The organism is Alkalibacterium pelagium (genome assembly GCF_900109325.1).
Lineage (GTDB): Bacteria > Bacillota > Bacilli > Lactobacillales > Carnobacteriaceae_A > Alkalibacterium > Alkalibacterium pelagium.
On sequence record NZ_FNZU01000005.1, the window covers coordinates 57,672 to 173,014 of the forward strand.

A 115,343-nucleotide genomic window follows, 5' to 3' on the forward strand; every position below is an offset into this window, starting at 1 on the left:
GGTCTCCATGGTAAATGATCTGTCCAGACAACTGGCTCAGCGTGCACTGGCTCCAGACAAAGTTAAACTTAAATTGACCAATATAAAAAATACGCCACGAAATTTTTCAACCTGGCAGCGCAACCTGGCTATTGCATTTGCCTGTGGCAGCTTTCCACTTCTGTTCGGCGGAACCTATGACGATATGCTTCCCGCCTTTATCGCAGGCGGACTGGGGCATATCCTGTTCGAAGTGGTCAACGACTGGACGAATGTCAGTTTCTTTGCTGAAATGGTGGCATCATTTTTCATTGGGCTGCTGGCTCTGCTCTTTACGACCTCAGGTTTTGGAGATGATGTCAATATCATTATCATCGGCAGTGTCATGTCTCTTGTTCCAGGTATGGCTATCACAAACAGCTTCAGAGATCTGATGGCCGGTCATCTCCTCGCTGGAGTGGCTGTACTTGCCAAAGCCTTTTTGACCGCCGGAGCTATAGGCATAGGGATCGCAATGGTCTTGACATTTTTATAACAGATAAGGAGTTTTCAGATGAATTTGAATCATTTAGCCTACTTTATAGCTGCACTTGTCGCCACATTTGGTTTTGGTGTGCTCTACAATGTTCCAACACGAACCTTATTTGCTTCCAGTTTTGCAGGAGCGGTCGGCTGGATCGTCTATTATATCCTGTCTTTCCAGCTAGAACTCGACTTATTTGTAGGTGTCGGCGTAGCAGCTTTTTTAGTGGCCTATTTCAGCCAATGGTATGCTAGACATTTTAAAATGCCAGTAATCGTCTTTGCTATCCCCGGAATTATCCCTCTTGTTCCAGGAGGTTCTGCCTACAATATGATGCGAGCATTTATCGAGGGCAGCTCAGAAATGGCGCTCATGTACGCCACAGAAACCTTTCTGATTTCAGGTGCGATTGCTTTAGGCCTTTCAGTGAACAGTGGTTTGTTTCAGGTCTTTTCTAATCGGGCATTTGAAAAACGCGACAAACGGTACCTCCCTTAACACCCACTTTTACTCAAGTCAGCATATATCATTTTCATAAATACAACTAAAAACCGGGAGCATCTCACTTGTTACTTGAGAGGCTCCCGGTTTTTTAGTTTAATGTCTTTTTTTTATTCGTCTAATGTCAGTGATTAATACCCACTGACGTAGTTCAGTGGATTGACAGGTTCGCCATTTTTATGAATTTCAAAGTGAAGGTGGACACCTGTTGAATCTCCAGTCGTCCCCATCGTACCGATTCTCTGTCCTTGAGACACTGACTGACCTCTTGATACCAGCAAGTTCGGCTGCATGTGAGCGTATCGACTTGCGTATCCGCCACCGTGGTCGATGTCGATATAGTAGCCTAATGATCTGTTGTATCCCGCTGTTCTGACTGTTCCAGAACGTGTCGCAGTGATTGCTCCACTACCGGCAATGTCGATTCCGCTGTGTAATCTGCGTGTTTTGAAAATCGGGTGGATTCTGTAACCAAATGGTGAAGTCAGACGTCCGCTTGCCGGTCTGCTCCAGCTTACGCTTGATGGCGTACTGCTTGAGCTTGAACTTGGACTAGAACTCGATCCACCACTTTGAGATGAAGAGGCTGCAGCTGCAGCAGCTGCTGCTTCCTGTTCTCTTCTTTGAGCGGCAGCTCTTGCTTCCGCTTCAGCCTGACGACGCGCTTCTTCTTCACGCTGTTGAGCCGCTGCACGCTGTCGCGCTTCTTCTTCACGTTGCTGAGCCACTGCACGCTGTCGCGCTTCTTCTTCACGCTGCTGAGCCGCTGCTTGTTGACGGGCTTCTTCTTCACGCTGTTGAGCCGCTGCTTGTTGACCGGCTTCTTCTTCACGCTGTTGAGCCGCTGCCTGCTCGCGAGACTCTGCTTCACGGCGTTCTGCCGCTGCCTGCTGACGCGCTTCTTCTTCGGCACGTGCTTGTTCTTCACGCTCTGCTTCCAGTCTTGCCGCTTCAGCGATTGCCTGACGTTCAGCTTCTTCTTCTGCTCTGCGACGCTCTTCTTCTTCACGTCTGCGCTGCTCTTCAAGACGACGTTCTTCTTCAATTCGTTCTTCTTCAGACTGAATTTTAGAGGATAACGTCATTGCCTGCTGTGCCAGAACATACTGTTCACTGATAAATGATTCTTTCTCTTTTTCATTCATTTCATACAATTCAGCGACGTGCATGATTTCATCATCTAGTGCCACTTGCTGTGAACTCAACTGTTCACGAGTCGCTTCCATTTCGTTAAGCGTATTCTGTACTTCTACTCGCTCAGCTTGTACCTGCTCTTCAGATTCTTTTACCAGCTGCTGGTCACGAATCTGGTCTTCAATAATAGAACGGTTAGCAGATACTAGCTGACTGACAATACCCATACGACTGATCAGATCTGACAAATCTTCTGCTGACAGAATGATATGTATGATTCTCGTCGGGTTCCACTGGGTTTGTGTGGAACGAGCTTGCTGCATTAATTTCTCGTTACGCTGTTCAATCAGCACATTCAAGTGATCGATCTGTTCATTTAAACGGTCGATTTCCTTATTTGTAGCATCCAGACGATCATTCTGGTCGATCAGATCTTCAGTCAGTTCCGAAATACTGATTTGTAGGGCCTGAATACTCGCTTCAAGTTCTTCTCTTTCTCGAGCCAGCTCTTCCATTTCCTGTTCAGTGTTTTCAATGACACCGTCTAATTCACCTGAACGATTTTCAACTTCTTCTTTTTCCTGTTTTAATTCATCAAGCAGGTTTTCAGCCTGGACCGGAGAGCCGGCAATAGGGAATGAACCAGCGAGCATGACAGAGGCTAATAAGCCAAGTGTAAATTTCTTCTTCAAAATAATTCCTCCAAAATTCAGAATAGTCTCGTTTAATATGCTAAAATTATCATAATCAATAAGTTCATGTTTAATCGCTTTTATTTTTTAAGCTAAACTTATAATAGCATCAAACTGAATTTTGTTAAGCTTTATGTTGATTACAGTTATATTACACTTGTGTTTGGTCAAAATTCTGACAAATTATACAGACTTAAAAATCTCAGGAAATCGCATATCATTTGACATCTTACTTGAGTAGAAAAAAATTGTTCTATAATTTCACATACACTTATAGGCTGAGAACACATTAAAATAACAGTTCTCAGCCTATAAGTATTTCTTTCTACCTATTTTGTAAAGTATTCGAACAATTTTCTATGACTACATTTATCTTTTAGTTAAAATATTCATTCTATTCTCGAAAAAGTCAATCGCATAATTTCTTTGCAGAATATCATGATGCTTTTGATTATAGTAATTACAAAGACAGCTATAACAAGCCGCTTCACCATTTGAATCTTCTCCACAATTACACTGTTTAACTACTTGGTATGAGCGATAAAGTAGATCATGAAATTCATCAACATCAGCTTCCCCTAAACGTCTCACATGACCTGCTCCACCTGGAACCACATCAAATAAAATAAAATTAGTAACCCAGTCCCCTTCACCCAATTTATTATAATGAACGGTTCCTGAGATATCATTACGCTCAATTCCTAGTTGCTTACTTACACCTTCAAGTAAAGCATATAAGATTGATAAAGCTTCTTTATAATCGATATATATTTCAAAGGAGATATTAGCTACGTCTGTTTTAAACGTATGACCCAAAGTTCTTCTATATAATCTTTCGTTTGAACATTCTCTTCCATATGGTGTATGGTGCATCTTATTATCAAATAAATCATAGAGCAACTGATCATTTTTTTCTGCGTATCCGCAAGTTTCACACACAAAGAAGTTTGACTTATTTATAACCACCAGTTCATCATTAGATGTTGACTTAACCTTAACGATTCTTTGATTATATTCTATCTCATTGACTTTATTGTTCGTGATTTCTTCTTTATCTCCTACATAGAAAATTTCACTTTTGTACGTTTTTTCAGGTTTACTTATGGTCGATTTTTTTATTTGAGGGCTTATTATAAATCCATATTCAGGAATCACAAAGGTGTTTTCTTTATTTACTTCTTCCCCACACACATCACAATCACCAAGCTTATGACTATACGATTCTTTAAAATGTCGTTTGATATTAACATGTCCACATCTAGTATTTTGACAAATGCCAAAATCGTATAAATCCCAGACTTTGTTTTTCCCAGATGGTCTTTTAATATACTGACTTCGGTATAGATTTCCGTCTGCTATAATCTCTGCACCAGGTGCATATTCCGAAATCGCCATCAACAAATCTCTTTGCAACCTTAGATCATTTGATTTGTTATTGTACTTAATTGATCTCTCATCGAGTGATGTTACCAGTTCGACAGTATCAACAGGGAAGCCATATTTGGGTAATATGTTTTTCTTAGACAGGAAGGACAGTATATTTTCTCCCTTAATCTTGCTTATATAATTATCAAGTCTATTATAGACATGTGTATTATTTTTATTTTCCTTAATCCTATCAATAGCTTCATTCTTCAATTTTTCTATATCTTCAAGTTCATTAATATATTCTGAGTATTCCCTATATAAAATCCCTTCTTCAGAACTCAAGGCAGCAATCCATTGTAGATAATTGCTGGATAAAATTGTTGGTAGAAAATGTTTAATGTATTTTTCGGTTGTCTTTGGTAAATTTTGGATAAAATAAATCAATCCTTCAAAGTTATTTTTTTCAAAGAATAACTCTACATTTTTATATCTATCCGGATATTTCCGCCAGTATGCCGAAATGATCGCAGCATTAAAGTGTCGCTTGACTATTTTCTCATTTTCAACCTTAAACTTCGGTGGATTTATTTTTCCTCTAATCATAGATTCTGGAGATTTATAATAAGTCAAATCATGAGAAGAGAGTCTAGAAAATGTAAGTGAATAGGCAACTGAATTTTTTCTCCTTCCTGCTCGTCCTGCTCTTTGGGCATAGTTTGAAGGAGATGGCGGCATATTTTTCATGAATACTGTTTCAAGTTCTCCAACGTCTACTCCCATTTCAAAAGTAGTTGAACAACTTAGAACATTAATCTCATTTTTGATAAACATTTCTTGATATTGTTTAGCTTTCATTGAACTGAGCTGCGCAGTATGTTCCTTTACCCTCAGCGGGAAGATATCTAGGTTTAAATATTGTTTCCTATAATGATTATTTTCAAATGTTTCTTCTAGATCACATTCCGTAAGTTTTCCATGGCATCTATACGTACTACAGACATTTGAAATGTTATGTGGTGTTAATTTCCCGCACTTATCGCACATGTACCAGTCCAAATCGTAGGAGAATGACGGTTTAACTACGAAATTACTGATATCCATAACATATTGATCTGGTTTTTTAGCTACGATATGCTTTTCTTGCTTCAACAATTTCCAGATATTAGTCAAATAATCATTTATTCTATCATGTTGGCTCTCTTCAAGTGTTTTTTCAAGATAGTCCATTCTTGAGTTAGATCTGCTAACAGACACCCATGACTTTCGTAAGGTATTCTTTCTATCTGGTTTATCCAGACTTAACGACATAGTAAACTCATTGCCGTTAAATGAATAATATTCTCTATCGCTTTCTAACATTTCTTTCGAATAAGAAAAATCGAAAATACACTCTCTCTTGAAACTATTCGTCAAAACCTTTATTAAAGATTGCGCATCTTCTCCAGCAAAGTAGCCTAATTTTTTGATTTCCTTGTTTAAATATTGAAACGAAAGAAGACCAAGATTTTCCAGACTATTTCGATCACTACTAGATATTTCATAAAGTACAGTTTTCCATGCTTCTTTCATAGAATCCTGCTCTTTTTCCAATATACCTGTCTGCTCAAATAAAGCTGCTAATTTATTCACTAAGGTATTTATTTTAATCCCATCTTCAGGCTTATATTTACTTAACTCTTTAAGAGCTTCCATCACTAGTCTTCTTCTCAAAATATTGTTGTAAGTGAAGTCAAAATAGCTGGCAAAATAGGCTGCTTCCTGACGACTATCGGAAAATACGAGTAACTGTTTATTTTGAGAATCCGAATACACTTCTTTACTTGATTCTGATCCAACAGCGTCAATTCCAAAAAAGTCACTATCAAGATCATTTATCTCGTTTACTATTTTTGATATTTTTGAAGGTATTTCTTCATAGATACTTGAACCAATTACACTTGCCGCTGCTTCTTGTCCTATATAAAAGCCACGTAATATAGAACCTCGGGTACTAGTCGTGTCGCATGCATAACATTTATGAAGTGCTTTCTTATCAGTCTTTACTTGCAAAACTTCAACTAAATTTTCATCGTGACAGTCACATCCCAGTCCGTTGACTAGCTGTTTTTTTTCAATCTTTCCACACTTTCCACATAACTCAAAAATTTGGTCTTCCATATCTTCAAATTCTTCTTCACTAAAATTATCCTGATTTAATAGCATATAATATTCATTAGTTATTTCAACTGATTTACTTTGCATTAAATAATCATCTGAAATAGTTGCAGGTATATGAATTTCACCACAGTGTTTACATACATTAATTTTAAAGCTTACAAACTCTTCGCCATCTATAAATGTTTTATCTCTCGGAACTATTGAAAGGTTATTATGTTTACCTAAAGTAATGTACGCTCCTTCTAGTGCACGCACAAACATGTGGTAACGTGCATCTAGTAATGAAATATTATCCTTTTCTGCCTGCCTAGCCAATGAGACAAATGCAACCACTTCAGACTCTGTAATTCCAATTCTTTCCGATATTTCTTTAATTGTTATGGGATTATTCATCAAAAGACTTCTCATCCTATAATACAATGCATCTGTGGTCATAAAATCATATAATAAGGCATTTAATTTCTCCATTGTACAAGTAAATTTTTGATTATAATTACGTATTACCTCCTTTAATTTTTCTAGGCTTGCTCCTTCATTTATCTGATTCAGTAACTCCTGATAAATACTGGAGGGATAATCTGATTTATTCTCTATTTTAAAATCGGAATAACGTATTGCCTTAATTATGCTATCCGACTTAAATTTGTAGCCTGCACACAAAGAAGATGCAAAATCACAAATATCGTCGTTGGCTTTTTCATCCCCCAGGGTTGCACTAGTAAGAATAAAGCGAATTTTATTGGTTGTACTTAATACGTTTACTAATCTTCGCATTAACATCGAAACTTCGATACCACTCGCACCGGTATAAGTATGTGCTTCATCTAAAACAATATACTTCCAGTTTGTTGACTTTTCTCCATTAAAAAAAACATTATCATCAGGTCTTAATAATAAATACTCCAGCATTGCATAATTTGTAATCAAAATATGAGGCGGTTTTTCTTTCATTTGACGTCGTGAAATCCGTTCGTTAGGTATGGGTTTCTTATTATCATTTAAAGACAAAAACTTATCGAACGCTTTTTTATCTTCATGTTCAGTCTCACCCGTATACGCACCAAATGAAATATCGGGATAATCTTTCAAAGTTTCTCTCATTCTTTTCATTTGGTCATTAGCCAATGCATTCATCGGATAGATAATTAAAGCTCTAACACCATCTGATAAAGTATTATTTTCTTTTTCTCTCATTAAGTGATTTATAATCGGTAGTAAAAAAGATTCTGTTTTCCCGGAACCTGTTCCTGTTGTTACCACTATATTATTGTCTTCATGCACTTTTCGAATGGCTAATTCTTGGTGTTTGTACAAACTTCTGGAAAGCAACCCTTGCATGTGCTCATCTTTATATAGGGTATTAAACTCGTTACTCAAAATGTCTTCATCAATCAATTCATTGATACTAGAACCAAACTTAAAGGAATCGGAGAAATCTAGATACGGTCCCTTTGAAAAATGCTCAGGAGAACTAATCTGATTTTTGAATTGCTTCATGTACTCTGAATCATTAATATAAAAGGTCGTTTCAATATAGCGTAAATATTTATCTACGATATTTTTTGACGCAACAATAGGATCTAATCCCATTTAATCCACCTCTCTCTTATCAATCGTTATAGTGTCAATCAGCTTAAAACGCTCCTCATTGTTTACTACCTTGGGATTCACATGCTTAGAATGAATGTCAAAGATCAGTCCATCCCTGTCCTTATCCTCAATCTCTAATTCATAAATATAATCGTTGGATTTTCTTAGTCTCATTATAAATGGGTTATAAGTTGAGAAATACCATTTTCTTAACTCCTGTGTATCCCAATCTGTGATGTAATAAAACCCATCCGCTTCATAATAACCCTCTATTTTTGAAGTACGTACATTTTGTAAATAAAAATTGTCCAGAAGAAATTCTCCATCATACGTATTGCACTTTTTAACCTTTAATACCTTTTTCTGTGTATCAATTACAAAAGGATCTCCAACCAATAAGTTTTCTTCATGTAGCACCTTTTCATCATCGGACAATCCGAAGAAATCATCTTCTTCAATGAGTATTATCCTGACCCTATATTTCCCCATATCTAAGTTAACGTTCGGGTCAAACAAATTAAAGCTATGTTTAATATCATACTCTTGTATAATACTCTCTTTTATATCTAGCACTTGAGCTTTTAGATTTCCTTCACCCACGAAAGCACCTTGTATAAATAACCCCTTATTGAATCTACCCGTATCATAATAGTCAACCTTTACATTTTTTAAAGTTGGTTGATAATGGGTGGTTACTAAGGGTATCTGCTTATCTTTCAATCTTACACCTATTGTGACGGGAGATTTATGCTCTACTGAAAAATAATCTCTTAAATCAAACTGATTTTGATTTACCGTTTGCTTACCCTCGAGAGTAATCATTTTATTTGAAGAGACCAAATAAATTTTTGAAACATCTTCTGTGTATGTTACTTTTAGCTGTGGTTCTTTTACAGATTTAAACCATATATCTGAAACATTCTGACTAGAATTATATTCACCTAAATGCCAAGAAAACTTTGGTATCTTTATCTTTAATCTAATTGCTGTTTTTTCTATTTTCACTGCCACATGATCATACTTTTTTAAGTTGACTTTTAACGGTAAAGTTTCACGACAACTCAAAGCATCCCCCACATTTAAATTTGTCAACTTTGCTTGCTTATCTTTATAATAAAAGTGCTTATCAAAAGAATAATTCAGCTGAGGTATGATACATAAATTCCGGCTAATTACAGGATGCATATTTCCCTTCTCTCTGATTGCTAGGGAGTAGTTCATCAAATCTTGAAGCAGTGAGTTATTTATTAAAATTTGGGCCACCTGAGATCCACTGCCATCAGTCATAGTATAAATGGAAAATTTGCTTTCTTGTGAAAGATGATAATTATTTCCGTTGACCGATACAACATAGTCATCTATTGCTTTTTCTTCAGATATAACCAATTGCAATCTAGGAATTTCTGAATAAATAAAATAGCTTTCTTCATTATCACCTATTCCTTCTACTCTCTCATATAATGCCTTGTCACTAAACTCTGTTATTAGTCGCTTAGTGTTCGGTGTAATAACATATCCAGACAATTCGAGAATAGTATCATCTTTCAGAAATACAGTATGAATGGTACGATCTGGGTATTTTAGACTCGTTATATCCCCATTGATGACTTTTAATTCAGTTTTATTTGAGCATACTATTTTGTATCTTTGACTTTTTAATTGATTTGCTGCTACTTCCTCAGCGTCTGAGTTGAATATTAAATAGTCTCTAAAGAGTTTTTCTTTAGAATTGAAAATAGTTACATCGCCTGTCCATATCTCGTAACGAAGATTTTTATAGAAACTATTTAAAAGGACTATTTCTTCTTCAGTCTTAAAGAGCAGGCGACTTTTAGTTAGTTTCAGTTCCCTATTTTCAACTAGCTTATCGTCATTGTAAACATTCAAATAAATTTTATCTTTAATATAGTCACTATCTATAATTTGTTTTGGGACGATTAAATGCAATAAATCTTTTTGGAACTTAAAATGAGCTGTGGTGAACTTTTTAATGCCTTTTTTGGCTATAGTCGACTTATCAGTTGATACTCTTTTTAATTCTGATATGTTATTTACATAATATTTAAAGTAGTTATCAAATCGAGTGTTAAAGCTATATGAAATATCACGTGAGTAATTTAACTCATTCATATAAAATAAATAATTTTCAATAATGGGCGCGACAATCCCTGCGGACTTTACGAATGCTATACGAAAGGCTTTAGGTAACTGCTGGCGGGCAATTGTCATTTTTGACCCTTGAATATTTAATTGAATGTCATCTTCTTCCAGAAATTTTGAAAACAATCGATGCATATACTCTACTAATTGCTCTACTTCGCTACTTTCATAATCTTCTTCTAGATCCTTAAAATATATGTCTTCTAAGAATTCCAAAAACTTATCAATGCTAGTTTTTGGTATGATTGCATGAGTTAAAATAGACGTAACATAACCTTTATTCTTTCGTCCTACATGAAAATAAAGGTTGTTTAACTTACAAAAGTTCTCAAACGCCGGTTTACATATTTTTTGAACTTGCATTTCATTAGCATCAATCTTACGAGCAAATTCATCCCAAAATTGGTTTCCTTGAAAATCTTTAATGGCAAAGAATACTAAAGCAACTGAGATAATCATATTTTTTTCTCGCATATAGACTAACTTTTCTTTTTTTATTAAAGCGCTTGCATATTTTAGCACAGTTTCATACTGCTTATCTGGTAACTTTATAAGTCCAAGTAAGAATTCCTTACCTTCTTTTTCTATACATTCTTGTATCCTTGGTTCAAGAAAGTCTAATTCTTTAGGGAATGCCACTGTTAACACCTCACTTATTATCTAAATAATAAATATGTAGGGCTGGAGTTGTGTAGTAATTTAACCTCCAACCCACTTTGTCTAATAATCCATTCTGTCTTCTTCAGCTACTTGTGCAGCCCAAACATGTTCTTTATATAGGTTGCCTGCCATTTTTTCTACTTGAAGCATAACCGTAATGATTGCTTGAGGAGACTGATCTGGTGGATAGTCATACTTGGCTAAGAGACGTTTAATCACTCGTCTCATACTGGCGCGTGCACTTTTTCTGACACTCCAGTCAATAGTAATATTTTTCCTAATCGCTTCGGTCAACTCATGTGCGATCTGCTTTAGAACGTCGTCTTCCATAAATTCTTTGACGGCGTCTTCTTTCGTTAAGGCATCATAGAAAGCAATCTCATCATCACTCAATCCCAGTTCACTTTCTTCTTCTCGCATACGCTTGAAATCATGGGCCATACGAATAAGTTCTTCAATGACTTCTGCATTTGTCAACGCTTGATTTCGGTATCGGTTTAACGTTTTTGTCAAACGTTCAGAGAACTTCTCTGACCTAACAACATTTCGTCTTTCAAGTGCTTTAATGTCACCTTCCAGTAATTTCTTCAACATTTCGACTGCCAAGTTCTTATGCTTCATTTCCTGAACTTCATTCAAGAAATCTTCTGATAAAATGGAAATTTCTGGTCGTTTAATATTTAATGTATCAAATACATCGATGACTTCCTCTGAAATAATCGACCGTTCGAGAAGCTGAGATACACGTGCATCGATTTCTTTTTGAGAAAGTATAGGCTTGTCGCTATTTTTGAGCTTAACCAAACTCGCTTTTACTGCTTTAAAGTAACTCACTTCCAGTGCTTTTTCTTTTCCAGTATCCGTAGCTGCACATAGGGCGTGAGCTTTGCCGCATTCCAGAACCGTTTGCTTGAATTCTTTTTGGTCTTCTTCGCTCTTGCCCATAATAAAGTCCATTCCACCGGTTATGGCGCGGACACGTTTGCTTTGTGAGTCACCCATATAGTCAGAATAATCGTACCCATGCATCATATCTTGAAGAACATCCAATTTCTCAAGCATTAAGTTAGTTGCCACGTCTGTATCGATACCAGTATTTTGTCGGTCGCTGCTGGTGTACTGATTTAATGCATGCTTTAAACTTTCAAGAATACCAATATAGTCGACAACGACACCACCAGATTTTTCCTTGAAGACACGGTTCACGCGCGCAATCGCTTGCATTAAATTATGACCTTTCATGGGTTTATCAATATACATGGTATGCATAGACGGGACATCAAAGCCTGTGAGCCACATGTCTCTTACAAGCACCAATTTCAATTCATCATTGTTGTCTTTCATACGCTTAGCCAATGTATCTCGGCGCTGCTTGCCACCGGTGTGCTTTTGCAGGCGTTCACTGTCCGCTGCACTTCCGGTCATAACCACTTTAATTTTTCCTTTATTCACATCGTCACTGTGCCAGTCTGGTCTGATTTTAATGATCTGATCATACAAATCTACGGCAATCTTTCGACTCATACAGACGACCATTCCTTTACCATCCATAGCCTGTTCTTTGGCTTCGAAATGCTGGACGATATCTTCAGCCAGCTTTTTGACCCGGTTTGGTGAGCCAACTATGGCTTCCATTCGACTCCACTTCGACCGATTTTTCATGCGAGCCTCTTCTTCTTGACCCTCCAATAGTTCTTCAAATTCATCATCCAAGTTCTTGAGTTCCACTTCATCCGCTTCAAGTTTGATGATCCGGTTCTCATAAAAAATACGAACCGTTGCTTCATCCTCTACCGCTCTGGTCATGTCATATGTATCAATTGTATGACCGAATACAGCAACCGTCGAGCGGTCTTCTAAGTCAATGGGTGTACCAGTAAAGCCGATAAAGGAGGCATTGGGCAGAGCATCTCTTAAATACTTAGCATAGCCATAGGTGACTTCCCCCGTTTTGGCATCCGTTTTAGCATCCAATCCATACTGACTTCTGTGTGCTTCGTCTGCAATGATAATCACATTTTTTCGGTCTGTCAGAACGGGCATGTCTTCATTTTCCGGCTTGAATTTTTGAATGGTTGTAAAAATAATCCCACCTGATTGTCTCTCGTTTAAAAGATCATACAAGCCATTAACTTCTGTGGAGTTATCTTTGTTGTTCGTCTTTTTAGCTTGAGATAATTTTCTGACGTGCGCCTGCTTTGGTGTTTGCCGCAATAAGTCTTTTGATTTAGAAAACGTACTGAAGAGCTGGTCATCCAAATCATTACGGTCGGTTATAACCACAATGGTCGGATTGTTCAGTTCTCTCACCAGGCCGCCTGTATAAAAGACCATCGAAAAGCTTTTCCCTGACCCTTGCGTATGCCAAATCACCCCGATTTGACGGTCGCCTTCTTCTTGGGTGGCTTCTTTTGTTTTAGCGACCGCTTTTTTAACAGCAAAGTACTGATGATAAGCTGCCATGATTTTTACTACGGATTTATTATTCCCTAGTATTTTCCCATTCGCGTCTTTTTCTGCTTCCTGTGATTCCTGGAAGAGTATGAAGTTATGAACGATATCTAAAAGCCGTTCTTTTTGAAGTATCCCATTAAACAAGACTTCATACTGGGGATTGGAAAGGGGTTCGATATGTTTTCCGTCAACCGTTCGCCAGTTCATGAACCATTCTTCGTTAGAAGTCAACGTCCCTACTTTTGCATTAATTCCGTCTGAAATAATATTGAAGGCATTGTAGTTGAAAAGAGAAGGGATTTCTCTTTTATAGGTTTGGATTTGGTTGTATGCATTCTCAATCCCCACTTCTTCATCACTCGCTGATTTTAATTCAATTACCACGAGCGGAAGACCGTTGACGAATAAAACGATATCTGGTCTACGGTCCTCTTTTTCCACTACAGTAAACTGATTCACAGCTAGGAAATTATTATTTAACGGGTTCTCAAAATCAATAACATACGCCCGCTTTGTTCTAATTTCTCCCTTTTCCTTGTAACTGACCTCGACTCCTTCGGTCATTAACTGATGAAAGTGACGGTTATTTTCAATTAAACTGGGACTGTTAAAGGTAATGACTTGTCTGTATGCTTCTTCTAAAGCTTCAGGCGGAAGCTCTGGGTTGATTTTGCTCAGAGCTTCTTCCAGTCGCCTTTCTAACAGCACTTCTTTCAAGGTCTCACGTTCGACTTGTGTTCCACCTGGTGAAAGGTCTAATCCGGATGCATAGTCATAGCCTAACTCCTGTAAGATCTCAATTGCCGCTTCTTCCAGTAAATCTTCCGTAAAGTGTTCATATAGACTCACAATTAGCCTCCTTTCACTTCGGTTAAACTTTCTTCCAAACCCTCTAAAGGTACGCGTATTTCTCCTGACATAAGTTTAGGGAGGAGCGTGTCACGGACCTGTTTCAATATCTTATTCTCTTCATTAAGTACTTTATAGCTTTCGAAACTATCATCAATAATTCTACTAAATTTTCCGATCAAGTTTTCATCAGTAGGAAGAACTATTTTCATTGACTTTAAATTTTTTTGATTAATTTTTAATTGAACTGCACCCGTAACTGCACTCGATATATTCATATTTCTTAACATCAAATAAAGAAAGTTTATTGATATATCTCTTTTTGATTTTAGAACATGGGCATGATTATTAACCCAAAACTTGCCCCATACATATTGTAGAATCGGTTTATAATCTTCTGTCATTACAGTCCCATCTTCTCCTAAGAGTATAAAAGTCCCATCAAATAAGTAATCGTCTACATAGTCCATTAAAGATGCTGCTCCGTAGTAAGGATATATTTTATCTCGCTTAGTTCTCTCATTTTTAGATAAAGGAATCCTTTTAGAATCATGCAATTCTATTATCGTTTTTAGACTATTGACTTCCCACCCTTTAGGAATCAACCCCAACTCACTTTCAATCATTTCACCACCACTTGATTGATAAGGGGCTCCATCTTCGTTTGGAAATTCAAAGTCCACAAACCATCTTTTAAATAGCTCTTGGGCCATGTTTTCTAATGTTTGATTTATTTGATTATTGACTTCTATTTTTTCGTCTAAGGTAGAGAGGATGTTTGCTATTGCTTTTTGTTCATCTATTTCTGTAGGTACATTTAATTCTATGGGATGAATATGATTGCGATTAAGTGTCGGAACTGCACTTCCACCGGCGAATCTTGATAACTCTAAAGTTTTTAGCAAATAATATATAAATTGGGGGTAGTTATTCTTAAAATCATCAATATAGAGAGTAGTATTATGGGCCCATGCTTCAAAGTCTATAATATGAGGATTTCCAACATTTCCACTTCTTCCAACAGTAATACATGGCCTTACTGTAGTAAATTCATTGTGAAAGCCTATAACACCATTAGATCCTATTACTGGATATTTTCCTACAATCATATTTTTTTTTGGCAAGTCGTGACCTCTTCTGAAGTTAATCAAATCTCCTAATTTCACTTTTTTCCATTCATCAAAACTCAAATCCGATCCCTCCTAGATTTTTTCTGATTTCTTCTTCTAGGTGAGAAGATTTTGCAAAGAGTTCTGCCAATTCTGCAGTCATGTCTTCCATCTTCACTTCAAAGGGAATGCCGTCATCTTCAACTTCTTCAATTCCTACATAACGTCCTGGTGTCAAGACATATTCATGCTCTCTTATTTCGTCTAATGAAGCTGACTTACTGAAGCCTTGCACGTCTTCGTAGTCACCGTCTTGATTACGCCAGTTGTGGTAAGTCTCAGTAATTTGTGCAATATCCTCATCTGTAAACTCTCTGTGTCTGCGGTCAACCATGTGTCCCAGTCTTCTGGCATCAACAAATAAAACCTCTTCTTCACGGGATCGGAATTTTGGATGATTTTTCTTGTTTTTGTTTAAAATCCAAAGTGAAACAGGAATACTGACAGAATAAAACAGTTTATCAGGCAGCGCGACAATCGCATCAACCATATCTGCTTCCAGTAAATTCTTTCTGATTTCTCCCTCATTAGATGTGTTTGAGCTTAAGGATCCATTAGCCAACACAATCCCCGCTGTCCCGTTAGGCGCTAGATGATAAAGAATATGCTGAATCCAAGCATAGTTGGCGTTCCCTTTTGGTGGAATACCATACCTCCAGCGGACATCATCTACTAAGTGTTCCCCACCCCAGTCACTGATGTTAAAAGGAGGGTTAGCCATGACAAAGTCACTTTTAAGTAATTTATGCAAATCATTATGCATGGAGTCTGCATGATGCGGTCCTATATTTCCTTCCAGACCTCTAATGGCCAGATTCATTTTACACAGTTTCCAAGTCGTTGAGTTCAGTTCCTGACCGTAAATAGATAAGTTGTCAATGCGTCCTTGGTGATCCTGGACGAATTTTTCACTTTGAACAAACATCCCGCCAGATCCGCAGCATGGGTCGTATACTCGGCCACTATAGGGTTCAATCATATCGACTAATGTTTTAACTACGCTGGTTGGGGTGTAGAATTCTCCTCCGCCTTTACCTTCAATGGATGCAAACTGACCTAAGAAATACTCGTACACACGACCAAGTAAATCCTGTTCGCCATTATTATGCAGCTTAATTGTAGAAATCAAGTCAATCAATTCGCCCAGTCTTCTTTTATCAATTTCTGGACGGGCATAGCGCTTATCCAGTACACCTTTTAACGACGGATTTTCTTTTTCAATTAAGATCAAAGCGTCATCAATGTACTGGCCGATTTTCTCACTCTTCGCATTATCCATAATGTGAGACCAGCGTGCTTCTTTTGGCACCCAAAATATATTTTCTGCTAAGTATTCGTCACGGTCTTCTTCAAATCCCATACCCTCTTGCACAAGCTCGTCATGTTTTGTTTCAAATTTATCTGAAATATACTTTAAGAAAATCAGACCCAACACAACGTGTTTATAATCTCCAGCGTCCATACTGCCACGCAATTTATCTGCTGATTTCCATAATGTTTCTTCAAATCCAATATTTCCAGTTTGCTGTACCATTCGTATTGCCTCCATCGTCGGGGTTATATTATATATAATCACTTTATATTAAATAGTGTTAGGTATATTGTACGTCTGTTCACTTATTTATTCAATGACCTCACAGCATAACCTCAAAATAATAATTTCCCTCTGATAGCTATTAAAAATTTCCATTAGATGAGATTCTAAAGTGCCTATCAACTAAGCACTTTGATAACTTAAAAGAACCACAGATGCTGAATAAATCAACACCTTTGGTTCTTGACAATTACTCCTATTCCGGATACGGATTTGGTCCAGTCACTTCATGAGGAATATAGACTTCTTCCAAATAGTCCATTTCCTCTTTAGTCAATACAATTTCAAGGGCAGCTGCAGCATCGTCCAGATACTTTTCTTTGGTTGCCCCAATGATTGGTGCCACAACCTGTGGTTTATGGAGGAGCCAGGCTAGAGCGACTTGCGAACGGGAAACACCTTTCTTCTCAGCAATGTCTCCTACTCGGTCTGCCACTATTTCATCCTGTTCTTCCGTTTTCCCGTATTTCATTTCCTGTATCTTATCGGTTCTTGACCGTTCTGTTTCTACTGACCACTCTCTTGCCAGCCGTCCAGATGCCAGAGGACTGTATGGTGTGACAGCTATTCCCATATCTTCACACAAAGGCATCATTTCCCGTTCCTCTTCACGGTACAGCAGATTATAATGATTCTGCATCGACACGAACTTAGTCCACCCATTCTTCTCAGCAATGTATTGTGCCTTCTGAAACTGCCAGGCATACATGGCCGAAGCTCCAATATATCTGGCTTTTCCTGATTTCACTACATCATGGAGAGCTTCCATGGTCTCCTCAATAGGCGTGTTATAATCCCATCTGTGAATAATGTAGAGATCGACATAATCCATCCCCAGGCGGCCAAGAGACTGATCGATTTCATGCATGATTGCTTTTCTGGACAATCCCCCACCATTCGGCCTGTCGCGCATTGATGAAAAAAGTTTAGTCGCTACAACGATGTCTTCTCGGTCAGCAAAGTCTTTCAGTGCACGTCCAAGAATCCGTTCACTCTCTCCTTTCGAATAAATGTTGGCGGTATCAAAAAAATTGATCCCTAGATCCAGTGATTTCCGGATAATCTGACGACTGTCTTCTTCATTGAGGACCCAGTCATGTATCCAGTTTTCGGGATCCCCAAAGCTCATTGCTCCAAGACAAATTGGACTGACATCCAACCCTGTTCGACCAAATTTTACTGTTTCCATTTGTACCCTCTCCTTCAATTGATAGGTTTACTTTACCATTTAAAGTCGACTTTAAGTCAAGCAAATACAGAAAAAAAACGGAGAAGGCACCTACACCTCTTCTCCGCTTAATGCTAAATTAATTAATCCAACTTAGTTCCGTTGGATTCGATGACTTGTTTATACCAGTCGAACGATTTTTTCTTTCTTCTTTCCATAGTTCCGGATCCGTCATCATGCTTGTCGACATAGATGAACCCGTATCGTTTGGAGTACTCTCCTGTTGATGCACTGACTAGATCAATACAGCCCCAGCTGGTGTACCCGATCAGATCAACACCATCTTTGACGGCTTCGCCCATTTCTCGGATGTGCTCACGCAGGTAGTCAATACGGTAGTCATCTTGAATCGATCCATCTTCTTCAATCTTGTCATGTGCACCCAGACCGTTTTCCACGACCATCAAAGGCACTTGGTAGCGTCCGTAAAGTTCGTTCAATGCAATGCGCAGGCCGACTGGATCGATTTCCCATCCCCAGTCACTGGCTTCAAGAAACGGATTCTTCACTCCACCGATCAGATTGCCCTGACCCAGCTCCTCAGGTGTTTTCTCTTTCTTATCGGTACGTGACATGTAGTAGCTGAATGAAATGAAGTCAACCGTCCCTTCCTGAATGGTCTCCAGGTCGCCGTCTTCCATTTCGATGGAGATCTCATTTTCTTCAAAATAGCGGTCTGCAAAGTATGGATAGGCGCCACGGACATGCACATCTCCGCAGAAGAAGTTGAACAGGTCAGCTTCTTGTCTGGCGTGCATCACGTTATCTGGATTTGAATCGAAAGAATAGACTGGTGCATAGATCAGCATGCATCCTACTTGAGAGCCTGGAATGATCTCATGCGCTTTTTTCACTGCTCGAGCAGAGGCGACAAACTGATGGTGCAGCCCCTGGAAGCTTTCCTGCAGACGCGTTTCAGGACTCTCTGGTGAAAACCCTAGACCGAATAATGGCATATGCGTCGCACCGTTGATTTCGTTGAATGTAAGCCAGTATTTCACTTTATCTTTATAGCGTGTGAACAGTGTTTCAGCATAGCGGTCGAAAAACTCTACCAGCTTCCTGTTTTTCCACCCGCCGTATTCTTTGATTAAGTGCAGAGGTGTTTCATAGTGTGCAATAGTAACAAGTGGTTCAATGTCGTATTTAGCCAGTTCATCGAAAACTCGGTCGTAGAACGCCAGACCCTCTTCATTAGGCTCAAGCTCGTCTCCATTTGGAAAAATACGGCTCCAGGCAATACTCATACGGAAAACTTTAAAACCCATCTCCGCAAACAGTGCGATATCTTCTTTATAGCGGTTGTAGAAATCGATTCCTTCGTGATTCGGATACGAATATTTATCAGTATCCATTTCAAAATCGAATCCTGATGATGCCAGAAGTTTCAGACGAGCCTTTCCGCCTGGAAGAACATCTGCCAGATTAAGGCCTCTTCCTCCCTCATCATATCCACCTTCAAACTGATTGGCAGCTGTAGCGCCACCCCATAAAAACCCGTCTTTAAATACTTGCTCAGTCATAAAACAATCCCCTTTTTCATATTTTTGTTTGTATCAAGTTAAAGAGGCAGATGATCTATCCACCTCTTTAATGGTTTTAAATAACGACAGTCATTAGATAGTCTGATGATTTCAGTTTAGTCTCATCAGTAGTCAATATATCAAGGTATTCATCTGAATTGGTAACAATTACAGGTGTCACCGTGCTGTATCCCGCGTCTCTTATAATATCAAGGTCACAGTTGATAAGCAGCTGTCCTGCGGTTACCTTATCTCCTACTTTAACATGCGGAGTAAAGCCTTTTCCATCAAGCTGAACAGTGTCCATTCCAATGTGGATCAGCACCTCTACACCTTCGTTACTTTTAACACCTACAGCGTGATGTGTCGGGAATAGTACTGTGACTTCACCATCGACTGGTGAGTGAACCTGTCCATCAGCTGGATCGATCGCCACTCCTTTACCCATCGCGCCTGAAGCAAATGCTTCATCTTTTACTTCGTTCAATGGAATAACGTTTCCTTCCATGACACTTGCCAGTACTTGTTTTTCAATATAAGTTTCGCCGTTAGCTTCAATAACTGCACCTTCAGATGCTGGTTTAGATTCTACTCCTTGAGTTGTAGCTGTTTTGTCATCTTCAAACAGTGTACCAAAGCCTACCAGGTAAGTTACAACTGCACCGAATACTAAGCCAGCTAGAGAAATACCAATGATCAACCATAGATTTCCTACACCAGCAGTTGATGGATCGATGAAGTTTGTATAACCAAATACGCCTAGTCCACCTACGATATAACCTTGAGTGCCGATAAGAGCTAAGGCTGCTCCACCCAATGCACCTCCGATACAGCTGATGATGAACGGTTTTTTTAGTGGCAGTGAAATACCATAGATAGCCGGTTCTGTAACTCCGAAAAATCCTGAGATGATTGCAGGAATGGAAAGTGTTTTGATTTTGTTCTCTTTAGTTTTCAGTAGAACACCAATGATTGCACCTGTCTGAGCGAATGATGCGATAAATGACAGAGCAAGAATCGGGTCACTTCCGTATACAGATAGATTGTTGATAGCGATAGGTACAAGTCCCCAGTGCAATCCAAAGATAACAAAGACTTGCCAGAATCCACCGATGATCAGACCGGCTACGATTGGGCTGAAGTTGTAAATTGCTAGTGTTGCAGCACCAATCAGGTTGGCGGCGATATTAGCAATAGGTCCGATAACGATAAATGTCAATGGAACAGAGATTAGCAATGTGGTAAATGGTACCAGGAACAGTTTAACAACATCTGGAATGATTTTTTTCATCATTTTTTCAACTTTTGATGCAAATAGGACAGCTAAAATGATTGGAATTACTGTAGACCCATATCCCCCTTGAGGAAGGATTACTGGGATACCCATAAATTCAAGTACTACCGGTGAAGCGAATACTGTGCCTTCAAACAGTGTATAAAGAACATCTCCTCCAGCTAAACCTGCCATACTTGGATAGACAAGCGCTCCCCCTATGGCCATACCAATAAATGGTGCCAGGTTGAGTTTTTTAGAAGCGGTATATCCTAAAAATATTGGGAAGAAGTAAAATAGCGCATCTCCCGTTGCGTCCAGAATCTGATAGGTTCCTGATGTTTCACTCAACACCCCAAAAGCCAGGAACAAAGCATTAAATCCTTTAATCATCCCTGTAGCGGCAAGTACACCTAATACGGGCTGGAATATGCCTGAAACAAGGTCAATAAAGCGATCAAACGGATTGCCTTTAGGTCCATCATCATTCGCGCTGCTTGATCCAGATCCTAAATCCGCTACATTAAGAACCTGCTCGTAAACGTCAGGAACGTGATTTCCTATAACCACCTGATACTGTCCGCCACTTTTCATGACTGTTACAACGCCGTCCATACCTTTCAGTACGTCTGTATTCGCTTTCCCTTCATCCTTTAATTTAAAGCGCAGTCGTGTGATACAGTGTGTCAACCCATTAATGTTTTCCTTGCCTCCGACATTCTTGACAATATCTCTAGCTAGTTCTTCGTATGCCATTCCCTTTTCCTTCTTTCTTGTTTTATTTTGTTTATTTGTAAAATAAAAACCTAAATCAACAGTCGACCAGAATCGTCCACAAAAATGGACCTTTTCTGTCAACTATCAACTTAGGTTTTGCCTGGTCGAGCCAGTAACAATCCATCTGTGATAGATCAGTTTATTCAGTTTGAAATTAATCCTCTGTGGTCACACGCTGAATGTGTATGGCCAGATAGAGCTGTTCGTCTTTTGTAAGAGAAGTGTGTTCAACTTTTTTAAGATATTCGTTGATTCTCTCGGTGCATTGAAAAGCTTTGCGGTATTTTCTTTGGATTTGTTCATACAAGAAGTCGTCATTAGATTCTCTTCTCTCCTGATGCAGGAGCCGTCTAGCAAAATACTGAAGATGAGTAATAAAGCGTGTGTACTGAAAAGAATCTTCGTCAAATGTCTGACCATAATAGAAATGAACGATGTTCAGTATATCCTGAACCATTTCGGTCATTTTCATAGTCACGCCCAAGTCTGAATCATCCTGCCTGGCATTGACGATATGCAATGCTATGGCTGCTGCTTCAGAATCCGGAAGACGGATATCTAATTCCTGTTCCACTAATTCGATTGCTTTGCGCCCTATTTCATACTCCACTTTGTAAAACCGTTTGATTTCCCAAGTGAGAGGATTCTTTATATCCAAGCCCTCTTTTGTACGACTGATCGCATAACTCAAGTGGTCCGGCAAGGTTAAATAAATATGATTGCTTAACTTAAGACGTAATACACCTTGGGCATACTTGATGACGTTAGTCGCCACTTCGAGAATATCAGGATCGATATCGCGATACAGATTGGCTAAATTGTCCAATATCTCCTGACCTTCTGGAATGAAAGTCTTTTCAATTTTATCTGCTTCTATCGAGTCCCCAATTTTTTTCTGAAACGCTATTCCTCTGCCCATGACCACTGTTTCTTTATTGGATTCATTTAGAGTAAGGATAACGTTGTTGTTTAATATCTTTTCGATTTTCATTTCACTCGACTGACACCTCCTTTGATCGACTTATCCAAAAAAATAAACCTAAACTCATCCCAGATATCTACTGAAAGACATAGTCGTCTCAAAGTAAAGTTCTCGGATCAATTCAGGTTTTGCCTGCATCTAAATTCAGATCAGTAACAATCCAGTTATGCTCCAGATATTTAACTTTGAATAAACTATACCATTTAAGTAAAAACCTTGCAAGCGTTTTTTTAATATTTTTCAACACCTTATTTAATCGTCGCTATAGCCCTTCGAAACAGCACCTGTTTAAGCTGGACTGTGCAACTGTTTATATCCACAGTCCAGTATCCACTATGATTATACAACTTCATTGACACTTCTGTTCAAATGAATTATATCCAAGGCGTTATCCAGCGCTATATCGACCATATTCTGAACAGCCTCTGTCGTGTAAAAGCCAATATGAGGGGTAAGCAGAACATTCTTCATATTCATTAGCAAGGTCAAATTTTTATCTGTCTGGACTTTCCCTCTCAGATCCTGATTAAAAAAGTTCTGTTCGTTTGTGAGTGTATCCAATGCTGCCCCTGCCAGTTTAGCTGACTGAAGCGATTCAATGAGTGCTGAGGTATCAACTACCGGACCCCGGGCTGCATTGATCAGAAAGGCTCCACCTCTCATCACGTTTAAAGCTGATGCGTCAATCAAATTAATCGTAGTAGAATCCAAAGGCACATGAAGAGACACGATATCCGCCTCAGCCAGCACTTCTGTCTTTGATTCTTTATACGTCAGAATACTTCTTAACTCATCGTGCTGGACAGGATCATAAGCAATAACTGTCGCACCAAGGGCGTGGAATAATCGGGCAGTGGTGCCGCCAATTCGTCCGGCCCCAATTATTCCTATTGTCATCGTATGTATTTCTCTCGCAATTCGTCCAGACCATCTGAAGTCCCCTTCTGCCATGTCCCTTTCTATAGAAGGAAACTGCCTAATCAGTCTCATCGTCTGAGTCAGCACCAGTTCAGCAACTGATCTTGGGGAATAAGCAGGTACATTGGTGATCTTCATATTATATCTTTCCGCCAGGTCCATATTGATAATGTCATATCCCGCCGTTCGTAAGGCCAATTGCTTAATACCGAAATCAGATAAGCGCTTATAAACGGCTTCGTTTGTGATGTCCGTTCTCTGCTGGATACAGACACCATCAAACCCTTCGACCAGTGAGACCGTATCAAGTGTCAGATCTTCCTTTACAGTTCTTACCTCTACGCCGTTACGTATGCTCCATTTATTTACAGCTGGTTTTTCGTCATCTCGGGTGCTGAACATAATCAGTTTCATTCTTTTATCCTCCTGAAATTATCTGTCCCTAAACTATATCATGTATCGCTTCAACTATTCTTATAATAGACACTGATCGTTTCTTCCTTTTTAAAAATGCACAGTACAAAAAGAACCTGCAGCGACTATTATTCTATGTCCCTGCAGGTCTTCAAATTAATTCAATCCGACACGTTCAAATATCTCATCTACATTTTTCAGATGATAGTTATAATCAAAAGCATCTTCAATATCTTCAGCATTCAGAATGGACATGATTTTTTCGTCCTCTTCAAGCAATGGGCGGAACGCTGTCTGTTCATCCCAAGCAATGGCAGTTTTGGGCTGAACCAGGTCGTAAGCTTCTTCCCGGCTGAGACCTTTATCGATCAGCTTCAGCAATACACGCTGGCTGTAGATCAGACCAAGTGTCGCATCCATATTTCGTTTCATGTTCTCAGGGAATACCGTCAGATTGCGGACGATATTGGCGAATCTGTTCAGCATGTAATTCAACAGGGTCGTGCTGTCAGGCAAAATAATGCGTTCCGCAGATGAATGTGAAATGTCACGTTCATGCCATAAGCTGACGTTCTCATACGCTGTCACCATGTGTCCTCTGATCACACGCGCCAGCCCGGCCATATTCTCAGACCCGATTGGGTTACGCTTGTGCGGCATCGCTGAAGAGCCTTTCTGACCTTTAGCAAAACCTTCTTCTACTTCTCTAGTTTCCGACTTTTGCAGTCCTCTGATTTCTGTAGCGAATTTTTCAACACTGGTCGCGATCAGGGCAATGGCGCTCACATACTCCGCATGCAGATCACGCGGCAGGACCTGGGTCGAAATTTCCTGAGGACGCGTTCCCAGTTTGTCGCAGACATACTTTTCAACAAATGGCGGGATATTGGCAAACGTCCCAACTGCTCCACTGATTTTCCCGGCTTCTACGCCTTTAGCTGCGTGTTCGAACCGTTCGATGTGGCGTTTCATTTCTGAGTACCAGAGCGCGAGTTTCAGACCAAATGTCGTCGGTTCGGCATGAACACCGTGCGTCCGTCCCATGGTCACCGTATGCTTGTGCTCTTTCGCTTTTTCTCCGATGACTTCAAGCAGCTGCTGCAAGTCTTTTCTGAGCACATCGTTGACCTGTTTCAGCTGGTAGCCGTATGCTGTATCAACGACATCCGTACTGGTCAACCCGTAGTGGACCCATTTCTTTTCGTCTCCCAACGTTTCAGAAACGGCACGTGTGAAAGCGACCACGTCATGTTTCGTTTCTTTTTCGATTTCCAGAATACGGGCAATATCAAAAGAGGCATGCGCTCGGATCTTCTGAACGTCTTCTTTAGGAATCTCTCCCAGTTCAGCCCAGGCCTCATCAGCTAAAATTTCAACTTCCAGCCATGAATTATAGCGGTTCTCCTCTGACCATAATTCTTTCATTTCAGGTCGCGTATAGCGTTCGATCATTATACCAGTCTCCTAATTCCAGATTTTCGTTTCTTTAATGTCTTTCAGTGTCTTGTCAGTGTCAGCCGTCAGTATAGTCACATGCCCCATCTTACGCCCGTTCTTGACATCTTTCTTGCCGTAGTCGTGTACATGCCAGGTGGGCTGACTGCTGTTCAGATTCAGTGCCTGTTCAAAATGCTCACCCAGAATATTGACCATCACAGCGGGCTTGAGCAGCTCTACCTTTGCCAGAGGATAGCCACAGATCGCGCGTATGTGGAGATCAAATTGGGAGTCAGAGCAGGCTTCTATAGAATAATGTCCGGAGTTATGCGGACGCGGGGCCAGTTCATTGGCATAAAGCTTTCCTTCAGAAGTCAGAAACAGTTCCACTCCCAGGACACCCGATAAGGTCATCTTCTCAGCTATGGTTTCAGCAATCTGTCGTGCCTCGGCCATCACTTCTTCTGACACACGAGCCGGTACGATACTCTTAAGCAGGATGTTTTTCTCATGGATGTTTTCTGAAACAGGCAAGGTGACCACATCACCTGACGCATTACGAGCCACCATAATGGAGAGCTCCTTTTCAAATGTCACCCACTCTTCCAGGACACATGTCCCTTTTTTTATGAGAGCAGAGGCTTCTTCAAGATCAGCATCCGATTCCAGAACGACTTGACCCTTCCCGTCGTAACCGCCTTGAACAGTTTTGAGGACACATGGATAACCAAGGGCTCCAACTGCTTCCTCCAAATTTTCTTCCGTTTCAATTTTAGCATAAGCGGCAATAGGAATGCCTGAATTTTTCAGAAAATCTTTCTCAGTCAGGCGATTCTGAGTATTAAGTAACAGCTCTGTCCCCTGTGGAACAGCAATATCTACTGCCTCACGAACGTGTTCGATTGTTTCGGCATCGACATTTTCAAATTCATAGGTCAGCACATCGCTGGATCTGGCCAGTTCTTTTAAAGCGTCCAGATCATCATAAGCTGCTTCAATATGCAGATCCGCCACCTGGGCTGTCGGACAGTCTGGAGTCGGGTCAAGCACAGCGATACGGTAGCCTCTTTCCTTAGCAGAAAAAGCCATCATCCGTCCCAGCTGTCCCCCGCCTATAATGCCTATTGTACTTCCCGGTCTGATCAGTTTAGACAAGTTCGTCACTACTTTCCATTACCTTCTGTTTCAAGGCTTCTCTTCTATTTTCGATTCGGTCTGCCAGTTCAAGCTGAAAGGCTCCTAACATTTGAGCGGCGAGGAGACCGGCATTCGTTGCCCCAGCCTTGCCGATGGCTACGGTAGCAACTGGAACTCCTCCAGGCATCTGTACAATTGACAGTAAGGAGTCCAGACCGTTCAGCGCCTTTGACTGAACAGGGACACCGATGACCGGTAATGTCGTTTTGGCTGCCAGCATACCAGGAAGATGTGCAGCGCCTCCTGCTCCGGCAATGATCACTTTGATCCCTCGACCGCGCGCTTCTTCAGCATAATCAAACATCAAGTCCGGTGTCCGGTGAGCGGAGACCACTTTTTTCTCGTACGTCACTTCCAGTTCATCCAGCACCTCACATGCATGCTTCATGGTCTCCCAGTCGGATGTGCTTCCCATGACGACCCCTACTTCAATTGCCAAATCAAACGCCTCCTAATTGTTATGAATCTATTTTAACCTTATTACTTATTTCGTGTTCACAACTGCTCTGTTTCCGATATCTTTCCTGTATACATACTCGCTTGTATCAACGGCTTCAAGCGCTGAATAGACGGCTTCCTGTGCCTCTTCGATCGTTTCCCCAGTTGCTTCAGCCAAATACACACGGCCGCCGTTTGAAACTAGCTTTCCTTCGGTTTCTGAAACACCTGCGAAGTACAGATTCATCTGCTTGGTTATTACAGGCAGGTCCAATGGTCTATATTTTTCGTAAGCTTCTGGATACCCTTTCGAGGCAACAACGACGCCAAAACTGACACCCTCCTGTTTCCAGACTAGACCGGGTTCCTGGCCATTAAGCATAGCTGAAATGGCGTCTGCCAGATCGGATTCCAGACGGTTCATCAGCACTTGGGTTTCCGGATCTCCAAAGCGGGCATTGAACTCAATCGTTTTGGGTCCATCGTCTGTTGCCATGACTCCGGCATATAATATACCAGTAAAAGGCGTCCCGTTTCTTACCATCCCTGTCGCAGCGGGCAGGAGTATCTTTTCAGTCGCTTCTTTCACAACAGTTTCCGATATATGCTTAACTGGGGCATAGGCCCCCATCCCCCCAGTATTCGGACCTTCGTCCCCTTCAAGCAGGCGCTTATGATCCTGTGAAATCACCATCGGATAGACCTTCTCATTTTTAACGAAAGCCATAAGAGAAAACTCTTCTCCCGTCAGGTATTCTTCGATGACTACACGCGTGTTCTGATCCCCAAATTTTTTATCCAGCATCATGTCTTCAAGGGCTTCAAGTGCGGCTTCCATCGTTTCAGCTACCACGACTCCTTTACCTGCGGCCAAGCCGTCAGCCTTGATGACGACTGGAATGTTTCCTTTTTCAATGTAACGTCTCGCTTCTTCATACTCCTCAAAAGACTGGTAGGCCGCTGTCGGAATAGCATTGGCAGTCATCAGCTCTTTAGCAAACGCCTTTGACGATTCAATCTGAGTCGCGGCTTTTGACGGACCGAAAATGGCGAGCCCTTCTGCCTGAAAATCATCTACGATGCCATTGAACAGTGGGATTTCCGGTCCAACGATGGTCCATGAAATGTGTTCTTTTTTGGCAAAATCGATTAACGATTCATGATCTTCCTGACTGATATCCAGCACAGTTATGCCGTCCTGACTCATCCCCGGGTTTCCCGGTGCACAGTACACCTGCTCGACTTGGCTGCCTTCCAGCAGTTTTTTTGCAATCGCGTGTTCACGTCCACCTGATCCGATCACTAGTAAATTCACAAATTTCTCCCCTTTAAAATCCCTCAATATAATCTATGTATAAAACGAAAGAGAGGTTCCCCTCTCTTTTATTGATTAATGTCTGAAGTGACGCATGCCCGTGAACACCATGGCAATGCCGTATTCATTGGCCTTATCGATCGATGCCTGATCCTTGATGCTTCCGCCTGGCTGGATGATTGCTTTGATACCGTGCTCGGCAGCATATTCGACACTGTCATCCATCGGGAAAAAGGCATCGCTGGCCATGACCGCACCTTCTGCCTGCTCACCTGCCTGTTCAATGGCAATCTTGACTGCTCCGACCCGGTTCATCTGACCGGCTCCGATGCCTAAGGTCTGCTTGTCATTCCCCACGACAATGGCGTTGCTCTTCACATGCTTCACTGCTTTCCAGTTCAGTTTCAGTGCACGCATTTGGCTGTCAGTTGGTGCCTTGTCAGTAACAACTGACCATTCAGGTGCGTCTTCTTCGTTGACCCAGTCCTGGTCCTGAACCAGCAGGCCGCCAAGAACAGTAACAGATTCTTTTCCGCCTTGTCTTGCTTCAGAGAAATCCAGTTCAAGCAGACGGATATTTTTCTTCTTGGTCAAGACTTTTAAGGCATCCTCAGAAAAACCAGGGGCAATGACGATTTCAAGGAAAATCTTACTTAATTTTTCTGCTAAATCGGCAGTGACGGTGTCATTAACTGTGACGATGCCACCGAATATAGACACCGGGTCTGCATCGTAGGCTCTGTCAAAGGCTTCTTCAATTGACTCGCCGATGCCTATTCCGCAAGGGTTCATGTGTTTAAGTGCAACAGCAGCCGGTCCGTCAAATTCACGAATGATACGGATCGACGCATCTGCATCCTTGATGTTATTGTAAGACAATTCTTTTCCGTGAAGCTGCTTTGCCTTGGCAATGGAAAAACTGTTTGCTCGTGGCGATTCATAAAATACAGCACTCTGATGACTGTTTTCTCCGTACCTTAGAGTCTGCTTCAAATCATACGTCTGCGTATAACTATCCAGCTGGGTCTCTTCCTCAACCTGCTCAGTCAGATACTCAGCAATCAGTGCATCATAAGCGGCCGTATGACGGAAGACTTTAGCTGCCAGACGCTGCCTAGTCTTGAGGGAGGTCTGTCCGTTCTCTTCCAGCTCCTTGATCACCTGATCGTAGTCATCTGTATCTACAATGACTGTGACCGCTGCATGGTTTTTAGCCGCGCTTCTAAGCATGCTCGGTCCACCTATGTCTATCTGTTCGATTGCTTCTTCTCTAGTCGTTTCGGGTCTGGCAATTGTCTCTTTAAAGGGATACAGATTGACACAGACAAAGTCGATCGGGGTGATGTCGTGGTCAGCCATAGCCGAGAGGTGAGTGTCCAGATCCCGACGGCCCAGCAGTCCCCCATGAATCAGCGGATGCAGCGTTTTGACCCGTCCATCCATCATTTCAGGAAAACCGGTGACCTCTTCGATCGACAAGGTCGGGATACCCGCCTCGTCCAGGACCTTTTTCGTCCCTCCTGTTGAAATTATCTCTATGTTCTGTCTGACTAAAGCCTGAGCAAAGTCAACGATGTTTGTCTTGTCTGAAACACTGATAAGTGCACGTGTCATAGTTAGGCATACTCCTTCTGCAGCTTTTTGATATAAGTCTGAATGACTTCAGGATACAGCACATGCTCGACAGCATGAATCTTCTCCTCTAGTGATTCTATCGTATCGTCCGGATCGATGGCAACTTTTTCCTGAGCCAGTATCTCTCCAGTATCGATGCCTTCATCCACCAGATGTACGGTCACACCCGTTTCTATAGCTCCTGCATCAAATGCATCCTGTATCCCCTGTTTCCCGGGATAAAAGGGAAGCAGCGACGGATGAATATTGATGATTCGATTATCGAATGCTTCCAGTAATGTGGATCCGATAATACGCATATAACCCGCTAGTACAATCAGGTCGACGCCGGCTTCTTCCAGATGATCAAGGACTTCCTTTTCAAAGCTTCCCTTTGAAGGAAACTGTTTTGGATAAAATGAAACGGAAGGCACAGCCAGCCGTTTCGCTCTAGTCAAAGCAAAAGCATCAGGCTTGTCACATACTAGCAGGGCTACTTCTGCATCAACAGTCTGCTTTCTAACAGCCTCTACCAGTGCTTCAAAATTAGACCCACTTCCAGATGCAAAAACAGCTAGTCTGATTGGTCCTTCTTTACTCAAAACGGATCGCCTCATTTTCATCGACTCTGACTTCCCCGATAGTCACAGCTTTTTCTCCTGCATCTTTTAAGATTTTAATAACTGCTTCTTCATGTTCTTCCGAAACAGCCAGAACCATACCGATGCCCATATTGAAGTACCCGTACATTTCATCTCGGTCGAGTTTTCCATACTCCTCAAGCAGAGTAAAAATCCCAGGTATTTCCCAAGTGTTTTTTCTGACTACTGCGGATAAGCCTTCTGGTAACATACGAGGCAGATTTTCAATGAATCCGCCGCCTGTAATGTGAGAGATCCCGTGTACCCAGCCTTTTTTCAAAAGAGGCAGTACAGCAGACACGTAGATTTTTGTCGGCTCAAGCAGAGCCTGTCCTAAAGTGTCGTCACCTAAGGCATCATGCTTAAAATCATAACTCAACGCATTCTGTTCAAAACAGATTTTTCTTACTAGAGAATAGCCATTGGAGTGTATCCCGCTGGATGGCAGTCCGATCAGCTTATCTCCTGCTTTAACGTGATCTTTAGTCAGCATACGTCTTTTTTCCACCACACCGACGCAGAATCCCGCCACATCGTAGTCGTCTTCCCCATACATGTCAGGCATCTCAGCCGTTTCTCCACCGATCAGTCCTGCACCTGCCTGGACGCACCCATCAGAAATGCCTGCAACGATCTGTTCCATTTTCTCAGGAACCGTTTTTCCCGTTGCAATATAATCCAGAAAATAAAGCGGCTCAGCACCTTGAGCTAGAATGTCATTCACACACATAGCCACACAGTCGATCCCGATCGTATCGTGTCTGTCCTGCTGGATCGCAATCAGCAGTTTCGTTCCGACCCCGTCCGTTCCGGATACAAGGACTGGTTCTTTCACGTCGAGAACAGACAGGTCGAATGCTCCGCCGAAACCTCCCAGTGCACCCATCATACCAAGGCGCTCCGTTCGTTTTGCATGTTTTTTTATTCGTTCAACTGTTTCATAACCTGCTTCGACATTGACCCCTGCGTCTGTGTAGGCATTTCCCATTTGACAGATCCCCCTGTTGTTTTCTGACCGGCTATTGTCTGAACCATCCGGCCTTCTCTCGTTGTTTAAACCATTAACGGCTTACTCTCTCTGATTTTAGCCAGTGTTTTCATATAGTCAGTTTCATAGTCATATAAAGGTGTTGGATAGTCTCCGGTAAAGTAAGACATACACAGGCCATTATGAGGCGCATCGAACTTCAGTCCGATCGAATCCACTGTCCCTTCGACACTTAAAAACGATAGACTGTCTGCACCGATTTTCTCGCGGATTTCTTCCACTGAATAATCTGCAGCAATCAGTTCTTTCTGATTCTGAATATCGATCCCGTAGAAACATGGGTATTTCAAAGGTGGAGATGAAATGCGGACATGGACCTCCGCTGCTCCAGCTTCTTTTAATAACTGAACAATGCGTCGGCTGGTCGTACCGCGAACGATGGAATCATCCACCATGATCACCTTTTTACCGGCAACTACACCTCGAACAGCAGACAGCTTCATTCTTACGCCCTGTTCTCTCAATTCCTGAGTAGGCTGAATGAAAGTACGAGCAACGTATTGATTCTTGACCAGTCCCATTTCATAAGGGATCCCACTCGCTTCTGCATATCCACTGGCTGCGGACAGAGAAGAGTTCGGGACACCGATGACCATATCTGCATCGACTGGTGCTTCCTCAGCGAGACGTTTCCCCATATTCTTGCGTGCAGTGTGGACATTGACTCCAGCGATATTTGAGTCCGGTCGGGCAAAGTAGATAAATTCCATCGAACAGATCTGAAGCAGCGTCTGGTCGGTATAGGTCTCGATTCGATACCCTGAATCATCGATAATCACGAGTTCCCCTGGCTGAACGGCACGGACAAATTCCGCTCCGACAACATCGAGGGCACAGGTTTCACTGGCAAGAACATATGCCCCATTTTCCATCTGTCCAATGGATAAAGGACGGAAACCGTTCGGATCTAATGCACCAATCAGTGCATCAGGTGTCAGCATGACATAGGCAAACGCACCTTTGACCGTATTCAGACTTTCTTTGATTCGGTCGATCAGTGTATCCTGCTTGCTTTTACGGATCAGGTGCATCAGGATTTCAGTATCCGAATTGGAGTGGAATATCGCTCCATCCTGCTCGAGTTCCTGACGCAAACTCACTGCATTGATCAAATTCCCGTTATGGGCCAGCGCCAGCTCCTCATCGTGAAACTTGAACAGGAACGGTTGAATGTTTAAGATACTGTTGCTGCCGGCAGTGCTGTAACGGACATGCCCAATTCCAGCTTCTCCCGACAGGCGGATTAGTTCGCGTTCATCTTTAAACACTTCAGATAAAAGTCCCAAGTCACGGTGTCCTTTCAGACGCCCATTGCGATTGGTCACAATCCCTGCGCCTTCCTGACCGCGGTGCTGCAGGCTATGCAGACCGAAAAAGTTCAGCTGGGCTGCATCCGGGTGTCCCCATACGCCGAATACGCCACATTCTTCATTTAAGCTTTTGATTTCAGCAACCAAGGAATGGCTCCTTCCCATAAGTCCTTCACTTCTTTAACATCAATAGTCAGCTCTTCCGTCTGCGTACGGATTTCAGCGATTCGCGTGTCTTTGACTTTACCAATTTCAACGGCATCTTGTCCAAATACTTCTTTGACTGCTTCGGCGTGTTCAGGGCTGACAGATAGAACAAAACGAGAGGGTGACTCTGAAAACAGCCACTCTGACGGCATATCTAGTGTCGCAGACAGCCCCAGCTCATTCCCAAAGGCTGATTCCATCAGCGCTACAGCCAGTCCGCCTTCGGAACAGTCATGTGCACTTTGTACCAGTCCTTCACGAATCGCCTGCAGAACTTTATCCTGAATCATTTTTTCTTTATCTATATCAAAATCGAAAAGCTCTCCTTCGATTCTCCCCAATTGCATTTTCTGCAGTTCAGATCCGTTAAAGTCAGCTTCTGTTTCCCCGATGACGAAAATTTTATCCCCAGCCTGTTTAAATTCTGATGTTGTCACATGATCAAGATCCGTGACTAAGCCGACCATACCAATCATTGGTGTCGGATAGATTGCTTCCCCATTTGTTTCATTATATAGAGATACATTTCCTGATATGACAGGTGTGTTCAATGTCGTGCAGGCTTTAGCAATGCCATCCGCTGACGTCCACAGCTCCCAGAACACTTCAGGCTTATCGGGATTCCCGTAGTTCAGACAGTCCGTTATTGCCAGTGGCTCGCCCCCGCTTGCCACGATATTTCTTGCGGCTTCTGCTACGGCCATCTGTCCACCTTTCTCCGGATCGAGATAAAGGTAGCGGGCATTACAGTCAGTCGTCATGGCAAGCGCCTTGCGGGTCCCTCTAATGCGCAGAACTGCCGCATCGCTTCCTGGACCGACCACGGTGTTTGTTCTGACCATTGAATCATATGTTTCAAAAATCGATTTTTTTGAAGCAACTGTAGGCTGCTGCATGAGTTGTTTCAGTGTTTCTTCTGTATCAGCGATGTCCGGTATGAATGCATCAAGTTTTTTGAAAGCTTGAATACGTTCCGGTTCAGTGTATGGTTTATGATAGACAGGTGCTTCTTCTGCTAACGCGTCTACCGGCAGGTCAGCGACCAGTCTTCCTTCGTGGTACAGTCGATACTGCCCATCACCGGTCACTTCTCCGATAGTCACGGCATCCAGTTCATAACGTGAGAACAGGTCTTTGACACGATCTTCTGCCCCTTTTGTGACACAGATCAGCATACGCTCCTGAGACTCCGATAGCATCATTTCATATGGCGTCATGCCTGATTCACGTTGCGGCACATCGTCCAGATTAAGGATCAGTCCACTGCCCGCTTTTGATGCCATTTCCGAACTGGATGACACCAGTCCCGCTGCTCCCATGTCCTGGATGCCTACGAGAATATCGCTGTGGTCCTGGATCAGTTCCAGACACGCTTCCATCAGAAGTTTTTCCATAAATGGATCGCCGACCTGTACAGCTGAACGCTCTGCCTCTTCTTCATCACTGAATTCTTCTGAAGCAAAAGTTGCGCCGTGAATGCCATCCCGACCTGTTTTGGCTCCCACATACATGATCGTATTACCGATCCCTTTGGCCTGGCCTTTTTGAATATCCTCATGGTCGATCAGACCGACACACATGGCATTGACCAGCGGGTTCCCTCTGTAGACTGGGTCAAAGGCGATTTCTCCCCCGACAGTCGGAATCCCGATACAGTTGCCGTAGCCGCCGATACCCGCCACGACTTCTTCAAGCAGATACTTCGTCCGTTCATTGTCGAGTTCACCGAATCTTAAAGAATCCAGCATCGCAATCGGACGGGCACCCATACTGAAAATATCGCGAATGATGCCTCCGACGCCAGTGGCTGCCCCTTCATAAGGTTCAACAGCTGACGGGTGGTTATGACTTTCCGCTTTAAATACGACGGCCTGCCCGTCCCCAATATCAACAATTCCGGCTCCCTCGCCAGGGCCTTGAAGCACTTGAGGTCCCTCTGTAGGGAATTTTCTCAATACCGGTTTGGAATTTTTATACGAACAGTGCTCGCTCCACATAACTGAAAACAGGCCAGTTTCCGTATAGTTAGGGAGACGTTTCAGGATATCTTCTGAAATCATGCGGTACTCTTCGTCAGTCAGTCCCCATTGAGCATAGATCTTCTGATCTCGGATCTGTTCAGCTGTTGGTTCGTGTAATATCTTCATACCTCTGCAGTCTCCTTTACAAAGTTCTTGACCATTGATTCGAAAAAGCGCAGACCGTCACTAGAGCCTAAAATGTCTTCGATCGCACGTTCAGGGTGCGGCATCATACCCAGCACATTGCCTTGTCTGTTTATAATCCCTGCGATATTTTCAACTGAGCCATTCGGATTGTCAGACGCGTAGGTAAAAACGATCTGATCGTTAGCTTTCAGCTCTGCCAGAGTTTCTTCATCGCAATAGTAGTTCCCTTCACCATGTGCAACTGGAATTGTAAGAAGTTCTCTATCGTTGTACTCAGTCGTAAATCTTGTCTGGTTATTGACGACTTCCAGTTCAACTGTCTTACAGATAAAGTGCAGGTTTTCGTTTCTCTGTAAGGCACCCGGCAGAAGGCCGGCTTCGACTAAAATCTGGAATCCGTTGCAGGTACCGAAGACTGGCTTGCCTTCCTCTGCAAAACGGGTCACTTCGCTCATCACATTCGAAAAGCGGGATATGGCACCACTTCTTAAGTAATCTCCATACGAAAAGCCTCCAGGAAGCAGGACACCATCAAATCCGTCCAGACTTTCTGCAGTGTGCGGCACATATTCAGCTTCTTCTCCTACCCCGTCTCTGATTGCATGAAGCAGATCGACATCACAATTGGACCCTGGGAACTGGATTACTGCAAATCGCATGCTCAGACCGTCTCCTTTACTCGTTCGATTTCGTAGCGGTAACTTTCCATCACGACATTTGCCAGAAGCTTGTCGCAGATGGTTTCAATGACTTCTTCAACTGAACGGTCGTCAGTATCTGACACTTTGATTTCAAAATACTTCCCGATACGAATATCTTCAATCTCATCGAAGCCCATGCGGTGAACGGCCCCTCTTACCGCTTCTCCCTGAGGATCCAGAATTGATTCTTTATAGGTTACATATACTTTTACGTTATACATGAGTCACTTCTCCTTTTGATCTGTTGTCAGACGGTCGAGTACTTCCTGATAGAGTGGGATAATGTCCCCGAGATCCTGTCTGAAAACATCCTTGTCCAGACGATTGTTCGTCTTTTCATCCCACAGACGGCATGTGTCCGGTGAAATTTCATCTGCCAGAACGATTTGCTCTTTTGCTGTCTTTCCAAATTCCAGCTTGAAATCGATCAATCTGATGCCCGCCTCTTTGTAAATCTCAATCAGTGAATTGTTGATGTTGTGAGCCTGTCTTTTAATCTCGTCAATTTCTTTCTGGTCAGCTAGATTAAGTGCAAGTACATGGTCATCATTAATGAGAGGATCGTTCAGTTCGTCATTCTTGAGGTAAAATTCCAGCACGGGAAAGGCCAGCTCCGTCCCCTCGTCTACACCCAGGCGCCTGGAAAAGCTTCCAGCAGAGACATTTCTGATGACAACCTCAAGATCGAACATAGCCACTTTTTCAATCAGCTGATCCGTTTCAGACACTTCCATGATGAAGTGACTCGGAATATCCTTTTCCTTCAGCTTTCTGAATATCATACTGGTAATCTGGTTGTTCAGCTGTCCTTTGCCGGCAATAGCTTCTTTCTTGGCCCCATTCCCAGCTGTAGCCTGATCTTTATACGTGACCCATAGAATGCTGGGTTCACTGGTTTCATATAATCGCTTTGCCTTGCCTTCATACAACAGGTCTCTCTTTATCAACTGAATACCCCTTTCAGGACTGAGTTAAACACGAATATTAAATATACTTAGTTTTGTGATCGTTCCGATTTTTTCGGTACAGCTTTATCATAAATCGTCTATGAAATAGAGTCAACCTTTCAGCGTCTATTTGTGAGTAATATTTCGATTAATGTTCGTCTTTTAGTTTTAAATAGCTATACTTACACATTAAAACTTTCTAATAATCTATAATTAACGAACATTAGTGGCTCTGTTTCTTTGTGTACTGATATTTCGAACAAGACTTCGTAAGACTATTCACAAAATATAATTGAGAATAATTCTCAATTAGAGTATACTTAATTAAACTCAGTTAACTGACAGATCACACTTAGGAGATGATTCACATGCAGATATACTGGACAACCCTTGTAGACGTCATTGATGAAGCTACGGATACAAAAACGTTCTACCTCGATCTACCAGATGGATTCACATGGGAAGAAGGTGCGCACACTCACCTGGCACTGGAAGGATTCAACAGTGGAGAAAAACCTGACAAAGGGCTGGTTCGGCATATGTCGATCGCAACTCTTCCAGAAGAAAACACAATCGGCATCACGACTCGCCTTAGAGAAGAGCGCTCAAGATACAAGACGCATCTGGCGGAACTTAAAAGCGGAAGCTCAGTTGCTCTCTTCAAGACACATACAAATATCCCGTTGAAGCGAGAAAACAGACCTGTTTATCTGTTGTCGTGCGGGGTCGGTATCGCTTCATTCAGACCTCTTGTTCTGCAGTACTTAAATGATTCTAATGGAATAGACTCTCTCCATTCTCTGAATATCGACTCGTCTGGTGAACAGCTCTTCTCCGGTTTGTTTGAACAAGATTCAGATCAGTCGCTGACAGCTCAGTACGTCACTGACCGTCCAGCTTACTATGAACAAGTGGACAAGCTGGCTGAGGACACTCACGCCCTCTTCTACATTGTCGGCAGTGATGACTTCCTTAGAGAAACCATCGCCACTCTGCGTGAACGAGGGATTTCTGATGAACAGATCACGATCGATAAGCACGACCGGTTTCGTGCAGATTTTCTTGGCTGAACAGATCAAAAATAAATAATAGGAACGCATTCTTTGGAATGGCGTTCATCCCATTGAGTGAGATCTCAATTTCTCATATCCTTCTTTTATGCGACATTCGTCTATATGAATTAGAGGTAGTCGTAACCTTTAACTGAGAATTAATTCTTCATTAAGTAGTGATTCTCAGTTATTTAGAAAAAAGCTGCGTTACTCCCCGACTTAGGAGTAACGCAGCCTTTTACAAAGAATACTGCTTATTTCCGGAAATACCGTTTCGCATTTTTGTAACACACATTTTCCACCAGCTGCTTAAGAAGTGCAGGTTTATCCGGGAACTTGCCGCTTTCGACCTGTTCGCCGACAAAGTTGCAGAATATGCGGCGGAAGTAATCATGTCGAGGATAGGATACGAAACTTCTTGAATCAGTCAGCATCCCTACGAAATGCATCAGCAGTCCGTGATCCGCCAGGGTTTCCATTTGTCTAAGCATCCCCTGTTCCGTATCATTGAACCACCAGCCGGCACCGAACTGAACTTTCCCTTTGATGCCTTCTTCATTGGACTGAAAATTGGCCACTGCACTGGCAACAATGTGGTTATGTTCAGGATTCAGGTTATAGACGATCGTCTTAGGCAGCTTGCCTTCTTTGTCCATTGCATCCAACAGACGGTTCAGATGAACCGCTACTTTTGTCTGGTCATAGATGGAATCGACGCCTACATTTGCGCCGGCCTGTTCAAAGAGCCGTGTATTCGTATTTCTTATCGCTCCAAAATGAATCTGCATGACCCAGCCTCGCTCATGATACAACTTACCTAAATCGACGAGCAGACGAGTCATCCATTTTGCCTTATCTGCATCTGAAACTGATTCTCCTGCTTTGAAAGAAGCGAAAATACGCTCGATGTCTTCATCTGAACCTTCTTCATAAAGTAGCTCAGTGATGCCGTGATCAGAGATCAGCGCCCCATGCCGGTCAAAATGATCGATACGGTCTTCGATGATGTTAAGGAAAGAACCATAATCAGCTGCCTGTTTTCCGGTCAGCTCCTCAAGTCTTGATACATCTTCAGCTGACAGATCATACAGTTCATCCGGCCTGAATGACGGCGCCACTTTGACATCGAACGCCTCATCGTCAGCAATCTGTTTATGATACTCAAGTGAATCAAATGGCGTATCAGTTGTACCTATAAACTCTACATTGGATTTTCTGATCAAAGACTGCGCCGTCATATTTTCCTCTTTCAACTGACGGTTTGCTTCATTATAAATTTGTTCCCATTTATCGCTCCCGAGAAGTTCTTCAATCCCGAAATACTCTTTCAGTTCCAGCTGGGTCCAATGGAACAGCGGATTCCCAAGAGACATTTCTGCTGTCTCCGCCCAGGCTTTGAATTTGTCTCTAGACGATCCATTTCCAGTAATCAGTTCTTCAGACGCCCCGTTAGCACGCATCGCCCGCCACTTGTAATGGTCACCGGCTAGCCACAGCTCGGAAATGTCTTCAAACGCATGATCCTCAGCGATTTCTTTAGGATCAAGGTGGCAGTGATAGTCAATGATCGGCAGGTCCTTGGCTATTTGGTGATACAAAGTTTTAGCCGTTTCATTTTGAAGCATAAAATCCTCATGAATAAACGTCATAGTTACCCTCCGTTAGTTTGTTTACATATTATACAGACCTTATTCTAAAGAGAAACGAATCCGGTTACAAGTTATTTTATTTCTATTAATCGATTTTTTGCATTAGACCGTTAGACATATCAGTAGTCTCGAGAAAGGAAAATGCTCTGACTTTATAAATTGGGACCTAAGACCTATATTAATCAGGAGTAATTATGTTATAATTATTTTAATATATTAATGCATATATAATAATGGTTACGGGGAGATCGTTTTTATGCACATCGGGGAAAAAATTAAGTTTCTAAGAGAAAAAGAAGAGTTATCACAAAGAAAACTGGCTAAGTCTATGTATGTCAGCCGTCAGACCGTATCTCGATGGGAAAACGGGTTTTCACTTCCAGAAAGTGAATCAGTTATTCTGCTGGCCAAAACGTTCGGGTACCCTATTGAATGGTTTCTGAAAGACGCATACGGGGTAGACTATCTTATCAGCACGCGGTCCGACAAACTTAACGAGAGCACGGAAATCCCTGCTGCTCTAAATGTATCGGAACAGAGCGGTAAGCAGCCACGATCAGTATTGAAGAAGTTGTTTCACCCCTTACATAAATAGAATACAGTTGAAAAGACCGGTTTTCCTACAAGAGGAAACCGGTCTTTTCTTAATTATAGGACTTTAGACAGGAAATCCTGAGTCCGCTCATTCTTAGGATTAGAAAAAATCATGTCAGGTGTACCTGATTCGACAATATAACCGTCATCCATAAACAGGACACGATCGGCAACTTCGCGGGCAAAGCCCATTTCGTGTGTCACCACAACCATGGTCATCCCGGATTGAGCCAGATCTTTCATAACTTTCAGGACCTCTCCGACCATCTCAGGATCCAGTGCGGAGGTCGGTTCATCGAACAGCATCACATCAGGATCCATCGCTAGAGCACGGGCGATTGCCACACGCTGCTGCTGTCCACCTGAAAGGCTGGCAGGATACGCATCTTCCTTATCACCCAGCCCGACTTGTCTCAGCAATTTGACTGCCGTCTGATCAGCCTGATGCTTGTCGACCCCTTTTGACTTGACCGGTGCGATCGTCAGATTCTGCTTGGCTGTCTTATGCGGAAAAAGATTGAACTGCTGAAAAACCATACCCATTTTCTGACGCAGCTGATTCAGATCTTTTTCATTCAGACCTGTCAGCGTAGTCCCTTCGAAAACGATCTCCCCATCAGAAGGTTCTTCAAGCAAATTCAGGCAACGTAGAAATGTTGATTTCCCGGAGCCGGAAGGGCCGATCACAACGACCACTTCCCCCTGGCTGAACTCTTCGTTAATATCTTTCAATACTTCATTTTTTCCAAATGACTTTTTCAAATGATTCACTTTAATCATGATTCATTCTCCCTTCATAGAAGTTCAAGAGTTTCGTCAGGCTGAATGTCAGCGCAAAATAGATCAGCATGGTAATGAATAGCGGCAGGATCCCCTGGAAGGAAATAGAGCGCACGACTCGCGTCTGGAAAATCAGTTCGCCGACACCAATGACTGATACAATGGACGACTCTTTAATAATGGTAATGAACTCATTACCTAGTGCAGGCCAGATATTCTTAAGGGCCTGAGGGAAAACGATGTAACGCATGGAATCATTTTTACTCATACCTAAACTTCTCGCAGCTTCGTCCTGTCCTTTATTGACAGAATTTATCCCACTTCTGATAATTTCAGCAATGTATGCCCCAGAGTTGAGCGAGACAGCGATAATCCCTGCAGTCAGTGCCGGCAGATTGAAAAACATACCTGAGGCGAAGTAAATGAACATGACTTGGATCAGCAGTGGCGTTCCTCGCACAAATTCTACATAAGCAGTTGCCAGTGGTTTAAGCAGGAATACTTTGGATAGACGCATCAGCGCGAGAAGCGAACCAAGGATCAGACCGAAGAAAACGGCTGAAGCTGATATGAGCAAAGTGATCAGCGTTCCATCAAGGAAATATTCCCAGTAACTGGCAATAAATCCTTCTTCTATTTCTTCCCCATCTTCATCCAGTTCAGCCTGAGCCATATACTCGCCCGCTTCGGCTAAATACTCCTCTGTCAGATTCTGTTCTTCAATTTCAGCCAGACTTTCATTTACTGCATCGACAAGGGAATCTTCACCTTGTCTGAAAGCAATAGCCGATCCCTGGTCATCATCGTCCAATTCAAATCCACCTACAAAAGTATGCAGATCTTCATCATGACCAGCATGCGCTTCAGCATTTGGTCCCTGCATAACAATGGCTTCAATTCGGTTAGTCTTCAAAGCAAGAAGCAGGTCGTTCAAGTCAGTCAGACTCATGATTTCTGCATCGGGAATCTGCTGAGCAAGATCTTCCTGGAGTGATCCGGACTGTACGCCTACTGTCAACCCGCTCAATGATTCAAGCGAATCGTAGACATCCTCATCTTCCGCACGAATCATAATGTTCTGGAAAGTCTGGAAGTAAATGTCAGAGAAATCTACACTTCTACGTCGTTCAGCAGTCGGGGTCATCCCCGCAATGACTACATCGACGTTTCTCGCTTCCAGTGCCGGCAGCAGACTGTCAAATCCAATATCCTGAATCTGAAGTTCTACTCCCAGGTCATCTGCAACCTTCTGGGCGATCATCATATCCATTCCTACAACCTGACGCTCCCCGTCGACGACCGCATAAAACTCGAATGGTGGAAAATCAGCACTTGTTCCAACGACCAGAACCCCTGCATCCTGAACCCGCTGCAGTGCCGATCCATCTTCAGCCAACACCGGTTCTGCCGGAATGAATAATGTACTGAATAAAATAAGTAAAGCTATAAATCCTTTTATACCCTTCTTCATACGTCTTATCCCCTTTAGTTCTGTTTTGACTTAAGAAGAATCATACCACCATAAAGATAATTATGCAATATAATTTATGTAAAAAGGTATATTTTGTTTAAAAAACGCGTTATTTGTATTATTTATGTATATTAAGGATGCGTTTTCATAGTTTTTCTAAAGACGGAATGGTTCTTTAGAAGTGAGAGTTTTACTGGTTTTTTTGACTTCTGGACTGGGTTCAAGTGTGGAAGCGGGACGGGTATCGAAGGAGATCCGGCTCTCTTTTTCTTCAGTTTGTCGGGTTGGGTCTTCTTAGAACCAGCTCGGTGGTTCTTTCCTTCTTGAGTAGGTCGTAAGATGCGCTTTGGAACCAGCTCGATGGTTCCTTCCTTCTTGAGTTGGTCTTAAGATGCGCTTTGGAACCAGCTCGATGGTTCCTTCCTTCTTGAGTTGGTCTTAAGATGCGTTTTGGAACCAGCTTGGTGGTTCCTTCCTTCTTGAGTTTGTCGTAAGATGCATCTTGGAACACACTCGATGGTTCTTTTCTCCCCAGTTGGTCGCTAGATGCGTCTTAGAACCAGCTCGCCTGTTCTTTTCTCCACAGTTGGTCGCAAGATGCGTCTTAGAACCAGCTCGCCTGTTCTTTTCTCCACAGTTGGTCGCAAGATGCGTCTTAGAACACACTCGTGCTATTCGGCCTATTCAGTTAGTCTCTCCTCAGCCCTACCCCTAGCTCTTAAAGCAAAAAAAGAAGAGTTGGGAATACCTGATAGGCTTTCCAACTCTTCTATGATAACCAGCAAGCATGCCGTGCTTACTTCTTCTTCAGCAGCTTTCCATTTTCAAAATGTTCGTCATACTCCACTTCTCCGTCTCTGCTGTAACGGAGCCATCTTCCGTGTTTCTGATTGTCTTTAAAATGACCGACTTGCCACAAATCTCCGGTTTTGCGGTAAAAAACCCACTCTCCTTCCATCTTATCCTCAACAAAAGGCCCTTTGGCTTTGACTGTAGCGTCTTCATAAAAATAAGTCAGAACATTATCTTCCAGTTCATATACCTTCTGTCCATTGGCATATTCTTTTTTCTCAAGCATCTTGGCGGGATATCCGTCCTTTTTGAACGTGATTCCCTTCCTCCTCTCTCCACTCTCTAATCACCTATCTACAGTATACTAAAACAACTCAATAAATTTAAATGTCTCCTCCTGCTCAGTATAATTCATTATCTGACGCTCAGTCACACTTTATAAAAATAATACACCCGACCGTCTGACTAAAAAAGGACGGTCGGGTGCTGACTATTTTCAGTTATTTATACTTCTCCTGAAATGCAGTGATAGCATCATATTCTTCTTCGAAAAGACGGCTCAAGCGGATATAAATCGGCATCAACTCTTCATAAATAGCCACTTCTTCAGGTTGAGGCGGATTCACTTTCCCCGTATTGACCATATTACCGACTTCACTTAAATCATCGATATCTCCTATAGCGAAACGGCCAAGGACCGCTGCTCCCAGACAGGCACTTTCTACCGTCATCGGGACATGGACTTCCTGATTGAAAATATCTGCCAGCATCTGGCGCCACACATCAGAATTCGCAAATCCTCCAGTGGCATGGATCCGTTCCGGTACGCCGATCACTTCTTCAAGAGCCAGCAGAACCATATAAAGATTCATATTGATGCCTTCCAGTACCGCACGCATCATGTGTTTTTTCTGATGATGCAGTGCCAGTCCGTAAAAGGAGCCGCGAGCGTTGGCATTCCAGGAAGGCGCCCGTTCGCCAGATAAGTACGGATGGAAAATCAGCCCGTTGGATCCAGCCTGAACTTCCGCAATCTTTTCTGTGATGACATCATAGGCATCCCGCCCGTCGGCTTCTGCTTGAGACACTTCTTCAAGACAGAGTTCGTTTCTAAGCCATCTCAAGATCATTCCGCCGTTGTTCACAGGTCCACCGATCACCCAGTGCTTGTCCGTCAGGGCGTAACAGAAAATCCGGCCTTTAGGATCCGAAACAGGTTTATCAGTAACCGTACGGATCGCCCCACTCGTCCCGATCGTTACAGCCACCACGCCTTTATCGATCGCATTGACGCCAAGATTAGCCAGGCAGCCGTCATTTGCGCCAATGACAACCGGTGTATCTGGACTGATGCCCATCTTAGCTGCATACACTAGCTGCATGCCTTTGAAGATTTCTGTTGTCGGAACGATCGGTGACAGTCGGTCAGGCGTAACTCCAGCCGTTTCAATGGCTTCTTGATCCCAGTCCAGAGCCTTCATATTGAACAGACCTGTAGCCGATGCGATCGAATAATCGACAGCATACGTGCCAAAAAGTTTATGGAAGACATATTCCTTTATTCCAATAAACCGGGCAGCTGACTGAAATATGTCAGGCTTTTCCTCTTTCATCCAGATCAGTTTGCACAAGGGGGACATGGGATGAATCGGCGTCCCAGTCTTTTCATAGATGCTCTGCCCATTTGTTTCTTTAAGCTGCCTTGCGTAAGGTTCGCTGCGCTGATCTGCCCAGGTAATGACCTGTGTCAGCGGCTTTCCCTCACTGTCTACAGCAATCAGACTGTGCATAGCCGCGCTGAACCCGATGACTTTAATTTCTGACTGGGCTGCTTGGGACGTTTCCATGACTGACTGAAGGGACAGGAGGACCGCATCGAAAATTTCATCCGGATCCTGTTCGGCAACTTTCGGTTCCGGTGTGTAGAGAGGATACTCAATCGTTGCCTGATGGAGATTCTCTCCTTTTTCTGAAAAAAGGACGGCCTTAGTACTCGTCGTCCCGATGTCCACACCGATGGAATAATTACTCATATACGAAATCCTTTCATTTAGACTGATAGGTTCCTATTCGTCTAGTACTCTCTTATATTATAAACAATCCGATGAGCATTGCCATGACTAATCCGACAAGCCCGATAATTGTTTCCATCACTGTCCACGTTTTCAATGTATCTTTTTCATCCAATCCAAAGTAGCGGGAGACAAGCCAGAAGCCTGAATCATTGACGTGTGAAAAGGCAGTTGCTCCGCCGGCAATCGCGATAACGATCAGAGCCAATCCGGGCCCTTCGATTCCCATAACGGGTAGAATCGGAGACATCAGTCCAGCAGCAGTGACCATAGAAACAGTCGCAGATCCCTGTGCAATTCGAACTACTGCTGCAATCAGAAAGGCCAGTAAAATCGGTGGCAATGGTGAAGCCGCCATCTGTTCACCCAAAATATCTGCAACTCCTGAATCGATCAGAATTTCTTTGAAGACACCACCGGCACCAGTTACTAAGATAATTATTCCGACAGGTTCCAGAGCTTTAGTAGCAATATCCTGAACCTCTTTACGAGAGTACCCTCTTTTCGTTCCTAAGACTCTGAACGTGATCAGCGTTGCAAAAATCAGGGCCACAATCGGATTACCTATAAAGGTTGTAATGTTTCTGATTGTGCTTCCTTCTGCAAAAAGAACGGTTGATAATGTATTCGTCAAAATCAGTGCCAACGGAATAAGAATGATTGATGCAATCAGCCCAAAACTCGGCAGTTCCTTATCCCATTCCTTATCATCAAAGTTCATGTATTCCGGTATACCGACATCAATTTTTCCTGCAATAAACTTCCCGAAAAGTGGTCCGGCAGCGATCATGGATGGAATCCCTGCGATGACACCAAATAGAATAACCCAGCCTAAATCCGCACCAACCAGATCAGCTACTGCGATCGGTCCGGGTGTAGGAGGTATGTATGCATGAGTAACAGCCAGTCCGGCCAGTAATGGGATCCCGTAATACAACAGGGAGCGACCGGTTTTTTTCTGAAGTCCATATACGATTGGAACAAGAATGATGAATCCTACATCGAAGAAAACAGGAATGGCGACCAGAAATCCAGCAATCCCGAATGCCCACTGTGCTTTGTCTTCGCCAAACTTATCCAGCAATGTACTCGCCAGACGTTCGACTCCACCGGATATCTCGAGCATTTTACCAAACATGGCGCCCAGACCGACGACTATTGCGACGAATCCAAGCGTGCCTCCCATCCCTCTTTCAATCGACTCAAGTACATTTTCCAGTGGCATGCCTGTTCCGATACCGACCAGTAAACTGACCAGCAATATGGTGACAAAGGCATGCAGCTTCGCTCTAATAACTAGGTATAACAACCCGAATATTCCTGCCAGAGCAACTAATATCAATACTGTATTGGACATATTCTCTCTCCTCGTCTGTGTTGTCTTATCTTATTTAGTCCGTCTGTTAGTGTTTCTCAACTGCGTGTCCGCCAAACTGGTTTCTAAGTGACGCGACGACTTTTCCACTGAAGGTATCTGCTTCCAGAGAACGGTTTCTCATCATCAGTGACAACGCAATGACTGGTGCAGCCGTTTCAAGTTCCATAGCAGTTTCTACTGTCCATTTGCCTTCGCCTGATGCGTGAACGACTCCTCTGATATCATCCAGTTTAGGATCATCAGAAAAGGCGTCCTGCATCAGCTCCATCAGCCATGAACGAATGACCGATCCGTTGTTCCAGACGCGGGCAACAGCCTCATGGTCAAAGTCGAAAGGACTTTTCTCCAGGATGTCGAATCCTTCTCCGATAGCCTGCATCATGCCGTATTCCACACCATTGTGTACCATTTTCAGGAAATGACCGCTGCCTGATTCACCTGTGTAAAGGTACCCGTTTTCAACCGAAATATCACTGAATAGTTTCTCGATCTCCATAACGACTTCCCGCTTGCCTCCGACCATCGTGCAGGCTCCGTTTCTTGCGCCTTCCATTCCACCACTTGTACCAATATCGACGTAATGTACGCCTTTTTCTTCAAGTGTCTGAGCTCGTCTGATTGAATCTTTGTAAAAGGCATTCCCGCCGTCCATCAGAATATCGTTTTCCGTCAGATACGGTGTCAGGTCAGTGATCAGCTGTTCCGTAATGTCTCCTGCAGGAACCATCATCCAGATCAGTTTTCTATCCGAAAAGGCTTGTGTCAGGTCTTCTAAAGAATGAACCCCTTCTGCCCCAAGTTTGTCTGCTGCTTCAACTAGTGTCGCATCGATATCGTAAGCGACTACTTCATGACCATTACCTAATAAGTTATCTACTAAATTCAGACCCATTTTTCCCAGTCCGCAAATGCCCAGTTTCATAAAAACTCCTCCAAAAAATTATTTTCCATAAATAGAGTATACGAAAGAAAATTATTCTTTGCAAGCGTTTCACGAAAAATATTTCTTTTTACTCTTTTTTTCTTTATACTAGATGATGAGAAAGAAAGAGGTGACTTCCCGATGGATAAATCATTAAATAATAAACCTTTAACGATGCGTATCCGACTGCTTTACTCTACTATGAGTGAAAAAGAGCAGCTGATGGCTGATTATATTGCCAGCCAACCCGATACTATCATTCATGGAACGATCACTCAGATTGCCGAGGAACTGAATATTGCAGACTCCACAGTCTTCCGCTTCTGTAAAAGGCTGGGATACAAAGGGTTTCAGGATATGAAAATCTCTCTGGCTGCAGAAACATCCTCAACACTCGGGGATATTCATGACATGGTCAGTGAAGAGGACGATAAAAAAACGATTCTTGAAAAAACATTCCACTTCAATATTAAAACTCTGGAAGACACATTAAAAGTCATTGATGACGCAGATTTTTCGAAAGCAGTGGATACCATCCTTAATGCCGGGAAAATAGAGTTTTTCGGCTTCGGAGGATCAAACATTATCGCTCAGGATGGGTACCATAAATTTATCCGGACTGGTCTCCCAGTCAGCACCCAGATCGATTCCCATATGCAGCTGATGTCCGCTTCACAGCTGAAAGAAAATGATGTAGCTATCCTGATTTCTCATACCGGAAATTCCAAGGATATCCAGGACATCTTAAAGACCGTTAAGAAAAACAAGGTCAAGACGATAGGAATCACAGGCTATACTCAGTCGCCATTCAGTCAAGCCGTTGATATTCCTTTGTATACTTTATCAGAAGAAACAGATTACAGATCAGAAGCTCTTGCATCACGAATCGCCCAACTAAGTATCTTAGATGCTCTCTTCGTCAATCTGATGATGGCTCTCGATGAGAAAGGCGCAGAATCACTCAAGAATGTACGTGAAGCTATCCAGTATAAACGACTTTAATTCTCATTATTCAAACCATTTTAGAAAGAAGGTCACATGTTGATCGACTTAAGCAAGTTAACCGCAGGCAAAACGTTGACAAGCCTGGAAACCGATATTCTTACCTATATCGTCGAACACATTACAGACATTCAGGATATGGGGGTTCGAGCAGTCGCCAGAGAAACCTACACCTCTCCTGCTTCTGTTATCCGCTTATCCAAGAAGCTGGGCTTTACGGGTTTTACAGATATGTACTATTCTCTTCTGCCTCTGATCAAGCAGGCGGAACACGGGGAGAATCATACGGAAAGCCGCTTTTTGAATCGTCCCCTCTCATCATTAGTGAAGGACTGTTCGCTGGAGACCATGGATGCCTTTATCGATCAGGTCCTCATGAACAAGCAGAAGTATATCTTCATCTATGCGACTGGTTTCTCAAAAATCATAGCCGAGTACCTTTATAAGAAACTGCTCGTTTTAGGGAAGAAAGTCATCATGTCCAGCGGATCGGACTCTGTTGGTGTCTTCGAGAATAATCTGGATGATATCGGCGTCATGCTGGTCGTGTCCAAGTCCGGTGAAACAGACCAGGTCTATCAGAAACTGAAAACAGCATCTGAAGCTGGAATCTACACGGTGTCTTATACCCAGGACAGCAGCAACCGTATAGCTGAGCTGGCTGATCTGTCCATTCAGATCAGTGATTCACACAAGCTGGATGATCAGAATCTCCTGCCCAATGTCTTCTTTCCAGGCGTTCTCTTTTCATTCGAACTGATTGTTGAACGCTACCTTGACCGCTTTTCCAGCTGAATACATTTGACGAAACGTGTTTCGCTTTGGCGGAACACGTTTCAAACGTTTACAGCCCCCTAACTTTTCAACCGCTTTCACGTTATACTCACTATATCGACATCATTATTATGATAAAAAAAGAAATTGGAGGATTACATCAATGAAAGACAAACTGATGAATAACATGCAGCGCTTTGCCAAGGCCATGTTTATTCCTGTACTTATTCTACCGATTGCCGGTATTCTTATCGCTTTCGGAAATTTATTTACAAATGCGCGGTTAATTGAAACCGTTCCATTTCTGGACAATCCGATCACGACCGGGTTCGGTACGATCCTGTCAGGGTCACTTGTTTCAATACTGACCAACTTGGGTCTGATATTCTGTGTCGGTATCGCTGTCGGTCTTGCTGATAAGAAAAAGGCAGAAGCCGGCTTCACTGCCCTTCTTGGCTTTCTAGTTTTCATTCATGCAATGAACAACTTCCTGTCCCTGAACGGATTGCTGGTCGATCCGGAAGCCTTGAGAGGATCCGGACAGACCATGGTCATGGGTGTTCAGGTTCTGGACATGGGCGTTTTCCTGGGAATCATTCTGGGTGTCATCACTGCTTATGTTCATAACAAATATGCTGAAATCGAATTTGACAATGCCTTCCAGATTTATGGTGGATCACGATTTGTTTTCATCGTACTTATTCCAATCGTCGTTCTCTCAGCAATTATGATGAGCTTCATTTGGCCAATCATTCAGTCAGCTATCGACTCAACCGGGGTCTTTATCAATCAGGCTGGTAACTTCGGACTGTTCCTGTATGGGACACTTGAGCGCCTGCTAATTCCGACAGGCCTGCACCACCTAGTCTACACACCGTTCCTTTATACATCTCTTGGCGGTGTAGCTGAAGTAGGAGGAGAAGTATTCGAAGGTGCCCGCAACATTTACTTCGCAGAAATGGCTGATCCTTCAATCAGCGTCTTATCTGAAAGTGTCATCTGGGATGCGCGTGGAATTTCTAAAATGTTCGGTCTGATCGGTGCCTGTCTAGCTATGTACCACACAGCCAAGCCTGAACATAAAGCGAAAGCAAAAGCGATTCTGATTCCTGCTGTAGTTACATCATTTATTGCAGGTGTAACTGAACCAATCGAATTTTCATTCATGTTTATTGCACCGCTTCTGTTCGTTATCCATTCTGTATTAAGTGGATTGAGCATGGTCACATTGAATCTGTTAAATGTCCGGGCGATCGGTCCTAATGGATTCATCGACTTCCTGCTGTACAATGTGCCTCTGGGCATTGAGCGAACAGGCTGGCCAATGTACATTCTAGTCGGACTCATCTACTTTGGTCTATACTATGCAATCTTCCGTTTCCTGATCACCAAGTTCAATTTCAAGACGATCGGACGTGAAGACAGCTCAAGCGAAACCCGACTGTATTCGAAGAAAGACTATCAGGCGAAAAAAGCTGGTGACGTGGTTCCGGGTGCGACTGTTACAGCTGACGCTTCTCAAAACGATATGGCTGGGACAATCGTACAGGCACTGGGTGGCGACGGCAACATTCAAACCATCACAAACTGCTATTCCAGACTGAGACTCACTCTTGCCGATCCTTCAATGGTCGATCAGGCTATATTGAAAGATCAGACAGGTGCAAGCGGAGTGATGATTAAAGATAAGAATGTACAGGTCGTATATGGTCTGCAAGTGAACAAGATCAGGAAATCTGTTGAACAGTATCTCGGCAGGAATTCAGAAGAATAACTCAATGTAAGAACAATTAATTAAAAGGGGAAGATTTAAATGAAGAAGGATTTTTCAGTAGTAATTGCAGGAGGCGGAAGCACATTCACACCAGGTATCGTTATGATGATGCTTGAAAACAGTGACCGTTTCCCAATGAGAGAACTGAAGCTGTACGATAATGATGGAGACAGACAAGGGATTCTGGGTGAAGCACTGGAAATTCTTCTAAAGGAGCAGGCACCTGACCTCAAATTCTCTTACACCACTGATCCGGAAGAAGCCTTTACAGATGTCGATTTCGTCATGGCTCATATCCGTGTCGGAAAGTACGAGATGCGCGAACAGGATGAAAAGATTCCATTAAAATACGGTGTTGTCGGTCAGGAAACGTGCGGACCTGGCGGAATTGCTTATGGTATGCGAAGCATCACTGGCATGCTTGAAATTATCGACTATATGGAAAAGTATTCTCCAGATGCCTGGATGCTCAACTATTCCAATCCTGCAGCAATCGTTGCTGAAGCGACACGCGTTTTACGTCCGGATTCAAAAGTTCTGAACATCTGCGATATGCCTGTCGGAACACTGCGTAGAATGTCACAAATTGTTGGAACCACTCCAGACAAGCTGGAAGTCAGCTACTTCGGCCTGAACCACTTTGGATGGTGGACCAGCGTCAAAGACAAGGCTACAGGATATGAATACATTGACGAAATCAAAGAATATGTGGCAGAAAACGGCTACCTGACCCAAGTCGAAGTGGATACACAGCACATGGACGAAAGCTGGCAGGCCACTCACAAAAAAGCCAAGGACTTACTGGCGATCGAACCGAACTATCTGCCGAACACTTATCTGAAGTATTATTTCTATCCTGACTATGAAGTAGCGAGCTCCAATCCAGAATTCACTCGTGCCAATGAGGTCATGGCCGGACGTGAGAAACAGGTATTTACAGCTGCTCGCAATATCATTGAAAAAGGTACAGCAGTTGACGGTGGCTTCCACATCGACAGCCACGCATCATTCATTGTGGATCTGGCCCGTGCCATTGCGTTTAATGCTAAAGAGCGTATGCTTCTAATTGTTGAAAACAACGGAGCGATTGCCAACTTTGATGATGATGCTATGGTCGAAGTGCCTTGTATCGTCGGTAGTGACGGACCGGAACCACTGGCTCAAGGTAAAATCCCTGCATTCAACCGCGCACTGATGCTTCAGCAAGTGACTGCTGAAAAGCTGGTCGTTGAAGCCTATATCGAAGGCAGTTACCAGAAACTGTGGCAGGCTCTGAGCTTGTCGAAAATCGTTCCAAGTGCTGAAGTCGCTAAACAGTTGCTGGACGATCTGATCGAAGCAAACAAAGGCTACTGGCCTGATCTGAAGTAATAATCATACAGAGAAGCTCCATCCTGCGAGTTGATTCCCAGGATGGAGCTTCTTTTTTCAGTTTATCTAAGTTTCTTGAATTGCACGCGCCCTGTGATCGCCTTCTTTATTCAACGGATCATTCTTTACCGATTTTAAGAACAGGCTTAATCGTTTCTCCGCTTTCTGAATCCTCGAACGCCTGGTTGATATCGTCAAAGTCATAGTGTTTGATCAGTTTGTCAAATGGGAAGAGCCCTTGCTGATAGTACCTGATCAGTTTAGGAATGAATACTTTCGGCACCGCATCTCCTTCAATCACACCTTTGATCATTTTACCTTCAGCCATAAGGTCTTCCATCAGATTCATTTCAAAATCTGATCCAACACCTATGATTGCAAGTTCACCTCTCGGACGCAGCCCTTGCAGCGCCTGTTTAACCACTGGAGATACCCCTGTCGTATCTATTGCATAGTGGGATCCTCCACCAGTGATCTCTTTTATTTTCTCAACCACATCTTCTGACTTGTTCCCATTGATCACATGGGTAGCACCGAGTTCTTTAGCCGTCTCAAGTCGACTATCATGTAAATCGACGGCGATAATATGCTCGCAGTTCACTATCTTAGCCGCCATGACTGCACTCAGTCCGACTCCGCCAGCACCGAAGATGACAATGCTGGTACCGAATTCAGGTTTAAGGTTGTTCAGGACGGTCCCGGCGCCTGTCTGGATGCCACATCCAAGTGGACCAAGAATTGACAGGTCAACATCTTTAGGCACTTTTACAATGTTCTGTTCATGAGCGATCGCGTATGTCGCAAAGGAAGACTGCCCGAAGAACATGGACAGCTCGTCATCTCCCTCATAGTGACGATGGGTCCCGTCCTGAGCTTTCCCGCCAAAGTTCATCGGTGTAAGGAACTCACAAGTCGCCGGATAACCTGACAGACACTGCTCACAGTTGCCACAATGCACATAGCTCATGACAACATGATCACCTTCTTCAAAGTTTTCTACTCCGGTCCCAACCTTTTCAATAATTCCCGATCCTTCATGACCAAGAACAGCCGGTTTCGGTGTGATGCCTGTGTCTCTTGCGACCATATCCGTATGACAGACGCCTGATGCAACGACTCGAATCAATACCTCATTGGCTTTCGGTTCCTGCAGCTCGATATCCTTTATCTCGAATGGCTTTCCTTCTCCGGATGTAACAGCAGCATTGATTTTCATTATATAAAGCTCCCTTCATTTATTTTCTACATGTCCAGAATATCAAATCACTGCTATATTAACAAAGAAAAGCCTTTCATAAGCATTGTATGCTCACTATTAGTTTTTTTCTGATTGCTAATGGAGTAGCTAACCGACTGTACCTGTACTCAAACTGTTTTTCCATCTGAGTTCCGGCGCTATTCAGATTGCGCCTCTACTCAAACTGTTTTCCCGACCGAGTTTCCACGCTATCTCTATTGCACCTGTACTCAAACTGTTTTTCCATCTGAGTTCCAGGGCAAACACAATAGTGAAGGTTTTTTCTACAAAAATACCGCCCGACTGAAGATAACCTCAGTTAGGCGGTGCTGATTTGAATCAGTTCTTCTTATTCATCTTCAAGTAAGGCAAGAAATTCTCTTGTCCGGTCTTCTTTTGGATCAGTCAGGACTTGTTCGGCCGGACCTGACTCAAGGATATAGCCTTCATCCATGAAGAAGGCTTTGTCCGCTATACGTCGGGCAAAGTTCATCTCGTGTGTCACGATGACCATCGTCTGGCCTTCTTTTGCCAGACTTTCGATAACTTTGAGAACTTCTCTGACCAGCTGAGGGTCCAATGCAGATGTTGGTTCATCGAAGAGCATGACTTCCGGGTGCATCATCAGTGCACGGGCGATCGCTGCTCTCTGTTGCTGACCACCGGACAAGGCATCTGGGAACTTGTCCTGATGTTCGGACAGTCCAACTTTTTCAAGCAGCACACTCGCTTCTTTCATGATCGTCTCTTTATCCTGCTGCTTGGCAGTTAGAGGTGCTTGAGTAATATTTTCCAGCAAAGTCATATGCGGGAAAAGGTGGAAGCCCTGGAAGACCATCCCTGAATAGCGGCGGATGTCCTTGATGTCTTTCTTGGACAGTTTGTCTTCACCGAAAGATACTTCTTTATCACCTATTCTGATCGATCCTTCATCTGGTGTTTCCAGCAGATTCAGGCAGCGAAGCAAGGTTGTTTTCCCTGATCCGGATGCGCCGACCAGGCAGACCACTTCTCCCTTTTTCACTTCAAGGTTAATTGATTCCAGAACTGGAGTATCGTCAAATGTTTTCTTGAGATTCTTTACTGTAATCATGCGTTTGCCTCCTTATTTAGATAGGTAACGGTTGTATCTGACTTCCAGACGATCCTGGAAATAGCCGATTACGATACAGACCATCCAGTAGATCAGGGCAGCAGAAATGTACATGGTCATACTGTCATAGGTTCGACCAGCAACTAGTCGTGCACTGTACAGTAGTTCCTGGACCGTAATAACAGAGGCCAGTGATGTCCCTTTGACGACGTCCATAAAAATATTGAATGTCGGTGGAAGAGCGATACGTGTAGCCTGAGGTATGATGATCTTTCTCAGTGTCTGGAAGTAATCCATCTGAAGCGTTGCGGCCGCTTCCCACTGTCCCCTTGGAACGGAAAGTATGGCAGAACGGACCACTTCAGCATTGTAGGCGGCAAAGTTCAGACTGACCCCGACAATAGCGGCTACCAGAGCATTATTGAACTCGATGCCGATGACAGGCAGACCGTAATAAAGAATGAATACAAAAACAAGTAGTGGTGTCCCTCTCATGAAGGAAATATACAAACGGGCCGGCAGATGCAGGACCGCGTATTTCGACATACGGGCTATCCCGATGACAATCCCGAGCAGCAGGGCAAATACCATACTGAAGAGGGAAATAATCATCGTATTCTGAAGTCCCTGCAGCAGAAACGGCAGAGAATCGAGAGCCAGTTCCAGGTCGAACAGATACTCCCAGCGGATGTTTCTAAATGTCTCAAACATGGCTAGATCCTTTCATAAATAGTCTCGTTATTCAAAAAGAAAACATACAGGAAGACTCTTCCTCCTGCATGTTTTTCCAGTCATTATTCTCCGTCAAGTCCGACAACTTCAGATTCATCAACTGGTTCAGTTACATCAGCGCCTAAGAATTCCATAGACAATTCTGAAACAGTTCCGTCATCCATCAGTTCCTGAAGGGTTTCGCTCAGACGATCTCTTAAGGTCGTGTTACCTTGCAGGACGGCCATCGCACTTTCAGTTGCGTGGAATTTCACATCTTCAGCAATCGTCAGTTCGTCGTCACCGAATTCGTTCAAGGTGTTAAGCAGAACCAGGTAATCATTCAGATACGCATCCTGGTTGCCGTTGATGACATCTCTAAGAATCGCTTCAACTCCACCGTCGTATGCCGTACCGTTTGCTCCAATGTTGTCAGCGAAGATAGCATAGTTACTAGTCAGTGACCCAACTGCAACATCGACACCTTCCAGGTCATAAGCAGAGTCGAAACGGTCTGCGTCTTCCTGTCTGACGATAACTGATCCGTATGAGAATTTATGTGGATCAACAAAATCGAAAATTTCAAGGCGTTCTTCAGTGATGGCAAAGTCGTGTGCTGCCACATCAATCTGGCCATTTCTCAGTGAAGGAAGAATCCCGTCAAAATCCATCGTTTCGAATTCAACTTCAAGATCCAGTCTTTCGCCGATTTCTCTAACCAGCTCAACTTCAAAACCAGTCAGTTCATTGTTTTCATCAAAAAATGTGATTGGGGCATATGTGCCTGATGTTCCGACTGTCAATACGCCTTCTTCTTCGATATCAGCCCATGAGGTGTCTTCCGCTGTATCTTCCCCAAGATCTTCTTGCGCTGTATCTTCTGCTGTATCTGTTTCGGCATCGTCTCCGTTATCAGCTGGTCCACAAGCCAGAAGGAATCCACTCACAGATAGAATACCGGTATATAATAATTTCTTTTTCATAAATAAATCCCCTTTTCAATCAAATCATCTCTGTGTTTAATACATTATTAGCATGCAAAAGCACTGGATGTTAAATCAATCCAGTGCTTAATATAGCATGTTTTCATTGTCTTGTCACTTGTTTTCTCTAACTTTAAGTAAGTTTTAACCTTACTAGAGCTTCTACTCCGAAATGATCACTGACGACCGGTCCATTTTTTCCGTCGAAGGTCACTTTATACTGGTCCACGTCAAAGCCTTTTCCGGCAAAAATATAATCGATCCGCTTGAGATCCGAGTGATCTTCCCAACCATCTATTTCCTTCTCAACGGTTGCTTCACCTATCTTCACGTCCGCTGTTTCAAAAGCATCATTCAGGAAAGGGGCCGAGCGTCTGACCAGTGCATAGCCCTCATTCTGAACTGAAGGGTCATTATTGAAATCTCCCATGACGATGGCCGTTTTTCTTTCTTCAGGACGGATCATGTCCAGCGTCTGTGACCATTCATGCTCAAACAGATGTCTGCCGTTCCCGTCAGTCCACCAGGAATAATGAGCGGACAGAACCGCCCATTGTCTATCCTGATGATCAAAGGAGGCTTTCAGCACTTTACGTGTGTAGTGACTGGCATAGTCCTCTGATTCAGAGACCAGCTGACTTTCTGCTTTGAACGGGACTTTGGAGAGAATGGCGACCCCTTCGTCATACAAGTCATATCCGACATGATTGGCTGCCCAGCTCCAGTAGTAAGTCAGACCAAGACGCTTCAGTTTCTTGATCAGCAGCCGGGCAAAATTATCTTCTTTTATTGGAACAGCACGTACTTTTTCTTCAGGAGCAATGAAGGTGTCATCTTTTATTCCCTTGGCATCGATCGTCTGATTGACCTCCTGAAGAGCAATAACATCATATTCTGATTCTGCAAGCTGCTCAGCTAGAGCATCCAGCTTTTCATAAGGGTCGTCTTCCATCCACGCATGAGTATTCAGTGTTAAAACCTTCATTTGTACACTCCTTCTTTATTCCATCACTGACCCAATAAGGTCCGCTGCTTTACTTTCTTCAGTTGCCTTAAGTTTAATTGTCTGTCCATCAGTCAAGTTCGTGAAGACCACTAGTACCGCAGTCTCCTTACCTTCTTTACTAATTGCTTCGCGGTCCATTTGAGCCAGCTCATCACCCGCTTTCAGTGTCTGTCCTTCTTCAACAAAAAGCTCGAATCCCTGACCGTTTAATTCTACCGTATCAATTCCCATGTGTACAAGCACATCGATCCCGTCTTCTGTCTGGATTCCGATCGCATGTTTCGTCGGGAAGATGCTGGTGATTGATCCTGATACAGGTGAAACGATTCTATCCGATAAAGGTGTGATGACATAGCCGTCGCCCATCATTTTCTGAGAGAAGACGTCGTCCGGTGCCTCAGTGATCGGCTGAACGTATCCGTCTGCAACACTGTAGACAGCTGTTTTTTCTGATTGATTTGTTGAAGATTCCCTCGTCTGATTATGAGCTGTGTCTTCTGCTAATGCCTTATTCTCATCGATCGTTGAGGCAGGAATGTCTGCATTCGATTCAAGCACATCCAGAATATCAGATTTCAGTACATCCGCTTTCGGTCCGTATATCGCCTGAACCCCCGTATCTTTATGAACAAGTCCCATCGCTCCAGCTTTTTTCCAGTTCGCTTCGCTGCCTACTTTATTTGTATCCTTAACTGTTATACGCAGTCTTGTCATGCAGGCATCCACATCAGAAATATTGTCTTTTCCACCTAATAGATGAATGATATTGTACACCTGCTGAGAAGCATCAACTGCCTGAGCTGCGTCCGATCCGTTTGCTTCTCCTTCATAGTTTCCTTTACGCCCAGGTGTGGCATACTGGAACTTACGAATGAGGAAATCTGCCAGGAAGTAAGTTCCGACAGCAAACAGAACAGTGACCCACAGGAAGTTGATCAAGTCGAGGCCAAGACCCGCTCTCAATGCAAGTGGTGTACGAGTCAGAAGCTCGATATTTCCGAAGGCGTGGATTCTTAGATTAACAATATCCGCCATGGCAAAAGCTGCCCCCTGAATCAGTGCATAGATGCCGTAGAGCGGCATTGCTGCAAACATGAACATGAACTCAAGCGGCTCAGTAACACCAGTAAGGAAAACTGCCAGTCCGGCAGACAAGTACATCGATTTATACTGCTTGCGCTTATCTTTGTCGACATTTTTATACATCGCATACGCCAGTCCCATTAAAATACCTGACGATCCAATCATCTGTCCTACTTTAAAACGAGCCGGTACGAAAGTTTCCATGGCATACTGATATGTGCTGGTATCTCCAGCCGCGTCAAGGTTGACCAGGTCACGTGCCCATGCCAGCCATAGCGGATCCTGTCCAAATACCAGTGCACCTTCCTGCGCTCCACTCAGCACCTCATAGGTTCCTCCAAGTGGCGTATAGTTGATTGGAATGGTCAGCATGTGATGCAGACCGAACGGCAGCAGCAGTCGTTCCAGGGTCCCGAACAGGAAGGGAGCCAATATTGGGGCTGTATCCTGTGATTCTGCGATCCATACGCCGAAACTGTTGATTCCGCCTTGGATGACCGGCCAGACAATTGATAGCACAACGGCCGCAATCAGTGACCATAAAATAACGACGAAAGGAACGAAACGCTTACCATTGAAGAATGACAAAGCATCCGGTAATTTTCTGAAGTTGTAGTATTTATTGAATGCCATCGCACCCATGAATCCGGCAATGATTCCGACGAACACACCCATATTCAAAGCCGGTGCTTCCAGAACTGATGTAAAGTAACCATCGACCGGAATGTCTGTCCCGAATAGTGTCTGAGTGATTGCTGATTCATCTGCAAGCATGTCTCCAGTGACGCCGAAAATTGCTCCGGTGATCCGGTTAATCAGAATAAAACTGATTCCGGCAGCGAAGGCTCCGCCAGCTTTATCTTTGGCCCAGCTTCCACCGATAGCCAGAGCGAAGAGGATATGCAGATTTCCAATAATCGCCCACCCAATATTCTCGATCACGCTTCCAAAAGCAACCAGGGCTGTCAGATCAGGATTGATCAGCGGAATCGATCCACCGATACTGATCATCAGACCGGCTGCCGGCATAACGGCAATCACACCCATCAGTGCTTTTCCGAATTTCTGCCAGAACTCAAAGTTCATTATCTTTTTCATCTTTTATTCTCCTATTCTACAAGTTGACGTTTTCATTTTGTGTAACGGTTTCCACTCTGTCTTCCAGAGCAAACGCTAGAGATGCGGCACCAAGTACGCCCGCTTCGTTTTCAAGTGATGCTGTTCTGATCGCCGTGCGTGTGGCGATTGTTGGAAACGCATGCCGTTCAAAGTGCGGCGTCACGTAATCAAGAAGCAGCTGGCCGGCTCTGGACACCCCGCCACCAAGAACAATCGTTGACGGGTTCAGGATATTGGCAATATTGGCACAGGTCTTGCCCAGATAACTGCCTACCTTTTTTAAAACATTATCTGCTAATGGATCATTAAATCTAGCCTGGTCGAAAATACTTTTTGCTGTGACCGGCTGACTGTTCCTTATTTTCTGAGCCAGCTGTGACTCCCCGATAAACTGCTCAGCCTCTTTTCTGGCGACATTGACGATCCCGGTCGCACTGGCTACTGTTTCCAGACAGCCTACCTGACCGCACGTACAGTGAAAACCGTCTGCCTCGACTTTGACATGACCAATTTCTCCAGCAGTACCATGTGCCCCATGAACCAGCTCCCCGTTGACGATCACTCCGCCCCCGACACCAGTTCCTAAAGTCAGAAAGACCACGTGGGGCTCATTCTGTCCTGCTCCCAGCCACTGTTCTCCCAGAGCGGCAACGTTTGCATCATTGTCCAGCTCAAATGGAATCCCAAATGCACGTTCGATTTCTTCCCGGACATGGACCGTTTCAGTCCAGTTCAAATTATAGGCTCCGGTTACTGTCCCTTCAGACCTGTTCACAGATCCAGGTGACCCCATTCCGATTGCTGCAATATCTTCAGCTGAAAGTGACTGTTCGCTCATTTTTTCCTGAATCGACTGAATGATTGTAGGAACGATACTGCGCCCCTTGTTATGGACAGGAGTGGGAACGGCCCACTGAGTGACCGTTTCCCCTTTCCGTGTCAAAAAGGCAAATTTAATCGTCGTTCCACCTAAGTCGATGCCAATCGCTATTTTCTCCATCTGCTTCTCCTTTGATTAAAGAACGTAATAGTTCGGATCGTGCCAGATTTTCTGCTTGGCTACTTTATACACACGTGATTCGTATGGACGCAGCGTCATAACTGTATTCTGAGCATCCGTTACAGTATAGTTGCTTAATTTCAAGTCTCCAAGTTCAAGTTCCTTACTCAGGTCCAAGTCTGTGGTCTCATTAAAGAGATTGACGATCACGACATACTCCACCCCTTCGTATGCGCGAAGGTAGGCGTAGACCTTGTCATGTTCCTCTGCAATCAGCTCATAATGCCCGTAGATAAGAGCGGGCGTGGTCTGTCTCATCTGAATCATTTTCTTGTAGAAATGATAGATTGAATCCGGATCGTTCAATGCCTGTTCCACGTTGATATCCGGGTAGTTCGGGTTGACGCCGAACCACGGTTGTCCTGTTGTGAACCCGGCTTGAGGCGCATTTGACCACTGCATCGGTGTGCGTGAATTGTCCCGTCCGTTCTTCCAGATGTATGCCATGATTTCTTCGTGCGTCGAACCATTTTTCGTTTCAATGTTATACATGTTGATCATACCGACATCATCATAGTCCTCGATCGAGTCGAACTGCACATTTGTCATACCGATTTCCTGACCCTGGTAGATGAACGGCGTGCCTTGCATGAAGAAATAGAATGTAGCCAGAGCTTTCGCCGAGGTTTTTCTCAGATCCCCATCATTTCCCCAAGTCGATACGCTTCTCGCCAGGTCATGGTTTTCAATAAATAATGCATTCCATCCTCGACCGTCCAGGCCTTTCTGCCAGCGGGTCATGACCTCTTTCAGTTCCTTCAAGTCAAGTCCGTCGCCATTCGCTCCCCATAAGCCGAGGTGCTCGAACTGGAAAATCATGTTAAAGTAGCCATTCTCTTCGCCTACCCAGCGGTCTGCATCCTGAATCCTTACCCCATTTGCTTCTCCGACAGTCATGACATCATAGTTGCTGATCGTCCGTTCGGCAAACTCCGAAAGAAACAGGTCGATCCCAGGCTGATTCATGTGTCCGTCAAAGGAAGGCACGTAATCCTTGTTCAGGGGGTTCGGCATATTCGGATAGCCGTTTTTTTTCTTGATATGTGAAATGGCATCGACTCTGAACCCGTCGATTCCCTTGTCCAGCCACCAGTTCACCATTTCGTATAAGTGTTCTCTGACTTTTGGATTTTCCCAGTTCAAGTCAGGCTGCTTTTTTGAAAAGACGTGCATATAGTACTCGCCTGTTTTTTCGTCGTATTCCCAAACCGATCCACCGAAGATAGACTCCCAGTTATTAATTTCGGAGCCATCCGGTTTTGCCGGATGCCAGATGTAAAAATCACGGTACGGGTTATCTTTAGATGATCGGGATTCGATAAACCACTCGTGCTCATCAGAGGTATGGTTGATGACCAGATCCATAATGATTTTCATGCCACGCTTATGTACTTCTTCAAGCAGTTCGTCAAAATCAGCCATCGTTCCAAATTCCTGCATGATCCCGTGATAATCACTGATGTCGTATCCGTTATCATCATTAGGCGACTCGTAAACCGGGCTGACCCAGATCACATCGATTCCCAGATCCTTGATGTAATCAAGCTTTTCAATAATGCCTCTTAAATCTCCAATACCGTCTCCATTTGAATCATAAAAACTGCGCGGATAGATCTGATACGCTACCGCTTTCTTCCACCATTGCTTCTTCATTTATATTCGTCACTCCATATTCCTGAGATACTCTATAGCCCTGTCATTTATGACAACAGAACTAATATTATCTTCTGAGTAAACGGCTTTCAATACTTTTCTGTCTGTTAACGGTATCAGAATGGATATATGAAAAATGGATGAGGGGAAGTCGCTTAAGGGAGGGGTGGAATCGATGCATGAACATGTATTGGGGCCAACTCAAGAGTCTTTCAGTTGTGAGCCGGTTGCTGGCGGTGTAGTAGAACCAGCTCGGTGGTCCTTTCTTCTTGGGTTGGTCGTAAGATGCGCCTTGGAACCAGCTCGGTGGTTCCTTCCTGCTTGAGTTGGTCGTAAGACGCATCTTGGAACCCACTCGATGCCTCTTTCCTGCTTGAGTTGGTCCCGCTGAGCTCGACAGAATTCCCCAAGCAGCAGACATAAGAAAAAGCAGTGAGCACCTTCTCAAATCCAAGGCTGCTCACTGCTTTTCATTCAATGTTTTTAGAGCTGGGGCGTACCCCAGCTTCCTTTTTATGTCTTATTTTTTCTTTTTGACTTGTCTGACCGCGACCCCTGTCAAAAGGCTCACTAGTCCGACTGCTCCGACTGTCCAGAGCATGGTTGCCGTAGAAGGAAGTCTTTCTCCATTCTGATTACCAGTTTGGGATTTAGAAGAATCGCCTTCCGCTTCGGTAGTCTCCTCACCATCCGGGCCATCTAATGGACCATCTGAATTTTCTTGATCGCCATCAACTAGGGATTCTCCACTATCCTGACCACCACCAGTATCCTCAGACGGATCAGTACCGTCTGCCGATTGACCATCACCCTCATCATCTCTTTCCAAATCAGCCGATTCTTCGCCACCTTCGACAGGATCATCGCCATCGGATCCCTGATCTGTTCCTGGTTCTGTTTCTCCATCAGGCTGTTCTCCGCTACCTGAGTCAGTTCCTTCATCGCCATCTTCGTCATTCTCTTCAACCGGTTCAATTTCTCTATCCGTCAGTAAAACCACGGATGCTGTCAGAGGCGCCAGCGTCACACCAAACTGTTCGACTGTAATGCCTTCTGGTCTGGTAATCGCTCGCGTGCCGGCCTGCTGACTGTCGACCAGGACATGTCCTTCAGTCAAATCAGAATCAAGTGTCAGAGTCCGTACGGAATCATCAGCATTCACAAAGATGTAGTAGCGATCGCCATTGGAATCTTCTGCACGATAAGCGATAACCAAGTCTTCGTCCTCGATTTCCGGTGCGTCCACTAGTGACACCATGTCCGCGATGTCTTCCATCGTTCCTTTACTGAAGGCATCCGTACTACGTCGCAATGCAATCAGTCCAGACGTGTAAGCCTGGGTCTGCGTATTAATCGGATAAGCGTCAGTATCCGTCACTTTATCCCATTCAAAGCGGTTGACCGCATCCGTTGAATCATAGGAATCATGAATGAAATACGGGTAAAGGAAGGGATTCCCGTCTTCATCTGTCATAAATGTCGACTTGTAAGGAACCTGATCGTTTGCTACAGGTTCGATAAAGTCAGGATCACGGTACTGCTTGGTCCGTCCATATTCCTGACCGGCATGGACGAATGGCGTGCCCTGAGAAGTCAGTACCATCAGATTTCCCAGACGGATACGCTGATGGATTTCTTCCTGGTGGTATTCCGGATCTTTCTGAATGCTTTGAGCGATGACATCATGAAGCGTCAGATTGTCGTGCGCCGCGATATAAGGGACCACATCGCCCGGATCCGTCGCCGTAAAGTTGTGCGGATTGGCTGTCAGATTGTCAAAAATCCGCTGGATGGACCGAGCGCCCCCGGTAATGAAGCGCGGTTCCCCCTCACTGCCGAATCCGGATTTCAGTTCATTTCTGAAGTCATCCGAGAATGATCCGACGGCTTGTGTGTGCTGCATCCAGTCCTGATCAGCCGGCATGACGTCTTCATAACCTTCGTCACCGACAAAGGTCCGCCAGCCTTCACCGATCATCAGGATATTCGGGTTCAGTTTCTGTGCTTCGTCAAATGCCATCTGAATGCTTTCGGCATCGTGATCGCCCATCATATCAAAGCGGAAGCCGTCGACTTTATACTCTTCCACCCAGTATGTGATCGAATCGACCAGAATACGGCGGGCCATCTCATGAGTGGTGCCCAGTCTGCCGCCTCCAAAACTCGTTCGTGATGTGCCGTCCGCATCCATGAAGTGGTAATAGTTCGGTTCCAGATCCTCAAAAATGTGCTCCCGTGCGGTATGATTGTAGACGACATCGAGAATGACACCCATGCCGCGGGAATGGATCGCATCGATCAGATTTTTGAATTCTTCAATACGTCTGGCCGGGTCTTCTGGATTTTCTGAATACATCCCTGTCAAGGAGAAGTAACTCTGCGGATCGTAACCCCAGTTATAGTTGGTCTGAGTCGATCCGTACTCCATCATCCGTTCGCCGTTCTCGAATTCATTTGCAAAGAAATAGCTCATGACCGGTAGCAGCTGAACGTGGGTCACACCCAGACTTTCGATGTAATCGAGTTTTTCTATGAAGGCACTGAATGTCCCGAATTGACTGGTCAGTTCATCTTCAATAGACGGGTCGGATGTGAAGTCTCTGACATGGATTTCGTAAATGATTGCATCTTCCCGCTTGTCATAGCCGTCGATCTGAGCATAATCCAGTTCCGGGCCGATATCACCCGGATTCACGATGGCAGCCTTGCCGACGTAATTATCCGGATCACCGCTGTTCCATGCGGCCATTGAGCGGGCATAGGGATCCAGTGCCAGGACTGTTTCGCCATTTCTTTCGATTGCAAAATGGTAGAAGTAGCCGGTCACATCGGCCAGTCCCGTGGTGGCTTCATCAAGAACGACACGCCACACGCCTGACTCCTCGGCAGTCATTTCGATATCATCTCTTACAACGACAGTCTGATCATCTTTATCATATAAAACGACCGTCACTGCGTCGGCACTCGGCGACCAGACTTTCAAATCAGCGGTCCCGAATTCGTTGAAAGTCAGACCAAGTTCTCCATCATAGGCATAGAGCGCATCTTTCAGGCGCCATCCCATTCGCGCTTCTGCTTCTGTTTCATCAAATGTCACAGTATAAGGAGCACGCTCCACTGAGAAGTCACCGGTCAGACTAACGACTCGTCTCTCATGATTGATAGCTGCATCAAATTTAACCCCTCGTCCTTCTGCATCGGTCAGCTGAATCGCTTCAAGCAGATTAGCCTCCTCCAGCCCTTCTGTCGAATGGAAGAACACCTCGATTTCTGTTTCAGATATCAGTTCGGCTCGGATCATGCCGGCTTCACTGACATAGTACGGATTGGTATAAATAGTTTCATCTCCTTCACGCATAAATAGCTGGCTGTGAGCGGACAAGTTTGAGAACGTGTAGTCCCTGGTCTGAGATCCATCCGCTTTATTCAGGAACAGAAAACCGATCTGACCAGCCTCTTCTGCCAGCGCAAGATTAAAATAAGTTCCGTCAGGACCGACGCCGTCGCTGTCCTGAGCGCCTTGAGGCCAGTTATCTGTCGGGTCTGCCACATCGTCCCAGGTCCAGATTCCCCAGTCATCGTAGTCATTGTTGTCTCGTTTGTAGTTGATCCGGATCATATCCTTTTCAAGTAAAGGCTCATAAGGTGTCATGGCATATTCATGATCAAGCCATACCTGATTCATCTCAGAAGTCAGAAGCCGCAGAGCGATATCTCCTGACAGGTTGTTCCCAGAGACGGAATTGATAAGGAAGCCGATCGACTGTGGATTCTCTGCCAGCTCAATATCCATATACCAGCCGTAGTCGGTCTGAACAGCCTCTGTAAATGAGGTTGCCCCATTCGGCCATGCCCCTCTGTTTTCCGAAGGCTCTTTTACATCGTTCCATATCCAGAGCCCAAGAGTCTCGAGATCATCTGACGGAAGCGACGCAAAATGGATGCGAAAAAATCCTTCTTCCACCTCGGTTTCTTCTACCGGTTCATCTGAATCATCCGGTGTTTCGATTTCTTCAGCAATCAGTGACCCGTTGTCCACTGTAAGAAGTGCTGTTCCGCCGTCTGCCATGGCTGGCAATGTAAATGTGATGATCTGGCTGTCACCCGTCTCTTCAGCAGAGTACTGGCTGTCTGAATAATGATCCATCACGATGACATCGCTGCTGTCTACTTCCACAGAAATCAGCTGCTCCTCTTCTGACGTATTGAAGGCCAGAAAGACTGATTCATCTTCCAGGGCCCGTTCGACAATCATCCAGTCCTCGTCTTCTGAAGTCAGGAAAGTTTCCCTCGTTCCTCTGGAAAGCAGTTCGCTGAAGTCATTTCTAAATCCGATGACTTTCTGATAATGGTACAGGATATCATTATCATCAATCAAATCCCAGCCGAAGTCATAGCGGTTATCATACTGTGGCCAGTTTTCGTCTCCTGTCTGGCCAAGCTCTTCCCCGTAGTAAATGACCGGCTGCCCTTTCGAGGTCATCTGAAGTGAGGCGGCCAGCTTGAGTTTCCCTTCATCTCCTCCAAGAGAATACAGGAAGCCCTGTTCATCATGACTGCCTAAAAACTGTCCAAGAGTCGCATCACTGGCTAAAACATTATTTCGATTGACTAAATGAGTACTCGCCCGCTCTATGCGTCCGTTGACGAAGTCCGCCGCATAGCTTTTGAAATTGAAATCCAGCAGACTGTCCATCATCCCTGCATTCAGGTAACCCTGATCGTTCTGGTAATTTGCTCCCCAGGATTCTCCGATCAGCTTGAACGCCGGATCTCTTTCAATGAGTTCATTTTTAAAGTGCTGCCAGGTCGTATCGTCGACGTGTTTAACTGTGTCGACCCGGAAACTCGCGATCGCATTGCCCGCCGCTGTTGTGGAGCGGTCGATCCAGTCTGCCTGCCAGGCTACCAGCTGCTCTCTGACGGCCGCTTCTTCTGTTAGAAAATCCGGCAGACCCGCCAGTTCCATATTCAGATCCGTGCTGCCGCCTTGTTCTCTGATCATCCCGTCAAAGCGTGCCCGGTCTTCGTCCGTCGGATAGCCTGCCGGTGGATCGTCCACCCCGTTGTCAGGATGCAGACCATAGCCGGCATGGTTCAGTACCACATCGACCATAATAGCGATCCCTTTATCCGCTGCCTGATCGATCAGGTCATGAAAAGCTTCAAGCGTTCCAAGGTGCGGATTCAATTCTTCGAAATCCTTTGCCCAGTAGCCATGGTAGCCATAGTAGCTGCCGTCATCACTGCTGTATTCGACATCATGGCCCACATTTTCAACGATCGGTGTGATCCAGATGGTCGACACACCCAAGTTTTCCAGGTAATCAAGGTTCTCCGTTACCCCTTTGAAATCCCCTCCCTGATAAGTGCCTCGAGGATTGTCTGCCTGACTGTAATCAATGCCGTACGGGTCATTATTAGTCGGATCCCCGTCAGCAAAGCGGTCGGTAAGCATGAAGTAGATGATTTCCTCATCCCAGTCCCGCTCACCTTCTGCCTTGTTCCGCTCACTGATCGTCACGTCAGTCTGCGCAGCATAGCGTCCGTTATTTTCGTCCCAGACACTGACGGTTATTGGGTATGTACCCGGCTGGATCGTGTGATCAGCTGAAAGGGTCACCCGGTTCAGTTCAGGAGAAATACTCAGATCAGACGGTCCCCCGATCGATGAGACATCCGCTGATATGCGTGAAACTTCAAGGTCAGACTGGTTATCGATAGTAACGTCCAGGAGTCCGTGTTCGTTGTAGCTGAATGCCCGGCTGACTGAAGCAGACACGCTGATGTCCTCGCCTCCCTCAGTTTCTTCCGGTCCGTCCTCTTCATCTGATCTGTAGAAAGGATCAGTAAAGGCCTGACCTGGGTCATCGGCTGTGATAAAGACCTGATTCATCGTATCAAACGAGGAAAACCTCAAGTCATCTGTCAGCTTGTCTTCTCCATCTGACAGATTAACGACTAGAAAGCCGACTGACTGCGCGGATTCATTGACTGGAAGATCGATGTAGGCTCCGTGCGGGCCGACCTGATCATTTGAGAAAGCGATGGCCTCAGATGGCCACTTATCAGGCTGGTCCGGTGCATCTCCCCAGAACCATACCCCGTAATCCTCATAGTTCACGGTGTCGTTCAGGTAGTGAATTCGCAGAGCCGGTGTCTCAAAGTCGACTGGAGCATAATAATGGACGGTGCCATCAGCTCTGATCCAGACTTCTTCGACTTCCGGGAACAATGCAATAATAATGTCTTCCTCTATATATTTTGTTTCATCCCCGAACACAGGAATCAGCCCGATTTCTTCGGCATCTGCCTGAATCGCAATGTCCTGATAGTAGCCAAAGTCAGTCTGATCAGACTCTGAAAAAAGCGAACCGGACGGCCAGGAAGACGCATCACCCGATTCCGTCAGCACATCTCCCCACATCCATAACGAGAGATCATTCTCAATCTGATCCGTTTCTAGATGTATTCGAAGCATCCGCTCAGTCTCGGCACTCACGGATGTGAAAACGGGAAAGACATTGGCTAACGACTGAAATAGTAGTAAAAAGACCAGTAAAGCTGAAAATAATGCAGATGATTTTCTGTTCATTTACTCAGACTCCTCTTCTTTTTAGTTAACGCTTTCAATTTTGGGCAAAAAGGACTCCCCCTACGGAAGGCGTAAGGAGAGCTTTAGTTGTATTATCCTTTGGTGGCACCGGCGGCAAGACCTGAAATAAGGTACTTCTGCAGCAGGAGGTAAACGGTGGCGATCGGAATAGCGATCAGTACCGCTCCTGCAGCGAATCGGCTGAAGTTATTGGAGAACTGGGCATTGACAAAGTTGTACAGACCCAGAGCCAATGTGAAGTTTTCAGGGCTTCTCAACACGATACGAGGCAGGATAAAGTCCATGAATGGGGCCATGAAGTTGAACAGGGCCACCACAGATAAAATAGGTTTTGCCAGAGGCAGCAGAATCTGGAAAAAGATTCTGAAGTGACCGGCGCCATCCATTTTAGCGGATTCATCCAGCGATTTAGGCAGGGTATCCAGGTATCCTTTGACTAAAAAGGCATTCATCGGAATGTTTCCTCCGATATATATCAGGATCAGTCCCCATAAGTTGTCCAGAAGGCCGATCGTATTCAGCAGGATGTACAAAGCCACCATTGCCATCAGAACTGGAAACATCTGAAGCAGAAGGAAGGCATATAATCCGTACGTGCGTCCTCTGAAACGGTAACGTGAAAATGCATAAGCTGTAAAGCTGACCAGCAGCGTCGTTACTACCGTTACGATTGTGGAAACGAACAAGGTGTTCCGGTACCACAGCAGGTAGTCACTTCTTGGATTGGTAAAAAGCCAGACGTAATTGTCCAGCGACCAGTTTTCCGGAGAAAGGGACGCTGTATATAAGTTAGATGTCGTGTTCATTGAAATGGCAAAGGCCCAGAACAGCGGGTAGAAAATGATCAGGAACATGACGGCCAGAATCAGATAAATCAGCGCGACTTCAAGCTTGCTTTTCTGCTTGCGCGTGAACTGTCTCTTCTGCATGCGTTCAAAGATTTTACTCATTAATAGTTCCCCTCCTCTTTAAATGATCGTGAACGACGGAACTGGAAGAAAGCGAAGGTCGCCACGATCAGTCCGAGAATCAGTGAAATTGCTGCAGCCATACTGTACTGAGAGTTGGTGAATGTCAGCCCGTAAACCCACGAGATCAGGATATCGGTACCGCCGGCATTCTGTCCGCGCACAGCAGGTCCCCCTTCATTGAAGAGGTAGATAATGTTGAAGTTGTTGAAATTGAATGTGTACTGCGTCAGAAGGATCGGTCCTGTGGCAAACATCAGATGCGGGAAAGTGATTTCCTTGAATTTCTGCCAGCGTGTTGCTCCGTCCATATCCGCTGCTTCATACCAGTCGTCAGAAATTCCTTTAAGTACACCGGAAAACAGAGCGTAGACATAGGGGAAGCCAAGCCATACCTGGATCATGATGATTGCGATCCGGCTCCACATAACGTTGGACATCCACGGGATCGACGTATTGAACAGTGGCTGAATGATATCTGTGTTTATTGCTCCAAAATTGTCATTGAATAATGCTGAGAAAATAATGATCGTCACGAATCCCGGAACAGCCCATGGTAAAATGAGGATTGTCCGGATGATACGTGTCCCTTTCAATCTCTTGTCATTTGTCAGGATGGCCAGGAACATAGCCAGGCCGATGGACAAGGTCGTTGCTACGAATGTCCAAGTCAATGTCCATGACAGAACACTGAAGAAAGTGGTGCGCCATTCCGCAATTGTCACCAGTCTGACAAAGTTTTCGAAGCCGACCCACTGCAGAATATTTCTCGGCGGGGCATTATACAAATTGTAGTTTGTAAAAGCCAGTAAAGCCATGAAGAGCAGCGGCAGGATGACCACGAAAATCAGCAGCATGAATCCTGGGCCGATCAGAGCATAAGGAAAACCGGTATCCCATGAATTCCTGAAGTTCTCCATAACGCCTCCTGGACGCCATCCGTCTCTGATTTTCTGCGCTTCTTTTTTTGCATCCTGAAGGTTGAACGTATAAAACACACCGTAGAACACAGTAAATATGATAGCTAAAATTCCTTCGATCAGGAACACACGTGAATCGTCCACTCGTGGTTCAGTTCCCAGGGTAATCAGTCCCTGTAATCCGGAAGCAATAAATTCAAACATCATTACAGTAAAAGCTGCAAACAAGATGAATATCAGTGCACCTTTTAACCATCGTTTATTATAAATTTGACCCATTCCCGGAATAATGGACAGCAGCATAGCTTTTTTAGGGCTATGGTCCAGATCCGCATTTACGGGACGCTTGTTTTTTTGATTTTTCTTGTCAGTAGGCATAATCTCTCTCCTTCTATCAGCCTAATATCTCCAAGAGACTTTGCTGCCTTTAAAGCATCGCTCTCTATGCATTCATTACTTCAAAAGAACTAATACGAACAAGGAGATTGAGTCATCATATCTGCTCAATCTCCCCTGTTCAAATTAGTTTGATTTTACACTATATTGGGTGACTTATTGTCCCATCATTGAAATGTTAGCTTCAATATTTGCAACAGCTTCGTCCAGTACTTCCTGTACATCGTCCCCTTGCTGTACGAACTGCAGTGCGTCTCCTAGAGGCTCCCAAACCTGAGACATTTCAGGAATGTTTGGCATTGGATGAGCGTTCTGAGTCTGTGCAAAGATCGGATCCATTAACTCATCGTCGATTTCTACAGCTGTGTGAGCTGGCAGTTCACCGGCAACTTCAAAGTAAGTGGTTGAGCTTTCTTCGTTAGTGATGAACAGTGCCAATTCAGTTGCCCAGTACTCATGATCTGTGTAGTAGTTGACTAACCAGCCTTTGTTTCCTGAGAAGGAATTCAATGGCTCTCCGTCTTGAGTCGGCAGTTCTACTACTTGCAGGTTTTCACCGATTGCATCGCGGTAGTCAGGAATTGCCCATGGGCCGTTTACGACCATACCAAGCTGTCCATCAATGAACAGGCTGTTCGCTACTTCAAGATCAGTTCCTGGAGGCATAAGTCCTTCATCGAACCATGACTGAATCATTTCTACAGCGGAGACAGCTTCAGGTGTGTTTAGACCGATATCGGTTGGATCATATACGCCGTCTTCGTCCTGTCCAAAGATGTATCCACCGTCTGCAGTGATGAACGGATACGTAAAGTACAAGTCTCCTGCATTCATCATGAAGCCGTACTGGCCGTCTCCAGTCAGATCACGTGCAATGTCCATCAGTTCATCCATTGTTTCAGGTGCTTCAGGTACTAGCTCGTTGTTGATGAATAAAGCATAAGTTTCAACAACTGCTGGAATTCCGAACTGGATGCCTTCGTAGCTGAATGACTGAACTGCTTCTTCGTTATACTCTCCAAGGCGTTCAAGCTGATCATCTGTCAGATCAAGTTCAGCTGCCACACCCTGCAGGTAAATATCTCCCATACGGTCATGCGGCTGGAAGAAAAGATCCGGTCCTTGTCCAGCAGGTCCATCCAGGCTCATGCCGTCAAGCTGCTCAAGCATTTCGTAAGGTGTGATCTGTACATCGATGCCGTACTCTTCAGTAAAGCGCGCTGTAATTTCTTCATAAGCATCCAGCTGCTGTTCTTCCTGGTTGACCCACATGTGCAGGGATTCAGGTTTTTCAGGTGCATCTTCATTTGTTGTTTCTTCAGCTGTTTCGCCGTTCGTATCGTCAGTTGTTTCTTCAGTTGTATCAGGATCAGCGCCGGTATCTCCAGCATCTCCCCCATCACCATTTCCACATGCGGCTAATAGACCAGCGGTTGAAAGCAGTAACATTCCTTTGTATAACAATTTAGAATCGATCATTTTTTTGTTCCTCCTATTTTTTATTCAGTCATCATCAGACACATTACGTGTCACTTTTCCTCACAGTTTAGTCTATGAACAGGAGGTACCATCCCGCTCAGGAAACCGCTTGAAAAGCTTTTGTAAGTGATTACAAACTAACTATATAAGGTTTTTACAATTGTTTCAATTGTTTTTTCAATGTTACCGGTATCAGGAATCACGTCATATGACTGGAATTATATTTTGTTGTCATACTTCCCTTTTCTTGCATTAATCAAGAGGTTAAATAATTTCTCACCCTCATAATGACCGGCTGTTAAAGTTTCAGCCCAGCCAATTATATAAAGATACTTTTCTGCAGAAAAAAATACATACGTCTCTTCCGGTTATATCCCGGTTAAAAGACGTATGCATGAAACTAATCGGTTAGTTTATTTCGCCTGCTCTCACCGCAAACGCTTCGTAAGGGTTCAGGTCCACTGAGTTCCAATCAACAGCTGACCTGTTGTAATTGGTTACCATCACCTCATACTCAGTCGGCATGTCATCCAGACTGACCTTCTGTTTTTCATCACTGATACTGGCCAGCACAACCCATTTTTCCCCTTGATACTGACGCTCGTAGGCAAAGACATTCGGGTTATCAGGTAATAGAAGTATATAATCTCCCCAGACGATTGCTGGATGATCTTTTCTCAACTGAATCAGCTGCTTATATGTATGGAACACTGATTCTTTGTCTGATAGGGCCTGTTCAACATTGATGCTTGTATAATTCGGCTGAACAGCGAGCCATGGTTTTCCTGTCGTAAATCCGGCATGTTCTGAACTGTCCCATTGCACAGGCGTCCGTGCATTGTCACGGCCTTTGACGTTAATGGCATGCAAGATCTCTTCTTTTGAATAGCCCTGCTCCAGGCGTTCATGGTACATATTCCGGCTTTCAATGTCGTCCACTTCATCGATCGATGTAATAATACGATTGGTCATACCGATTTCTTCTCCCTGATAAATATAAGGGGTTCCTTTCATCAGGTGAAGAAGAATCGCAAAGCATTTCGCACTTTCGATACGGTAGGTATCATCATTTCCCCACCTTGAAACGACACGCGGAGTATCGTGGTTATTCCAGAAAAGGCTGTTCCAGCCGTCTTCCTTAAAGGCTACCTGCCACTTGCTCAAGGCCTGCTTCCATTCGACCAGGTCCAGTTCTTTCAGATCCCATTTCGTCTTGCCGGGCTGTTCGTCAAGCATCATGTGTTCAAACTGAAAAACCATGGACAGCTCATTGCGGGCCGGGTCTGAATACAGCTTGGCCGAATCAGGAGTCGCACTCCATGTCTCGCCGACTGTCATCACATCACGGCCCTTGAGCGTGTGCTCATGCATTTCTTTTAAGTAATCATGCAGCTTCGGCCCATTAGCCGTCAATTTTTCATCCGGCAGTTTACCGATCAGATCGATGACATCCAGACGGAAGCCGCCAACACCCTTGTCCAGCCAGAAGTTCATCATCTTATAGACATCCTGACGCATCCGTTCATTTTCCCAGTTCAGGTCCGGCTGCTTCCTGCTGAATAGATGAAGGTAATACTGTCCGCTGTCTTCGTCAAATGTCCAGGCTGATCCGTTGAAAGCAGAAGTCAGATCGTTAGGAGCCTGACCATCTACAGGATCGCGCCAGATATAGTAATCTCTGTAAGCATTATCCTTACTCTTTCTGGCTTCGACAAACCAGTTGTGCTCGTCACTCGTATGATTGACGACCAGATCCATCACGATTCGGATGCCGCGTTTCTCCCCTTCGGCAATCAGCTCATCCATATCTTCCATCGTGCCGAACTCGGGATGAATAGCCTGGTAATCACTGATGTCATACCCATTGTCGTCATTCGGAGAGGCGTAGACCGGACTGAGCCAGATCGCATCGATCCCAAGCTCTTCTAAATAATCCAGCCGACTGGTAATGCCCGGAATATCTCCTATCCCATCTCCATTGCTGTCCTGAAAACTGCGCGGATAGACCTGATAGACTACCGCATTCTGCCACCACTTCATTCTTGTCCTCCTTAGTCCTGATTGGCCTTTTCGAGGATCGTGTCCAGATCCAGGTCGGCCGTACTTTCAACTGCGTAATCCGCTTCTTTCATCGCATCTCTGGATCCGACTCCGACAGAAAACATATGTGCTGCATTAATCGATTCTATCCCTGCTTCGGCATCCTCAAGACCAACACATTCTTCAGGTTTTAGGTTCAGCATGTCGGCTCCTTTGACAAAAATCTCAGGATCGGGTTTTCCCGCTTTAAGTGACGCAGGGTCTACGATTCCATCAAATAGATCCATAATTTCCAGGCTTTCCATAATAGCCGGCCCATTCTTACTCGCTGAGGCCAGAACCATACCCAGATTTTTCTCTTTCGCTTCTTTCAATAGCGTATCAACACCCGGAAGCAAGTCATCTGGTGTGATTTCCTTGATGTAAGTCTTATATTCTTCATTCTTCTGCGTAGCCAGTTCCTCTTTTTCCGCTTCTGTGTACGCCTCTTCTTTCCCTCCGTGCTTGAGAATCAGTTCCAATGACTCCATGCGGCTGATGCCTTTCAGTTGTTCGTTAAATTCTCTGTCAATCTCTATGCCGATCTTTTCAGCCAGACTTTTCCACGCCAGAAAATGGTATTCTGCTGTATCTGTAATGACACCGTCTAAATCAAAAATCAAACCTTTAATCATGTCAATTCCTCCTGTTTATTATATAAATGGACTAGTTTTCGCCCGGCGATAACTGACGACCCAATGATTGTAATGGGCTTAAAAGCCGTCCAGGCGGCTTTTTCTATTTTGGATAAGCTCTTCCCTACCAAAATAGGTTTGGTAGCAAACTTAGACTAAATCTCAGTCCGAGTACCTGTGCTTGCAGGCACCCCTCACTAAAAAAGAAGGGGGAGAAGCCTCCCCCCTTTACTTTACTGCAATTATTTTTCTATCGCATGCGACAGCGTTCCGTCAAGCGTGACCTCTTTGCCGTAAAGTGTGAAGGTCAGCGCCTCCCCTTCTTGAAGAGAAAATTCGACCTCGTCAGCAGTCACGTGTACAGCAATCAGACGTCCGCGGTACTTGAGCTTGAACTGATAGCCATCCCACTGCGTCGGGCAATATGGTTCGAAGGACAGATGCCCCTCAAGGGTACGCATGCCTGCAAAGCCGTGAACGATCGACAGCCAGCCGCCGCTCATTGACGTAATGTGCAGACCGTCTTCCGTATCATTGTTGTAGTTGTCCAGATCCAGTCGGGCCGTACGCTCGTACATTTCGAAAGCTTTTTCCTTTTTGCCCAGCTCGGATGCCAGAATCGAGTGTACAAGAGGAGACAGTGAAGACTCATGGACCGTCATCGGCTCATAGAAATCAAAGTTCTTTTCTTTCTCTTCCTGAGTGAACTCATGATTCAGGAAATACATCCCTTGAAGCACATCGGCCTGCTTGATGAACGGCGAACGCAGAATCTTGTCCCATGACCAGTTCTGGTTGATCGGACGTTCTTCCGGTTTCAGTGAATCTACCGGTCGCAGATCCTTGTCTAGGAATGTATCGTGCTGAACGAAAATTCCAAGCTCTTCATCCTCAGGAAAGTACATATGCTCGACAATATCCGCCCACTTGTCGGTCTCGCCAGGTTCAAGAGCCAGAGCACTTAAGCGGTCTTTGGATGCTTTCTCCAGAGACTGCATCGTATAGCGAAGTGTCCAGGCTGCCATCGTGTTGGTGTACCAGTTGTTGTTGACGTTGTTTTCATATTCGTTAGGTCCCGTTACGCCATGGATCATATACTGCTTGTTACGCTCGGAATAGTGGACACGGTCAGCCCAGAATCGGGAAATGCCCACAAGGACATCCAGACCCTTATCCAGCAGGTAGGACTCGTCCCCGAAGTAAGTGGAGTAATTATAGATCGCATGAGCAATCGCTCCGTTCCGGTGAATTTCTTCAAACGTGATTTCCCATTCATTGTGACATTCGATACCTGTAAAAGTCACCATCGGGTAAAGGGCACCTTTCAGTCCCTGTTTCTGTGCATTGATGTGGGCCTGTTCGAGCTGATTGTGTCTATATACGAGAAGCTGTCTGGAAATTTCTTCATCCGTGATCGAAAGGTACATCGGCAGGATACAGGATTCAGTATCCCAGTAGGTCGCCCCGCCGTATTTCTCTCCAGTAAAGCCCTTAGGTCCGACATTAAGACGCGGGTCTTCCCCGTAGTAAGTCGAAAACAGCTGGAAGATGTTGAAACGGACCCCTTGCTGACTGGCCTCGTCCCCTTGGATCATGACATCAGCATTTTTCCAGCGCTGTGCCCATTCCTCTACATGAGCCTCTTTCAAGCTCGCATAACCTTTATCCATTGCTTCAGCAACAATGCGTTCAGCAGCATCGACCTGATCAGATTCTTCCACATCACGACTTGTAATGACAGAAACCAGCTTAGTCAAGGACACTGATTCGCCTTCAGCCAGCTGACCGGTTACATGCTCTTCCACCTTCATGTCAGAGTCCGCTGCTGATTCAGATGTCAGGCCTTCCGTCAGATTCGCCATCATCATGGTCACGGTGAATCGGTCCGTTCCGAAATTGTTTTCGATCGTCTTTGTAGTCAGATAAGGATGCGGGGAAAGTCCGCGATTTCTTTCCAGCCAGAATACCTCGTCATAGTTACTGTCTTCATTCACCACATCACCATCCAGATGAGGAATCAGTTCAATTGATGCCTCGCCTTTTTGACTGGTCGCTTCTACATGAATGACGGCCAGCTCTTTAGTAGACGCACTCACAAAGCGTGAGAAAGTAAAGGCAATTGCCTTTCCGTCCTTTTCCCATACGAAGGACCGGTTCAAGATTCCTTCTTTCATATCCAGTTCAAGCGTATAGTCCCTGACTTCATCAACAGCCAGGTCCATTTTGTGTCCATCGATCAGCACAGTAACTGGAATAAAATTAGTCGCGTTGATCACTTTCCCGAAATACTCCGGGTAGCCGATTTTCCACCAGCCGACCCGGGTCTTGTCAGGATACCAGACTCCAGCTAAATACGTTCCAATATGAGTATCTCCGGAGTAGCCTTCTTCAAAGTTTCCGCGAAGCCCCATGTAGCCATTCCCAATCGAGGTCAGGCTTTCCTGTACGCGCTTCTTTTCACTCACATCTGTAGAAATGACCTTCCACGGGTCCACCTTTGCAATACGTTCCATACATTACACGTCCAATCCTAGTCATTTATAATTTTGTCTATTTTTTTATCGCTTCCAGCAGGACCTTGCGTTTTTTGGCACGGTCACGTTTTTTCATCATGCGTTCCTTACGCTCTTCTTCATTGTCTTCATAATAAAAAACTGAAAAGCCATTATGGCTGAGCAGTGTTTCATCCCCGTCAGCAATATCATTCAGATGGAAAACTTTCTTAGCACCACGAGGGATCAGCGGCAGGAAAGCTTCCTCTTCATCCTGATTGAAGAAGAAAAGCAGCTCTCTGTTACCCAGTTTACGCTTGAATCCGAGGAATTGTTCATCATCTCTTACATCATGCCACTCTGTTTCACCGGAAATGAGAATATCCGAATACGTTTTACGGAAATGAATCAGTTCTTTAGTGAAAGCCAGCATATCGTGATCCTGTTTGTCCTCATCCCAGATCATGCACTTGCGGCAGTCCGGATCCATTCCCCCATCCATACCGATTTCTGTGCCATAATACATGCAGGGTGCTCCCGGTTGTGCATAAAGAAAAGCCATGGCTGATTTCACCAGATTCTTGTCATTGCCTGCTTTTGTCAAGACACGTGGTGTATCGTGGGAATCCAGCAGGTTGAACATGACTTCCGTTGTCTGCTGGCGGTAAAGCATCAGCTGACTGTTCAGACCGGATACCAGTCTAGTCGGTGACAGAAACTTCTTGAAGAAGTAGTTCTCGATCGTATCGGTAAAGGCGTAGTTCATTACTGCATGAAACTCATCACCGTTCAGCCAGTTCTGAGAGGAGTGCCAGATTTCTCCTAGAATATACAGATCGTCTTTGATTGCCGTCGTTTCTTTGAAGAATCGTTTCCAGAAGAAGTGATCGACTTCGTTAGCGACATCCAGACGCCAGGCATCGATATCAAATTCCTTGATCCAGTAAGTGGCAATATCCAGCAGATACTCCTGTACATCAGGATTGGCCGTATTCAATTTAGGCATATGTCCAGTAAATGCGAAGGTATCGTAATTGACGCGGCCGACATTTTCCAGCGCTTCGGTGCTCAAGCCTGCGACGTCATCGACTGGGAAAGAATGAATATAGAACCAGTCTTTGTATCTGGACTGATCCTGATTTTCAAGGACATCCAGCCACTGAGGAGAATGAATTCCCACATGATTGAATACCGCATCAATCATGATTCGAATGCCTCGGCTGTGCGCTTCTTCCACGACTTTCTTAAATAAAGCTTTGTCCCCAAAATCAGGATCAATTTCCTTGTAGTCGATTGTGTCGTATTTGTGATTCGAATGGGCTTTGAAAATCGGTGTGAAGTAAATGCCGTTGATGCCCAGGTCTTCCAGATAATCCATATTATCGAGAACGCCCTGCAGATCTCCCCCGTAAAAGTCGTCTCGTGACGGGTGCTCCTTGCTTCCCCATGGCAGCACGCCTTCAGGATCATTGGCTTGATTCCCATTGGCAAAACGTTCCGGGAAAATCTGATACCAGACCGTTTCGCTCGCCCACTGAGGGGCGCGGAACGCATCAATTTCATGGATATAAGGTACTCTGAAATAGAAGTTCATCTGGCTCAGGAAAATCTCCTCGAAAGGATAGACGCCCTGATCGGAATAGAAAATCTCGATCCCATCTTTACCGATGACTCTGAATCCGTATGCCATTCGTTTAGTCGGTTCGTGTGTATCGATCATCCAGTAGTCATGCATGTTCGTTGAAGCAACTTTCTTCATTTCCTTCCCGTTCATGAACCACTTTTCCTGTTCCAGTGCATAGGGATCGCCGCTCAGCAGTTCAACGGACTGCACATCCTTCGCTTTTGTCCGGATTCGGATGTGATAATGCCCACGTTCATAAAGATAAGCGTATTCGCTCTCGGCACGGTGATAAATTGCAGCTGTGTCCATATTAAAGTCTCCTTTTAACTAGTGCGTTTCTGATTAATTGAGTCGCTCGTTCCCGCTTTCGTGAAGCGGTTCCATCTTGATTCTAGCATCCACAGGTAAATATACAAGCAGTTTTAAAGTGTTATCGGTAACAGAAATCAAAGCGCTGACATCTGTCCAATTATAGCGTCCGGAAAAATAAAAAACCTGAGAATCCTAGTCTCTCATTCGATTGATAGACCTACTCCTCAGGTTCACGCTATTCAGTTGATACGATATCTGCTATTTAATCTAATTTTATATAAAATGGCCGACAGGTTCAAATTCCCTGTCCTGATGCTGTCTGTTCGTTAAATAACTCATTATTTTCAATAGCTTCCGCCAAGCTGTCTTCTGTAACCGGGTAAGGAAGCACATGGATACCTGGATCATGTTCAAGGGTGAGCGCCGCAAGTTTTCGGTAAAGTTTTTTTCCTCCAGCAAGTCCCAGTTTATTGAGTGATACCGGCAGGCCCAGCTGATTGAGCAGGCGGGAAACAGCCGACTGTTCGTCGACCTTGCCGTCCAGAGCCAGCTGGACCATGATGCCATAGGCTACTTTCTCCCCGTGAAGCAGGTGGTGTGTTTCTGGAAAGAATGTCAGGCCGTCATGAATCGCATGTGCAGCGGTCGTCCGTGCCAGTTCATCGCCGAAACCACCAACGAGTCCGCTGGTCATGATGATCGTCTCTATCGCTTTTATAAAGGCATCGCTAAGCTTATTCTGTTTCGCATCAACCACAGCCTGAAGCCCGTGTGTCTCTATCACTTTTCGGCACAAGCCAGCCGTCATATAAGCCAGTTCGAGTGCAGTTGAATCATGTTCAGGCAGCGACAAATTCGGCTCAGATTCATACCACTTGGCAAGTGTGTCTCCCAAACCAGCTGTCAGGTAACGAACCGGTGCATCGATAATGATCAGCGGATCGACCAGCAGAAGAGATACCTGACGGTGATGAAAGTCATATCGGATAAATTCTCCTTCCGGGGTGTACATCACACTCAGAGGTGTCCATGGTGCACAGTTACTGGCCAGAGTCGGAATCAGGACCGAGTAGACCCCTGACAATTGAGCGGCGACATACTTGACCGTATCCATGATCTTTCCACCGCCAACACCGATGATAAGATCGGCCCGCTCACTCGCCGCCTGATTCTTCAGCCTTTCCACTTCTTCATCGCTGCATTCGCCCTGAAAGGCACTGAAAGTCAGTTCTTCATATGAGGTCTCTTCGAGAAGGACGATCAGCTTGGGCCTGACTTTCGACCAGGATATTTTCCCGTGAACCACAAGAATACGTTTGAACCCCCGCTCCTCAATATATTCCTTTAAATCATCCAGGATACCCGGCGCACACTTGTACGCTTCCGGTCCCGGTCTGACAGTCAGCTGCTCCTTCACTTCTTTTCCCCCTCCAGCGGTTGTTCACAACAGTTCTTTTCTAATCGTTTTTTAATATTTTGATAGTTTACCAATCCTCGTTTACCCTGTCAACACTACGTGCCCAGTTTGAAAAAAAAAGACAAGCCGGATTAAGATATCGGCTTGTCTAAAATATATCAATATTGCAGTCACTTCAGTCAGGTTAGTATCAGTCAAACCTCGCTCTAAGGAGGTAAACAATGTCGTATTCCTCAATCATACTCAAGTTTCCTTCAACATCTTCATAAAAATCAGGTGGAATCGAGCTTACACTATCAGACCATTCAATTACAGTGCTAGCCAAGACCATATCTTCTTCGGAAATAGGGACCTTTTCGTTCACTATTGTTTCGCGCAGGGTTATTGGTCCTTCCTCATCAATCATCGAGATATCTTGTATGAAACTTAACCCACCTCCGCCAGACTCTGCGCCGAGATACATCTTAAAATGCTCTTGCCCCGAATCAGGCGACACCGAACTTGTTGAAAAGATAATCATACCTTCACCTTCAACCTTTGAAGACATGCTTGACCCTGAATCATGACTCAACTGTCCATTTTCGTATTTTTCTAACCATACTGTTGCCTCTTCGTACTCCTTAGTCAGATTAAAATTGAATACAAAGGCATGGTCTGACATAGCATATATCATCGTCTGATCTCTATCAGTCAGCTCAGCCGATGCAATCGTAGAATCACGACTTAAACTCTTACTTGCATTCGCTGCTCCATCATTATTCCAGCAGGCACTTAATATAAATATTGCAGCTAATATTAGCCCAAAAACTGCCATATGTTTGATTATTTTCACCATCGTGCATCACCTGTTTTCCAAATATAGACTAGCTTTAATTTAGCCTTATCATACGCCTTTTCTAGCAAATTTAATAGGATATTTTTTAATTTTATTAAAATAATGAATTTAATCGAATTTAACTAGGGTTCCTAGGCACTTCAAGATCGGCTGGAAATAGCCACAGCTATTTCCTTTCCACATTAGAGAATTGATCAATTCCTTATTACTTTTCTGTCCTTCTTGTCATCAATCGATTCTCTTTATAGTTCAGGTAATTCCAAGCTTTCTAAGATGTAACTAGGCCTGCGCCTAGTTATACCTTATTGAAGATCTTTTTGTACATACTACAGATAGTCGGAGTCTACTTATAGTTCAGCTCCTATAAAGTAGAAAAAGCTTCTGCTAGAAAGGCTCTAGTTCCACTTTATTTTTGTAAAGTCTTTATTACTTCCGCTAGAGGGCTTCTCGCTTCACTTTCAGGTCCTACTTTTTTAGGAACTGTAAATAGACTCGCTCTACTTACAGTTCCTCGTCCATAACAAGAGCTGATCTTCAGCTAAACTGGTTCTAACTAAACTAATCTCCATATCTTCTAGATCCAACTCCATCTAGCTCTCTTCACACCCCCTAGTCATATCCTGCCCAACAGATTTTTGAACAAAAAAAGGACTGAAGCCAGTCGTGCGCTTCAGTCCTACCTGTTATTCTCTCATGATTTACTTTACTTAGGCCCGGTTCCGGGTCGTTCCGCCCAGTTTCAGTTCGGTTTCAAAGAGCTCGTTTCCTTGAGACTTGCCATTTTCTTTCACCTTGTTCAGAACCATTCGGGCACAGGCTGCACCCATTTCGGCTGTCGACTGCTTGAGGGTCGTCAGGTGTGGATAGGCGATCTGATCCAGGAACACGCCGTCGTGTCCGATGACGCCATAGTCGTTGGGAATATCAAATCCCATCTCCTTGATTTCCCGGATAACACCCAGCCCCAAACGGTCGGATGCGCAGAGGAACAGCGTGTTCTTAGGAAAACGATCCAGATTCTCCCGGATGAATGCAGCAGAATATCTTGATCGGTTTTCGAGACGGTAGACATTTTTTTCCAGACCATGTGCATCCATGACTTGAGCATAGCCTTTCTCTCTGGCATGGGCAAAGGGCTGATCGACATCGATACCGATATAGACAATCTTATCGTAGCCATCCTGAATGGCATATTCTGTTGCTTGTTCCATACTCTTCTGATTGTTGCTGTCGACAAAATCGTAGCCGATATCATTCTGACCGTAGATCACTGTCGGTTTCTTCAGACTTTCCACCAGTTCCTTATGCTCGTCACGCATGCCGCAGACGATATAACCGTCGGAATCCCCGATCTGTACGTTTTTGTGAGTGAGAAGCTGAAGGCTGTATGCATACTTATCCAGCTCATTCGCAATACCAGTCAGCAGAAACATGTAGTACGGTTCAGTGGTATCCATTTCTTCAAGGATAAGCAGTTTAATAATTTGAGTTCGGTTGTTAGCCAATGCTTTGGCAGCAATATTCGGCCGGTAGTTCAGTTCCTGCATAGCTTCATAGACCAGCTGCTTCAACTCATCGGTCACTTGTTCCGGGTGATTGATGACACGGGAAACAGTCATTTTGGAAACATTGGCTTTTTTTGCAACATCATTTAATGTGACCAAATGCGTTCTCCTTTCTCTTTCTCAATCTTACTTTTCATCTATTCATCCTATATTATATCAAGAATCGACACACTCTTTTAGAATAAATTCAATGAAAACTGTGAACTTTCAAGTACAGCCCAATTCATCGCGGATAATCAAACAAAAAAATAGTTTACATCTTTAAAGTGCATTAACCAGAAGAAAGGTCAGCACAGTAACGATCACAGTAAAGGAAGCCGTCAGCCAGAACACATTGTAGTCATATTCTTTGTCTTTATGTACTTTTTCGATAACAGCTACCAGATTCATGGCACACACAATAGCCCAGATCGGCATGGACAAAGTGGCCAGCATCATCAGAAATGAAAAAATCATCTTCTCTCTCCTCTATTCTCAACTTTTTCTATCACTATTATTATTAAAATAGGGAAGGCTCCAGTTATCAGCCTCCCCTACTGTACAATTAGCTTACGACTTTCTCGACCACTCTGACTTCGTAAGGCGCCAGATCAAGTGTGCCAGATAATGGAGAATTGGTATGCAGATCCGTCACGTCTTCCATGATCTCAATCGCCTGCGTTTCTTCAGTGAAGTTCATGATGAAGATGGTCTGTCTGCCCTCAGCTTCTCTTGCCTGAACAGAGACGCCTCTGTTATGTCGGATATCCAGCGGGGATTTTAAACCCAGCGCATCGATCAGTTCGCTGTAAAATGCTTGATGAAAGGCATCGTCAAGACGGGCTCCGATATAGTAGGTCTGTCCATTATGGTACTCATTCCGAGTAACCGCTGATGTCCCTTTGTAGAAGTCTTCTTCATAAGTTCCCAGTGTTTCAGCTCCTGCCATATCCATGACTGTCGCATAGTCTCTCACTTCATAAGACACGCCTTTATAGGAGACGTGGTTTCGGTCCGTTGGATAGAAGGTATCCGTTTCAGTCGGTTCGATTCCAAACATCTCTTTCAGCGGGCCATACCAGCCGCCAAGATACGTCAGATCAGACTCGTCAACTAACCCCGTGATGTAGGTACCGACAAGCGTTCCGCCGCTCTTGACATAAGCCTGAAGCTTGGCTGCCGTTTCTTCAGACACCATGTAAAGCATTGGAATCAGAAGAATTTTATACTGATCCAAGTCATCTTCTTTTGACAGTACATCTACCGCAATGTTTTGTTCCCAGAAAGCCTGATAATGTTTCTGAAGGGTTTCTCCGTAATGCTTCGTCTTCAATCCGAAGCCTTGAGCATCTTTCAGTGCCCAGTCACTTTCCACATCATACAGAATGCCGACATCCGCTTTGCGCTGGTATCCGACGACATGCTCCGACAAAGCTTCCATTGCCTGACCGAGCTGTGCCACTTCCTTGAAGACCCTGTTTTCGCTGGACCGGTCGTGATCGACGACAGCTCCGTGGAACTTTTCCGATGACCCGCGGGACTTGCGCCATTGGAAATACAGGACGCTGTCTGACCCATGTGCGAGCATCTGCATGGAAGACAGGATATGCATTCCTGGACGTTTGGCTTTGTTCACATCGTGCCAGTTGACCAGGCTTGGTGTCGACTCCATCAGCAAAAACGGCTGATGCTTCATATTATAGAAGTGGTCGTTTAAAAAAGCGACACGCGAAGCCAATGTGGGTGTATCTTCCTGATCATTATGCCATGCCGGATAGGCATCCCAGCTGATGACATCCACTTCCTTGGAAAACTGACTGTAATCAAGTGCGGTAAACGGCACAAACTCCGGATTGTCCGACATGAAGTTTGTCGTGATTGGGACGTCTGGTGTCCGTTCTCTCAATGGAACGATTTCATTTTTATAAAAGTCGATTGTCTGGTAAGACACAAAGCGACGCCAGTCCAGATTCATGCCGTGAACAGCACTTTCCCCAATCGGTGAAGGCGACTCGATCTGATCCCATTCTGTTATCGTATGGCTCCAGAACGGCCCCCACCACGCGTGATTCAACTTGTCCAGATCGTTGTCATACTTATTTTTGAGCCAGTCCCGGAAATTCTCCTGACACAGCTCACAGTGACATTCTCCGCCGAATTCATTTGATATGTGCCACATCAGCAAAGCGGGGTGATCGCCATACCGTTCCGCCAGCAGCTCATTCATTTCCTGCGTTTTTCTTCTATAATAAGGTGAAGAGAAGCAGTGATTGTGCCGTGCCCCATGGAGCTGTTTGCGTCTTAACGAATCGACGCGCAGCACTTCAGGATGATTTTTGGACATCCACGCCGGCCTTGCCCCACTCGGAGTGGCCAGAATAAATCGCCCGTCGATCGATGTGATCCGTTCAATGACTTGATCGAGCCACTCAAAATTGTAGACCCCTTCTTCAGGTTCCAGCGCTGCCCAGGCAAATATGCCAATCGAGAATGTATTGGTGTGTGCCTTTTTCATCAGCCTGACGTCTTCTTCAAGGATATCCGGATATGCCAGCCACTGGTCCGGGTTATAGTCTCCGCCATGAAGCAGGCGCTTGTCGTCAGTTACTCTTATTCTATCCACTTGCGTCTTCCTCTCTTCCTCTTAACTAATTGTAGTATTTTTTCAGTTCCTGAATCAGTTCATCTGCTACGTTCATCAGGTAGCCGGCCTGATGTCTGTCCCTCATTTCATCTTTCAGACAGGCAAGATAGTCGAGATGATGCTTGTCCAGCAGTTCGCAGTCCTTGTCACTTAAATACTCATTGAGATTTCGAGATTTAAGATAGGTTGGAATGTCCATCCTCCAAGTACTGGATTGCGTCGGATAATGAAGGAGCAGTTCTTCTGCCCGGACAATCCCTTCAGGGGTAAAGTTCCCGATAAAGCGAAGGTCGAATCCACTATCCTCTATCCGGTCAAAGACTTCCCATGTAGCACAGGTCCATTCCTCTTTCGTACAGATCATCGGTATCGAAGGCACGTCATCCAGAATACGTGTGAACAGCTCGGGATCATCTACGACATAAACGATGCCGGTTTCATGAGCCGGATAGACCGCAGTCAGTTTGATGACTTCTCTTAAGGGAACGGTCAGCACGCTTCTCGCGTGCACAGCGGCTTCCCACATCGGATGATACCCTTTCTGGGTTTCGGCAAAGAGGTTAGCAACCGTCACAGAATCAGAAATGTCTTCTCTGAATAAGTTGAACTCCTTAAGCAGCTTATCCTCTTTTTTTCTATTTTCAGGCAGACGGATCGGCTCGATTGCATGAAGACGCTTGGTTTCCGCCAGGACATGCAGCCACAGTTTTCCTAATGGACTGGAAGGCTGGAAGGCGTCGGCATCCAAGGTGATGATCTGACTGAAGACAGATAGGCGGATCGGTCGACTCGGAAGCAGACGGATGCCTTCGGATAAGTACAGCACATGCTGTTCAAACTGATGGCTCGACTCCTCTATCATATCGTGAATCCATCTTACATCTCGGCTATGGGTGCGCAAATAAGCCAGCCAGTCTTTCAGGAGGGAAAATTCCTTTTCCAGCCGTTTAAGATACAGCGAGCGTTCTTCTTTAGTAGATAATGTCAGCAGCTTTTCGTCAAAATAGGCCTCCAGCAGCTGTGTAAGATCAATTCCATTGAATGGCGGGCTATCCAGTTTCCTGTTGAAGGCTTCAAGGTCGACGCGACCTTTGATTTTAAGTGAATCAATGGATACTTGAAAAAAATGAGCAATGGACTCCAGCTCTATAAGAGAAAACCCATCCAGCTTAACGTGTCCTTTGATTCTGCGATGCGTCAGCAGTTCATCTCTTAACAGCCTGAACAGTTTATCCATTCCAGGCTGAGATTCAAAAAACTGAATCGCTTCATTCAAGTCAGTCATTTTCAGACGTAACTCCTTTCCTGCGGGTGATTTCCCTTACATCTTACCACTAAACCACCCTGTTCTGCATTTTTTTAACAAATTGTGACAACACTCTCATTTTTTTCATTTTTAACATGCATTTAACCCCTCACCATTCTCCGGCTTGTGATAAGATACTTGTAATGATGCAATTTTCATAGAAAACGCATGAGATTAGCAGTTTATTAAATCTGTCTATTAAAGACAGCACAATGTCCCAAATGAATTTGTGAGAAAAAGGAGCTTTTGATTAGTGAATAAAAAACGTGTAATGCTATGGCGTGCAGCCTGCGCAGTGGTTCTTGTACTTGGTATACTTTTACCAGCCACTTCTGCCTTGGCTCATGACCGTCATCACTCTGACGAGTACATAGATATTATCGTCAGGTACAGCGGCGAGGTTCCATCAGAAGAGGACCTCGACCCGGAATTCAAAAATGTACGTACAATGACACTTCTCCCTGTTCAGACGATGTCCGTCCCAGCTTCTTCAATCAAGGACATCAGTCAGATGGAGAATGTCGAACGTATCACCTATGACCAGGAGATGCACACAACAAGCACCAGCCATAGTTTTCCGGTTCAGGCCGACGACTGGAATCAGGATATGATCGGCACATTTAACGCCTGGGAAGAAGGCATTACGGGTGAGTCAGTCCGTGTCGCTGTCCTGGACACTGGTTTCTATGAACACGGCGATATTGAGTATGCCGGTGGATACAGTATATTTGAAGATGATCCGGATGAACCCGATTACTGGACGAATGATCACGACGGTCACGGTACACATGTCGCCAGCATCATTGGTGCCAATCAGGGGTCACGTGCTCAAGGCGTGGCACCTGGCGTCGATCTTTACGGTGTAAAGGTCTACCACCAGAGAGATGGCTCTCGGACCAATGCAAGTAATCTATTAGCTGGCCTTCAGTGGGCAATTAATGAAGGCATGGATGTTATCAGTATCAGTTCCGGCTATAGTACCAAGAGTCAGGAAATCCATGACCTGATCCAACTGGCAGACCAGCAGGGCATCCTTGTGGTTGCCGCCAGCGGAAATATCTCTGAGAATAAAAATATCATCGATTATCCTGCAGCACATCCGGAAGTCATTGCTGTAGCTAACGTCGATCAGAACGGGTACCGTGTAAGTGATTCAATGATTTCAGCTGAAAACGAACTCGCTGCCCCTGGTCGACAGATCTTAGGTCTGGGCATCGATGGGCCGGATAGTTTCAGAACAATGTCCGGTACGTCCCAAGCTACTCCTCACGTTGCCGGAATCGCTGCCCTGCTGATGCAGAAGTATCCAGGCGAATCAGCTGGACAGATTAGAGCACGGATGGCTGAAAAAGCCAGAGATCTTGGTGATGAAGGTCGTGATCCGATTTATGGATACGGACTCGTTCATTACCTTCCTGAACAGATGGAAGAGCCCGAAGAAGACGTCGAAGAGGACCCTACTGAAGAAGATGATACGGAATCTGACTCCGATGACGACACTGAAACAGAAGACGACATGACTGATGAAGATACTGATGAAAACGGTAATGGAGAAGAACAGGATCCGGAAGAAATAGACGATACTGAATCCCCTCAGGATGACCTGGAAGACGATTCGTCCCCTGAAGAAGAGCCAACCGAGGATCAGGATTCAGAAGATAGTCAGGACGACGCATCAGATGCTGATGAAGAAGACGAAGCTGAAGAAGAAGAGCCTCTTCAGAGTACGGTATGGATCCGCCCTTCAGACACGAACGGGATGGCTGTCATCGATGACGAAGACCTGGAAGCTGTTGCAGACAATGGCTTGCTGGCAATCTCCTTTGACTCGTCACTGGAATATATTGAGCGAGTCAGTCTCACTCCAGAACAAGTTGAATCGATCAGAAGCCGAAATATTACACTACTGATCGCACGTATCGATATGGAATGGGTCATTCCGTCAGCTAATCTGACTGAAGGAGAAGCTTTCCTATCTTTCGAAACAGTTCAGGAGCCTCTGGATTACAGCGAGACTGCTCACAGCGATCTGATCGACTTTTCCATTGAACAGAATGACCAGATGATCACGGCTTTCCCTGAACAGATGACTTACCGTTTCTTTACAGAACAGGCTGAAGCCAATCAGCATCAACTATACGAGTGGAATACAGCTCAGGAAGAATGGATTCTGCTGGGCGACACCTATACTAACAGCGCGGTAGTCGGTGAAACAGCTTCAGTTGCGACGATGGCTGTGTTTGATCCGATAGAACTGGAAGCTGCCATTTTAAGCAGTGAAGAACCTGAAGATGAACTGGAAGAAATAGAAGACGTAACCGAGGAGCCTGAAGAAGAATCGGAAGAAGATGAAACTGAAGAATCGACACGTGCTTCATTCGGTGACGGAGACAGCGAACTCCCAGTTGTACTGGTTGGAGGCCTTGTTATCCTGACTTCAGTTGGTGGAGGATTCTACTTCTTCGGCGGCAAACCTAAGCAGTAGAACGGCCATTGGCTGATCGATATAATGTAATATCTGAACAAAAAAGGATCATCCGACGAGGGGTGATCCTTTTTCTATTTATTTAAATGAATATGACCGTCTTCTGCCTGACTTGTTTCTAAGTTTGTAAATAATCGGGTTCAGAACAGCCAACAGGACAACGCCAAGGAACATGTAGAAAGTCAATGAATCCCCATCTAAAGTAAAGTCTTCAAGAAAGGTATTTTCAACAATCAGCAAGGCTGTAGCAATTGCCAGATGTGAAATGGAAATAGCCAGAACTGAAAAGAAGGTCACTACAGTATCTCTGCCTTTTGGAACAAGAGAAAGAACTAAAAACAGCACAAGTATAGCCAGGATAATGCCAAACACTAATCTAAATTCCGTGAATAATTCAAGATCCATTTTATAATCTCCTTTAATTCATATACTTACTATATTCTACAAGGCAACCTCAGAAAATACAATCTTTTTAAAATGAAATATCACTGTATGATACTCAATTAATAAAACTGCCGTCCGAACAGCCAGCCTCCGATCATATCGGTCACTGAATAGTAGTTTTCCATACGGGACGGATCCACTTCCTGTTCATCGTCGGTCAAGTGCAGAGCTTCAAAAATGATGTGGTGTTCATTGTAAAAGCCGATGTCTTCGAACTGCTCGTCGACCAGCCGGTGTTCACGCCCGATCAGATAACTCGAGTCTTCAGACCAGTGAACCACACCGTCAAGCCGAAACGTATAAGCGTTATCTTCTCCATATGAAAAATAATGCTGACTGCCGTTTGAGCCTACATAGGTATAGGGAAAATCGCGCGTCACTTCCTCATCTTCGTACATCTCAAGCTGAGTAAGATTCTCCCCTAAGCTCTCAGAACGTCTGTAGGCACTGGCGATCGCTGGATCTTCGTGAGTTTCCATACCAAAAATCGTTGCCCGGTCTCTTATCCCCGGATGAATGTAGTCATTCTGATCAAGCCAGAAATTATGAGATCGGTGGCCCCATAAGCCGTAGATGAGAGCAGGTATCAGTAGACCGAAAAACACCAGATGACCGATTTTCTGCGCTCTCGTCTTCCGGTCGGTGTAGATCAGAATGAACAGGTAAACTCCTGCCAATATGATCATGGCGATTGCTATAGCCGGCAAAGTAAACGTATAGAACTGTTCAGCTGCCATCCATTGTCTAAACATAGGTCTCTCCTATTCTGATATCCTGTTTTAGTCACGCTGATTTGGGAAAATCCAATTCGGATAAATTTCACTGATTGCTGTCATACGGTATTCAGACAAGTCGGCCAGCTCTCTCTGCTCTGTTTCAGGTAACAGAAGGACAGCAAAAATAATATCAAAGTCGTTTGCGAAACCTAGCGTTTCGAAGCGGTCATCTGTCAGCCTGAACTGCCAGCCGTGAATCTCCCGTTCGCCTTGGGTCCACTCTACAGTACCCCTGATCCTAAACGCATACTGATCTTCGTCTCCGAAAGAAAAATAATGGGTATCATCTCTGGATCCCAGATAATCGTATATCATCGGCTGTACCCTAGCATCAGCTTCATATTTTTCCAGTGCATTCAATTGTCTATAAAGAGACGGGCTCTGACGCTGAGCTCTTATGACCTGCCGATCCTCATCTGACCGAATCCCTAAGATATAGGTATATTCTCTGATTCCAGGATGAATGTATTCATTCTGCTCCACCCAGAAGCTGTAGCGGAGATGACCGAAGACAAAATACAGCAGACTGAGTAAAAGGATACTGATCACACTTAAATTAGTTCCTTTCCTCAGCTTCTGACCCTTGGCTGTGTAGGAATAAATAAAAATATAGACAAACACAAGGACAGCTAGACCGATGATGGTCCAAGGCATGATCAGTGTATAGAACCGTTCGGCTTCGATCCAGGATTCATACATAGCTAGCTCCTTCTAATTCTCTTCCAGTATCAGCTGGTCGACCATCGGCAGGTAAAGAACATCGCCTTCATTCAGGTCGATCACCGGCTTGTCTTCTTCAAACCTCTGTCTCTGCATTTCATTCATTTCATATGTTTCTGGGGTAATCTGCCCTCGTTCAAGCAGTGACTGATTGTCTTCTGCACTGATGACCCCGGCAGGATTCATACGCGAGTGCAGCTCAATAATGGCTACCTCATCGTTCTCAGAAAGGAGATAAAGTTCCGAGGCCCTAGGACCCATAGCACTTTCTATCGTATACTGCCCGGGTGAGAGATGCGTCCCTACACTGTAGTGTCCTGATGTCAGCGTGATCTGCTCTTCACCGAGCCCGGTGTTAACCCAGTTGCTCCCGGTTTCTCCAGTATAGTCCACATAAAGGATCGGATCATTCCCGCTTACTTCAATCGTGTAGCCTTCTCGTAAATCGACATAGGCCTGCATCACGCCAGTTTCATTCTGAAAATGCTGATCAAAAGCGACTGAATCTTCTTCGTCTCTAATCATGAAGTGTGCTGTGTGAATGATCCAGAATTCAGGCCTGAAATCGCTCGACTCACTTTGAATATAAACCCGACCTTCAGGCACGTCTTCTCCTACAGTGTACTCCCCTTCGTTCAGTTCAAAAGAGCCTGCGTCAGAAAAGTCCAGTGCGTCCTCTCTTAATCGACTGCTCAGAGGATACCGTCTATAGATGTCTTCGAATGCCTCATCAACCTGGGCTGATTCGCTGTAGCGCTCAATCGCTTCCTCATCAGGTTCAATCGGCCCCCCATCATAATGCGGTGAGCGGAGACCTGTAAAGCCGGCACAGCCGGAAAGCAGCATAAGTACACCGCTCAGTCCAGTCAGCTTGACGGACAGTTTAAACCGGTTCAGTCTCATGCTCATGCCCCCTGTCGTAAGAATGAAGTTCCAGGCCGTAGAGATGAGAATAATATTCTCCCGTCCCAAGCGGTCCCACTGTCAGGGCGCCGTCTTTCATCTGACGGATCATCTGATAAAGAGCCAGCTGTTCTTTTTCATTAAGGGTTTCAAGTGGAATGCACAGCATGCTGTTTCCCAGGTGCATGGTTCCTTCAGGTAAAGCTATAGACTCTTCCAGCTTCTCAGCCTGCTTCTGTGTACACATGAGTTTGAAATAATCGATTTTATCAACATGATGATCGAAGACAAAATGCAGCTGCTTGTCTTTCAGGAAAAAGACTTTGTCTGCGTACTCGTCCAGATTGTCGAGCAGGTGGGAAGCGACCATGATGATTTTTCCATCGCGTCTCAGGTCAATCAATATGTCAGAGACGAGCGACACGTTTTCCGGATCGAGTCCGTTCATGACCTCGTCCATGAACATGATCGGTGTATCGGCCGCCACCACCATGGCAAAGCAGAGTCGCTGGCGCATACCTAGAGAGTAGGTGCTGACTTTGCGGTCCACATAGTCTTCCATTTCCAGGCGTTTGATGATCGCCTGAACCTGATCGCGCTTGCCTGACCACATATCCGCATACATCTGGATATGCTCCGTTCCGGAAAAGTTTTCATGCAGATCGGCCTGATTCGGAAAAAAGGTGATTAGCTTATGCAGAGCCAGAACATCCTTGTCCTTGGCAGAGTAGGCTGTACCATCCACTTCGATCGTCCCGGATCTGACCGGAATAAAGCGCATGATCGCATTGAACAGCGTCGTTTTCCCGGTTCCGTTCGGCGCCACAAGTCCGATGATCTGCCCTTCATTCAATGTAAACGAGATGTTTTCCAGTACAACACGATCGCCGTAAGCAACGGTCATATCGGTGATAGTTAATGTCATTTAGTTTCTCTCCTTTTTAATCCAAGCGACTGAGTCGGAATGAGGCTGAACAGGTAGTGAAATGCCCCTTCAAGAGCAAGCCAGATCACCAGTGCAATCAGCGGAAGGCGCCAGAATTCGATGCCTGGAAGCTGGAACTGTCTCGCCATCTGTCCGGTCAAAACGCCTACGCTGTTCGTGTAGAATGACGGCTGCCAGCCTGTAAGTGGTGGAAAGACCTGCCATAACGTATAAGACAAGACCAGCCCGGCTGTGATGAACAAGGTCAGGTAGACATTTCGGATCATCCAGCTCAGTCCGGTGATGATCAGCAGAAACAGGAAACTGACAATCATGCCCATTCCGATCAGAAGGAGGCTGTACTGCCAGAGCGGGATGTATCTGATGGTCTGATTCATATATATTTCAGTCGGATAATTCAAGCTGCCAGACGTTTCAAAGAACAGTGAAATGAGATAACTGGCCGCCAGCCCACCCAGAGCCACGACCCAAGTCAGGAACCAGAGCATCCCGCTTCTAACCCGCCACTGAGCTTTAAAAGGAACAGGCAGCCCCTGGGTCACACTGTAATTCTTCACTTGATCTTTCGTAAAATGATCCCCCGCGAGCAAAGCGATTGCAATGAACACGATGACCGTCACGAACAGTTCAACCTGCTGCTGAAGAATCTGAGACGACGCATACGGGTTCCATTCGATATCAAGGTTGTTGTCTTCAAGTGCATTGAAAAACGCGATCTGCTGCTCCACTTCTTCTATCGACGGCAGATAGACGTCCTGAAGAAGATCATAGGATTCAAAATCAGTTTCTTCATGAAGATAGAGATTATTTTCAGCCATTTCTCGGCCGTTATTTAAATAATCCGACACCACCTCTTCCAGCCCCTCTACAGTATTCCCTTCACGTTGAGTCATGATGTAGCGGTTCAGTCCGATCAGGATCGAATTGCGCCCCAGTCTCTGCTGGACTTCCTGACCTATTTCTCCTTCGAAGTGTGAGTCCGGAATCATTCGGAAAATCTGATGCGCATCACTGTATTCTGCACGCAGCTGCATCTCAGGCAACGTCACATTCTGCTGCCTGTAAAGCAAGGAAAAGGACCCAAGAAAGACAAAGAATCCAATCAGCAGCAGGCGTGTCTTCCAGTCTCGAAGCATCAGCCGGCTGTTCCATTTAATTAATGTTTTCATCTGTATTCATGCCTCCTATCCTAAGAATGTCTGTCTAGTAATGAGTTTCGATGCCAAGTAGTTCAGCCCTTCAATTATCAATAAGGTGACAAGCAGGACAATGATACCTCTAGAATACGGAACAGGTTCCTGGACAATTGCGTCGATCATGCCTGTTGCGGCACCTCCCACCTGATAGTAGGTCTGAGGATACCAGCTTATATTAAGGCCCAGCAGTTCTGTCGTCTCTTCCCCGTAATAAAGAAAAGGAAATAACAATGCAAAGGATGTAGCAATTAGAACGACGACATCCTGCTTGACAATCAAGCTGATCAGCGTATTCAGACGTGTAAAGCCGTAGAGAAGCAGAGCCAGAAGCGGCAGTGCCCGGATAAAGAATGTTGAAAGATCAATAACAGACCAGATGGAGGCATGGAACGGTTCGCCTTCAGGTGCGGCTTCAAAAACACCAGCAGGAAGCGATCCAAAACCAAAGCCGTACTGAATGCCATTGACGAGATAGAAAATCCCGGTTATGACCGCAAAGAACAGCGCAACAAAGCCCAGAGCAGCCAGAGACTGGACCATCAGATAGGTAAACCAGTTCTTGGATACTCCGAGTTTTTGAGTGGTCAGCTTTCTATCTTTAGTCACTACATCACTGATCATGAACAGCAGCAGGAAAATAAGTATGTATGGGCCCCATCCGATCAGGAACAGATGCATCTGCTGCAGACTCGTCCGTTCGTGGATATGGTGAAAACTGAGTGGCTCGACTTCATTAACGTAGACTTGATTTTTCATCGCCTGAAACTCCCGTTCCTGAGCATAGCCTAGTATGGGAATATTGAACCCTTCATCTTCCATAACACTTCCCGGATCTTCCTGTGGTCTGTAGTTAATCGTCAGGTAGCGTCTGGCATCTCCAGTCCGGATCGCTGTCAGCAGTTCACGCTGATTCACGTACTCGTTTCTGGCTTGCTGATAGGCACTCGTCCCGGTAAAAAAGGATGGCAGGGTCTGACCGGTTTCCAGACGGTCTTCAAAGGTCTGCTGATTTGATACGATGGACCGCTCAAGCTGGGCAACATCAACATCAAAATCTTCCGTTAGATTAGGCAGGATGAGAAGGCTATGTACCAGCACGACGCCCAAGCTGAGTACCATAACCAGCCTGTTCTTCTTATTTCTCCACATATATTTCAAGATTTCTTCTATAATCTGCTTGTACATTCAACCGATCCTTTATCTATGTATTTGTACTATTTAAATCATTCTATCATAGAAAACTAAGAAAAAAAGACGTTTTATCATTTTTTTCTAATCCGGATCATTCTTCATACTTTCTTCATAATATGAGCCGTTATATCGGCTCCGATATGACTGTTATTCACTTGAATCATTAATATAGAGTCGTTCATATATCAAGAACCAGTACTAAACTCACTCGGTGTATTTCGCTCGCATTATTCTGAATAAACTACATTATGGCACTTTAGAATGCAGTCCAGCTTACCAGTTGAGTCGTAAACTAAAGTCGTTTTGATCACGGTCTAGTTTATCAGCACGATTCATCACTAGACTCCATAATTTTGTATTCATAACGCAGTTTAAATAGACATTTATCCCTATACTTCACTCACCATTGTAGACAAGGGCCTAGAAAAGGTTTCCGAGGAAATTTTCCACCTCTTCTATTTTATTCCTATTCTATATAATGAAAAAACTCCCCGATCAGGGGAGTTTTTACTCAATCACTTAATTTTCGATCGTCAGTGCATACTCGTCGTTCAGCATGTAGGGTCTGTAATACGCAAGTGTACCAGCCATCGGCAGCACATCTTCTGACAGCTTGATACCCAGCTCGTCACTCAGATAGGCTCTCCTGCTTTCGATTCGTTTCCACATATCCGGATAATCCGCCCGTATGGCCTGCTTCAAAGCATCATCTGCTAGAAGGACCGTACTTTCAGCTGATACCCCATTATGGCCAGGCTGAGAAGGGATGAAATCGACTTGAAACAGCATCCCCGACTGAACGACTGCTTCTGATCCTTTGTAAAATGGCGAAGACAGCCATTCTTCATCTGCCGTCAGATGACCCGGGCAAAGATGCCAGCCGTATGTGTCCTGCGGATAAAATGTATTGAAGGCATCATAAAAGTCTCCACCGCGCAGACCTATTTTCAAGTTCGTCAGCCAGTAATGATACGCTTCAAAATAAGGTACGACAACCTCTTCTAAGTATCCTTCATCTACTCCATTAAGTTCTTCTTTATTTGTCACGGCATAGCCTGACCTGCTCGACAACCCGCCTTTATAAGAAACCGTCAGGGCCACTTTGTCTCCTTTGACGAGTCTCTTATCAGTCGGGTAAAGATTCCCTTTTATAAATCGGTCACCGAATGCACAGATCGTGACCACATTGTTGTACTGACCATCTCTGTTGAGACGGTTCCCCATTTCCAGTTCGCTCACCCCAACAGTCAGGCTATTCATTGCATCCAGTACCGCATCTGATGCCAGAGCTGCTCCGTATTCGTAATGTGCCGCTTCATTGGCATTGATGGTCACTCGTGCGCCATTTTCCGGACCGACCAGAAGCGCTGTCGCATTAACAAGCTTGTCTTTTCCGGCAACCGTCTCCAGGGCACTAACGATAAATTGCGGGATATCGAACTGACGAGCCATCCCCGGAATCAGCTTCCAGCCAACAAGGCCGACCTGACTGGACGTATCTATATCTGTCTCTTGAAGAACAGCTGTAAAATCATCCAGCTCTCCCATTGGCTGATTCGGCAGTGAGAAAAGCGCACACTTTCTTCCGACAGCTTTTAAGCGCGCATGCGGCGCTTTGTTGATATTCTCATTACCCAGTATAAGTGTCGCCGAACCATCCTGGTTTAAAACCAGCAGCGCTTCTTCAAACCTCGGAATGAACCCGACCAGATACTCGAAACTGCTGCCATGTTCCTTGTCGGCATAGATAACTAATGAAGACAGTCCACTGTCTTTCATGCGCTCAAGTACTTTGTTCAACCGTTCCTGAATCGTCTCATCCGTCAGCATGACCTTGCTTCTGATGTTGTCCATTTCAGGCTTCTTAACTTTTTTGACTACAACTGCCACTGTCATTCCCATCCTTTTCCATCTTATTATTCAGTCAGGCTACACAAAACGCCTGTCTCTTACATCCCTGTCAATCATATCACAGGGAATGAAATTCGGCAGGCCGGGTAAGTGTTTTCTCATTTGAGGCCTCTAGTCAGCTATTCTGGGATAACGTCTGATCAGCCAGGTATCGCAGGCACTATGTTCCGTCCCGTTAAGTGGAGCCTCCAGCTTTTCAAATCCATATTTACTGTAGAGATGGTTGGCATCTGACAATGAGGCAAACGTTTCAATGTAAAGTGCATCATAGTGATGCGTACCAAAATCCATAGCCTTCTTGATCAGCTGATGAGCGTAGCCATTCCCACGCTCTTTTTTTATAATGTAGAGTTTCTGAATTTCTCCAACTTTCTCTTTCTCGTCAAATGGACCGACCCCGATTCCACCGATGACTGTTCCGTCTTTTTCCAGCACCCAGTACTGTCTGTCCGGTTTCTGGTAATAAACGTACAATTCGAACAAGTACGGGTCGTAGTATGCTGTCCCCGGCATCTTGAGTCCTTCTTCTTCAAGTGAGCGCTGAACGATCTGACCGATGATTTCATTATCTCTTTCTTCAATTTCCCTAAGTAAAAGCATCCGTTCTCCCCCTTATTATGTTTACCACTTAGCTTATGTGACCTGGTGATCGATGACGCCAGTAAAGATTCGCCTCTCACCATTATTTTTCTTATCCTATCATACTTTTTCCGGAGGATATAACTTCTTTTTAAAATGCATTCTGTTATCTTATTATATCCATTAAATGATACTATTCAATTAGGACAAAATGAGCGGATTAAACTATACCTACAGTGAGCACTAATATACGAAAGGATGTTAAAGCATGACTCAATCATTTGATGTCGTCGTCATAGGCAGCGGCGTTGCCGGAAAGAGCATTGCCTCAGGTCTTGCAGCTGCTGATAGAACAGTTGCCATTATTGAAGAAGATTTATGGGGCGGAACCTGTCCGAATAGAGGGTGTGACCCGAAAAAAGTTCTCGTGAGTGCCGTCGAAGCCCAGGATAAAGCTGCTCAAATGAGTGGAAAAGGAATCGAAGGTCAGCAGATAGTCAACTGGCCGGACCTTATGGCTTTCAAGAAGACCTTTACTGATCCGGTACCAGAACAAAGTAAAAAAAGTCTGGAATCGGCCGGAGTGACAACTATAACGGGTTCAGCTGAATTTATCGGTAAAAATACCCTTCAGATCAAAGACACCGTCATTAAAGGAACTCAGTTTGTCATTGCGGCAGGTGCCCGTCCTTTCCTTTTGGATATTCCAGGGCAGGAACATTTCCTGACTAGTGATGATTTTCTCTCACTTCCGGAAATGCCTGATGTGGTGACTTTCGTAGGCGGTGGGTATATCTCTTTTGAACTGGCTGCTATAGCAAACGCAGCGGGTGCAGAAGTGCATATCGTCCAGCACAATGACAGGCCTCTCAAGGCGTACAAACAAGATTATGTGGAAGAAGTCATGAAACAGCTGGAAAACAAAGGCGTGACCTTCCACTTGAATACCAGCATCGCCGAGATTGAAAAGATAGACCACGGGTATCGTCTGACGGATGACTCTGATTTCGACCTGACGACTGATCTGGTCTTCGGGACGACTGGTCGCGTTCCAAATATTGAGCGCCTGAATCTCGAACAGGTAGGCGTGGATTACGGTAAGGCAGGCATCAAGGTGGATGACTATCTCCGTACAAGCGATTCATCAATATTTGCAATCGGAGACTGTATTGCTAAAAACCAGCCGAACCTGACCCCGGTCTCCAGTTTTGAAGCCAGCTATCTGCTGGACTACCTGACGGGAGAATCAAGCGAGCCCATTGCCTACCCGAGCATTCCGACGATCGTCTTTACCAGTCCAAGACTTGCTCAGATCGGCGTAACAGAAAAGGATGCAACCGAAGATCCAGAGACTTATGACGTGTCCACCATCGACGCGACTAAGTGGTTCAGCTACAGCCGATCAAACGAACCTGTCTCTGATGTAACGATAGTGACAGAAAAAGAAACAGGGTTCCTGGTCGGAGCCGCCTGCATCAATAACGAGGCCGATCAGCTGATCAACTACTTCAGCTTCCTAATCAATCAGAAGATCAAAACGGAAAATTTATCAGACATGATTTTTGCCTATCCATCCATTGCCAGCGACCTGCCGTCTCTTTACAGCTGATCCATTCCCCCTCCTTTTGGTTATTGAATACCCGAAGGAGGGCATTATTAATCAGCTGTAATTCAGATACAAAATATAACGCTCCCGCTACCCCCATGAGTATATGATTACAGGTTTACCCCACCCCTTTGCTATACTGAATGAATAGAAAACTAGGAGGAAATAATATGATACGGTTCGAAGAGGTGTACAAATTTTATAATGACACCGCTGTGGTCGAGGACTTTTCGCTGGAAATAAATGAAGGCGAGTTCTTTGTCCTGATAGGTCCCAGCGGAAGTGGAAAGACCACGACACTTAAAATGATTAATCAGCTGATCCACTTAACTGAAGGGACGATCCTGATCGACGACAAGCGCATCAGTGACTATGATCTGCAGGAACTGCGCTGGAATATCGGCTATGTGCTTCAGCAGATTGCCCTGTTTCCTAATATGACAGTAGAAGAGAACATCACTATTGTGCCGGAAATGAAAAAATGGTCCAAAGAAGATATGCACGACCGTGTAACTGAACTGCTGGATACGGTAGGTCTTGATCCTGACAAATACCGGAACCGCCAAATTTCCGAATTGTCAGGCGGTGAGCAGCAGAGAATCGGAGTCATCCGGGCTCTGGCAGCTGATCCAGACATCATTTTAATGGATGAGCCGTTCAGCGCTCTGGATCCTATCAGCCGAAGCCGTCTGCAGAAAGACGTGGTCGAGCTTCAGCACAAACTGAAGAAGACAGTAGTCTTTGTGACGCATGACATGCAGGAAGCCATCAATCTGGGCGACCGCATCTGTGTGATGAATCAGGGCAGGATCGAACAGGTCGGTACTGCCGAAGAGATACTGAAGCACCCGGCCAATGACTTTGTCAAAGAATTCCTGCAGACTGGTCTGCCGCATTATCAGGAAGAAAAGACTGTCCAACATTTAATCGACAACGACTACATCACCAGAACCTCAGATGCACCAAGTACGGCGTCGATCGAGGCAGATGCGCCAGTTAACGACTTGCTTTTATTGATGGCAGACCATTCAACTGTCAAGGTGACCCATGCCGATCAGGAAGACTGCATGGTTACACGTGACCACCTGGTTCATTACCTGGCCAGCCAAGTCAACACTGATAAGGAGGCCTCTGCATCATGACAACTTTAATCGATACTTTCCAGCAAAGAAGCAGTGACCTCGGAACGGCTCTCATCGAACACATGCAGCTGTCCTTTATGGCGTTGATCATTGCTGTACTGATCGCTGTTCCCTTGGGCATTTTTCTGATCGGATATAAGCGCATTGCTGAACCGATCATACAAATCACTGCTATTTTTCAGACTATCCCTTCACTGGCAGTCCTGGGTCTTCTGATTCCACTAGTCGGTATAGGAACAGTGCCTGCGGTAATGGCTCTTATAATCTACGCCCTGCTTCCGATACTTAGAAATACCTACACCGGACTTGAAGGAGTAGATCCATCTCTTAACGAAGCCGCTGATGCCATGGGAATGAGCCGCTGGCGCAAGCTTCGTAAAGTGCAGCTTCCACTGGCTATGCCTGTCATTATGGCGGGGATAAGAACAGCGATGGTTCTCATCATCGGAACCGCCACAGTTGCTGCTCTGATCGGTGCTGGCGGACTCGGTAATCTGATCCTTCTTGGAATTGACCGTGGAGACAACAATCTGATCCTGTTAGGTGCTGTCCCGGCCGCACTGCTGGCTATTATTTTCGACCAGCTGCTGCGCTACTTCCAGAATGCGTCATTCAAAAAGACTGCGACCATTCTCGGTTCAGGTCTTCTGGTAATCCTGCTTCTGCTGGCGGCTCCTCTAATCTTTGGAGAAGATGAAGATATTGTCATTTCAGGAAAACAAGGAGTAGAGCCTGAAGTGCTGATGAATATCTACAAACTACTGATTGAAGATCAGAGTGACATTACCGCTGGTGTGGAACCAAACTTCGGCCAGACCAACTTTGTTTTCAATGCGTTAAGATCAGGTGAAATCGACATTTATACAGAATTCACCGGAACAGTCCTGACAACTTTCTTCGATATCGTCCCTGAACCTGGTACAAGCGAAGAAGAAGTCTTTACAGAAGCTAGAGATCTGATCTCAGAAGAATACGACATGACACTGCTGAATCCAATGGCTTTCAATAACACGTATGCTTTAGCCGTCACTTCTGAATTTGCTGAAGAACATGATCTGGCGACTATTTCCGATCTTGCTAATGTCACTGACGAGGTTGATGCCGGATTCACACTGGAATTCAATGACCGCACAGACGGCTACCCTGGTATCCAGGACATGTATGGCATCACGTTTGGGAATGTGACAACGATGGATGCCCAGCTGAGGTACACGGCTATCGAAAGAGGCGACATCAATCTGATCGACGCCTACAGTACGGATGCCGAAATCGATGAATACAATCTCGTCGTGCTCGAAGATGACCAGGGATTATTCCCTCCTTACCAAGGTGCACCACTGATGCTTGACGCCTTACTGGATGAGTATCCGGAAATCGAAGAGATCCTATCTGTTCTTGACGGCCTGATCGATGATGATCAGATGCGAGGAATGAACTACGAAGTAGCCTTTGAAAGTCGATCAGCTGAAGATGTCGCACGTGACTTCCTGATTGAACAGGGTCTGCTTGACGAATAAATACGTTCAAAAAAACAACCATACAATCAAAGTCCAGCTGTTTTTACGGCTGGGCTTTTTCACTTTTTAAACCTCTATCAGTTTGATCAATGTTCGGGTTTTACCCTTATTTGACGATACAACACAGTGAATATTCGTGTTTATCCCCTCTATAACTGAACGTTCTGAGGTTTATCCCTTGATAACATAATTAATTTTTGATTAGACTTATATGCTTTAAGCGAATGATTATAATTGATCGATCCCTCTCTATCCCTATCACAATAGCTTTTGAAACGGCTATCATGATATTTTCTATTCCATCTATTAATGAGAAGTTTCTCATTATAAAAAATGCCTGAAAATACCATTTGATAAGCTTCCGTCACTTTGATACACTAATCCTTAAAATTATCAGCCCGTTACGCTAAATCTTAAGGAGGATTTTCATATATGTCTCAATGGGAAACGAAATTTGCTAAAAAAGGCTTCACTTTTGATGATGTACTATTAATGCCACAGGAAAGTCACGTCTTACCGAACGATGTTGATCTGAGTATCAGTCTAACCGATAAAGTCAAATTGTCGATCCCCGTATTAAGTGCCAGCATGGACACTGTGACTGACTCCCGAATGGCAATTGCCATGTCCCGTCAAGGCGGACTAGGAATTATCCATAAGAACATGTCTATTGAAGACCAGGCGATGGAAGTCCGTAAAGTTAAACGTTCTGAAAACGGCGTGATCATTGATCCGTTCTACCTGACACCGGACCACCTGATTTCTGACGCTGAGGAATTGATGTCTCGCTATCGCATCAGCGGTGTCCCTTTAGTTAATTCTATGGAAGACCGTGTTCTTGTGGGGATCCTGACAAACCGAGATCTGCGCTTCCTGACTGACTATACTCAAGCAATCAGCACAGCAATGACTAAAGAAGACTTGGTTACTGCACCAGTCGGTACGTCTTTAGAAGAAGCTGAGAAAATCCTTCAGAAACACAAGATCGAAAAACTGCCGATCGTTGACGAAAATAACCGTTTAAGTGGACTGATTACAATCAAGGACATTGAAAAAGTCGTTGAATTCCCTAATGCTGCGAAAGATTCACATGGCCGACTACTTGTTGGAGCAGCCATTGGTGTAACCAGCGACTCATTCGAACGGGCTCAGGCACTTGTAGAAGCAGGAGTTGACGTGATCGTTATAGATACAGCTCACGGACACAGTGCCGGTGTTATTCGAAAAATCAAAGAACTGCGTGAAGCATTTACAGATGTTGCACTGATTGCAGGAAACGTCGCAACTGCAGAAGGTACCCGTGCTTTATTTGAAACAGGCGTAGATGTCGTTAAAGTAGGAATCGGTCCCGGATCGATCTGTACGACACGTGTTGTTGCCGGTGTCGGTGTCCCTCAAATAACCGCTATCTACGATTCTGCTTCTGTGGCTAGAGAATTCGGCAAGCCGATTATCGCAGATGGTGGAATCAAGTACTCCGGCGATATCGTAAAAGCTCTGGCTGCCGGTGGACATGCCGTCATGCTGGGAAGCCTGCTTGCAGGAACAGACGAATCACCTGGTGAATTCGAGATCTTCCAGGGTCGCCGGTTCAAGACTTACCGTGGTATGGGAAGCCTGGGTGCTATGAAACAAGGATCAAGTGACCGTTACTTCCAGGATTCTAAAAATGAAGCCAACAAGCTGGTTCCAGAAGGTATCGAAGGCCGAATCGAATACAAAGGAAGCCTGCAGGAAGTTATCTTCCAGATGCTAGGTGGACTGCGTTCAGGCATGGGCTATGCAGGAGCTAAAGACTTGAAAGCACTAAGAGAAGATACTCAGTTTATTCAAATGAGTGGTGCCGGACTACGCGAGTCTCACCCGCATGATGTTCAAATTACAAAAGAAGCACCGAACTATTCCGTACGTTAATTGATTATAATTTCTAAGATAAGGGTGAATTGAGTGACCTCTACTATTGATACGACAACATTGGAAAAACTGATCGTTCTGGACTTCGGAAGCCAGTACAATCAGCTGATCACACGCCGTATAAGAGAATTCGGTGTCTACTCCGAACTGCTTCCGCACACAACAACTGCAGAAGAACTGAAAGACATGAACGTTAAAGGCATCATCTTCTCCGGTGGACCGATGAGTGTCTATGACGAGAATGCCTTCTCGATCGATCCGGAAATTTTCGATCTGGGCATTCCGATTCTGGGTATCTGTTACGGCATGCAGTTGATGACATATATGCTTGGCGGAGAAGTCAGCCCAAGCAAAAACCGTGAATACGGTAAAGCTGAAATCAGCGTGCAGGACCGTACAGCCGCTCTATTTACAACATTGGAAGAAGAAGAAAACGTCTGGATGAGCCACGGGGATTACGTGACTAAAAGTCCGGAAGGTTTCACTGTCACAGCATCAAATGATCACTGCCCGATCAGTGCCATCCAGAACCTGGACAAGAACTTCCACGCCGTACAGTTCCACCCGGAAGTCCGCCATACAGAAAACGGCAATGAAATTCTGCGCAACTTTGCCTTCGGTGTCTGCGAATGCTCAGGTAACTGGACCATGCAGAACTTCATCGACATGGAAGTCGACAAAATTAGAGAACTTGTTGGCGACAGGAAAGTCCTGCTTGGATTATCAGGCGGCGTCGATTCAAGTGTTGTCGGCGTGCTTCTGAATAAAGCCATCGGGGACCAGCTGACCTGTATCTTTGTCGACCACGGCCTGCTTCGTAAAGACGAAGGCGATCAGGTCATGGCCAGCCTAGAAGGTAAATTCGGACTGAACGTGATCCGCGTCGATGCAAAAGACCGCTTCTTAAGCAAACTGAACGGTGTGTCAGATCCTGAACAGAAACGTAAAATCATCGGAAACGAGTTCGTCTATGTCTTCAACGACGAAGCAGCGAAACTGGATGGCATCGACTTCCTGGCTCAAGGGACGTTGTATACCGATGTCATCGAAAGTGGAACAGCCACAGCTCAGACCATCAAGTCTCACCACAACGTTGGTGGACTCCCTGATGACATGACTTTCGAGCTGATCGAACCATTGAATACCCTATTTAAAGACGAAGTCCGTGAACTCGGACTTGAACTGAACATGCCTGAATCACTCGTCTGGCGTCAGCCATTCCCTGGACCAGGTCTAGGTATCCGAGTGATCGGTGAAATCACTGAAGAGAAACTTGAAATCGTCCGCGAAAGTGACGCGATTTTAAGAGAAGAAATCAAAAAAGCCGGCCTAGACCGTGACATCTGGCAATACTTCACGGTCCTGCCTGGCTTCAAGAGTGTCGGTGTCATGGGAGACGGCCGCACATATGACTATACAATCGGTATCCGTGCCGTGACATCAATTGACGGCATGACCGCAGACTTCGCCCGCATTCCATGGGACGTCCTACAGAAAATCTCTGTTAGAATCGTCAATGAAGTCAAGCACGTTAACCGTATCGTGTATGACGTAACGAGCAAGCCACCATCCACTGTTGAGTGGGAGTAAAGATCCACTATAAATAAAAGTATGAACGCCTATTTTACAGCGTTTCTTGGAATGTAAAACGAACAGAAAACACTATCAATCAAGCCTGCCATGAAAAATTGGGTAGGCTTGATTGTTAGTGTTTATGATAATAAAAAATCTCATTCAGATATTTTATTCCAAATAATCTGATAGCAACTCTTTTTCTTTTTGCTTTTTAAGTGAGTCTATACATTTTGTGATAATTAATGAATGGGAAATATATTTTATTCCTTCAAAAATATCAAGTAACTTATTTAAAAAACTAATATCTTTATCTAAAAGAGGTACTAAACTTCCAGACCAACTTTTAGTGCGCATAGTTAGATTTAATTTTTCAAAAAAAGTCTCAGTAATTTCTTTATCCTTGAGTAATTCGAAAATATGCAGCAATATCTCATTATCGAATATTTCAAGCGATAAGTTGTATAAATTAACCAACCTATCCTCATTCCCAGTATTTATTACTTCTGCTTTTATAAATTCTATAGATCGCTCAATATTAGCTATAAAAATTTTTTCCAGATAGGGGTCTACTCCTACATAAATCACACGATTTTCTTGAATTAAAAATTCTAAATACCTTCTAATTCCTTTCTCTGCGACTACTGATTTCCATATACTTTCTAGTTGAATATCGTATTTATCATAATTGATTTTTAATCTATGAGTGTTTAGCTCAACAAGGAATAAGTATATAAAGTTTTCATCATTTTCTTTTAATAGGCATTTAAAAATTTCTCCTGATTCATCAACTCCTCTACTACCGATAAGACTTAAATAGATTTCTTTTAGTTCTTTATATCCTACTATATCCAAAATTTTATCAGCGCCATCCTCTGGCACATAGTTAGGTATAAAAAAACTCCCCAATACCTTATCTTCTGATAACATATTTTTTAAGATATTTAAAATATTTCCATCATGCTTGATATAGTTTTCAAAAGATATGATATTAAAATAATTTATTACTTCATGGTCTTTAAGATTTTCTATGAAAGACACGAGTCCTTCTCTCTCGCTATCTCGAATGTTTCTACATATCAAAAAGTTTGTAAGATACCAACCTTCATCTATTTCCTTTTCAACTGTGTTTAGAATATTTTTACCTTCTTCAAAAGACAACTTATTCATATAATGGATAAAATTATTAGGTGAAATATAAAAATTACTATTTAACAACGCTGGTAATAACTTTATTTTATCCTCAATATCTAGTTCTGAATACAATAGAAGCACAGAATCTTCTAATTCATACTTATTTAACAATTCGTCCGATTGATATATTCCAATGATGTTGAACAACCAAACTAAGTCATTAGAATAGTTTTCAAAAATCTCACGAAGACTTTTCTTTCTTATCTTTTGAACCTTTTCATAATCAATTTTTTCCATAGGATAAGCCCAAACGCTAGTTGAAAAATCTTTATAAATTTTTTGAATGCTTGACGGTTTATATTCAAAAAAAGGCTGTGATTTTATATTTAGCTTTTTAGATTTTGAATACAATTCAAATACTATAGCTTCTTGTCTATAATTCAACCTATCTAAATCTTGAAAAAAAAGATTTTCAATACAAGTTAAATCTGAACTAACAGTCTCAAAGAATCCATTTTCAGTTTCATAGACTGGATAATTGAGCAATAATTTATCTATATAATTATTCACTTCTACGATTCCATAACTATAAACTTTGGAGAGTAAACAAAAAATGTTTTTATGCAATTTAATTAGATATTCTCCATCAACTAGTGTATAACGATTAACAACCAAATTCTTATTGTTAAAAGTAAATTTTTCTGCTGAAAACTTTAAAAACTCATTAGCAATATTGGCAATAAGCAGCGCTGTTGGTTCATTTATGTTTTCTTGAACTGTAAAAATTTCAATAATACTGAATCTTTTTTCTAGATAAAGATTCGAACTAGCTTCAATATCAAAATTATTTTTAATTGCCGAGAAAATTTCATAGATTTTATCCTGTCTTTTTCTGAAATAATCCATAAGAAGTATACCAGCATCCTTAAATCTTTCGCTATTTGATAATGAACAGAGAATACTTATAATCGGATCGTTAACTCCTTGATTTTTCTTGTTCTCCTCAAATTCGTTTTGAGATACTTGAAATTTAGCGCTATCAACATCTTGAATTTTCTCATGAACATAAGCAAGAGATTCAACGGGTATAATTACCCCGTATTGTGTTAAAAAACTTTCATTATCCTTATCTGCAATAATATCATTGAAAACAAACTTTATTTCATTGGTTAGATATTCTATCCATTCCTTAGAAGAATTAAAATTATTTACAAGAACAAGCATTTCAACAATCTCTTTTTTATGGCTAGGATAAAGATTAATAAAAAAATCTTTTATCAAAATTTTCTTATTTGCAATAAAATCTACTATTACAAAATCTGATAAACTTTGATCGCTGACTTTAACAGCTTTATCCTGAAATATATCACAAAGTTCTTTACCGTGTAGTTGATTTAAAGCAGCTAGAAAGCTATCATAATCAATTTTGAAATATTTTAAGATGTCATCTAATGATTCTTTATTTGTCAAATTCAGCTTTTGTTTAAAGCTTAAAATGAACATACAAATTTGTTCATTTGAAGAGAGGGAATTCTCTTCAATGATTTTACTGTAATAACTATCCAATATTTCTTTCCCATTTTCAATAAAATCAAAGTTTTTCTCTTTAACCATAATAGCTGCAATTACAGCTATTCTCGGATTATTATGAGATAATTTCATAATCTTCCTAAGATTAACAGGAGAGATATCTTCTATACTTTTAATCAGCGTTTCAATATGATCATCGCTCATTAAAGAGTGTTTATGCACTTTGATTTTAAACGGCGTTATTTGTTTAATGACCCCTGAAAGTGCATAATCTCGAACAGTCATAATGATTTTCAACTTTTGTTCAAAGTCCTTTAAACTCAGTAGGTTAACAATAGCATCAAAATTTGTAATCGTATTAGCATCATCTAAAAACAAATAATTTACTCTGCTAATGTCTAATGCATCCTTAATATCTTGATAAACAGGCATACTATTGCTCTTAACACAAATTATGTTGTTATCCTCAGGTAGTGCCTTACATATCTCAATGGCTAGTCTAGTTTTTCCAGCTCCAGGTACTCCAGATAGCAGAATAATCTGATGACTATTTACGTCATCCTTCATCCTATCAATTATATGTTTTTCATCTATATATGTTGTATCCAGGGGTGCACTGGTTTTACTTTTATGATGTATAGATATAAATTGCTCTAAATTCCAAACCTGTTCTGTTGATTCTAATATACCCAAAAAGTCTTTTACAATATCTTGATACTCAAACTTAAGGAGGTCATTGGATAATGTATCTATTCCTATTAAAGTCAGCTTTATCGAGCCTGCTAGACTTCTTAGTTCCTTATCTTTCTCAACAGTTAAATTCGAAGAAGTGTGGCAGCAGATTATTTCTCCAATATCTTTTTCATCAACTTTAGATTTCTCGATAGCTTCTCGTACATCTGTCTCTAATTTTGCCGTCGCATCCTTTCTAGTACCATACATAACCAAAATGTAAGTTTTAGAATCGTCGTCAAAATAGTAAGTGTCAGGTATTCCTTTAGTAGTCTTATCTGTCCCATCCATAGACCCAAGAGATACAATATTCTCCCAATTTCTTTTACGGTACAAATAGACATCACATAAATTTTGGAAGCGTCCTCCTTCTAATTGTTTGATTTCATTTTGAACCCTATTTAACTTGGACACAGTATATTTTTCCTCCTTTGCCACCTCAAAAGAATTTCAATGTATCTTTAGTAACTTTTCTTAATTTCCCAAATCAAATATAAAGCTCATCCCTAGTCTTATCTGAATGCAACTTCATCAAAGCCGGACGCATTGATTGGAAACCTCAACTAACACTTTCCCTTCAAAAAGAGGTGAAAAAGATTTCCCAGTCAAACTCAATGACAAATTCGAAATCATCTTCAAGAACATTCACTGACCTTCCTATCAAATATTCTTCCGAAAATTTGACTTTTTCCTCTTCTCTCCAAATTGCTAATATAGTAATCAACCAATTCCGACAACCATTTACTTTTCACCATACTTAATTTACCCGCTCATTTCAATATAATCCAACACTTCGTGATGGACAAAAACCGCCGCCTCTCCTTTTTCCTTATCAGATAATTTTTAAGTTTCTCTGATTTATCAATCTGCTGCTTAACGTTCTTACCAATAAAGCGATTAAAAATACTCGGAGAAAAATCCGCGTAACAATCATCTATGAATTCTTCCAACGGATAACCGACTTCATTTTCTCATCCCCGATTCTTATAATCGCAAGTAAAGAATTCTTCTTTAACCTGCCTCACAATTTCAGGGTATTCTTTACCTAGCTCACTTAGTCCCGTTAGCGTTAGATAATCTGCGATATATTCCTATATCTCACCAAAGTAAAACCATCCAACAGACCTTCCACTAATCTTAGCCATCTTTTCTTTCACATCGATTGGTGCTAGAATATATTCTTGAAAATACGAACTAATCGTCGGCTTCTTCAATCCAAGCCGACTGCCAAAGGCTGTAAAAGAGATATCCATTGCGTCTTTGATTTATTTCAGTCGCCTTCCGATTTTTCTTTATTTGGTTATAGTTATCCATACATTTCCGATCTCACCTATACAATTCATATGCAGAATATCTCACGTATATTATTACGTATATATTTTTTCACAAAAGCTATCGACGAGTATTTAAACTCGTATATGGTTTAATTGTAGAGGTACCGCTACGTTATTTAAAATCTAACGTATATCAAATCATTAGTGTCTCACGGTAACAAAAGGATGGAGCTATGAGCGCGTCTTATCTTTGTTTCGTTTTGAAAAGATGAGCGTAAAAATTGAGAACACTAAACCCGTCGTAACGGTAGATGAACTTGAGAAAAATGGAATCTCACCTGTCCCTTTTAACATTCTTGTGATAAAACCTTAGGGACGTGAAAATGGTCACTTTGTAAGTTATGATTTTCTGACACTTCAGACTCAGCAGTTTTATTGACAAAATAACCAACAGATGCTCTTGGCAATCATACTAAAGATTCATACAACAAGTGATCAGGCTAGCGGAGCTGCGTAGCAGTTCTGCTCATTTACTTGTTCTCTATTAACTCTTCAGATTCATTATATATAGTAAGAGTACTGGAATTTTCATGTTCGCAGCCTATTATTACTAACAGAATCATAGATAGCATAATAATTTACACTAAATATCCCCCTGAATGTATCCTTATTATTAATAACTCTAATAAACTGTATCATATAACTATTGTATCTGCGTTTTGTGTCCTAAGCAATGGCTTTAGTGACTAGTTCTAAATTTGAACTTTGAGACTAATTAAAGCGGCGACGTTATATGAACTGGCTGCAATACCCTTTTTAGTGCCACTTAATTTTAGAATTATAAATTAATTGGTCACAAAAACGCTTTTGATACCATTTCTCTCGTAAAAAGCTATTAAACTAGTCTCAATATGGGTTTATGAGACTAATCCAGGGACATTATTTTAATAAAATGGCTCTAATGTAAATTAGCGGAAGATTATACTTTCAGTTTCACCCAATCATTCCTAGCCACCAACTGTATCGGGCAAGGCCTGATATTCATCACGAGAAATAACGATCTCATGTATAAAATCTTCCAGCTCTCTAAAATCCTTTACAGCAACTGGTGTATCGGGACGTTACCATATATGAAATGTCTTGCCTCATTATTCATATGAACGGTCCACTCAGATACTGTTGGCGGTTCGGAATAACATGCTTCTCCAGCATCAAAATCGTTGATGCTCCTGATTTTCAATGCACTCATTTCATTATATATATATCCTCCATATCATCAAATATTCACTCCAAAGTTATTTCTACTATGCCAGCTCCCTCAGTATCTTTTGTCAAGCTGTCTTCGAAGGTGTCGATGTTCTGTCTTTCATATGTATCATAGTTTAAGTTGAAATTAAAATCTTCTGGTACTTCTCCGGCAATTTGTTCTTCTCTAGCTGGTCCTTGGCTTTCCAGTACATTTTCCAATTGTCTACAGCCACTGCTGAATACAACTAGAAGTAAGACAGTGGTGAATAACAGGGCTTTTTTGAATTAAACCATATGTGACCACTTCTTTTTAAGACGCCTTATTCTCTAGTCTCCTGCACTTTTCTAACGAAGCTTTCTTTATGATCTGTATACTCTACAATCCCTTCTGACTTTTCATTCACGAATGCTGTTTTGATTGATTCATACTCTTCTTTGGCTTCTGAGTGAGTACTCAGATAATCTCTGAAGTAAATCAGGTCACTCCATAGGTTGCCTTTATACTCCACTAAATGAATGAAGTGTGTTTTCGTCCCAAACGTAGCATCTGTAAAACGAGCGAAGACGATTTCTTCAGGACGCTCTACTTTTAAACGATAGAATCCGCATTGTTTCAGCTGATCCTGAAGTTTGCTGATGTCTGAATCTAGTGAATCAATACCTACTAGAATATCGATGATTGGTTTTGCTTTTATCCCTTCTACAGCAGTACTGCCTATGTGCTCGATCTGCTCACGATTGAGCTTTGTGTGACAGGCAAGTGATTCTCGTACCTCATTGAACGCTTGCTTCCATGATGGATCGTGTCGCACTAACTTGACCTCATTGCGTTTCAATCCCAGTTCCAAATCTGATCTCCCCTTTCAGAATTAACCATAGTATACCCCGTAGATTTTTAAACTGGCAGTCTGATAATCACTTTTTATTTATGTTATACTATATATAGAAAAATATATGCGCAATTATTTTAATTACATATACAAACGGCATACTGCTTTGAAGTAATTAACTTAAAAAAACTATTCTTATTACTAACATTCACCTTACTCCCCAAAAAAACAGGAGGCAAATCATGATTACTATCAAACGAAAAAGAGATATTGTATCAGGAGCAGCGCTCAAGTATAAAGTATGGATCGATGGAGAGGTTGCAACTAAACTCTCATACGGGGAAGTACAGACCCTTTCGCTACCTAAAGGCACCGGAACCGTGCAGGTTACAAATTTAAATGGGAAAAGTAATAGTCTGGACGTTCAAGACGGGGACTCAATAGAAATCAGCCATAGCTCGTTAAACCTATGGGTCTTTCTAGCACTATTTATTTTTGGTCTCGTTCTTCAGGCATTAGAGGTATCATTTTTTCTTGTGACTCTTCCTATCGCTCTTATCTTTTATATCATCGTAACCAGGATGCTGAAGCTGACCATACTAGAAAAAGTGGGTACCAAATCTCCACATTAAATTAAAAAGGCATGCCATGGAAAATAAAATTCCGGCATGCCTTTCTCATGTTCTTTTTCATATATCTAAGCTCGGTCATATTAATCCGCCGGCCAGTGATCTCCGGTCTCATAATCCAGTTCGATGCCATCCTGCTGGTTGGGGACGAACACGTTGAATGTCAGAGTTTCTCCGTCATCGTCTACAGAGAAACCTTCCATGATAATGCCGTGGGCAAGAAGATTGTCTCCTTCAAATAATGGCGTGACCCGGTAGCGGACCTGCATCTCTGTTTCTTCGACCACGTTGGCGACAAAGTTTTCAAACGGCAGCATCCCCTCGGCGTTAAACTGACGTGTCCCGGTCATAAGGTTCTCACGCCCATCGTACCCAGTCATCTGATGTCCGATTAAATGGCTGCGGTTATATAACCAGTTCCCTGACACAATTTCGTAGTTCCCCTGATTCCATCCCGTTGGTTCAATATGTCCAATCGATCCGCGCTGTTCTGCCGGCATCAAGTCGATATCAAGCAGTGCTTCCGCTACGCCCACGCGGCCAAGTTCATCCAGGTCGGCATACGTATGAAAAGGTTCACTGACTTCCAGTTCTTCATTAGTGAAAAACGGGATATTGTCATTCACTTCTAAGTATAGTGAGTCGATGGGTAAGTCATCCGGTCCCGGAATATCCGCTTCTGCTATTCCGGCAACAGAGCCTGGACTGCTTTCCGCCAGCCCTAAAGCATCTTCCAGAAGGTCACACCCACTCAAAAATAAAGCAGAGCTAATCAGCCCGACCGCTGTAACTTTTTTCAACATGTAATCAAAACACCCTTTATTCATCCAAGCAGCTTTTTTTATCATCAGCTGCTCTATTTTTTATAACACATAAGCCTGAACTGAGCCGACTGCCAGGAAGACCAGAATGACTTTCAAATATTTATATCTAGTTTCCTGTACTTCTGCTCGGTCAGCAAGCAAATCCTTCACTGTTTTCTTCATCAGGCCACACCTTTCCTACTGACAGCTTATCAAATCAAGCTCCCGTGTACCAGGTCAGAATGCCTAACACGGCAAGGAGGATCGGTATGATCTGAATAAACAAAGCGGCTAGAGCAGCCATTGGTACCCAGCGTTCTGTTTCATAAGTATTTGTATAATTCAGTATGTACAGCGCAAACCCTATTCCCAGAACAGGAACAAGGTACGCCAGCATAATGAATATAGGCAGTTTGAGTGAATCAAAAGATTCGGTTCCCTTCGTATTCA

At 43.9% G+C, this 115,343-nt stretch carries 82 protein-coding genes and 1 pseudogene (2 of these 83 cut by a window edge); 15 read left to right on the forward strand and 68 right to left on the reverse strand.

Going from position 1 to position 115,343, the window contains the following annotated elements; translation table 11 throughout:
- Together BMX79_RS05425 and BMX79_RS05430 are read left to right on the forward strand one after the other, a co-directional pair.
- Positions 1–514 carry the 3' portion of a threonine/serine exporter family protein gene (locus BMX79_RS05425; RefSeq protein ID WP_091480047.1) on the forward strand. 245 nt of this gene lie to the left of the window's left edge, so the window shows 514 of its 759 coding nt (coding positions 246–759); its start codon lies beyond the left edge, outside the window; the stop codon is at positions 512–514.
- Positions 515–532: 18 nt separating this feature from the next.
- Positions 533–1,000, forward strand: coding sequence for a threonine/serine exporter family protein (locus tag BMX79_RS05430; protein ID WP_091480050.1), 468 nt, complete (start codon positions 533–535; stop codon positions 998–1,000).
- A gap of 134 nt (positions 1,001–1,134) precedes the next feature.
- Here the strand turns inward: BMX79_RS05430 and BMX79_RS05435 are convergent, their stop codons facing one another.
- The 23 genes from BMX79_RS05435 to purC form a co-directional block, all read right to left on the reverse strand.
- Positions 1,135–2,829 (reverse strand): M23 family metallopeptidase, encoded by a 1,695-nt coding sequence (locus tag BMX79_RS05435; RefSeq protein WP_091480052.1) that lies wholly within the window; start codon positions 2,827–2,829, stop codon positions 1,135–1,137.
- Between the two features lie 369 nt (positions 2,830–3,198).
- On the reverse strand, positions 3,199–7,944 hold the full coding sequence (locus BMX79_RS05440; RefSeq protein ID WP_091480055.1) for a DEAD/DEAH box helicase family protein: 4,746 nt from the start codon (positions 7,942–7,944) through the stop codon (positions 3,199–3,201).
- Complete coding sequence (locus tag BMX79_RS05445; RefSeq protein WP_091480057.1) at positions 7,945–10,743, reverse strand: hypothetical protein; 2,799 nt, start codon at positions 10,741–10,743, stop codon at positions 7,945–7,947.
- Between the two features lie 81 nt (positions 10,744–10,824).
- Positions 10,825–14,070 (reverse strand): type I restriction endonuclease subunit R, encoded by a 3,246-nt coding sequence (locus BMX79_RS05450; RefSeq protein WP_218025354.1) that lies wholly within the window; start codon positions 14,068–14,070, stop codon positions 10,825–10,827.
- The gene (locus BMX79_RS05455) at positions 14,070–15,257 is read right to left on the reverse strand and encodes a restriction endonuclease subunit S (protein ID WP_091480063.1); all 1,188 of its coding nucleotides are present in this window, start codon (positions 15,255–15,257) and stop codon (positions 14,070–14,072) included. Before BMX79_RS05455 ends, BMX79_RS05450 begins: the two co-directional genes overlap by 1 nt.
- Positions 15,247–16,770: a class I SAM-dependent DNA methyltransferase gene (locus tag BMX79_RS05460; RefSeq protein ID WP_091480066.1), complete on the reverse strand. Its 1,524-nt coding sequence runs from the start codon at positions 16,768–16,770 to the stop codon at positions 15,247–15,249. The genes BMX79_RS05455 and BMX79_RS05460 overlap by 11 nt, the downstream gene beginning before the upstream one ends.
- A gap of 256 nt (positions 16,771–17,026) precedes the next feature.
- Positions 17,027–18,019 (reverse strand): aldo/keto reductase, encoded by a 993-nt coding sequence (locus BMX79_RS05465; RefSeq protein WP_091480069.1) that lies wholly within the window; start codon positions 18,017–18,019, stop codon positions 17,027–17,029.
- Positions 18,020–18,141: 122 nt separating this feature from the next.
- The gene (locus BMX79_RS05470; RefSeq protein WP_091480071.1) at positions 18,142–19,581 is read right to left on the reverse strand and encodes a glycoside hydrolase family 1 protein; all 1,440 of its coding nucleotides are present in this window, start codon (positions 19,579–19,581) and stop codon (positions 18,142–18,144) included.
- Between the two features lie 76 nt (positions 19,582–19,657).
- A complete protein-coding gene (locus BMX79_RS05475) occupies positions 19,658–21,610 on the reverse strand; it encodes a beta-glucoside-specific PTS transporter subunit IIABC (RefSeq protein ID WP_091480073.1) in 1,953 nt (650 codons plus the stop codon).
- 175 nt (positions 21,611–21,785) lie between these two features.
- Positions 21,786–22,622 carry a BglG family transcription antiterminator LicT gene (gene licT / locus BMX79_RS05480; RefSeq protein WP_091480076.1) on the reverse strand — a complete coding sequence of 279 codons (837 nt, stop codon included), beginning with the start codon at positions 22,620–22,622 and terminating at the stop codon, positions 21,786–21,788.
- A gap of 330 nt (positions 22,623–22,952) precedes the next feature.
- On the reverse strand, positions 22,953–23,945 hold the full coding sequence (locus BMX79_RS05485; RefSeq protein ID WP_091480078.1) for a D-2-hydroxyacid dehydrogenase: 993 nt from the start codon (positions 23,943–23,945) through the stop codon (positions 22,953–22,955).
- Between the two features lie 156 nt (positions 23,946–24,101).
- Positions 24,102–25,397, reverse strand: coding sequence for an adenylosuccinate lyase (gene purB, locus BMX79_RS05490; RefSeq protein WP_091480080.1), 1,296 nt, complete (start codon positions 25,395–25,397; stop codon positions 24,102–24,104).
- A 12-nt stretch (positions 25,398–25,409) separates the two neighbouring features.
- Positions 25,410–26,537 carry a 5-(carboxyamino)imidazole ribonucleotide synthase gene (purK, locus tag BMX79_RS05495; protein WP_091480312.1) on the reverse strand — a complete coding sequence of 376 codons (1,128 nt, stop codon included), beginning with the start codon at positions 26,535–26,537 and terminating at the stop codon, positions 25,410–25,412.
- Positions 26,530–27,018 (reverse strand): 5-(carboxyamino)imidazole ribonucleotide mutase, encoded by a 489-nt coding sequence (gene purE / locus BMX79_RS05500; RefSeq protein WP_091480083.1) that lies wholly within the window; start codon positions 27,016–27,018, stop codon positions 26,530–26,532. Before purE ends, purK begins: the two co-directional genes overlap by 8 nt.
- Positions 27,019–27,063: 45 nt before the next feature.
- Positions 27,064–28,332 (reverse strand): phosphoribosylamine--glycine ligase, encoded by a 1,269-nt coding sequence (gene purD, locus BMX79_RS05505; protein WP_091480084.1) that lies wholly within the window; start codon positions 28,330–28,332, stop codon positions 27,064–27,066.
- 75 nt (positions 28,333–28,407) lie between these two features.
- Entirely contained in the window at positions 28,408–29,946 is a 1,539-nt protein-coding gene (purH, locus tag BMX79_RS05510) for a bifunctional phosphoribosylaminoimidazolecarboxamide formyltransferase/IMP cyclohydrolase (RefSeq protein ID WP_091480087.1), read from the reverse strand.
- Positions 29,947–29,948: 2 nt separating this feature from the next.
- Entirely contained in the window at positions 29,949–30,530 is a 582-nt protein-coding gene (gene purN, locus BMX79_RS05515) for a phosphoribosylglycinamide formyltransferase (RefSeq protein WP_091480315.1), read from the reverse strand.
- A gap of 10 nt (positions 30,531–30,540) precedes the next feature.
- On the reverse strand, positions 30,541–31,575 hold the full coding sequence (gene purM, locus BMX79_RS05520) for a phosphoribosylformylglycinamidine cyclo-ligase (RefSeq protein WP_091480089.1): 1,035 nt from the start codon (positions 31,573–31,575) through the stop codon (positions 30,541–30,543).
- Positions 31,576–31,640: 65 nt separating this feature from the next.
- A complete protein-coding gene (gene purF, locus BMX79_RS05525; protein WP_091480092.1) occupies positions 31,641–33,092 on the reverse strand; it encodes an amidophosphoribosyltransferase in 1,452 nt (483 codons plus the stop codon).
- The gene (purL, locus tag BMX79_RS05530) at positions 33,068–35,299 is read right to left on the reverse strand and encodes a phosphoribosylformylglycinamidine synthase subunit PurL (RefSeq protein ID WP_091480094.1); all 2,232 of its coding nucleotides are present in this window, start codon (positions 35,297–35,299) and stop codon (positions 33,068–33,070) included. The genes purF and purL overlap by 25 nt, the downstream gene beginning before the upstream one ends.
- On the reverse strand, positions 35,296–35,979 hold the full coding sequence (purQ, locus tag BMX79_RS05535; protein ID WP_091480096.1) for a phosphoribosylformylglycinamidine synthase subunit PurQ: 684 nt from the start codon (positions 35,977–35,979) through the stop codon (positions 35,296–35,298). The genes purL and purQ overlap by 4 nt, the downstream gene beginning before the upstream one ends.
- A 2-nt stretch (positions 35,980–35,981) precedes the next feature.
- On the reverse strand, positions 35,982–36,242 hold the full coding sequence (gene purS / locus BMX79_RS05540; protein WP_091480099.1) for a phosphoribosylformylglycinamidine synthase subunit PurS: 261 nt from the start codon (positions 36,240–36,242) through the stop codon (positions 35,982–35,984).
- Between the two features lie 3 nt (positions 36,243–36,245).
- Positions 36,246–36,968: a phosphoribosylaminoimidazolesuccinocarboxamide synthase gene (purC, locus tag BMX79_RS05545; RefSeq protein WP_091480101.1), complete on the reverse strand. Its 723-nt coding sequence runs from the start codon at positions 36,966–36,968 to the stop codon at positions 36,246–36,248.
- Positions 36,969–37,336: 368 nt separating this feature from the next.
- Between purC and BMX79_RS05550 the strand changes: the two genes are divergently transcribed.
- Positions 37,337–38,038: a ferredoxin--NADP reductase gene (locus BMX79_RS05550; RefSeq protein WP_091480103.1), complete on the forward strand. Its 702-nt coding sequence runs from the start codon at positions 37,337–37,339 to the stop codon at positions 38,036–38,038.
- Between the two features lie 236 nt (positions 38,039–38,274).
- Here BMX79_RS05550 and uxaC read toward each other — a convergent pair whose 3' ends face one another.
- The gene (uxaC, locus tag BMX79_RS05555; RefSeq protein WP_091480106.1) at positions 38,275–39,669 is read right to left on the reverse strand and encodes a glucuronate isomerase; all 1,395 of its coding nucleotides are present in this window, start codon (positions 39,667–39,669) and stop codon (positions 38,275–38,277) included.
- A gap of 256 nt (positions 39,670–39,925) precedes the next feature.
- Here uxaC and BMX79_RS05560 point away from each other — a divergent pair, with 256 nt between their 5' ends.
- The gene (locus tag BMX79_RS05560; RefSeq protein ID WP_091480108.1) at positions 39,926–40,264 is read left to right on the forward strand and encodes a helix-turn-helix transcriptional regulator; all 339 of its coding nucleotides are present in this window, start codon (positions 39,926–39,928) and stop codon (positions 40,262–40,264) included.
- 53 nt (positions 40,265–40,317) lie between these two features.
- Here the strand turns inward: BMX79_RS05560 and BMX79_RS05565 are convergent, their stop codons facing one another.
- From BMX79_RS05565 to gnd, 6 genes are all read right to left on the reverse strand, one after another.
- A complete protein-coding gene (locus BMX79_RS05565; RefSeq protein ID WP_091480111.1) occupies positions 40,318–41,043 on the reverse strand; it encodes an amino acid ABC transporter ATP-binding protein in 726 nt (241 codons plus the stop codon).
- Positions 41,036–42,514, reverse strand: a complete 1,479-nt coding sequence (locus BMX79_RS05570) for an ABC transporter substrate-binding protein/permease (RefSeq protein WP_091480113.1) — start codon at positions 42,512–42,514, stop codon at positions 41,036–41,038. The genes BMX79_RS05565 and BMX79_RS05570 overlap by 8 nt, the downstream gene beginning before the upstream one ends.
- Before the next feature lie 796 nt (positions 42,515–43,310).
- Positions 43,311–43,592 carry a toxin-antitoxin system YwqK family antitoxin gene (locus BMX79_RS05575; protein WP_091480115.1) on the reverse strand — a complete coding sequence of 94 codons (282 nt, stop codon included), beginning with the start codon at positions 43,590–43,592 and terminating at the stop codon, positions 43,311–43,313.
- Positions 43,593–43,806: 214 nt separating this feature from the next.
- Positions 43,807–45,339 (reverse strand): gluconokinase, encoded by a 1,533-nt coding sequence (gene gntK, locus BMX79_RS05580; RefSeq protein WP_091480118.1) that lies wholly within the window; start codon positions 45,337–45,339, stop codon positions 43,807–43,809.
- A gap of 52 nt (positions 45,340–45,391) precedes the next feature.
- Positions 45,392–46,735, reverse strand: coding sequence for a GntT/GntP/DsdX family permease (locus BMX79_RS05585; protein ID WP_091480121.1), 1,344 nt, complete (start codon positions 46,733–46,735; stop codon positions 45,392–45,394).
- 46 nt (positions 46,736–46,781) lie between these two features.
- Positions 46,782–47,678, reverse strand: a complete 897-nt coding sequence (gene gnd / locus BMX79_RS05590; protein WP_091480123.1) for a phosphogluconate dehydrogenase (NAD(+)-dependent, decarboxylating) — start codon at positions 47,676–47,678, stop codon at positions 46,782–46,784.
- 141 nt (positions 47,679–47,819) lie between these two features.
- Between gnd and BMX79_RS05595 the strand changes: the two genes are divergently transcribed.
- The 4 genes from BMX79_RS05595 to BMX79_RS05610 all read left to right on the forward strand — a co-directional run bounded on the left by BMX79_RS05595 (position 47,820) and on the right by BMX79_RS05610 (position 52,599).
- Positions 47,820–48,680, forward strand: coding sequence for a MurR/RpiR family transcriptional regulator (locus BMX79_RS05595; RefSeq protein ID WP_091480126.1), 861 nt, complete (start codon positions 47,820–47,822; stop codon positions 48,678–48,680).
- 39 nt (positions 48,681–48,719) lie between these two features.
- A complete protein-coding gene (locus BMX79_RS05600) occupies positions 48,720–49,475 on the forward strand; it encodes a MurR/RpiR family transcriptional regulator (RefSeq protein ID WP_091480317.1) in 756 nt (251 codons plus the stop codon).
- 142 nt (positions 49,476–49,617) lie between these two features.
- Positions 49,618–51,228 (forward strand): PTS transporter subunit EIIC, encoded by a 1,611-nt coding sequence (locus BMX79_RS05605; RefSeq protein WP_091480129.1) that lies wholly within the window; start codon positions 49,618–49,620, stop codon positions 51,226–51,228.
- Positions 51,229–51,267: 39 nt separating this feature from the next.
- Positions 51,268–52,599 carry a 6-phospho-alpha-glucosidase gene (locus BMX79_RS05610; RefSeq protein ID WP_091480132.1) on the forward strand — a complete coding sequence of 444 codons (1,332 nt, stop codon included), beginning with the start codon at positions 51,268–51,270 and terminating at the stop codon, positions 52,597–52,599.
- Between the two features lie 118 nt (positions 52,600–52,717).
- On the opposite strand, the gene BMX79_RS05615 is transcribed toward BMX79_RS05610, so the two are convergent.
- The 22 genes and pseudogenes from BMX79_RS05615 to BMX79_RS05725 form a co-directional block, all read right to left on the reverse strand.
- Positions 52,718–53,815 carry an NAD(P)-dependent alcohol dehydrogenase gene (locus BMX79_RS05615; protein ID WP_091480134.1) on the reverse strand — a complete coding sequence of 366 codons (1,098 nt, stop codon included), beginning with the start codon at positions 53,813–53,815 and terminating at the stop codon, positions 52,718–52,720.
- 370 nt (positions 53,816–54,185) lie between these two features.
- Positions 54,186–54,929: an amino acid ABC transporter ATP-binding protein gene (locus BMX79_RS05620; protein ID WP_091480136.1), complete on the reverse strand. Its 744-nt coding sequence runs from the start codon at positions 54,927–54,929 to the stop codon at positions 54,186–54,188.
- Between the two features lie 12 nt (positions 54,930–54,941).
- Positions 54,942–55,640, reverse strand: coding sequence for an amino acid ABC transporter permease (locus BMX79_RS05625; RefSeq protein WP_091480141.1), 699 nt, complete (start codon positions 55,638–55,640; stop codon positions 54,942–54,944).
- Between the two features lie 83 nt (positions 55,641–55,723).
- On the reverse strand, positions 55,724–56,623 hold the full coding sequence (locus BMX79_RS05630) for a transporter substrate-binding domain-containing protein (protein ID WP_091480144.1): 900 nt from the start codon (positions 56,621–56,623) through the stop codon (positions 55,724–55,726).
- Between the two features lie 133 nt (positions 56,624–56,756).
- Entirely contained in the window at positions 56,757–57,608 is an 852-nt protein-coding gene (locus BMX79_RS05635; protein WP_091480146.1) for an endonuclease/exonuclease/phosphatase family protein, read from the reverse strand.
- Between the two features lie 15 nt (positions 57,609–57,623).
- Positions 57,624–59,810 carry a PTS transporter subunit IIBC gene (locus BMX79_RS05640; protein WP_091480149.1) on the reverse strand — a complete coding sequence of 729 codons (2,187 nt, stop codon included), beginning with the start codon at positions 59,808–59,810 and terminating at the stop codon, positions 57,624–57,626.
- Between the two features lie 16 nt (positions 59,811–59,826).
- Positions 59,827–60,831, reverse strand: coding sequence for an ROK family glucokinase (locus BMX79_RS05645; RefSeq protein ID WP_091480151.1), 1,005 nt, complete (start codon positions 60,829–60,831; stop codon positions 59,827–59,829).
- A gap of 15 nt (positions 60,832–60,846) precedes the next feature.
- Positions 60,847–62,544 (reverse strand): glycoside hydrolase family 13 protein, encoded by a 1,698-nt coding sequence (locus BMX79_RS05650; protein ID WP_091480154.1) that lies wholly within the window; start codon positions 62,542–62,544, stop codon positions 60,847–60,849.
- A 520-nt stretch (positions 62,545–63,064) separates the two neighbouring features.
- The gene (locus tag BMX79_RS05660) at positions 63,065–69,139 is read right to left on the reverse strand and encodes a pullulanase (protein ID WP_091480158.1); all 6,075 of its coding nucleotides are present in this window, start codon (positions 69,137–69,139) and stop codon (positions 63,065–63,067) included.
- A 92-nt stretch (positions 69,140–69,231) separates the two neighbouring features.
- Positions 69,232–70,110 (reverse strand): sugar ABC transporter permease, encoded by an 879-nt coding sequence (locus BMX79_RS05665; RefSeq protein ID WP_246117637.1) that lies wholly within the window; start codon positions 70,108–70,110, stop codon positions 69,232–69,234.
- Entirely contained in the window at positions 70,110–71,426 is a 1,317-nt protein-coding gene (locus BMX79_RS05670) for a sugar ABC transporter permease (RefSeq protein ID WP_091480161.1), read from the reverse strand. The genes BMX79_RS05665 and BMX79_RS05670 overlap by 1 nt, the downstream gene beginning before the upstream one ends.
- 174 nt (positions 71,427–71,600) lie before the next feature.
- A complete protein-coding gene (locus BMX79_RS05675; RefSeq protein ID WP_091480163.1) occupies positions 71,601–72,923 on the reverse strand; it encodes a sugar ABC transporter substrate-binding protein in 1,323 nt (440 codons plus the stop codon).
- Between the two features lie 408 nt (positions 72,924–73,331).
- Positions 73,332–74,963, reverse strand: coding sequence for a glycoside hydrolase family 13 protein (locus tag BMX79_RS05680; protein ID WP_091480166.1), 1,632 nt, complete (start codon positions 74,961–74,963; stop codon positions 73,332–73,334).
- Positions 74,964–74,974: 11 nt separating this feature from the next.
- Positions 74,975–75,637 carry a beta-phosphoglucomutase gene (gene pgmB, locus BMX79_RS05685; protein ID WP_091480168.1) on the reverse strand — a complete coding sequence of 221 codons (663 nt, stop codon included), beginning with the start codon at positions 75,635–75,637 and terminating at the stop codon, positions 74,975–74,977.
- A gap of 242 nt (positions 75,638–75,879) precedes the next feature.
- Positions 75,880–78,150 carry a maltose phosphorylase MdxK gene (mdxK, locus tag BMX79_RS05690; RefSeq protein ID WP_091480171.1) on the reverse strand — a complete coding sequence of 757 codons (2,271 nt, stop codon included), beginning with the start codon at positions 78,148–78,150 and terminating at the stop codon, positions 75,880–75,882.
- A gap of 244 nt (positions 78,151–78,394) precedes the next feature.
- Positions 78,395–80,062: pseudogene (locus tag BMX79_RS05695) on the reverse strand (glycoside hydrolase family 13 protein); the annotation flags it as partial.
- 298 nt (positions 80,063–80,360) lie between these two features.
- A complete protein-coding gene (locus BMX79_RS05700) occupies positions 80,361–81,482 on the reverse strand; it encodes an iron-containing alcohol dehydrogenase family protein (RefSeq protein ID WP_091480175.1) in 1,122 nt (373 codons plus the stop codon).
- A 190-nt stretch (positions 81,483–81,672) separates the two neighbouring features.
- Positions 81,673–82,317: a YgaN family protein gene (locus BMX79_RS05705; protein ID WP_091480177.1), complete on the reverse strand. Its 645-nt coding sequence runs from the start codon at positions 82,315–82,317 to the stop codon at positions 81,673–81,675.
- 707 nt (positions 82,318–83,024) lie between these two features.
- Positions 83,025–83,981 (reverse strand): LacI family DNA-binding transcriptional regulator, encoded by a 957-nt coding sequence (locus BMX79_RS05710; protein ID WP_091480179.1) that lies wholly within the window; start codon positions 83,979–83,981, stop codon positions 83,025–83,027.
- Positions 83,982–84,143: 162 nt separating this feature from the next.
- Positions 84,144–84,338, reverse strand: coding sequence for a hypothetical protein (locus BMX79_RS05715; RefSeq protein WP_091480182.1), 195 nt, complete (start codon positions 84,336–84,338; stop codon positions 84,144–84,146).
- Between the two features lie 88 nt (positions 84,339–84,426).
- A complete protein-coding gene (locus BMX79_RS05720; RefSeq protein WP_281282335.1) occupies positions 84,427–86,484 on the reverse strand; it encodes a beta-galactosidase in 2,058 nt (685 codons plus the stop codon).
- 25 nt (positions 86,485–86,509) lie between these two features.
- On the reverse strand, positions 86,510–87,790 hold the full coding sequence (locus BMX79_RS05725) for a TIGR02679 domain-containing protein (RefSeq protein WP_091480184.1): 1,281 nt from the start codon (positions 87,788–87,790) through the stop codon (positions 86,510–86,512).
- A gap of 274 nt (positions 87,791–88,064) precedes the next feature.
- On the opposite strand from BMX79_RS05725, the gene BMX79_RS05730 reads away from it, so the two are divergent.
- On the forward strand, positions 88,065–90,296 hold the full coding sequence (locus BMX79_RS05730) for a S8 family peptidase (RefSeq protein WP_091480186.1): 2,232 nt from the start codon (positions 88,065–88,067) through the stop codon (positions 90,294–90,296).
- Positions 90,297–90,374: 78 nt separating this feature from the next.
- On the opposite strand, the gene BMX79_RS05735 is transcribed toward BMX79_RS05730, so the two are convergent.
- The 9 genes from BMX79_RS05735 to BMX79_RS05775 form a co-directional block, all read right to left on the reverse strand.
- Positions 90,375–90,701, reverse strand: coding sequence for a hypothetical protein (locus BMX79_RS05735; protein WP_091480188.1), 327 nt, complete (start codon positions 90,699–90,701; stop codon positions 90,375–90,377).
- A 98-nt stretch (positions 90,702–90,799) separates the two neighbouring features.
- Complete coding sequence (locus BMX79_RS05740) at positions 90,800–91,492, reverse strand: hypothetical protein (RefSeq protein ID WP_091480190.1); 693 nt, start codon at positions 91,490–91,492, stop codon at positions 90,800–90,802.
- Positions 91,493–91,519: 27 nt separating this feature from the next.
- A complete protein-coding gene (locus tag BMX79_RS05745) occupies positions 91,520–92,215 on the reverse strand; it encodes a hypothetical protein (RefSeq protein WP_091480192.1) in 696 nt (231 codons plus the stop codon).
- A 12-nt stretch (positions 92,216–92,227) separates the two neighbouring features.
- On the reverse strand, positions 92,228–93,139 hold the full coding sequence (locus BMX79_RS05750; protein ID WP_091480194.1) for a hypothetical protein: 912 nt from the start codon (positions 93,137–93,139) through the stop codon (positions 92,228–92,230).
- A complete protein-coding gene (locus BMX79_RS05755; protein ID WP_091480196.1) occupies positions 93,120–94,064 on the reverse strand; it encodes an ABC transporter ATP-binding protein in 945 nt (314 codons plus the stop codon). The genes BMX79_RS05750 and BMX79_RS05755 overlap by 20 nt, the downstream gene beginning before the upstream one ends.
- The gene (locus tag BMX79_RS05760; protein WP_091480198.1) at positions 94,061–95,254 is read right to left on the reverse strand and encodes a hypothetical protein; all 1,194 of its coding nucleotides are present in this window, start codon (positions 95,252–95,254) and stop codon (positions 94,061–94,063) included. Before BMX79_RS05760 ends, BMX79_RS05755 begins: the two co-directional genes overlap by 4 nt.
- 15 nt (positions 95,255–95,269) lie before the next feature.
- A complete protein-coding gene (locus BMX79_RS05765) occupies positions 95,270–96,466 on the reverse strand; it encodes a hypothetical protein (RefSeq protein WP_091480200.1) in 1,197 nt (398 codons plus the stop codon).
- A gap of 525 nt (positions 96,467–96,991) precedes the next feature.
- The gene (locus BMX79_RS05770) at positions 96,992–98,374 is read right to left on the reverse strand and encodes a M24 family metallopeptidase (RefSeq protein WP_371862062.1); all 1,383 of its coding nucleotides are present in this window, start codon (positions 98,372–98,374) and stop codon (positions 96,992–96,994) included.
- Between the two features lie 120 nt (positions 98,375–98,494).
- The gene (locus BMX79_RS05775; RefSeq protein ID WP_091480203.1) at positions 98,495–98,983 is read right to left on the reverse strand and encodes a GNAT family N-acetyltransferase; all 489 of its coding nucleotides are present in this window, start codon (positions 98,981–98,983) and stop codon (positions 98,495–98,497) included.
- Positions 98,984–99,230: 247 nt separating this feature from the next.
- Between BMX79_RS05775 and BMX79_RS05780 the strand changes: the two genes are divergently transcribed.
- The 5 genes from BMX79_RS05780 to guaA all read left to right on the forward strand — a co-directional run bounded on the left by BMX79_RS05780 (position 99,231) and on the right by guaA (position 106,731).
- Positions 99,231–100,571, forward strand: a complete 1,341-nt coding sequence (locus BMX79_RS05780) for a dihydrolipoyl dehydrogenase family protein (RefSeq protein ID WP_091480205.1) — start codon at positions 99,231–99,233, stop codon at positions 100,569–100,571.
- A 167-nt stretch (positions 100,572–100,738) separates the two neighbouring features.
- Entirely contained in the window at positions 100,739–101,710 is a 972-nt protein-coding gene (locus tag BMX79_RS05785) for an ABC transporter ATP-binding protein (protein ID WP_091480207.1), read from the forward strand.
- Positions 101,707–103,227: an ABC transporter permease/substrate-binding protein gene (locus BMX79_RS05790; RefSeq protein WP_091480209.1), complete on the forward strand. Its 1,521-nt coding sequence runs from the start codon at positions 101,707–101,709 to the stop codon at positions 103,225–103,227. Before BMX79_RS05785 ends, BMX79_RS05790 begins: the two co-directional genes overlap by 4 nt.
- A gap of 432 nt (positions 103,228–103,659) precedes the next feature.
- A complete protein-coding gene (guaB, locus tag BMX79_RS05795) occupies positions 103,660–105,141 on the forward strand; it encodes an IMP dehydrogenase (RefSeq protein ID WP_091480211.1) in 1,482 nt (493 codons plus the stop codon).
- Positions 105,142–105,174: 33 nt separating this feature from the next.
- Positions 105,175–106,731: a glutamine-hydrolyzing GMP synthase gene (guaA, locus tag BMX79_RS05800; RefSeq protein ID WP_091480213.1), complete on the forward strand. Its 1,557-nt coding sequence runs from the start codon at positions 105,175–105,177 to the stop codon at positions 106,729–106,731.
- A 153-nt stretch (positions 106,732–106,884) separates the two neighbouring features.
- On the opposite strand, the gene BMX79_RS05805 is transcribed toward guaA, so the two are convergent.
- From BMX79_RS05805 to BMX79_RS05820, 4 genes are all read right to left on the reverse strand, one after another.
- Positions 106,885–110,523 (reverse strand): nSTAND3 domain-containing NTPase, encoded by a 3,639-nt coding sequence (locus BMX79_RS05805; protein ID WP_091480215.1) that lies wholly within the window; start codon positions 110,521–110,523, stop codon positions 106,885–106,887.
- Positions 110,524–112,479: 1,956 nt separating this feature from the next.
- Positions 112,480–112,632, reverse strand: a complete 153-nt coding sequence (locus BMX79_RS12515; protein WP_170230969.1) for a hypothetical protein — start codon at positions 112,630–112,632, stop codon at positions 112,480–112,482.
- 35 nt (positions 112,633–112,667) lie between these two features.
- Complete coding sequence (locus tag BMX79_RS05815; RefSeq protein WP_091480218.1) at positions 112,668–112,850, reverse strand: hypothetical protein; 183 nt, start codon at positions 112,848–112,850, stop codon at positions 112,668–112,670.
- 101 nt (positions 112,851–112,951) lie between these two features.
- The gene (locus BMX79_RS05820) at positions 112,952–113,479 is read right to left on the reverse strand and encodes a GrpB family protein (protein ID WP_091480220.1); all 528 of its coding nucleotides are present in this window, start codon (positions 113,477–113,479) and stop codon (positions 112,952–112,954) included.
- A gap of 224 nt (positions 113,480–113,703) precedes the next feature.
- Between BMX79_RS05820 and BMX79_RS05825 the strand changes: the two genes are divergently transcribed.
- Positions 113,704–114,093, forward strand: coding sequence for a hypothetical protein (locus BMX79_RS05825; protein WP_091480223.1), 390 nt, complete (start codon positions 113,704–113,706; stop codon positions 114,091–114,093).
- 80 nt (positions 114,094–114,173) lie between these two features.
- On the opposite strand, the gene BMX79_RS05830 is transcribed toward BMX79_RS05825, so the two are convergent.
- The 3 genes in view from BMX79_RS05830 to BMX79_RS05835 are tightly spaced (at most 60 nt apart) and all read right to left on the reverse strand, a layout consistent with a single transcriptional unit that may run on beyond the window.
- Positions 114,174–114,893, reverse strand: a complete 720-nt coding sequence (locus BMX79_RS05830; protein ID WP_246117636.1) for a DNA/RNA non-specific endonuclease — start codon at positions 114,891–114,893, stop codon at positions 114,174–114,176.
- Between the two features lie 60 nt (positions 114,894–114,953).
- A complete protein-coding gene (locus BMX79_RS12695; RefSeq protein ID WP_256212663.1) occupies positions 114,954–115,076 on the reverse strand; it encodes a hypothetical protein in 123 nt (40 codons plus the stop codon).
- A gap of 34 nt (positions 115,077–115,110) precedes the next feature.
- On the reverse strand, positions 115,111–115,343 hold the 3' portion of the coding sequence (locus tag BMX79_RS05835) for a hypothetical protein (RefSeq protein WP_091480227.1). It continues 1 nt past the right edge of the window; 233 of the gene's 234 nt are visible here — the last part of the coding sequence; its start codon straddles the right edge of the window (only 2 of its three bases are visible, at positions 115,342–115,343); its stop codon occupies positions 115,111–115,113.

What these genes read in the sequence shown, in the direction of transcription:
- BMX79_RS05680 (WP_091480166.1), bottom strand. Translation starts at nt 74,963, where the DNA reads ATGAAGTGGTGGCAGAATGCGGTAGTCTATCAGGTCTATCCGCGCAGT.
- gntK (WP_091480118.1), bottom strand. Translation starts at nt 45,339, where the DNA reads ATGAGTAATTATTCCATCGGTGTGGACATCGGGACGACGAGTACTAAG.
- BMX79_RS05570 (WP_091480113.1), bottom strand. Translation starts at nt 42,514, where the DNA reads ATGAAGAAGGGTATAAAAGGATTTATAGCTTTACTTATTTTATTCAGT.
- purS (WP_091480099.1), bottom strand. Translation starts at nt 36,242, where the DNA reads ATGTATAACGTAAAAGTATATGTAACCTATAAAGAATCAATTCTGGAT.
- BMX79_RS05630 (WP_091480144.1), bottom strand. Translation starts at nt 56,623, where the DNA reads ATGAAAAAGAAATTATTATATACCGGTATTCTATCTGTGAGTGGATTC.
- BMX79_RS05550 (WP_091480103.1), top strand. Translation starts at nt 37,337, where the DNA reads ATGCAGATATACTGGACAACCCTTGTAGACGTCATTGATGAAGCTACG.
- purQ (WP_091480096.1), bottom strand. Translation starts at nt 35,979, where the DNA reads ATGCGATTTGCAGTAATCCAGTTCCCAGGGTCCAATTGTGATGTCGAT.
- guaB (WP_091480211.1), top strand. Translation starts at nt 103,660, where the DNA reads ATGTCTCAATGGGAAACGAAATTTGCTAAAAAAGGCTTCACTTTTGAT.
- gnd (WP_091480123.1), bottom strand. Translation starts at nt 47,678, where the DNA reads ATGAAACTGGGCATTTGCGGACTGGGAAAAATGGGTCTGAATTTAGTA.
- BMX79_RS12695 (WP_256212663.1), bottom strand. Translation starts at nt 115,076, where the DNA reads ATGAAGAAAACAGTGAAGGATTTGCTTGCTGACCGAGCAGAAGTACAG.
- BMX79_RS05440 (WP_091480055.1), bottom strand. Translation starts at nt 7,944, where the DNA reads ATGGGATTAGATCCTATTGTTGCGTCAAAAAATATCGTAGATAAATAT.
- BMX79_RS05760 (WP_091480198.1), bottom strand. Translation starts at nt 95,254, where the DNA reads ATGAAAACATTAATTAAATGGAACAGCCGGCTGATGCTTCGAGACTGG.
- BMX79_RS05750 (WP_091480194.1), bottom strand. Translation starts at nt 93,139, where the DNA reads ATGAGACTGAACCGGTTTAAACTGTCCGTCAAGCTGACTGGACTGAGC.
- BMX79_RS05625 (WP_091480141.1), bottom strand. Translation starts at nt 55,640, where the DNA reads ATGTTTGAGACATTTAGAAACATCCGCTGGGAGTATCTGTTCGACCTG.
- licT (WP_091480076.1), bottom strand. Translation starts at nt 22,622, where the DNA reads ATGAAAATCGAAAAGATATTAAACAACAACGTTATCCTTACTCTAAAT.
- BMX79_RS05565 (WP_091480111.1), bottom strand. Translation starts at nt 41,043, where the DNA reads ATGATTAAAGTGAATCATTTGAAAAAGTCATTTGGAAAAAATGAAGTA.
- BMX79_RS05775 (WP_091480203.1), bottom strand. Translation starts at nt 98,983, where the DNA reads ATGCTTTTACTTAGGGAAATTGAAGAAAGAGATAATGAAATCATCGGT.
- BMX79_RS05770 (WP_371862062.1), bottom strand. Translation starts at nt 98,374, where the DNA reads ATGGGAATGACAGTGGCAGTTGTAGTCAAAAAAGTTAAGAAGCCTGAA.
- BMX79_RS05670 (WP_091480161.1), bottom strand. Translation starts at nt 71,426, where the DNA reads ATGCCTACTGACAAGAAAAATCAAAAAAACAAGCGTCCCGTAAATGCG.
- BMX79_RS05610 (WP_091480132.1), top strand. Translation starts at nt 51,268, where the DNA reads ATGAAGAAGGATTTTTCAGTAGTAATTGCAGGAGGCGGAAGCACATTC.
- BMX79_RS05560 (WP_091480108.1), top strand. Translation starts at nt 39,926, where the DNA reads ATGCACATCGGGGAAAAAATTAAGTTTCTAAGAGAAAAAGAAGAGTTA.
- uxaC (WP_091480106.1), bottom strand. Translation starts at nt 39,669, where the DNA reads ATGACGTTTATTCATGAGGATTTTATGCTTCAAAATGAAACGGCTAAA.
- purB (WP_091480080.1), bottom strand. Translation starts at nt 25,397, where the DNA reads ATGATCGAACGCTATACGCGACCTGAAATGAAAGAATTATGGTCAGAG.
- BMX79_RS12515 (WP_170230969.1), bottom strand. Translation starts at nt 112,632, where the DNA reads ATGAGTGCATTGAAAATCAGGAGCATCAACGATTTTGATGCTGGAGAA.
- BMX79_RS05585 (WP_091480121.1), bottom strand. Translation starts at nt 46,735, where the DNA reads ATGTCCAATACAGTATTGATATTAGTTGCTCTGGCAGGAATATTCGGG.
- BMX79_RS05640 (WP_091480149.1), bottom strand. Translation starts at nt 59,810, where the DNA reads ATGAAAAAGATAATGAACTTTGAGTTCTGGCAGAAATTCGGAAAAGCA.
- BMX79_RS05705 (WP_091480177.1), bottom strand. Translation starts at nt 82,317, where the DNA reads ATGGTGAAAATAATCAAACATATGGCAGTTTTTGGGCTAATATTAGCT.
- BMX79_RS05790 (WP_091480209.1), top strand. Translation starts at nt 101,707, where the DNA reads ATGACAACTTTAATCGATACTTTCCAGCAAAGAAGCAGTGACCTCGGA.
- BMX79_RS05765 (WP_091480200.1), bottom strand. Translation starts at nt 96,466, where the DNA reads ATGTACAAGCAGATTATAGAAGAAATCTTGAAATATATGTGGAGAAAT.
- purL (WP_091480094.1), bottom strand. Translation starts at nt 35,299, where the DNA reads ATGAAGATATTACACGAACCAACAGCTGAACAGATCCGAGATCAGAAG.
- BMX79_RS05740 (WP_091480190.1), bottom strand. Translation starts at nt 91,492, where the DNA reads ATGTTTAGACAATGGATGGCAGCTGAACAGTTCTATACGTTTACTTTG.
- BMX79_RS05605 (WP_091480129.1), top strand. Translation starts at nt 49,618, where the DNA reads ATGAAAGACAAACTGATGAATAACATGCAGCGCTTTGCCAAGGCCATG.
- BMX79_RS05825 (WP_091480223.1), top strand. Translation starts at nt 113,704, where the DNA reads ATGATTACTATCAAACGAAAAAGAGATATTGTATCAGGAGCAGCGCTC.
- purM (WP_091480089.1), bottom strand. Translation starts at nt 31,575, where the DNA reads ATGGGAAATGCCTACACAGACGCAGGGGTCAATGTCGAAGCAGGTTAT.
- BMX79_RS05465 (WP_091480069.1), bottom strand. Translation starts at nt 18,019, where the DNA reads ATGGAAACAGTAAAATTTGGTCGAACAGGGTTGGATGTCAGTCCAATT.
- purH (WP_091480087.1), bottom strand. Translation starts at nt 29,946, where the DNA reads ATGACACGTGCACTTATCAGTGTTTCAGACAAGACAAACATCGTTGAC.
- BMX79_RS05645 (WP_091480151.1), bottom strand. Translation starts at nt 60,831, where the DNA reads ATGGAGAAAATAGCGATTGGCATCGACTTAGGTGGAACGACGATTAAA.
- BMX79_RS05460 (WP_091480066.1), bottom strand. Translation starts at nt 16,770, where the DNA reads ATGGTACAGCAAACTGGAAATATTGGATTTGAAGAAACATTATGGAAA.
- BMX79_RS05745 (WP_091480192.1), bottom strand. Translation starts at nt 92,215, where the DNA reads ATGTATGAATCCTGGATCGAAGCCGAACGGTTCTATACACTGATCATG.
- BMX79_RS05660 (WP_091480158.1), bottom strand. Translation starts at nt 69,139, where the DNA reads ATGAACAGAAAATCATCTGCATTATTTTCAGCTTTACTGGTCTTTTTA.
- mdxK (WP_091480171.1), bottom strand. Translation starts at nt 78,150, where the DNA reads ATGGAACGTATTGCAAAGGTGGACCCGTGGAAGGTCATTTCTACAGAT.
- BMX79_RS05430 (WP_091480050.1), top strand. Translation starts at nt 533, where the DNA reads ATGAATTTGAATCATTTAGCCTACTTTATAGCTGCACTTGTCGCCACA.
- BMX79_RS05665 (WP_246117637.1), bottom strand. Translation starts at nt 70,110, where the DNA reads ATGAGTAAAATCTTTGAACGCATGCAGAAGAGACAGTTCACGCGCAAG.
- BMX79_RS05785 (WP_091480207.1), top strand. Translation starts at nt 100,739, where the DNA reads ATGATACGGTTCGAAGAGGTGTACAAATTTTATAATGACACCGCTGTG.
- BMX79_RS05830 (WP_246117636.1), bottom strand. Translation starts at nt 114,893, where the DNA reads ATGTTGAAAAAAGTTACAGCGGTCGGGCTGATTAGCTCTGCTTTATTT.
- BMX79_RS05755 (WP_091480196.1), bottom strand. Translation starts at nt 94,064, where the DNA reads ATGACATTAACTATCACCGATATGACCGTTGCTTACGGCGATCGTGTT.
- BMX79_RS05725 (WP_091480184.1), bottom strand. Translation starts at nt 87,790, where the DNA reads ATGACTGACTTGAATGAAGCGATTCAGTTTTTTGAATCTCAGCCTGGA.
- BMX79_RS05735 (WP_091480188.1), bottom strand. Translation starts at nt 90,701, where the DNA reads ATGGATCTTGAATTATTCACGGAATTTAGATTAGTGTTTGGCATTATC.
- BMX79_RS05575 (WP_091480115.1), bottom strand. Translation starts at nt 43,592, where the DNA reads ATGCTTGAGAAAAAAGAATATGCCAATGGACAGAAGGTATATGAACTG.
- BMX79_RS05635 (WP_091480146.1), bottom strand. Translation starts at nt 57,608, where the DNA reads ATGAAGGTTTTAACACTGAATACTCATGCGTGGATGGAAGACGACCCT.
- BMX79_RS05470 (WP_091480071.1), bottom strand. Translation starts at nt 19,581, where the DNA reads ATGACTGAGCAAGTATTTAAAGACGGGTTTTTATGGGGTGGCGCTACA.
- BMX79_RS05595 (WP_091480126.1), top strand. Translation starts at nt 47,820, where the DNA reads ATGGATAAATCATTAAATAATAAACCTTTAACGATGCGTATCCGACTG.
- BMX79_RS05675 (WP_091480163.1), bottom strand. Translation starts at nt 72,923, where the DNA reads ATGATCGATTCTAAATTGTTATACAAAGGAATGTTACTGCTTTCAACC.
- BMX79_RS05780 (WP_091480205.1), top strand. Translation starts at nt 99,231, where the DNA reads ATGACTCAATCATTTGATGTCGTCGTCATAGGCAGCGGCGTTGCCGGA.
- BMX79_RS05650 (WP_091480154.1), bottom strand. Translation starts at nt 62,544, where the DNA reads ATGAAGAAGCAATGGTGGAAGAAAGCGGTAGCGTATCAGATCTATCCG.
- BMX79_RS05615 (WP_091480134.1), bottom strand. Translation starts at nt 53,815, where the DNA reads ATGAAAATCAATGCTGCTGTTACATCCGGAGAAGGAAAGCCATTCGAG.
- BMX79_RS05485 (WP_091480078.1), bottom strand. Translation starts at nt 23,945, where the DNA reads ATGAAACTGATTATGTTCAGCACCCGAGATGACGAAAAACCAGCTGTA.
- pgmB (WP_091480168.1), bottom strand. Translation starts at nt 75,637, where the DNA reads ATGATTAAAGGTTTGATTTTTGATTTAGACGGTGTCATTACAGATACA.
- BMX79_RS05620 (WP_091480136.1), bottom strand. Translation starts at nt 54,929, where the DNA reads ATGATTACAGTAAAGAATCTCAAGAAAACATTTGACGATACTCCAGTT.
- BMX79_RS05475 (WP_091480073.1), bottom strand. Translation starts at nt 21,610, where the DNA reads ATGGCATACGAAGAACTAGCTAGAGATATTGTCAAGAATGTCGGAGGC.
- BMX79_RS05715 (WP_091480182.1), bottom strand. Translation starts at nt 84,338, where the DNA reads ATGATTTTTTCATTTCTGATGATGCTGGCCACTTTGTCCATGCCGATC.